The organism is Micropruina sonneratiae (assembly GCF_025972045.1).
GTDB lineage: Bacteria > Actinomycetota > Actinomycetes > Propionibacteriales > Propionibacteriaceae > Micropruina > Micropruina sonneratiae.
Genome location: NZ_JAPDHX010000004.1, coordinates 1 through 115343 on the forward strand (window position 1 = coordinate 1; position 115343 = coordinate 115343).

Below are 115343 nucleotides of genomic sequence, written 5' to 3' on the forward strand. Positions count from 1 at the left end.
CCACTTCCCAGCGAACGCCCTGCGAGCCGAGCTTGGCCAGCCTGACCACGCCTCATTTGGACGCCCCCAAGACCGCGTCCCGGCCGCGATTGCTAGGCTCCGGAAATGCTCGACGACCGCGTCCGCGAGTCCCTGCGTGCCTTTGTTGCTGAGCGTGACTGGGCTCAGTTCCACACGCCCAGCAATCTGGCCAAGAGCATCGCGATCGAGGCCGGAGAGTTGCTCGAGTGCTTCCAGTGGAACGACGATGCCGACCTGGAGCAGGTGCGCGGCGAACTGGCCGACGTCCTCACTTACTGTGCCCTGCTGGCCGATCGGCTCGGACTCGACCCGTCCGAGATCGTCCTCGACAAGCTGGCCGTGACCGGTGCGAAGTACCCCGCTGACCAGGCGCGCGGCAGGAGTGATCGCTATGACGTCCTTTAGGATCGAGCACCTCACGTTCGACAATCAGGCTGTCGCCGCCTGGCAGCCGATCGACATCGCGCATTCAAACTGGCCCGTGGTGTACGCACTCAACAGCGCCCGCGAAATCTACATCGGCGAGACCCTGGACGCCGCTGGGCGCTTCCGCCAACACTTGGGCAAGCCCACCATGGCCCCGCTTCGCACCATTCGCGTGGTGATCGACGATACGTTTAACAAGTCCGTCTGCCTCGATCTGGAGTCGTTCCTGATCAGGCTTCTGGCGGGCGAGGGCCACTTCCAGGTTCTGAACGCCAACGCGGGCATCACCGATCGCAACTACTACGACCGGAACCGCTACCAGCAACTCTTCGGCGACATCTTCGACGAACTGCGCAGGGAGGGGTTGTTCCAGCGCAGCATCAAGGACATCGAGAACAGCGACCTGTTCAAGTTGTCGCCGTTCAAGTCCCTCAGTGAGGACCAGGCGCTGGTCGTCCTGGACATCATGGAAGGCTTGTTCGACGATCTGGAAGCGGGTCGTAGGCACTCCATTGTCATTCAGGGGGATCCCGGCACAGGCAAGACGATCGTCGGCATCTTTCTCATCAAGCTGCTGCGGGACATCCAGACCGCCGATCTGCACGACGAGTTCTACACCGAGTCGGTGTTCTCAGACTTCTTCCTGCCCGATTACGCCAGCCTGCTGAAGGACTGCCGCATCGGTCTGGTCGTGCCCCAGCAGTCACTGCGCGACTCGATCAGGAAAGTGTTCCGACAGACACCCAAGCTGGCGCAGCCCATGGTGCTGACACCGTTCGACGTCGGCAAGAGCGACGAGGAGTGGGATCTGCTCATCGTCGACGAGACGCACCGGCTGAATCAGCGCGCCAACCAGTCTTCCGGCATGCGGAACCGCGACTTCGGGCTGATCAACCAGAAGCTGTTCGGCGCCGACGACTACAGCCGGACGCAGCTCGACTGGATCGAGGCCAAGAGCCGCTACCAGATCTACCTGTTGGACTCGGCTCAGAGCGTGCGCCCGGCCGACCTGCCGCCCGCCCTCGTCGCCTCCCTGATCGACATGGCTCAAGCCGACCAGCGGCTGTACCGTCTGCACTCCCAGATGAGAGTCCGGGCCGGCAGCGACTACGTGGGGTACGTACGCGGGGTTCTGGACGGCAGTGTCACCGTGCCCCAATCCTTCGGCGACTACGACCTGAGGCTGTACGACGACTTCGCGGCGATGCAGCACGCCATTCAACGTCAGGATCGACGCCACGGCCTCGCGAGGTTGGTGGCGGGGTTCGCCTGGCCGTGGGCGAGCAAGAGGAACAAGGCGGCTTACGACATCGAGCTGGACGGCGTTCGACTGCGGTGGAACAGCACAGACAAGGACTGGATCAACTCCAAGGGGTCGCTCAACGAGGTCGGTTCCATCCACACGGTGCAGGGTTACGACCTCAACTACGCCGGCGTGATCATCGGCCCTGACCTTCGCTTCGACCCCGTCACTGGCCGGACGACCTTTCACCGCGAGTCGTACTTCGACGCCAAGGGCAAGGAGAACAACCCGCGCTTGGGCAGGACGTACACGGACCAGGAGCTGCTCGGCTTCGTGCGGAACATCTACTCGGTTCTGCTGACGAGAGGGATGCGGGGAACCTACGTATACGCGGTGGATCCCGCACTGCGCGAGCACCTGCGCCGCTTCATCCCTGCTGCTGCGTGATGCCCGTCGCTCGGCGAATCAGCGACGCATCTCGAGCTCAAGCGGGCGATCGCGCTGGCCATTCGAAGTATCGGCTGCCGCGCCGTTCTCGAAGCAGTTCCAGCCGGAGAAGACATGGGAGGGTGGCGCGCGGATGTGCTCGGCATCTCGCCGACTGGCCGTCGAACTGGCGTTCGAAGCCCAGCTCGCCGAAATGACAGTCGAGGAAGGTCTCGGCGCACCGATCGCTACGCAGCCGATGGAGTCGGGTGCGTGGGGGTGTCGTCCAAGGAACGCGTCCTGGATGTCCGCGTTGCCGAGCTGTCATGTGCTTACCGCGGACGGCCCGCTCACTGCGGACCGGGGGCTGGCCCGACTGGTCACGAAGGGGCCGCTTGCACGGTGGGAGCAGGCGAGCCCGTCAAGTTTCACAAGGTCGCACGGTGGGAGCAGGCCGAACCCGTCAAGTTTCACAAGGTCGCACTAGGACTTCTCAACGGCCGGATTGAGGTGGTGAGCGACCACAGCTACGCCGAAACCTCGGGTGACCGCAGCCGTTTCATCCGCGACGCCGTGCTCGTGGTTGGGGCTGAAGACGTCCGGCGACTCGCGTCCCTCAGGGCGGCAGAGCGCGACGCCAAGGCCAGGTTCCGCGGGTCGCACGAGTCGCACGAGAGAACTCGCCTCGACCATGCTCGACACTCAGCCAACCTCACGGCGCCATACGAACGCCACACCGCGTGTTTCAACAGGCTCTTGCACTGGCGGCCTCCGATCTCGGGTGCAGAGAGATCTGCCTTGGGGTACCGCGAAGCCTTGGGATGGCGTCTTTCCCACACCATTGAGGTTGGCTCGCGGCTCAGATGCAACGGCTCGTGCCGCCGTCCTGTTGGCTCAACCAGCGGGAAGCGAGGCCCGTCTCTGGGCGGTTGTGTGCCCAGTGGCCGGCAAGGCGACTCCTGCGCTCGGCCGGGGTTGGCGGCGACGCGGCGTTCGCGTTCTCGTCGAGTCTGTGGGCGAGGCCCGTAGGGTCGCGGACAGCCTGGAGTGGTCAGCGTCGGCACTCACAGTCGTGTCCGGAACTGAATCAGGAGGGGACGACAACGCAAGCACCGATCGTCGGAGACGTCTGAGACTTCGCGAAAATGCCGATTGTTCCAGACCAGGGGCCGTGGCAGTCTGCCGACCATGACCGACTTCTCCGTCGAGTGCGCGGCCGGCAGCCTGCGCTCCTTGTCCGAGTCCGCGCCGGTGGCTCACTTCGCGCATCGATGGACGGACGGTGGCGTGGACGTGAGCGCCGATTTCACCGGCGCCCATTTGCTGCATCTGTCCGTCGCCGCCTGCGTCCTGAACGACCTGTATCGCGAGGCCGACAAGCGTGGTGTCATTCTGGACGGTGTCCGGGTAACAGCCTCCGGTGGCTTCAGCGACGACTGGGCGTCCACGGGCATCACTTACCGGGTTGACGTCGACTCCCCCGCAGAGGTCGCAGTTGTCGATGAACTCGTCGCGCTGGTGGACGAGATCGCCGAGATCCCGCGCGCGGTCCGTGCCGGTGCCGGCGTGCAGCGCACAGTCTGACTTGGCGCTCGGGTTCTCCGGTTCGGCGGGCCGCCCGGACGAGCCTGCCTGAGAGGGTTAGTCCCGCCTCAGCCCGGCGAGCAACAGTGCCACCGCGGCTCTCGACGACGACCGGATCGCAGACGACGCCGAATCGGGACACCCACTGGTCGGGGCTATCGTGGTCTGCATGAGTGCCCGTGTGGTCGCCTGCCCGTCGTGCGGCACCAAGAATCGCGTTCCCGTGGCCGGCAAGGGGCGTGCGCAATGCGCCTCGTGTCACACCTCCCTGCCCTGGCTGGTGGACGCCGGCGATGACGACTTCACCGCCGCCACCGAGACCGGCCAACTGGTGCTCGTCGATCTGTGGGCGCCCTGGTGCGGCCCGTGCCGTCAGGTCGCCCCCGTACTGGAACGCCTCGCCACGCACTACGCCGGACGGGTGAAGGTGGTCAAGGTCAACGTCGACGACAACCGCCGTATCGCCCAGCGCTTCGACGCCAGCAGCATTCCCACCCTCGTGATGCTGCGTGACGGCAGGCCCGTGGCGCGCCTGGTCGGCGCCCAACCCGAGCCTGTGCTCAAGGCCCGCATCGACGCGCTGCTCGCGCCCTGACTCCTCGCCCCTGACTTCGCTGACCAATCGCGCCTGACTCGTCGCGCCCTGCTTCAACGCGTCTTGATTCAACGCCACGCCAGTACCCTGACCCATGACCCAGCCCGACAACGTCGAATACGGTGACCGCGAGGTCGCGCTACCCAATGAGATTCTTCGTAGCGTGGTGGGCAGCGGCGTGCACGGCATCGCCATCGAGGGCACCGACGACCACGACGAGATGGGCGTCTACATCGAACCTCCCGAGTACCTGCTGGGCGTCGAGCGACACCGCGACGACTACATCTGGCGCACCCAGCCCGAGAGCGTCCGCAGTGGGCCGGGCGACACCGATCTGGTCATGTACAGCCTGCAGAAGTACCTGCGGCTGGCGATCAAGGGCAATCCGACGGTGATGCTGCCCCTGTTCGCACCCGAGCAGTCACTGGTGGTGCTGACGCCACTCGGTGAAGAACTGCGAGCTCTGCGGACGTCGTTCCTGTCGCGCCTGGCCGTCGAACGCTTTCTCGGCTACATGCGCAGCCAGCACGAGCGCATGCTCGGACAGTCGAAACGCAACGTTCCCAACCGTCCCGAACTGATCGTCAAGTACGGCTGGGACGTCAAGTACGGCAGCCACGCCCTACGACTGGCCCATCAGGGCTACGAGATCGCCGGCACCGGCACCCTCACGTTGCCGATGCCGACCCGCGAACGTGAGCAGGTGCTAGCCGTGAAGCGCGGCGAGGTGCCCCGCGACGAGGTGTCGCGCGAGATCGGACGGCTCGAAGCCGCCGTCCGCGACCTGCTCGACACCGGCCGGACGCCCGTGCCCGCGACAGCCGACTACACCCTGATCTCTGCCTGGGCGGTCAACGCGCAGCGCCGGCACTGGCGTTGGGTGTAGGTCGGCGATCAGCGGCGAAGGAGTAGCCGTGCGATGGTCGCCTTCTCTTCAGGGGTGCCCCATCGGCCGGTCGCCTGTTCCAGCACGTTGAGGGTTGGGCGTGACCCGTGCCACAGGGCCAGGTCGAGGCGTCCACCTGGGTCGTGCCAACCCAGGTCGCGGTAGATGGGCGTCGCGGCGTCGTGATGCTGCCGCCAACTCTGCCCCGCCGCGGTGACGAGCAGAGCCAGCAGACCTGCATCGCGCTCGAACTCGCGGCCCAAAGGGAGCCGAGATCGAATGTGGCTCAGCAGGCCCACCGGATCGTCGACCACCTTCTGCCCGGCCTTGGTAACGCTGAGCACACCCTTCGACTTGCGCACCAGGCCCAGTGCCGTGGCCGACTCGCGCAGGTGGTACACGGGCATCGTGTAGTCCTCGCGATTGCCTTTGCCGACGAACTCGATTTCCAGGTCGAGGTCGGCGACCAACCTCTCAACCACGGCGGGTGGCAGATAGCCGGCAGCCGTCAGCCTGAGCCGACCGCCGACCAGCCGCATGAAGTGCTGATACCTCGACACGGCACCCGCGATCAGCTCGGGCTCGGGCTCGACCCACCCTGCCAGCGCCCGATTGAGCAGACTCTGCAACCCTCTGGGCGACGAGATCGTGCGCACCACAACGATGGCTGGCCTTGCTGCAAGTTCGTCGCCGTGTGTGCCTCCTCACCCACGGGTCGACACATCGCTTTGGTTGCCCTGAAGGTCAGGCAGGTTCGACCGTCCGGCCCTGGTTCAGGTGATGGACGCCTCGTAGATCGACCCGATCGATGCGGCCAGCGTGGCGTCGAACTGGGCGTCGCTCTGATCGACCCGCAACCCCTCGGTGAGCGCCCGGCTGAAGCTGGCGATCACCCCGTGGTTCTGGGCCAGCAACCGGTTCGCCTCGTCGCGGCTGTACCCGCCCGACAACGCCACCACGCGTAGCACGCTCGGGTGGGCCACCAGGTCGGCGTACAGGTCGGGCTCGCTCGGAATGGTCAGCTTCAGCATTACCCGCTGCCCCTGCGGCAACGACCCCAGCCGGCTCAGAATGCCCTCGGTGACCAGTGCCTCGGCCTCGGCCTTGTCGGAGGCCTTGATGTCGACCTCGGGTTCGAGAATCGGCACCAGCCCGGCGTCGAGAATGCGCCGGCCCACCTCGAACTGCTGATCGAGCACCGCGTCGATGCCGGCTTCGTTGGCCGCCTGCACGAACGAGCGCATCTTGGTGCCGAACACGTGCTTGGAAAGGGCGTGTTCGAGCAGTGCGTCCAGTTCGGGCATGGGCTTCATCACCCGTGCGCCGTCGGCGGCCTCGGCCAGCCCTTTGTCGACCTTCAGAATCGGCACCACGCCCTTCACGTGCCACAGAAAGTCGGGCACGTCGATGCCGTCGATGTCGCGGTTCATGGTCTGCTCGAACAGAATCGCCGCCAGAATCTTGTCGCCGCTGAACGCCGAACTGGTGATGATGCGGGTGCGGTAGGCGTGAATCAGGTCGAACATCTCGTCGTCGCCCGAGTAACCGTCGGGTTCGATGCCGTACCGTTTCAGCGCACCCGGCGTGCTGCCACCCGATTGGTCGAGGGCGGCCACAAACCCCAGGCCCTGACCCATTCGCTCGTACTGTTCGGTGTTCATGGCTCCTCCTCTCACGTCGCCGCCGAGGGTCGCCACTGACCGTCGGTGGGGCCGTGAACACCTTCAACACTACGCCGAACGAACACACGGCAAGGCGCTTTCAGCCAGCCGTCACCCTCACCCCGCCGGTCGGTCTCGACAAGCACGACCAACAACCGGGTCGATCGGGCCCGTCCCACCACGTAACTGCCCTCGTGACACGTCGCTGCCTGCCTGCACGCGGGCGGTTACGTGCCACAAAGGCAGCTACGTGGCGAAACAGCACCAGATGGACGTCCACCGGCCCGGCAGCACACCACCCCCGACTCGGGTCACAAGATCCCGGCGTCCGCCGGGACGACGTGGTTCGTAGGCTGGCCTGGATCAGTCCGGCAAGGTAGGACAGGAGCAACCGTCGCTCAAGGCAACGGACGCGACCATGCGGGGGCCGACACGCTCGACCAAAGGAAGCTCCAAGCGGAGCGGGGCCGCCCCTGTCAGGGCGTGGTCGGGCGTTTGCGCACAGCGAGGCGCTAGCCGAGCAGTTCCGCAAGGGCGGGACAGGGGCGGCCCCGCTCCGCGGAACAGACGCAACCACGGGGGTCTCGACAAGCTCGACCAACGCCACGCTCGACCAACGACAAGCTCGACCAGCGATACGTCAGAAGTCCGCCGCTGGGCGGGTCAGCAGGTGATCAGCCGCGGCGGCGAGAAACGCCCGAAACTGCTCAGTCTGATCTGCCTGCTGGTGGCGCTGCTCACCGCCCTGATCAGCGGCAACGGGGCGGTCGCGGCCCTGATTCCGGTGGTGGTCGTGGTGGCTATCAGGGTGGGCATCGCTGCTGCAGATGCTCATGGCGCTGGCCTTCTCGGCGCACGCCGGCTCGCTGCTGGCGCTCACCGGCACAGCGGTCAACATCATCGTGAGCGAAGCCGCCGCCGACGCCGGGGCTCGTGCACCGCTACGACATCGGCCGCGCGACGGGGGTGGACGTACCCCGCGACCCCACCGATGCCGACGTCGTCGCCCAGGTGGTGCGAGACCTGGGGCTGGCTTGGACGGGCCCCGCGTTCGTTCTGCGGTTGAGCGGCACCGGCGTCGGCGAGTGGCAGGTGAGGGCAGGGACGCCTGATGACGCCGCCCTCGTGACCCTCGACTCGGTCGACTACCTTCGGCACCTCTCGGGCCGGGCCGTCAGCCCCGACCTGTTCGCCGGCACGCCCGAGTCGGTGCGCGGTCAGCTGCGAGACGCCCGGGTTCTGATCGCTGCTCACGCCAGCGCTGTTCACTCCCCCTCACTGGTCGAGCAGATGACGCGCGCCGGCCCTTTGCTCACATGAAAGCCGACGCCCTGGTCGGCGCCGGTGACCGGGCCGGACGGTTTCGACTCAGCTGGGCCTCCCCTCGGTTCATGGTGGGCGCGAACCTACTGCGGGGCGACGACGATTTCGAGATCATGGAGCGATGAGACCCCGTCGTGACGCATCCAAGCCGGGCCAGCGGTCGGTCTGGGACTTCCCTCGTCCACCGGCGTACGAGCAGTGGCACGAGCACGTCGAGGTGCGCTTCGCAGGCCGGACCATCGCAGCCACCGACGACGCGTGGTGCGTGCTCGAAACCTCGCACCCGCCCACCTACTACCTGCCGCTCTCGGCCTTCGAGCCGGGCGTTCTGCGCGAGGTGGACGGCGTCGGCACCGTCTGCGAATGGAAGGGTGCCGCCAGCTACTACGACGTGGTGGTCGGCGACCAGGTGGCCGCACGGGCCGCCTGGACCTACCGCAACCCCCGAGGCGACGCCGCCGTGCTGCGCGATCACGTGGCGCTCTACGCCCGTGAGATGGACGCCTGCCTGGTCGACGGCAGTCCGGTCACGCCCCAGCCGGGCGGGTTCTACGGGGGCTGGATCACCCCCACTGTGAGCGGGCCGTTCAAGGGGTCACCGGGCACGATGGGGTGGTGAGGGCTCTGGCCTCTCACCCGAGGCTCGCACCGTTGAAGCGCGAGTGGCGCGGGCGCTAGCCGTCGAACCTTCCCTTGGTGACACCCTCGGAATCGGACGGCCGGTCGTGCGAGGCGTACTTGCGCACCAGGCTCATGTGCCCGCCCAGCACTCCGCCGGCACTCAACGCCGCCGCAGCCACCCCGGTCAACGCCGCGGCCGCCGGCGACCAGCCCCGCCGCCGGGTCAGGTACGACAGCGCCGAGGCCACCGCCGCGGTGGCGTTGAGGCCCGCGTGGGCGATGCCGACCCGTTGGGTGCGTTCGTCGGCGTGCACCCACTCCGCCCAGCCGCTGAGGGCCGCCGGCGCCAACGTGACCCAGGCCAGCCCCATCAGCAGCCGCGACTGTGCCTGTGCCTTGCGGCCCTGCACCACGTCGAGCACCGCCGCCGACAGCACCGCACCGATCGGCACCTGCACCAGCACCGGGTGCAGTGCGTGACCCAGCGGACGTCCCCTCAGCGCATCGCTCACGGGGCCCTCGCCCAGCAGCGAACCCATCGGTTTCGCCATCTCTTCGGCCGCCCGGCCCAGGGATTCGCTCTGCTCGAGCCGCTCCATGAAGGCGGTGGTCGACGTTGTCGCTGCGTGCGCTGCGGGCATGGGTCCTCCTGAAGTCCGACTGGCCTCACGCTACGCCGCGCAGCACCGTTTGCAGCCATCCCTTGGGCTGTTCCGTCCGTTGGGGTGTTATCGCGCGTCGGCAGCGTTTTTCACCCCCTGGCAGGGGTTCATGCGGTGGCGATGGTGGCAGTATCAGGGTGAGCGTGCGAGGGGTGCGATGACGAACAGACTTGTCGCCGGTGCGGTTCTGCTGCTGTCGGCTGCGCGAGCAGGCCGGCGTCCGACGCTCCCGCGGTCGCCGTCGCCCATACCCGCGCGTCGGTGGCGAGTCGAACCCTCGCCGTTCGGCTCGAGCTCGACCTGCGCAGCACCGCCGCCTACACGCAGGTGATGCTGCAGACCAGCCGCGACGCGATCGCCGACGCCCAGCGTGAACTCGCCGTCGCCCCCGAAGCCGACCACGAGCGCTGGGCCGTGGCCACGCCGATCGTCAGCCGCGCGGCGTCCGAGGTCAGCGTTCTGGCGCGCACCGGAGCGAGCCGACTGACCGTAGACGATCTGACCCGGCTGAGCGACTGCGACGACGACGTGGTGATCTGCTGCGCCTCCGTGGACGCCAAACTGCTGACGTCCAGCTGCCCCAACCGGGACTTCACCAACGTGCGACGAAGGGTCTTTCCGTCGCACAGGGTGGACGTCGCCACCAGTTGAGGTAACGGGCTCACCTGAGTGAGGGACGACACCGTGGGTGCGGTGACCTACGCCGCAGGCGGCGCGGCCAAACCGGCGGTGCCCGCCGCAGCAGCGGCAGTCGCAAGCAATGTGGGCAGTGACATGGCAACTCCTTCATCAGACGTGGTCGGCGGCGCCACCTGCGGTGCACAGCGTCTGCGCCCGACTGTCAGAGAGCCGCCGTGGGTCTGTGATGCACCCCAAACAGGCTGCGACCCTCCTTCGCCGGCAGGTTCCACCGGCGTGCCGAGATTCGCCCCGCATCGAGCGGTCGGTGTGGACAAGCCCGGTGGTGGTTCGCCGCACCCCGGACGCCTTCCGTCAGGCGGCATCCTGCGAGTACACAAGTGCGCTGTAAGGGGCGATGGTGAAAGCGGCCGACGAGCTTTGCTGATCCCACGGTTCGTGCTCGGCGTGCAGGTCGCCGGCGTGAACGCAGCCGAAGTCGTGGCCGAACATCGGGGCGTCGGTGTTGCAGCGCAAGCGCCAGACACCCGGCCGCGGTAGGCCGACTCGGTAATCGCCGACCACGTGGGCGCTCAGGTTGACGGCCACGACCACGTCGTCGCCGGCACCGCCGCGCCACCAGCGGTGATACACCAGCAGCTTGCGCTCGCTGTCGACGCGCAGCAGCGCAGTGTGGGCTCCCCTGAGTCCGGCGGTGGTGCCGTTCAGGTTGCGTCGCAGCCCGATCAGCTGGCTGGCCAGGTGCAGGAACCCCGAATGCCGCTGGGCCTTGTCCCACCGCAGCGGCCTGCGGTCGTCGAACCACCCGTCCTCACAGAACTCCTGACCCTGAAACAGTAGGGGCATGCCCGCCGAGGTGAGCGTGAGGGCCAGGCCGAGGGCGGCTCGCTTGCGCGACGGCCACGAGTCGGCGGCGCCCGGGTTGATCGTCTCCGGTACCCGTGATCGTCCGTTGGCGACCTCGTCGTGCGACTCGGTGAAAACGACCCGTTCGTGGGCGGCGCGCAGGTAGTGCCCCGTGACCGCCCGGGCGACCGCAGCCACGTCGCGGTCGGCGTCCCACGGGGTTTCCAGCGCGCGCCGGACCGGATGGACGAAGTCGGCGTCCCACTGGGAGTGAAAACCCAGCCCGCCGTGCTCGACCGGCGCGGTGACCAGCGGGTCACGCTGCATGTCTTCGGCGATCAGCAGCTTCCACGGCTGCCGCGAGCGTAGGTCGGTGGTCACCCCGGCCAGGTAGCGGTGCCCGCCGGCGATGCGGTCCTGCGCACGGTGGGTACTGCCCCACCGCGACCGCACGTAGTTGGTGCCGTCGAAGCGCAGGCCGTCCACGCGGAAATCCTCCAGCCACATCCCCGCCGAGTCGCGCAGAAAGTTGCGCACCTCGCGACGGTCGTAGTTGGGCCGGGTGGCGCCCCAGGGCGTGAGGGCGCGGCGGTCGTTGTAGAAGTACTGGCCTCCGTAACCCCGGCGGTACGACCCGTCGAAGCGCCAGAGGTCAAGGTCGGTCGGGCCAAGGTGGTTGTGCACCACGTCCAGAATCACCGCGATGCCCCGCTCGTGTGCGGCGCGGACGAACCGGGCGAACGCGTGCGGGCCGCCGTAACTGGGTTCGATGGCGAACAGGTGGGACGGGTTGTAGCCCCAACTGCGCGGCCCGGCGAACCCGAAGGGCGGCATCACTTCGACCGCGTTGACGCCGAGCCGCCGCAGGTGATCGAGCCGGCCGATCGCCGAGTCGAAGGTGCCCGGACGGTCGTCCGCTGCGGCGAAGGTGCCCACATGCAGCTCGTAGAGCACCAGGTCGTCCCAGCCCGGCATCTCGAACGGCTGATCGCCCCAGTCGATCGCGCGCGGGTCGAACACCACCGCGTCGCCGCGGCTGTGGGTCACCTGCCGGGCGAACGGGTCGATGCGCCACCGGTACGGCCCACCCCGACGCAGCAGGAACTTGTAGTGCGAGCCGGCGTGGGCCTGCTCGACGAAGACCGACCAGGTGCCGGACCGTGCGTGGTCGGGGGCCATCGGCACCCGGCCCTTGGCGTGCCACCCGGAGAAGTCGCCGGTCACGTGCGCCGTGCGGGCGTTCGGCGCCCAGACCCGAAACGTCACCCCGCCGTGGTGGGGCACGGCGCCCATGCCGGCGTGCGGTGACGGGGCGATCGGCACGGTCACCACTGTACGCACGCATGCTGGGTTTGGTGTGAGCGACCTCATGGCGACGTGCCACCAGCGCGACGATGGTGATGGCAGGAAACTCACCACCCTGATCGTTGACTTCGGCCCCGGTCGATCACCGTGACCGGTTCTTACGCGGCGGCCGGCAGCACCGCGTGCACCCGCCAGAGGTTGCCTCGCCCTGCACCTGTCGGCCCGATCTCGGCATAGCCACCCAACTCTTCGGCACGCACCCCGATCGAGGTGCGTCCCATTCCTGCGGTGAGGTTCGTGTCGCCGGCCGGCAGCGGGTTGGTCACCGTCACGGCGACGGCCTGCCGGCCGACGTCGACCGCCACCCGGGCGGTTTCTCCCGGCGCATGGCGGTCGGCGTTGGTCAATGCCTCGCTGACGATCCGGTACAGCGCCAGCTCGACCGCCGGAGGCAGGTCCACGGTCGCGTCGGGGCACACCAGGTCCGCCCCGGAGCGTGCGGCCCTGGTGGCGATGGCCCCCCACAGGCCGCGCTGCTCCAGCTCCAGCGGCCACAGCCGATAGACGACCCGACGCAGCTCGGTCACCGCGACCCGCAGGTCGCTGCGGGCGGCGTCCAGCGAGTCCCTGGCGGCTTCAACGTCGGTGGCCAACAGGTTACGGGCCGCGTCCGCACGCATCACGGCGCCGGTGAGCAGCGGACCCAGACCGTCGTGCAGGTCACGGTGCAGGGTGAGCTGCTCCCGTTCCCGTACGTCTGCGAGCGCGGCCCGGGCGGTGCGAACCTCGGTGAGCAGTGCGCTCTCGCGCGCCAGCAGGCTGAGCGGCAATGCCACCAACTGCAGGGCGGTCCGATCGTCGCGGCGCAACTGTCGCTCACCGACCCGCAACGTGATCCGGAACGACAGGTCGTCGGGCGCAGCTGAGCCTTCGGCCGACGCGGGCTGGGTGCGCAGCGGAAGCGTCACGATGACGGAGCCGGAAGGCGCCGGCGAGACGCCCACCGCGAGGACCCGATCGCCGGCGACCAGCTCCATCCTCGGCAGTCGCAACTCGCGAGCAGCGTCGGTGAGGGCCGAGGCCACCACCTCGGTCTCGGCGCCGCGCCGATCGCCGACCAGCCAGGCCGTCGCGGCAGGGTCCAGGCGGCCCCCGTACAGAGCCCGGCCGACGGTGCGTCGCAGCAGCGTCAGCAGCGGTGCGTACAGCAGCACCACGGCCACCGCGGTCACGACGTGCACGAGCCGTTCGGCCTGCGGTGGCACGACCGTCAACAGCGCCGACACCACCGACGCGTAGAGGGCGATCACCACGATCACGGCCAGGGCGTGCAGCGCCAGCGAAGACGACGTCACCAGCACCATCGCGACGACCGCGATCGTGACCAACGTGCCGACGGCGGCCGCGATCACACCACCGGCCGGTACCACCTCCGGCGGGGCGAAGAAGACCGGAAAGGACGTGACGATGCCCGCCAGCAAGGCACCCCCGATCGCCAGACCGGCCCATTCCGACCCGCGCCACGCCGGCACGACGAGAACCACGACCACGACGGCGACCAGCACGGTCAGCACCGCCGCGGCCACCGCGGTCACCCCGAGCTGACCGGTTGCCGGGTCGGGGCCGATGTCGAGCGCGGGCACCAACGCCACCAGTGAGATCAGCACCGCCAGCACCAGGCCGATGCGCCGGATGATCATCGCCCGTACCCCGCCTCGCGAGCCCGCACGATCGCCTCGGCGCGGGTGGCGACGCCGAGCTTGAGAAAGATCGACGACACGTGGTTGCCCACCGTCTTCGCAGCGATCCCCAGGCCTTGCGCGATCGCAGGGTTGGACGCCCCCTGCGCAATCAGGGTCAGCACGTCGTGCTCTCGCACGGTCAACTCAGGCAATGACTCGCCGGCCGGACGGCGGGTGACCCGTCCCAGCACGTGTTCGGCGATCCGCGGGGCCAGCACCGCCGACCCGCCGGCCACCGTGCGCAGAGCACGCTCGATCTCTTCGGGCTCCGCGCCCTTGAGCAGGTAGCCGCGCGCGCCGGCGGCGAGGGCGTCGGCGACCAGTTCGTCCTCGTCGAACATCGTGAGAACCAGCACTGCGGTGCCGGGCAGGTCCCGCCCGATTCGCCGTGCGGCCTCCACGCCGTCCACGTTCGGCATCCGCAGGTCGAGCACCACCACGTCGGGACGCGACAGCAGTGCCTCGCGAACCGCCTCGGCGCCGTCCGACGCCTCGCCGACGACCTCGACGTCGGCGAGCGTGCTCAACAGCGCGACCAGACCGCCACGCACGATCGGGTGATCGTCGGCGACGAGCACGCGAATGGGAGTTGGCATGGCGGCATTCTCTCCCGCCGGACGGCCGTCGCTGTAGGGGCCGGCCCCCAGATGAGCCGGGAAGATGTCCGGGCGGTTCCTCTTCGTGCCCGTTGGTTGAGCATGTCGAAACCCGTTGCCACAGGCTCTCGACGGCCCGACACGGGTCTCGACAAGCTCGACCGACGGCGTGGGGTGGGCGTCCCGGTTCGGCCGGGCGATCAACCCGACAATCACCCGGCGGATCGCGGTTCAGCCCCCTGGGTGTGGGACGCCTGCCGCAGCAGGCTCGTTGTCGGGCCGAACCGCGGTCCGACCGAACCTGTGAAGGAGTCAACCATGGCCACCATCAATCCGGCGATGCCCGCCCTCGCCCCGGCTGTTCCACGCCGTCCCGTCTCGCTGCGGATCGGCCTCGCGCTCGCGGCCGCCTTCACCGTGCTCAACGCCATCCCGGCTGTCTCGGAGATCGGCCTGGACGGATCCGCGTGGGACATCCTGGTGATCTTCCTCGCCATCTACTGCCCGTTGACGGCGTTGGTGACCCTGGCGCTGGTGCCGCTGGCCTGGAACGGCCGGCGCCGACCCGCCCAATGGGTGGCGGGCATCCAGGTCGCTTCCATCCTGACCCTGTGGCCGCCGTTCGTCCTGGTGTTCGTCGACGGATTGCCGCTGATGGCACCGATCAGCGCGGGCGTCAGCTACCTGCTCGCCCTGGTGGCCGCCTGGCTGATCCTGCGCGGAATGCGCGCCTCCGACTCCTGAGGGAAGCCCTGATGGCTCCACAGCCCGGCCAAGTTGGGCTTCGATCACCACTTACGAGAGGTCGGTGATGGACGCGGCTCGCTATCATCGCCGTCGTCTGAAGGAGCCTGCCGTGTCATTGAAGAACCATGCCGCTGCGGCGTCCGCCGGCGCCGTGGCGGCCAATGCGGTGCCGCACCTGGCACACGCGGTCATGCGGCAGCCCTTCCCCACGCCGTTCGCCGATCCGCCGGGACGCGCGGATTCCTCCCCGAGGCTGAACGCGGTGTTGGCGGGCCTGAATCTCGCCACTGCTGCCTGGTTGGTGGCCACGCAACGGCGCCGGCTCGGTCGACCGTCGTTCTGGCTGGTCGCGGGCGCGTCAGGGGTTGCGGCCGCATTCGGTCTCGAGGTGTACTTCCGAAGCCTCGATCACCACGTGATCCCCCAGCGGTCGTCGCCCTGACCTGGTGGGCCCTCCTGGGATCGATCCCAAGACCCGCGGAGCTTGATCGCCGAAAGGTCGGGCACCACCCACCGGCTCATGGGCGCGCCGACGGACAGACCCGCGGCCGCTACTGCACCGCTGGCGCGCTCCTGCGCGAACGGATGCAGAGGCTCCGCGACCAGCGCGTGGCTTGAAAGGACCCCTACCCGGGGCTCACCTCCGAGATCCCCGCAGAGGCTGCGCAACACGGGATCTGGTAGACCGCCTCAAGCAGTGGCCAGGTATGCCTCTGCCCAGAGATTCCGGCGTTCGCTGGAGTGACGGAGCCCTCGGGGGCACCAGTCCGTTCTAACCCTGAGAAAGGTCTCGACAAGCTCGACCGACGACTGGTGGGCCCACTGGGAATCGAACCTAGAACCCGCGGATTAAAAGCACGCGGAGAACTGGGTTTTGGCTAGGTAACCTACGGTCGCGTAATCCCCTCGTGCAACAGTCGTGCGACAGAACAGCACCACCGAGGTTGTCGCTGACTGTCGACAGATGCGACTATCTGTCTACACTTGGTTACCATCGCTGAGGAGGTCGGGATGAACACTGTGACGACCAAGAACGCTGCCGCCCATGGCACATCGAAGGCACAACTGGCGCGCGGGGCAAGGGCGGGTCGCTACGAACGCATCGCACGCGGGATCTACCGCCCCACGGACGCCGAGGCCGCCGACCTGGACTGGATCGAGGCGGCCGCCCGGCGCCCCGATGCGATCATCTGTCTGGTGTCGGCGCTGGCCCATCACGGCCTGACCGACGAGATCCCCACCACCCTCGACGTCGCGCTCCCCCGCGGATCCCGCATCCCCGCGACCGCCGGCGCGATCACCTGGCACCTGTTCGACAAGTCGACCTTCGACGTCGGCCGCGAAGAGATCCCGATCCCCGGCACCGACGGCCTGACGATCGGCATGTACAACGCACAACGATGTATCGCTGACGCATATCGCCTTCGTGGCGAACTGGGGTATGAAACGCCGACCGCGGCCCTGCGCGTCTGGCTGGATCGCGGCGGCCAGCCGGCGGAGTTGATCTCGGTGGCCACCAAGCTTCCTCGAGCCAAATCGCCCCTCCTGCAAGCGCTCCAAGCACTGACCTGAACGATCGAGTCCCGTGATGCCCGAGACGCACGAAGGGAACCCCCGTGGCCGGCGCTAGCGATTCCGCAGACGTCCGCCGAACCGACGCCGCCGGCATCGATCGGTGCACAGCCGTTCGGCGGTCGAGCGAGCAGGTTTTCAACGAGTTGCAGCGCCTCGCCCGCGCCGACGGCAGAACCACTGGTAGGCCTGTCGCCACCCAGGCCTATCTCACCCGTCACATTCTCGAATCGTTCCTGGCGCGCCTGGCGATCACCGGGCATGCCAGGCAGTTCGTCCTCAAGGGCGGCCTTCTGATGGGCGCCTACGCAGTTCGAAGGCCCACCAAGGATGTGGACAGCAATGCGATTGGTGTTCGCGTCAGTGAGGAATCGCTCACCCGGATCGCACGAGAGGTGGCCGCGCTCGACGTAGCCGATGGCGTTGTGTTCGATGCCGGCCGGCTCACGCTGGGGACCATCCGTGAGCAGGTGGGCTATCGCGGTATCAGACTGCGGATGCCGGCCACGATCAGTAGCGCCCGGGGCGAGCTCGCCTGGGACGTATCCAGTGGCGACCCGATCGTGCCGCCTCCCAGGTTGATCGAGCTTCAACGGGTTCTCGGCGACCCATCCCGATCTGGTCCTATGCCCCAGAAACAGCCATCGCGGAGAAGGTCGTCACACTGCTCGAGCGTGGCATCACCTCCACCCGCTGGCGCGACTACGTCGACATCGTCCAACTCCATCGAGGGCAGCGAACCGATCCCGCGGCTCTCCGTGAGGCCCTGGAGGCGGTGGCTCACTATCGGAATGTGGAGCTGCGCGCGGTCGAGACCGTGGTCGACGGCTATGGCGCGGCGTCCCAGGCGAAGTGGGCAACCTGGCGCCGAAAGAACGGTGCGCAGGATCTGTGCGAAGGAGCTTCTGGATGACCAGATGAGGCTCATCGCGCACGCGTTGAACCCAATGCGGCTCATCACAAACGAGGGTGTGGCGGGGGTGTGATCGACAGCGGCGCGTCGGTGTGCGGGTAGGGGTCGAGGTCTCCCGATGATGGGAGTTCTCACACAACCCGTCTGGAAGACCTCGACGTGCCTCACGCTACCTTCGCTTGCCCTGACCTGACCACGTTCTGCCGCGTCGACGAACTCGGTTTGGTGGTGGTCGGGCAATGGCTCGAACCTGGCCGGGCGGTGCTGGCTTGCCGGGTCGTCGAGCCCGACCAGTGGTGCCACCGTTGCGGTTGCCAGGGCACGGCGTGCGGCACGGTGGTCCGCCGGCTCGCCCACGAACCGCTCGGGTGGCGACCCACGATCCTTCAGGTCACTATCCGCCGGTACCGATGCACTGGGTGCGGACACGTATGGCGGCAGGACACCACGAAGGCCGCCGAGCCGCGGGCGAAGCTGTCCCGGCGCGGGCTGCGGTGGGCGCTGGAGGGCATCGTGGTGCAGCACCTCACCGTGGCCCGGATCGCCGAAGGGCTGGACGTCAGTTGGAACACCGCCAACGACGCGGTGCTGGCCGAAGGGAAGCGGGTGCTGATCAACGATCTAGGCCGGTTCGAGGGTGTCACCACGATCGGGGTCGACGAGCACGTGTGGAGGCACACGCGTAAGGGCGACAAGTACGTCACCGTGATCATCGACCTGACCGGGCCACGCACCGGCAACGGTCCAGCCAGGCTGCTCGACATGGTCGAGGGCCGCTCCAAGAGCGTGTTCGCCACCTGGCTCGCTGAACGCGACCAAGCCTGGCGAGACGCCGTCGAGGTGGTCGCGATGGACGGCTTCACCGGCTTCAAGACCGCCACCAGCGAGGAGTTGCTGACGCGGTCGCGGTGATGGACCCCTTCCACGTCGTCCGCCTCGCCGGCGACGCACTCGACAAGTGCCGCCGCCGAATCCAGCAAGACCTCCACAGCCACCGCGGCCGGGCCGGCGACCCGCTCTACTCCGCCCGCCGCACCCTGCACACCGGGACCAGCCTGCTCACCGACAAACAGAAGACCCGGCTCGATGCCCTGTTCGCCAACGATGACCACGTCGCCGTCGAGGTCACCTGGGCCGCCTACCAGCGAATGATCACCGCCTACCGCAAACCCGACCCGACCCGCGGCCATGATCTGATGAAGCAACTCATCGGCAGCCTCAGCAGCGGCGTCCCGACCGCGCTCGTCGAACTCCGATCGCTTGGCCGGACCCTGAAACAGCGGGCTGCTGACGTGCTTGCCTACTTCGACCGGCCCGGCACCAGCAACGGCCCCACCGAAGCGATCAACGGCCGCCTCGAACACCTCCGCGGTTCCGCTCTCGGTTTCCGGAACCTCACCAACTACATCGCCAGATCGCTGCTCGAAACCGGAGGTTTCAGACCCCAACTACACCCTCGATTGTGAAGAGCCAGCAAACCCCGCCGAAGTAGTCGGTGAGGATCGCGTCTCCTCCGTCACCGCGTTCTAGCGTCGCTGTCAGACCCAACCGCCACGCATATTCCGGACCAAGAGCCCGTGCGAAAGACTCCGCTCCGTACCGGTGGCACTCGTCGGCCACCAGCAGCCCGGGCTGCGAGCGTGACAGCACTGCTCGGTGGATGGCTGACTGCACCGTGGTCACCATCACCTGCCACGAGCTCTCGTCACCGATCCGGGTCGACACATGGGCAACCGGCAAGAGCTCACGAAGGCTGTTCACCCACTGCTGCTGCAGCACGAGAGTTGGCACCATCACAACCGCGCGGACGCCCGACTCCAGTGCCTCGGCAATCGCCGCAATGCCAACCCGCGTCTTGCCGGCTCCGGTCACCGCCTGTACCACGCCGCACTGCCGCAGATCGGACCAGGCATCCAAGGCGTCACGCTGCCACGGAAACAAGCTCAGGCCGGGATCAGAGGTTGCAGCGGGCGGCGCTGCCATTGACTGCTTCAGCCGTTCCAACTCATTGAGACGTTCCTGGAGACGAACTATCTCGTCGTCGATGCTGAGGTCATCCAGCACGGCAGTGGGCTCGGTTGGGAATTGGTGTCTACGGCGACGCGGGGCCATGGAATGGTCTTTGACTTTCTCAAGATCGAACGGCTCATTCATGGTGCCATGTGCTTCCGACAGTCTCCGCCTGAACCGATGCATCAGTCGTTCAGCGACGCCGCGTTGCCGGTAAGTTGAGCAGAGCGTCCGAGGAAGGGAGTGAGCAGACTGTGGTCAACGACCGCTGGGTCGAAGTCACCCCCTCCCAGTTCGCACACGAAGCCGAAGGCCTCCGCATCGCCAAGAGGCTGATGCCAGACCGTGCCCCTTACCGTGCCTGGACCAACTTCGAGTTCCGTGACGACCGCGGCAACTGGGCCGAGGTCGACCTGCTCGTGCTTGCCCCGGACGGGCTGCACTTGATCGAGTTGAAGTACTACTCGGGGCGACTCCAGGGCACCGACCAGACCTGGCGGCGTGACGGCCGTGCCCCCGAGGACTCTCCCCTGCTCCTGGCCAATCGCAAGGCCAAGCGGCTGCGCTCCAAGCTAATGACGGCTTACGGCGAGTGGTTGCGCAACCACTCCTTCCGTGACGCCCCCAACCCGCGCGACGGCATCCCATTCATTCAGGAAGCGGTCTTTCTGCACCACCCCGACCTGGTCTGTGCACTGCCAGATTCGGCACGCATCGGCCTCTACGGCCTTCCGGATGACGACCGTCCGGGCGCACTCGACCCGATCACCGACGTGTTCGACGGCGATCCCCGGCCCAACACTCGCATTTATGAGAACGCCGTGGTCGGCGCAATGCAGCTCATCGGTGTGCGTGCCCACCCCCGCGAAGCGGGCTCCTTCGTCCTCGACCCGCAGCCCTTGGACGACGGTCCCGGTTGGCAGGACTGGCTCGCCACCCACAAGCACCTGCGCAACCAGCGCCGCCGGATCAGGTTCCGCACCGTCCCCGAAGGATCGTCCGAGCAGGCCCGCAGCCAGGCCCGGTTGCTCGCCGCCCACGAGCTGCAGGTCATGCAGCGGCTCAGCCACGACGCGATCCTGCGGCCCGAGGACTATGTCGATTCCGAACTCGGCCCCGGGCTGGTCTACCCCTATGACTCGTCGTGGCAGCGGCTCGACCTGTGGCTGGCCGGCCGGCCCGACGGGCTCGACTTCGACACCCAGCTCGACCTGGTCCGGCAGATCGCCGAGGCTCTTCAGTACGCACACGGCAAGAACGTGGTCCACCGCCGGCTGAGCCCGCACGCCGTGCTGATCAGCACCACGCACGACGGACGCCCGCTGGTCCGGCTCACCGACTGGCAGGGCGTCGGACGCACCGACGCGGCCACCTCCACCCAGGCCACCCGCGGAGTCACCGCACTGGCCAGCCTGGACGCCGACCAGCTACCGGTCGCCGAGCGATGGATTCACGACGGCTTCACCGCCCCCGAAGGTGTCCTGGCCGCCACCCGCAACCGGCTGCGGCTGGACGTGTTCGGACTGGGCGCGCTTGCGTTCTACCTGTTCACCGGCGGCCAGCCGCCGGCCCGCACGGCGGCCGACCTGAAGTCCCGCCTTCATGACCAGGACGGCCTGGACCTGTCGGTCGAGTTGCCCGCCGCGCACAGTGAACTGCGCCGGGCCGTGCTGGCGGCAACCGCGCCGTCGGTCTCGGAGCGGCTGCCGGACGTCGCCGCCTTCCTGTCCATCCTCGACGCGGCCGTCCAACCGGCGGTCGCCGAAGTCACCGACCCGCTCGACGCGGGACCGGGTGCGATCCTCGGTGACCGCTTCGAACTCACCCACCGTCTCGGTGCCGGCTCCACCGCCGTTGGCCTGCTGGTCCGCGACCACCAGCATCCGGACGAGGCCGAGCGGGTGCTGAAAGTGGCCGTCGACGACGCCGCCGTCCGCCGCCTGGAGGAGGAGGCGGACACTCTCGGCCGGCTGAACAGTCCACGCATCGCCAAGCTGATCGAGGGTCCGCTCGACGTCGGGGGCCGCTGGGCGCTGCTGCTGGCCAGCGCCGGGCAGGAAACGCTGGCCACCCACCTGGGCAACCGCGACCGGCTCTCGCTCGACCTCCTGGAGCGCTGGGGCACCGATCTGCTCGAGACGGTGATCGCCCTGGATTCGGCCGGCGTCATGCACCGCGACATCAAGCCCGCCAACCTAGGCGTGCGGGAGGCCCGAGCGGGCAACAGCAACCGGGCCAAGCACCTGATGTTGTTCGACTTCTCACTGTCGAAGGCGCCGGCGTCCGACACCCAGGCCGGCACCCGGCCTTACCTGGACCCGTTCCTCGGCGGACGACGCCTGTACGACTCAGCGGCGGAACGGTACGCCGCCGCTGTCGTGCTGTTCGAAATGGCCACCGGCCACACCCCGGTCTATGGCGACGGGCTCAGCGAACCGGCCGCCATCCGTGACGAGGCGACCATCGATCCCGACGACTTCGACGCCTCCGCCCGGGCGCGCCTGGCCGCCTTCTTCACCCGGGCCTTGGCCCGGGACGCAACCGCCCGGCACCACACCGCCGACGAGATGCTGCTGGAATGGCGGGCCTGCTTCCCGGAAAGCTCCGTGGTGCCCGCCAACGCCGACGAACTGGCCGCGAACGCCACCGCGGACACTCCCCTGGCCCAGTCCGGGCTCACCCCCCGGGCCATCTCCGCGTTGGAGCCGCTCGCGGTCAGCACGGTCGGCGAACTGGCCGCCGTGGACGCCGTCCGGCTCAACCGGCTGCCCGGCTCGGCAGTCGCCACCCGCGACGAGATCAAGCGTTTCGCCAAGCTGTGGCGGTCGAAGTTCGCCCGGTCGGCCCGCGGCTGGCGTCCGGTCGAGCAGCAGGCCACACTGCCCGGACCGCACGAGTGCGCCGACCTGCTGCTGGACGCCGCCCGCACCGGCCGCAACGACAAGGCGGTGGTGCTCGCCTCGCATCTGCTCGGGGTCACCGGCAGCCTGGACGCCAACGCCACCCAGGCCGAACTGGCCGCCTCGTTCGCCCCGCCGGTCACCCGGGGCCGGGTCAGTCAACTGTTCGGCGTGCTGCAGGACCGGTGGGCCACCGTCGAGTCGGCCCGGGAGTTGCTGGACGGCCTGGCCGACGCCGTCGACGTCCGTCTGGGTGAGTTGGGCGGCGTCGCCACCTTCGACGAACTGGCGAAGCACCTGCTGGGGCTGATGGTGCCCGCCGCCGACAACGCTGACGCCCAACAGGTCCGGCTGGCCGAGGGCATGCTGCGCTGCACGATCGAGCGGCGCGCCGCGCTGGACCGCGCCGAGGCACCGGACGAGCAGGACGACGGCGGCTGGTTCCAGCGTCGCCGCGAGCATCAGCCGGTGCTGGTCGCCACCCGCCACGACCTGCTCGACGTGGCCGAGGCACTCGGCCGGCGCGCCGATCAACTGGTCGCCGAGGTGAACCTCACCGGCACCGACGCGCTGGTGCCGGCGGCCCGGGTAACCGCCGCTCTCGCCGCCGTCATGGACGACGCGACCACTGCCCGGACCGCCTCGCCCTTCGACGGCGCTCCCGACGGCCCCCGGTTGGCCCGGCTGGCTGCCCGGCTGTCGACCTGCGCCGGGGCATCCGCCACCGGTGAACTGCACCACCGCGACCTCGGCGCCGCCGAGGCGCTGCGGCAGGTGCTGCCGGCGGTGGTTCCCGGCCAACCGCACACCGCACGAAACCTGCAGCAGCGGGTCCGCTCCCGGTTCCCCGACCTGCCGCCACTGCCGCGCCGCACCGACCTCGACCGCATCGTCATTGAGGCGGGTCTCGGCCTGCAGTGGGATCCGGCCCGCGACGCCTACCTGGTGCCGGACGCCACCATTCGCGACACCACCGGCCTCGATTCGCGCCCGGCCACGATGGTGACCGGGCCGGTCTCGACGGTCGGCCCGGGAGCGGTCGGCCAGCGCCTGCGGGACAGCCGGGAGCGCCGTTCGTTCCTCGCCCTCGGCGTGGGCGCGCTGCGGCTGGAGAAGTTCCTGAATGTGCTGCGCGACCGCTTCGACGCCGTGGAACTCGACCTGTCCGGCGCCCTGATGGACGCCCTGGCCGACACCGCCGCCGCGGCCGGCATCAGCTGGGCCGACGTGCTCAGCGCCGACACGCAAGCGGAATCCTCGAGACCCGGCCAGGGCCTGCGGGCGCTTGTCAAGCGGTCGCTGCCCGCGGTCGGTGCCGCCGTACGGCAGGCCCTCGACGACGCCGCCGGACGTCCGGTGGCGCTGGTGGACGGCTCGCTGCTGGCCCGCTACGACGCGCTCGACCTGCTCGCCGGCTGGATGGATCTGGCCACCGCACGTCCCGCCGCGGTCTGGCTGGTGGTGCCCCAACTGCCCGGCAACACCGGCGCGATGGTGGACGGCCGTTCGCTACCGCTCACCGCCCCCAGCCAGTACGTGCCGGTGCCGCCGGACTGGATCGATGCGCAACAGCAGGAAGGACGCGTGTGACCACCCACGACACCCTGGTCGCCGACCTGAAACGGCAGGTCCTGTCGCTGGAGAAGGACCTGCGGGAACGCATCACGCTGCCCGCCTTCGACGGGGACTGGAAGCGCGAGCACGCCGCCGCCGTAACAGGTGACCGCACCGCCGCCGGGTACACCGCCTGGGCCGACGACCGTGTCACCCAGGCCGCCGTCTCGTGGGTGCTGACCACGGTGTTCATCCGGTTCTGCGAAGACAACCGGCTGCTCGGCCCGGTCTGGATCTCCGGCCCGCCGGAGCGTCGCCAGGAGGCCCTGGACGCCCAGCTCGCCTACTTCCGCAGCCATCCGGAAGACACCGACCGGGAGTGGCTGGAGCAGGCGATCAACTACCTGGCCGCCACGCCCGCCACCGCGGGCCTGGTGGACGACCAGGCGATGCTGCACACCGTGTCGCCGTCCGGCCAGGCGGTCACCGCCCTGCTGGAGTTCTGGCGCCGCCGCGACGCCGACGGGGCCTTGGTGCACGACTTCACCGACCCCGACCTGGACACCCGCTTTCTCGGCGACCTCTACCAGGACCTCTCCGACCACGCCAAGAAGACCTACGCGCTGCTGCAGACCCCGGAGTTCGTGGAGGAGTTCATCCTCGACCGCACCCTCGACCCGGCCCTGGCGGACCGGCCTCTCGACGGCTTCAAACTGATCGACCCCGCCTGCGGCTCCGGCCACTTTCTGCTCGGCGCGTTCCGCCGCGTGCTGGCCCGCTGGGACGCGGAAGCCCCGGGGCTCGGCACCCGCGAGCGGGTGCAAGAGGCCTTGGACGCGGTGTGGGGTGTGGACCTCAACCCGTTCGCCGTCGCCATCGCCACCTTCCGGCTCACCGTCGCCGCACTCAAGGCCGTGGGCGAGAACTCCCTGGAACGCGCCCCCGGCTTCCGCTACCACGTGCTCGCCGGCGACTCGCTGTGGTTCAGCCACGACCAGGACACCCTGTTCACCCACAGCGACGACTTCGCCTACTCCACCGAAGACAAGGACGCCCTGGTCGCCGCCCTCACCCGCGGCCAGTACGACGCGGTGGTCGCCAACCCGCCCTACATCACGGTCAAGGACAAGAAGCTCAACGCCGGCTATCGGGAGCGCTACAACTACTGTAAGGGCACCTACGCGCTGACCGTGCCGTTCATGGAACTGCTGTTCAAGCTCGCCAGGCGCGGGGACGGCAGCCAGCCCGCCGGCTGGGTGGGCCAGATCACCTCCAACTCGTTCATGAAGCGCGAGTTCGGCGCCCCGATCATTGAGGACTTCCTCGCGCACCTCGATCTGGTCGAGGTGATCGACACCTCCGGCGCGTACATCCCCGGACACGGCACGCCAACACTGATTCTGGTGGGTCGCAATCGCTCGCCGCGCACTGTAACCGTTCGGGCGGTGCTTGGGATTCGGGGTGAGCCGGGACGTCCAGAGCAGGCGCGGAACGGAAGGGTCTGGGCTTCCATAGTCGCCCACGTGGATCGCTTTGACTACGAGGATGACTGGGTCACGGTCAGCGAGGCGTCGCGCAAGAATTTTGTGAAACACCCGTGGGCACTCGGTGGCGGTAGCACCAGTACTGTCGTCCGGGCGCTAGGAGTATGGACGCATCGCTTGAAGGATCTCCTGCTGGACATCGGCTACTCTGGTCAGACCAATTCCGACGGCGCCTTTCTTGCACCAGAGGAATCAATGAGGCGTCGGCACCTTGAACCCGAGCTCAATCGCCCCTTTGTGGTTGGCGAAGATATTCGTGACTACGGTCTTGCGGAGGGAGAATGGGCAGTCTTCCCGTACATTGCTGGAAAGCTAGCTAACCTCGCAGAGTGGCCTCAGACACTGCGCTGGATGTGGCCCCTCAGAACCCTGCTATGGAGCAGAGCCACCTTCTCGGGTGGCTCATACCTACAGGCTGGCCGCTCATGGTGGCAGTGGCACCAGATTGCGCTCGCAAGGGCTAACCGACCTCGCGCTCTGAGTTGGGCCTTTGTCTCGACTCACAACCATTTCGCGTTAGCCAGAGGAGAACTGGTATTCAACCGGTCAGCGCCGTTCTTCCAACTCCCTGACTCGGCGACCGAGGATGACCACCTGAAGCTGTTGGGGGTGTTGAACTCGTCCACGGCGTGCTTCTGGCTCAAGCAGAACAGCTACCCTAAGGGCGGTGATCCGGTCGGCCCCGACGGCGCGCGCGTGTCGCAGCAGCCGTGGTCTGACCGCTACGAGTTCACCGGCACCACCCTGCAGGACTTCCCGCTGCCAGAGTCCCTGCCCCTGGAGCGTGGCCGCACCCTCGACACGCTTGCCCAGGAACTCTCCGCCCAGCAGGTCTCCGCCCTGATCGCGTCCACGCCACCCACCGCCGACCTGCTGCGCGCCGCCGAAGCCGCCCAGCACTCGCTGCGCGGCCGGATGATCGCCGAACAGGAGGAACTGGACTGGGAGGTGTACCGGCCCTACGGCCTGCTCGACGACGACCTCAGCTACGACGGGGACCCGCCCGAAATCAAGCTGGGCGAGCGAGCCTTCGAGATCGTGCTGGCCCGCAGGATCGCCGCCGGCGAAGAGCAGACCACCTGGTTCGAACGGCACGGCTCCACCCCGATCATCGCTATCCCCTCACATTGGCCGGCCGACTACCGCGACCTGGTGCAGCGGCGGATCGACGCCATTGATTCCGTCGATGCGATCCGGTTGCTGGAGGCCCCGGAGTACAAGCGGCGCTGGTCGTCCGAGCCGTTCGCCAAGCAGGCCGACAAGGCGCTGCGCGGCTGGCTGCTCGACCGGCTGGAGAACCGGTCGCTGTGGCTCAACGCGCTCGGCCAGCCCACCCCGCACTCGGTCAGCCAACTGGCCGACCTGCTGGGCCGCGACGCCGATTTCCGCGGCGTGGTGGAACTGTGGAAGGGCGTCCGCGACGTCGACCTGGTCGCCGCACTCACCGAACTGCTGGAACCCGAAGCGGTGCCCCACCTGGCCGCGTACCGGTTGAAGGAGTCCGGGCTGCGCAAGTTCGGCCAATGGCAGCACACCTGGGCGCTGCAGCGCCAGGAGGACGCGCTGCGCCAGGTGCAGGTCGCCGGCGGTACCGAACCCACCGAGGCCGAGCAGAAGGCCGCCGACCAGCAGGCCGACGCGTTCGCCGCCACGATCCCGGTGCCGCCCAAGTACACAGGAGCCGACTTCCGCAAGCAGTCCTACTGGAGCCACCGCGGCAAGCTCGACGTGCCCAAGGAACGCTTCATCGCCTACCCGGGCGCGGGTCGGGAGACCGACCCCACTCCCCTGCTCGGCTGGGCCGGCTGGGACCACGCCCAGCAGTCCCTGGCACTGGCCACCATCATCCAGGCCCGGCAGGGCGAGGGCGCCGCCGACAGCGTGCTCGTGCCGCTGGTCGCCGGCATGGCCGAACTGCAGCCCTGGGTGGAGCAGTGGCACGCCGCGATCAGCCAGGACTACGGGGTCAGCCCGGCCGCGTTCTGCGCCGAACAACTGCGCGGCCACCTGCAGGACCTCGGCCTGACCGTGGACGACCTCGACGCCTGGCGGCCCGAACCCGCCACGCGCAGAAGGAGAGCACGCCGATGAGCGCCCTGCTGCGGGACATCTTCACCATTCCGGAGACCACCTCGACCGCCGACTACGTGCTGCGGCTCACCGAGAGCGTCGATGAGGCCCACCTGGCCCGCACCATCGACGAGTACGTAGTCACGTCCGAACTGTCCCGCGCCTTCGACACCGCCCTGGCGGTGGTGGCGGACGCGATCGGCTCCAACACCAGCAAGGGCGCCTTCCTGACCGGCTCGTTCGGCTCCGGCAAGAGCCACTTCATGGCCGTGCTGTATGCGCTGCTGGAGCAGTACCCGCCGGCCCGCGCCATTCCCGAACTGGCCGAGACCGTGGCCCGGCACGACCCGGAGTTGCAGGGCCGCCGCGTACTGCCGCTCACCTTCCACCTGCTCGGCGCCACCTCACTGGAGCAGGCCCTGTTCGACGGCTACCTGCGCCAGGTGCGGCAGCTGCACCCCGATGCGCCGCTGCCACTGCTGCACCAGACCGCCCGGCTGCTGGAGGACGCCGACGCGCTGCGCGCGCGGATGGGCGACGACGCCTTCTTCGCCGGACTCAACGAGGGCTCCGGCGAGGCTGACGTGTGGGGCGCGGTGCTGGGTGGCGGCGGCACCTGGACCGCGGACACCTATGCCAGCGCCCAGGCGGCCGCCCTGGACGACCCGCGCCGCGCCGAACTGGTCAACGCCCTGCAACAGCGCTACTTCACCGCCTACACTCGGCACGCCGCCTACGTCGGGCTCGACGAGGGGCTGACGGCGATCTCCACCCACGCCCAGTCCCTGGGCTACGACGCGGTGGTGCTGTTCCTGGACGAACTGGTGCTGTGGCTGGCGTTCCGGATCCGTGACCGCGCCTTCTTCGGGGCCGAAACCCAGAAGATCACCAAGCTGGTCGAGGGCGGCCAGGGCGGCCGGCCCGTCCCGCTGATCTCGTTCATCGCCCGGCAGATGGACCTGCGCCGCTGGCTGGCCGACTCCGGTGCCAGCGGCGCCGAGCAGCAGGCGCTCGACCAGGCGTTCCGGTACCAGGAGGGCCGCTTCCGCGAGATCCGGCTCGGCGACGACAACCTGCCCTACGTGGCCAACAAGCGCCTGCTCACCCCACGCAACGCGGAGGCGAAAGCCGAGATCGACCGCGCCTTCGAACGCCTCGACCGGCGGGCCGAGTCGTGGGACGTGCTGCTCGACGGCGTCAACACCGACGACCGGCACCGCGGCGCCGACGCCGCCCAGTTCCGGCTCACCTACCCGTTCAGCCCGGCGCTGGTGTCCACCCTGCGGTCGCTGGCCGGGGTGATGCAGCGGGAACGCACCGCGCTCAAGGTGATGCAGCAGATGCTGGTGGACCGCCGCGACACCCTGACCATCGACGACGTGATCCCCGTCGGCGACGCGTTCGACTACCTGGTCACCGGCGGGGCCGGCGACCAACCGCTGGACGAGGCGTCCGCGGCGCTGTTCCGGGCGGCGCACACGCTGTTCCGGGAGCGGCTACAGCCGATGATCCTCAAAGAGAGCGGCGTCAGCGCCGCAGACCTGGACGATGAGGCGTCCCTGCCGCCCACCCTGAGCAGCGAACTGCGGCTGGCCAAAACGCTGCTGCTCAGCGCGGTGGCGCCCAACGTGCCCGCGCTCAAGGCGCTCACCGCGGGCCGGCTGGCCGCGCTCAACCACGGCTCGATCCGCTCCCCCCTCCCGGGCGGTGAGGCGGCGGTGGTGATGTCGAAGCTACGGCTGTGGGCGGCGCAGGTGCCGGAGATCAGGGTGGAGGCGACCGGCCGCAACCCGCTGGTGTCCGTGCAGCTCTCCGACGTCGACTACGAGAGCGTGGTCGAGCGGGCCAGGGGCGAGGACAACGACGGCCGCCGCCGCGACCTGATCAAACGGCTGGTCGCCGACGCGTTCGGGGTGGAGCGCCTGGGCGACCAGGACATGCTCGGCGCCTACACCCACCGGCTGATCTGGCGCGGCTCATGGCGTGAGGTCGACCTGGTGTTCGGCAATGTCCGCGACGCCGGCTGGCTGACCGACGACCACTTCCGGGCCAGGCCCGGCACCTGGCGGTTCGTCATCGACCACCCGTTCGACGAACCCGGCCATTCCACCTCCGAGGACTTCAGCCGGATCGACGGCTTTCGGGCACACAACTGGAACGAGCGGACGATCGTCTGGCTGCCGCGGTTTTTCAGCGAGGCCCGGCTGCGCGATGTGAGCCGGCTGGTGATCCTCAACTACCTGTTCGACGGCACCGGGGAACGCTACGCCAACTACGCCGACCACCTGTCCGAGACCGGACGGGTGCAGGCCCGGGCGATCCTGCAGTCTCAGCGCGACGCGCTGCTGCACACCGTGCAGCGGGCCATCCAGGTCGCCTACGACGTCGAGTCGCCCACCGGCGGCGACGACGTGGTGATGGACGCCGCTCACCCCGAGGTGTACTCGTCGCTGACGCCGAGCTTCACCCCGCGACCGCCGGCCGGAGGCACCCTGAAGCAGGCGTTCGTCCGGCTGGTCGCCGACGCCTTCAGCGCCACCTTTCCCGGCCACCCCCGATTCGAACCGAGCGACGTCGAGGTGCGGGTCCGGGAGTTGCAGGCCACCTACACCGCGGTCGAGCAGGCCCTGGCCGACAAGGAGAACCGGGTACCGCTGGGCCCCGACGCCGCCACGGTCCGCCGGATCGCGAACCCGCTCGGGGTCGGCAAGGCCGCCGAAACCCACTTCTTGATGGGCGACGACTACTTCAGCGCGTGGGGCCCGGAGTTCGAACGCCGGCTCGGCGCTCGCGGCGGCGACGAGAACGACCCGGTCACCGTCAGCGAGGTGCGCGGCTGGATCAACGCCATGGAGCCCGCCAAGGGCCTCGCCGAGAGCGTCGGCGACCTGGTGATCCTGGCGTGGGCGGCCTTGCGCCGCCGGGCCTGGTTCGCCCACGGCGCCCCCATTCCCACCCCCAAGCCGGGCACGCTGCGCAACGAGATGGAGTTGCGGGTGCAGGCCATGCCCGATGGCGCCACCTGGACCGCGGCCACCCACCTGGCCGGGGTGGTGTTCGGACTGACCGCCTCGGTCTACGTGACCCCGGCCGAAGTGGCCAACCTGGCTGACAAGCTACGGGAGGAAGCGCTGAAACTCAGCGATCCGGCCCATCGGCTCGTCAGCGCTGTCGAGCTCGCCCGCACCAGACTGGCCCTGACCGCCTCCCCCGAGACGGGCCGGCTGCAGACCGCGCGGCAGGGGGCAGAGCTGTGCGAAGCGCTGCGCGGACTGAACGGGCTACGGCTGATCCAGCGGCTGGCGGCTGCCCACTTCGCTGAACCGTCGCGGGTGGGCCGCTCCCTAGCCTCAGCGGCCACCGTGGCTGGCCAGCTCACCGGCTTCTCGTGGAACCGTCTCGACCCACTGCTGACCGCGTCGCGGCAGCAGGGGCCGCGCGCCGACGAAGCGTCGCGGATTCTGGGCCGGTTGCGTGGTGCGGTGCTCGACGACGAGTTCGTCACCCCGGTGGCGCCCGCGTTGAAGCGGGCCGAGGACGACCTGTTCGCCTGGCTCGCCGAGCCGACGCCGCCGCCCGGACCCACCCCTCCCTCGCCGGACCCGGTGCCACCGCGCAGGCCCGGCGGGACGCGGCGCATCCGGCGCGGCCAGGGCGCCGAAGCGGTCGTCGCGGACCTGAATCGGTTCGTCGCCGAGCACCCGGATGACGACATCATCGTGGAATGGCGCACCGAGTGAGTGCCGACGTCGTTCCCAGCGCGCCAGTGACGCCGGCGATGGCCCGGGTGCTGATCGACCAGGCCCGGGCCGGCCGATACACCCACGGCGTGCTGGGTTTGCGCTCCCGGCCGGGCGCGACCCCGGAGGTGTCGTTCACGCACCGTGACCAGCCGGTGCGGATCGTGCCAGCCGGCTCCGCGCTGGCCGTCCGCGAAGCGGTGCGCGGCGCGATGCGGGACGGCTGGCTGGTGGTGGTCACCGACCGCAGCGAGGACGACCTCGGCCCTGGCCTGCTGGCCCGGTTCACCTGGCAGCGGCTGCGGCACGCCGACCCCTGGCAGGCGGTGCAGCAGCGGTTCAGCGCACAGACCATCGACGCCCGGCTGCTGCGGCTGGCGCATGCCCGCGAGGTGGCATCCGGCCTGCTGGAACTCGCCCCTGCCGACGGCTGGCCACCGGCGCCGGCCGGGGTGCTGACCCGCGATCACGCCTTGGGTTGCCTGGCCCGGGCCGAGCTTGGCGTCGGCACCGGGCCGCTGGACCTGATCGCGGTGTTGCAGTGGTCCACCAACCCCGGCTTGCCCGGCATGGTGGCGCGGCTGCGTGGCCGGGCCGGCGAGCAGACCGTCGACGCCACCCTGGCCTGGATCGCAGACGCCGCGGGTGAGGCCGGGCCGTTCGTCGCCGCCCTGCTGCGCACCGGCGCACCCACCGACCTGGTGCCGCTCGGGATCGTCCTGGACTGCCTGCTCGGCTCCCGGCGCACCCAGGAGGCCGAGGTCGCCCTGGCACGGCTGCAGCACCGCTGGGGCGACGTGCCCCGCACCGCCCTGGCTGCGACCGGCCGACTGGCCGTCGTCACCGTCTCGGGCCTGCTGGACGGCCGGGCGACCGTGGCGGACGCGCACCGGCTGCTGGCCCGCGCCGATGACCTCCTCGGTGAGGCCGGCGCTGACGCCCTGGCCGAGACATCCTCCGTGCTGCGGGCGGGCCTCACCCTGCGGCTGCGCGCGCTTGCCGAACAACTCCGTCGCGACGATCCGGGGGCGCTGGAGGCGGCCTGGCTCCGGGTCGACGACCATCGGCTGGCCGATGAGGATCCCCGGGTGGCGCCCGCGCTGGCCGGCGTCCGGCTGGCCCGGTGGCTGCGCACCCCCGACGAACCGCACGACCGTGGCCTGGCCGCGAGCGCGGCGGCGCACCTGGACACCGATGCCTGGGTGGACTCGGCCGTCAACGACGCCGAGGCGGGCGTGGACGACCCCGTACTGGCCGGCGCCCTGGAACAGGTGCTGCAGCGGGTGCAGGCGCGCCGCGACGCGCACGACCTGGCGTTCGCGGCGGCCCTTGCCCGCGAGGGCGGGGCGGAGGCACTGGCCGGGGTGTTGCCCATCGAGCAGGTGTTGCCCGATATCGTCCTGCCCCTCACCCGGAGCCACCCCACCCTGCTGCTGGTGCTGGACGGCATGAGCGCCGGGGTGGCCACCGAGATCATCGCCGACGCGGTCGAGAAGCTGGACTACGGCCTGGTCGAGTGCCTGGTGCCGGGAGCCACCCGTCGCACCCCCGTGATTTCCGTGCTGCCAAGCGTGACCGAGATGAGCCGCGCCTCGCTGCTCAGCGGGCGGCTGGCCCGCGGGCAGCAGGATGTGGAGCGCCGCAACTTCACCGAGTTCGCCCGCGCCCACGGCCTGGGCGATGCGCCGCTGTTCCACAAGCGGGGCCTGGACACCGGGCGGGGCGGCTTCGCCGTCGCCGACGAGGTGCGACTGGCGATCGGCGACACCGACCGGTACCGGCTGGTCGGCTGCGTGCTGAACACCATTGACGATGCCCTCGATCGCACCGACCCCGGCGGCACCGACTGGACCGCCGACACCGTCAAGCATCTGGCCCCGCTGCTGCGGGCCGCCCGGTCCGCCGGACGGCTGATCGTGCTCACCTCCGACCACGGCCACGTCGTCGAGCGGCGCCGCGGCACCCAGCGCGGCGCCGGACTCGGCGGCCGCTACCGGGCCGCCGCCGATGCGGTGGCCGACGACGAGGTGCTGGTCAGCGGGCCGCGGGTGCTGACCCCCGAACACCGCGCCGTGCTCGCCGTGAACGAGCGGCTGCGCTACGGCCCGTTGAAGGCCGGGTATCACGGTGGGGCGGCGCCCGCCGAGGTGGTGGTGCCGGTGGTGCTGCTCGCGCCGTCCACGCTCGACCACCGCCTGGTCGCCGCACCTGTTGCCCAGCCGGACTGGTGGGAGGCGACCGGGATCGTGGTTCCCGCGTCGGCGGTGCCAATCCCCGAACCCGTCCCGGCAACGCCGCAACCCGACCTCTTCAGCACCGAGCCCGAGCCGGCGCCGTCCGCGGTGGCGGGGCTGGGTGCCGCACTGATCGGCAGCCCCACCTACCAGGCGCAGAAAAGCCTCGCGGGCCGGGTCGCCGTGACCGACCGTGACGTGGCCGGTCTGGTCGACGCGCTGGCCGGCGCGCCGGATCGGCGGCTGTCCGCGGCCCGGGCTGCTGCGCAGCTCGGCGAACCGGTGGCCCGGCTGCGCTTCGCCATGAGCCAGGTGACCAAGTTGCTGAACGTCGAGGGCTACCCAGTGGTCTCCACCGATCCGGCGACCCAGGCGGTCAGCCTGGATGTCGGCCTGCTCGCCGAGCAGTACGGAGTGCGGGCGTGACCACGGTGTCGCCGCGACGGCGCCGGGAGGTGATCGACGCGCTGCGCCGCGGCACAGTCCCGGCCAACGGGTTGGACCTTCTGGCGGTCGGGCTGGAGCGGTTCCAGCCGGCCTTGGACGCGGAACTGTCCGCGGCATCGTCCGGGTCGGCGGTGTTCAAGGCGGTGCGCGGCGAGTACGGCTCGGGCAAGACCTTCTTCACCCGGCACCTCGCGGAGCGTGCGCTACGACAGGGCTGGGCCACGGCGGAGGTGCAGATCTCCGAGACCGAAACGCCGCTGCACCGGTTGGAGACGGTCTACCGGCGGATCACCGAGTCGCTGCGCACCGCGACCGTGCCGCCGAGCGCGTTCCGGGCGGTGCTGGACAGTTGGCTGTTCACCCTCGAGGCGGACGCACTGGCCGCCAAGCCGGCCTTGGGTGGCGGGTCTGACCATGACCTGACCGTGGCCGTCGAGCGGCTGCTGGAGGCGCGTCTGGCCGGGGTCACCAGCAAGACGCCTGCCTTCGCCCAGGCCCTGCGCGGCTACCGGGCCGCCACCCTGGCCGGCAACGCGCCCGTCGCGGACGGCCTGGCGGCCTGGATCGGCGGGCAACCGCACGTTGCCGCGTCCGTGAAGCGCGTTGCCGGGCTGCGCGGCGACCTCGACCACTTCGGCGCGATGGCGTTCCTGCAGGGCCTGCTGACGGTGCTGAAGGACGCCGGACACCCCGGGCTGCTGGTGGTGCTGGACGAGGTGGAGACGCTGCAGCGAGTCCGTGGCGACGTGCGCGACAAGGCCCTGAACGCGCTGCGGCAACTGATCGATGAGGTGGATTCGGGCCGCTACCCCGGCCTGTACCTGCTGATCACCGGCACGCCCGCGTTCTTCGAGGGGCCGTCCGGGCTGAAGCGGCTGCCGCCGTTGGCGCAGCGCGTGCATACCGACTTCACCACTGATGCCCGGTTCGATAACCCGCGCGCGGTGCAGGTGCGGCTGCCCGGCTTCGACCGCGACAGCCTGGTCGCGCTGGGGGTCAAGGTGCGCGACCTGTACGCCGACGGCAGCGCACAGGCCGACCGGGTGCGGTCGGTGGTCGACGATGCCTACCTCAGCGACCTCGCGTCGGCGGTGGCGGGCTCGCTGGGCGGACGGATCGGGGTGGCGCCCCGGGTGTATTTGAAGAAGCTGGTCGGGGACGTCCTCGACCGGGTCGACCAGTTCGCCGACTTCGACCCGCGGACCCACTACGCGCTGACCGTGGGCGATGCGGAACTGACCGATGTGGAGCGCAATGCCGCGCATGGTGGTGCCGACCTGGATGCGATCGACCTGGACCTGCCGGAGGGCTGATGGGCGGCTTCGACGCCCTGCATCCGGCGGTGCAGCATCACATCGTCAACGAACTCGGCTGGCGGGCGTTGCGTCCGCTGCAGGAGGCGGCCATCGATCCGCTGCTGAATGGGGAGGACGCTCTGCTGCTCGCCCCGACCGCGGGCGGCAAGACCGAGGCTGCGGTGTTTCCCGTGCTGTCGGCGATGGCTGCTGAGGACTGGCGGGGGACGTCCGTGCTGTACGTGTGCCCGCTGCGGGCGCTGCTGAACAACCTGGAGCCGCGGATCGACGGCTACGCCCGGTGGGTGGGGCGGCGGGCCAGCGTTCGGCACGGTGACACCGGTGCTGGTGACCGGCGCCGTCAGGTTCTTGATCGGCACGACATTCTGCTGACCACGCCCGAGTCGCTGGAGGCGATCCTGGTGTCGGCCACGGTCGACCCGCATGTGGTGCTGGCCGACGTCCGCACGGTCATCGTCGACGAGGTGCACGCCTTCGCCGGTGACGACCGTGGCTGGCACCTGCTGGCGGTTCTAGAGCGGGTGTCGCGGATCGCCGGCAGGCCGCTGCAGCGGATCGGGCTGTCGGCGACGGTGGGCAATCCCGAGGAGTTGCTGGGCTGGCTGCAGGGATCGAACCGGTACGTCCGGCCTGCGTCGGTGGTGTCGCCGGCGGCGTCGTCCGCGACCGCAACGGACATGCAGATCGACTATGTGGGCTCGGTCGCCAACGCCGGAACAGTCATCTCGCGGGTACACACCGGTGAGAAGCGGCTGGTGTTCGCCGACTCGCGGCGGGCGGTCGAACAGCTCGCCGTTCGACTGCGCGAACTGGACGTGAACACTTACGTGTCGCACTCCAGCTTGTCGGCTTCGCAGCGGAGGCGGTCGGAGGCTGCGTTCGCCGAGGCCCGTGACTGTGTGATCACCGCCACCTCCACCCTGGAACTCGGCATCGATGTGGGCGACCTGGACCGGGTGATCCAGATCGGCGCCCCGGGAACGGTGGCGTCGCTGCTGCAACGGCTGGGCCGGACCGGGCGTCGTCCGGGAACTGTACGCAACATGCTGCTTCTGGCCACCGACGCCGAGCAACTGCTGCAGGCGGCGGGGCTGGCCCTGTTGTGGTCGGAAGGCTATGTGGAGCCGATCAAGGCACCACCGACGCCGGCCCACATCGCCGCTCAACAGGTGTTGGCGCTGGCGCTGCAGGAGGGCCGGATTGGCCGAAACACCTGGCCGGAGTGGCTGACCGGGGTGGACCTGGCGGAGCCGTCGAGATTGGCGGAGATCGCGGACTGGTTGGTGACCTCCGGCCATCTGGACGCCGACAGCGGCATGTTGTTCATCGGCCCGGCGGCGGAGCGTCGTTACGGCCGCCGGCACTTCATGGAACTGATGAGCGTGTTCACCTCCAGCCCTGAGGTGACGATCCTGCACGGACGCGAGGAGGTCGGCACGGTCTCTCCGATGGTGCTGGCGACCCGGGTGCAGGGTCCGCGGGTGGTGCTGCTGGCAGGTCGGGCCTGGCAGGTGACGTCCATCGACTGGTCCCGGCACCGGGCCTGGGCCGAGCCGACCGACGCCTCCGGCAAAGCACGCTGGTCCGGGCAGCCGATTCCGCTGTCCTTCGAGTTGGCCGATGCCATGCGCAGAGTGCTGCTCGGCGATGCGCCAGCAGGGGTTGGTTTCACCCAGCGTGCGGAGCGCCAGTTGGGCGAGTTGCGCCAGGACTGGGCGGATCGGGTGGACCGTGACCGGACGGTGGTGCTGCGCACCGACAAGTACACCAACTGGTGGACGTGGGCCGGAAGCCGGGCGAACGCCACCCTGGCCGCGGTGCTGGCGGAGGCAGACCCGGCACTGCTCAGCGACAGCGATCAGTTCGACAACCTGCAGATTGCGCTGCGAGGCGAGGTAAGGGTGGATCAACTGAAAGCCGCCCTGAACGTGGCCGTGGCTAGGTACGGGCCAGAGCTGAGCGGCGCCGTTCCGGTCATCAGCCAACAAGCCGTCGACGGGCTGAAGTTCTCCGACCTGCTCCCACCGAAACTCGCGGTCGACACCCTGGCTTCGCGTTCTGCTGATCGGCAGGCCTCTGCGATAACATCTGCGCGGCAAGTCCTCTGGCGAGCCTGTGAACCTGACTAGGGGTGGAGGATTACGTTCTGGTGAGCAACGACCGCGGGTTTGGATAACGTCACCACTGCGCCTTTGCGCCGGATCCGGTCGCAAAGGTATCCCAGGCGTTCAACCGCTCGGCTCCACTGGAAGGGGTGGAATATTTGGCGAAGTATGACGCCTTGGTCGAGTTGCTCAATGCGCAGGGCTCGCCGTGGGTCAGCTTGAGCCTGGCGCAGATCTCGGAGGCGATTCCAGGTGGCCTTCCACCCTCGGCGTACACACTCGCAGGGTGGTGGGCAAATGACTCGGTCGGTCACGTCCAGTCGAGAGCGTGGCTCGCAGCAGGGTGGCGCATGATCTACGCAGACCTTGCCGCGGGCGAGGTTGACTTTGCGAGGGATCCGACGCCGTCACAAGCCACCTCAGACGCTCAACCGTCCGCCCAACAGATTGGCGGAGTGGCGTTGCCGGACCGCACTCACACCTTTGAACAAGCGCGCGATCGATTCCATAACATCCTTCCAAGCGTGATGGCGAACCCGTTGGACTATAGGATTTGGCGCCCCAGTTGGAACGACGCAGATCCCCTGGACGGAGACGTCATGCGGCTGCGCCGGCTCCTTGCGCAGGCTGCGTTGGGCAACCCGCTGGATGGTGAGGTGGCGAGTCTGCGCATGGCTCTTATCGACCAGCGGGTGGACGGGGAGTTCACGGCCTTCGCGTGGCTCGAGATACAGCTGGTGCGGGCATTGTTCAGTCAAGGTCGTGACGCTGAAGCGCACGAGATTCTGCGGACACTTTCGCTCGACCAGGGAACCGAATACTGGATCATGCAGCTTAGCTCCCTCGTCGGCGCCCACATGGCAGCGCACGCCGGTCGCTGGGAGGAGGCGCTGGATCGCCTGTGCCACGTCCTAGTCTGGGACTTCACGGGTGGTTGGAACCCTGACTATGTACTTCGTGCGCTGTACGAGATCGCGGTGCTTGAAGTCCTACCCGCGACAGGTTTCCCTTCAAGAGCAGACGTTGCGCAACTGGCTCTTTTTGTAGCCGACCAGGCAGAGCCCTGGCGTGGGACTTGGTACAACGAACACGTGCAGGCGCAACTCCGGGAGCTCGCAGCGAAGGACAATTAGGACTCGAGACGCGCCGCCTCGTCGGAAAGTCCCTGAGTCTCTTCCACCATCAAGCAACACTCGCTTTGGACCGGGTGGCCGCCAGACGGCCGGTGGATCTGCCACAGGCACTGCATCCCCGCACGTGCAATAGATCCCGGCCCACTCCGAGATGCATGAGGTCTGTGGCACTTGGAGGGTTCTGATTATTCCGTAGCCGTCGGGGCGAGGACGATCGTCCCTGTGACTCGTGCACGTGTCGCATTGACGGCGCTCGACGGTGCTCTCGAGCGTCCGCGATAGGGAGGGATTTTCAGATCGCGTCGGACGCAACGCAGGGTCCCGCCGATCGCCATTGGCTGGGGCGGCGCGCCGTGGCAGTCTGCCGCTCATGACTGACTTCTCCGTCGAGTGCGCGGCAGGCAGCCTGCGCCCCTCCGAGAACGCCACGGTGACGCACTTCGCGCACCGCTGGACTGATGGTGGCGTGGACGTCACCGCCGATTTCACCGGCGCCCACCTGCTGCATCTGTCCGTCGCGGCCTGCGTCCTGAACGATCTCTATCGGGAGGCAGACGCAGTCGGCGTCGTACTGGACGGCGCTCGGGTCACAGCCTCCGGTCATTTCAGCGACGCTTGGGCGTCCACCGGCATCGATTATCGAGTTGAGGTGGACTCCCCCGCCGCGGCCGCCGTGGTCGATCAGCTCATCGACCTGGTCGACCAGGCCGCCGAGATCCCGCGCGCGGTGCGAGCCGGTGCCAGCGTGCAACGCACGCCCTGACCTGGTGTTCCGCCGTCGAGCCTGCCTCGTCACCCCGATCGAACCTCGTCCACACCCGCACCCCGATCACGTGCCACGCTCCCGGATCCATCGGGCCAACGTGGTCGGCCCTGCGCTCGGGTCACTTGGAACAAGCCTTGACGGCTGGCCAGCCGCCCGACAAGCCCCGCTGTCGTAGCGAAGAACTTGTAAGCCAACGACGTCACCGTACGACTGTGCAGTGTGGCCCGTCGGCTCTCTGCTGTACTGGTCGATCCGGATCGTGTACTCGCGAACGTAGGCCGGGCCACCCAGGTTGGCGCCCAGCGCGACCGAGACCGAATACATGCCCGGCCGCACCCGCAGGCAGCGGGTCATGCTGATCGCAGCGGTGCCCCATGAGGATCTGTACACCACGTAGGAGTAGCCCTGCTCGGTCGGCCCACCGTCACCCCGTCAACCTTGATCGCCGCCCCCACCGAGTTCGCTCCCGACTTGATCACCGCGCCGGAGAAGGTCACGATCAGCAACTCGGTGGAACCCTGCGACGACGACGTGGTGATCTGTTGCGCCTCGGTGGACGCTGCTGATGTTCAGCGGACCGGCCACGGACCTCACCAACGTCCGGTGGGTGGTCTTGCCGTCACAGACGGACGATATCGACGCCACCTCCGGCAGCCGTCCAGGGACCCCGCAGCTGGACGAGGGACGACACCTCGGGTGCCGCTACCTCCCCCGCCGGCAGCGTAGCGAAAGCGACCGCTGCAACGGCGGCCACGGCGGGGATGTGCCGACTCACGACACGTTGATCGGGACTCGACCACGTCCACGAACCCCTGGATTTCCTAAGAAGTTGGCGTCAGCGTCCGAAACAGGTGGATTTCAGCGGCCTAAAGGGAGTGTGAGGACATTTCGCAACTCGCCCCTACACCGGCGCGCCAACGTGAAAGTGTGCCAGGTGGCCTTGGTGGGGCACGGACCGAGCGTCGCCCTGGACGTGCAACCCAATGCTGTGTTCCTCCGGCTCGCTGCCGTGCCATCGTCCACACAGTGCCTGGTACACATCCATGGCCGTCCATCTGTCCCGATCGACCCCGTTTTCGCAGGTACAAGGGGTGTGAGGATCCTTCTGCGGCGGTGCCGGCCATGATGAGCCTGCACAAGCTGACCGCCGGGTCGGGGTATGACTACCTGACCCGGCAGGTCGCCGCGCAGGACTCCACCACCAAGGGCCACACCAGCCTGGCCGACTACTACGAGCAGAAGGGCGAGTCGCCCGGACGCTGGCTGGGCTCGGGTCTGGTCGGCATCGAGGGCCTGGAGGCCGGTGATCAGGTCACCGCGGATCAGATGCTCTCCCTGTTCGGCATCGGCGATCATCCGCTGGCGCGAGGGCGACTCGACGCACTGGACAACCACGCCACGGCGAGAGACGTCAAGAACGCCATGCGGCTGGGCCAGCGCTGGGGCATCTACAGCGGCGGGGAGGCGTTCGCCGACGAGGTCTCCCGGCGGATAGCGGCGTGGAATCGGGCCAACGGACATCCGGACGGCGCTCCGGTCACGCAGGTCGTTCGTGCCTCTATCCGGACGGCGGTGGGCCTGGACCGCTTCCAGGAGAGGTTCGGACGGGCCCCGCTCAATCCGCGGGAGCTGACCGGGTTTATCGCGCGGGACTCGCGTCCGAGCCGCCAAGGCGTGGCCGGCTACGACGTGACGTTCTCGCCGGTGAAGTCGGTGTCTGCGCTGTGGGCACTGGTCGATCCGCAGACGGCCGCCCGCATTCAGCATTGCCACGACTTGGCTGTCGCGGACGCCTTGCGCTACATCGAGCAAGAGTCGCTGTACACCCGTCGGGGACGCAACGGCGTCCGGCAAGTGAAGACGCACGGGCTGGTCGCCGCCGCCTTCACGCACCGTGATTCGCGGGCCGGCGATCCCGACCTGCACACGCACGTGGCGGTGGCCAACAAGGTGCAGGCGGTCGACGACGGCGACTGGCTCGCCATCGACGGGCGGCTGCTCTACTTGGCCAACGTGGCCGCGTCGGAGCGCTACAACACTGCGCTCGAGCAGCACCTGACCCGGGACTTGGGGGTGCGGTTCGTCGACCGTCAGGACGGCAGGGACGTCCGACCGGTGCGCGAGATCGCCGGCGTCGACCCGGCTCTGCTGCGGCGCTGGTCGCAGCGCGATCTCGAGATCAGGACGGCTCAGGGCGAGCTGGTCGGCGACTTCCAGCGCGAACAGGGGCGCACCCCGACGCCCGGCGAGCAGCACGCGCTGGGTCAACGGGCCACCCTGGAGACGCGGGAGGCGAAACATGAGCCACGCTCGCTGGCCGAGCAGCGAAGGGCGTGGGCGGCGCAGGCCGAAGCCGTGCTCGGACGTGGTGGTGTGGCCCGGATGGTGGCTGCCGCATTGAATCCTGGCCGGGCGGAGCGGCGTCCGGTGGACGAGGCGTGGCTGGACGCGACGGCGGCTCGGGTGGTCCGCGTGGTGGAGCGCAACCGGGCGACGTGGCAGGTGTGGCATGTGCGTGCCGAGGTGGAGCGGCAGGTGCGGCGCTCTGGTCGGATTGTGTCCGAAGCAGCGGCGCAGTGCCTGGTCGACCTGGCGCTGACCAGGCATTCCATCCCCCTGGACACCGCCCGGGACATGCCCGGTGACGTGCCCGAACCGATGCCTCTGCGGCGTGCGGACGGCACGTCGATGTACGTCGTGGCGGGCTCGGCCAGGTACTCCTCGGCGCCGATCCTCGCCGCCGAGCGCCTGCTGCTCGCCACCGCCGGGCGTCGTGACGGCATGGTCGTGGGTCAGCGGTCCATCGACCTGGCGCTGCTGGAGGCACACGCGAACGGCGTGCGGCTGAACGACGGACAGGTCGAGCTGGTGCGGGCGATGGCGTCCTCAGGGTCGCGGTTACAGGTGGCGATCGCACCGGCGGGCGCGGGCAAGACCACCGCCATGAACGCGCTGGCGTCGGCCTGGCGGGAGGCCGGCGGCGACGTCATCGGGTTGGCACCGTCGGCGGCGGCCGCGGACGCGCTCGGCCAGCAGCTGGGCGGCCACGCCGACACCATGCACAAGCTCACTCGGGGTCTGGACGACGAGCGGCTGCCGGGCTGGGCGGCGGGCATCGGGCCGCGGACTCTCGTGGTGATCGACGAGGCGGGCATGGCCGACACCCTGACCCTGGAACAGGTGGTGTCATTCGTGGTGAGCCGTGGCGGCAGCGTCCGGCTGGTCGGTGACGATCACCAGCTCTCAGCGGTTGAGGCGGGCGGAGTTCTGTGTGAGATCGCCACCGAGCACGGCGCCGTCCGGCTGGACGAAGTGGTCCGGTTCTCCGATCCGGCGGAGGCGACGGCGTCGCTGGGGCTGCGGCAGGGACGTCCGACCGCGCTGGGTTTCTACCTCGACCGGCAGCGGGTCCACGTCGGAGACGCCACCACCACCCTGGACCAAGCGTTCGCCGGCTGGGTGGCGGACCGTGCCCGCGGCCTCGATTCGCTGATGCTGGCGCCGACCCACGACCTGGTCGCTCAGCTGAATGCTCGGGCTCGGGCGCAGCGGTTGGGTGGGCGCTTGCCGGGCCGCGAGGCATCGCTGGCCGACGGCAATCGGGTGTCAGCGGGCGACACGATCGTCACCCGACGCAACGAGCGGCGGCTGACGTATTCGCGGCACGGGTGGGTACGCAACGGGGACCGTTGGACAGTGCTGGCGGTCGGGCGTGACCAGAGTCTGACCGTGGCGAACGCGTCCGGGTGGCAGGTGCGACTGCCGGCAGGGTACGTCCGCGACGATGTGGTGCTCGGCTACGCCAGCACGATCCATGGTGCGCAGGGACTGACCGTCGATTCGATGCACGGCGTGCTCAGCGGGCAGGAGAGCCGCCAGCAGCTGTACACGATGATGACTCGTGGCCGGCACGCCAATCACGTGTACGTCACCGCGGTCGGGGACGGTGATCCGCATTCGCTGCTCCGGCCTGAGGTGGTCCGGCCGCCGACGCCGACCGAGCTTCTGGAGGCGGTCCTGAGCCGGGACGATGCGGCGCTGTCCGCAGTCGGGTCGCTGCGTGAGCAGTCCGATCCGGCGCTGTTGCTGAAGCCGGCGGTGGATCGCTACGTCGATGCCGTCGGCGTGGCCGCCGAGCAGGTCGTGGGCGCCGATCGAATGGCGGAGATCGAACGATCCGCCGACTCGATGGTGCTGTGGCTGACCGAGGCGGCCGCCTGGCCGGCGCTGCGCACGCACCTGTTGACGATCGAGGCGTCAGGAGGCGACTCGATCCAGGCGCTGCGACGGGGGATAGATTCGGGCGGTTTGGACGACGCTCAGGATCCCGCGGCGGTGTTGTCGTGGCGACTGCAGCCAATCGCTCGAGGTGGTCCGCTGCCGTGGCTTGACGGAGTTCCCGAAAGCCTGCGCGCCGACCCGGTCTGGGGTGTGTACGTGGAGGCAAGGCAGCAGCTCGTCCGGGAGTTAGCGGACGAGGTGCGCAATGGCTGCGCCGAGCGGCGGCCGGCCTGGCTGGCGGACATGCCCCTGCCACCCTCGCCCGCGCTGGCCGCCGAGATCACGGTGTGGAGATGCGCCATGGGTGTTTCGGATGGCGACCTTCGTCCGACCGGTGCCGCGCAGCCGGCCGCTGCCGCTGCACGTTGGCAGTACCGTCTCGACCAAGCGCTGGTGGACGAGCACCCGGAGGTTCGGCAGTGGACCAACTGGCTGCGCGACACCGTCCCCGACCTGCAGCGCGATCCTCACACTGCGGTGGTAGGACGCCAGGTGGCCGCCTGGGCTGCTGACGGCGATCCAGTCCGGCGTTGGGTGCGAGACGCCGTCGCGGACGGCCTGCTCCCCGACGACCACCCCGCCGCCGCCCTCGCGTCCCGCATCGAACGGCAGCGCACTGCACCGCCGATCTGGGAGACCGTCGAGCCGATCAATCTGCATCGTCGACCCGAGGACATCGCGCCTCCCATGTCCCGCCCGCCGTCGCACGGCCCACGCATCTGAACCCCAACAGAAGGAGCAAAGCCATGCCCACCCGCCGTGTACCCAACCCCCAGCCCGAGTACCTGTCGATCGCCAAGGCCGCCGCACTGTACGACGTGTCGGAGACCTTCCTACGGAGGAGAATCAACCAGGGGCAGCTCTCGGCCGTTCGCTGCGGCCGTCAGATCATCCGCATCGGTGCCGCCGATCTCGCGAAGCTGTTCCGCAAGATCCAGAGCGCGGACGACTTCTGAACCGGAATCTCTCAGCAATTGGTGTCGGTGCTGCTGAGTAGCGTCGGTCACAAGCTTCTTCGATCCCGGGAGAAACCCATGACTGATCCGGAACGCATCCTCCTCGCGGGCGACCTGCACATGAACACGCGCGCCGCCCACGAGGTGATCGACCACGCTCAAGCCGTCGACGCCGACCTGATCCTTCAAGTCGGCGACTTCGGCTACTGGCCACGCGCCGAGCACCGGGCCGGTGTCGAGTACCTCACCCTCGTCGATGACGCGTTAGCGTCAGCCGGCCTTGAACTCTGGTTCGTGCCCGGCAACCACGAGGACTGGCCAGAGCTCGCGAAGCTGCCGATCGGCCGCGATGGCCGGAGAGCCGTCGGAGCGCGCATCTTCGAACTTCCCGCCGGGTACCGCTGGACGTGGGGTTCAACTCGGTGGCTCGCCGTCGGCGGCGCTCCGTCGGTCGACAAGCACTTACGCACAGAGGGGGTCGAGTGGTTCCCAGAGGAGGAGTTGACCGAACCCCAAGCCGCCGCGATCATCGACGCCGGTCGCGCAGACGTGGTGGTAGCCCACGACGCACCGATGGCGACCCCGTTCCTTCGCGAGCGCCTGCAGCAACACGTTCCTCCCCCGCTCCGCCGCAACTGGTGGCCACTCGAGGCCGTCGTCCGTGCGGATGCCCACCAGGAACGCATGCGCCGCATCCTCGACGGCGTGCAGGCGTCCCGCTGGTTCCACGGGCACCACCACGTCCGGTACTCGTCGACCATCGAAGCCGCTCATGCAGCAGTGCGCGTCGCGGGGTTGGCTTTGGACGGCACACCACCGAACGAGCTCACCCTGCTCGTCGACGCACAGGGCGAGGAGCTCCCACTGCCATGACGCAGTCGTGGAGCAGAGTCAGGGACTGGGCAGACCTCTCGCCAGGGCAGCGCCCAGAAGAGCCACAGCCGTCTGGACGGCAAGGGTCGCCTCGGCTTCGCTCACTGGACGGGCGTCAGGCCGACCGAGGCGCTCAACGGACGGCTCGAACACCTGCGCGGCCGTCCATCGCGACCACCTCGACCGCGTCACGGAAGGCGTCGTCGCGGTCGGCGAGCCAGGTCTTGAACGCCGCCTTCGACCGGCCCTCGACCATGTCCAGCAGCCTTGCTGGGCCGGCGCCATCGCGGACCGGGGTGAGGTCGATGATCACGGTAACGTACTTGTCGCCACGCCTGGTGTGGCGCCAGACGTGCTCATCAGACGCCAACGACCTTCACGCCCTCAAACCGCGTGGGGTCGTTGATCAGCAGCCGCTTGCCTTCAGCCAGGACCGCGTTATTGGCGGTGTCCCACGCGACCCCGAGTCCCTCGGCGACACGGGCGACGGTGAGGTGTGCGACCACGATCCCTTCCAGCGCCCACCGCAGCCCGGTGCGCGAGAGCTTCGCACGTGGCTCCGCCGCGGCGCTGGTGTCTTGGCGCCACACGTGTCCGCAGTCGGCACAGCGGTAGCGGCGCACTACAACTTCCAGCACGGTCGGTCGCCAGCCCAGCGGCTCGTGGGCCAACCGCCGGATCACGGTGTCACGCGCAGCGCCTTCGCTGCCGCACCGTCGGCACCACTGATCTGGTTCCACCACGCGGCACGCGAGGACCGCACGATCCGGTTCAAGTCGTTGTCCGGTCACGCTCAGACCGAGGCCGTCGAGTCGAGCGAAGGCGGTCAGGTCAGGGCGGCCGAAGCCGGCCGGCGGGGTAGCGTCGGACACGTCGAGGTCTTTCGGATGGATGGCGTAGAAACCTCCATCGTCGGGAGACCTCGACGTCTATCTGCGGACCGACGCGCCCGGCCGACCTACACCGTCATCTGAGAAGACCCCTGAAACGTCTTCGACGACGACGGGGCCGGCGAAGAGGAGGGCGCGGTGAGCTAAAGGAATGGAGCATGCTCGGCTTCGACGCCGCCGCAAGCTCCGGTGAAACGGTCGGTACTGGTCGGTCGTCGTCGGTCACCACCGGATGGCGGCGTCCCCCACGCTCGGCGTTTGCGCAGGTCAGCGGCTCGTTCGCCAAGTGGGCGCATCAAGCGATAGACGCAAAGCCGACGTGATGAGGTCGTCGGTTCGATTCCGAAAGGCGGCTCCGGCGAACCGCCCCTGACCTGCGGAAACGCAGGGCAGGGGCGGTTCGGTTCTGGTGGTCGCGCGATGCGCTGGCCTCACGGCTCTGCCCGACACCGACGTCGCTCTCCTCTGCGACGGACCCCTCGCCGGCTGAGCGCTCGCGGCCGGCATCCTGTCCGTGTGCCGATAGGCCTCGCACCGCTCGGCAACGCAGCATGGCGTTGTGTCGCGACCTGGCGGCGGCTCGGCGGGGCGCGATCGTCTCGTGCGTTGGCGGACTACGGGAGCTTGGACGCGAGGACGTCGGCCGCCAGGATCTCGGGTGCTGCGCTGAGGAGGTGCTGGTTGGCCATCAGGGCTGCGACGATGGCGCCGTTGGCGTGGGCGTCGCGAGCGGCCTCGTCGGGGAATGCATCGAAGATCCAGAAGGTGTCGGCGTGGGTCCTGACCGCGAACCAGACAATCGTTCCTACTTCTTCGTTGGCGAGTGCGACAGCGCCGGCGAGCAGATCGGCGAGCGCGTCGTGCTGTCCATCGGCCGCGACGATCTTGGCGACGAAGGCATACGGAAGTGATGCGGGTGTGGACATGAGGGACTCTCCTTGAAATCGGGGTTCTTCGTGGGACGAGTTCAGCGTATGACGAGCGAGGGCCGGTGGGGAGTGGCGTATACGGCAGTATTGCTATTGTTTACGTCATGCGTATCGGACTGATCGCGATCGACGGCTGCTTCGGATCGGCTATCGCGTCGATCATCGACATCGTGCGGGTGGCCGACGGAGCCCGCGGCGATGTCGACCCGCGGATCGACCCGATCGAACTCGCCATCCTCGGACCGAAACGGCGAGTGACCACGACGTCATCGATGACCCTGTCGGTGGACCACCCGCTGTCGGAGTCCGGAGAGTTCGACGTGGTCGTCGTCCCTGCGCTTGGAACCCTTACGGCCGCCGCTACCAACGACGCCCTCCAGAGCCGAGATGCTCGTTCGGTCATCGCCTCGCTCGGGCGCCTCGACGAGGCGACCACCCGGATCGCCGCGGCGTGCACCGGCGTGTTCGCTGTCGCCGAGACCGGACGGATGCATCATCGGCGGGCGACGACCAGCTGGTTCCTGGGGCCGGAGTTCCTGAAGCGCTATCCGACCGTCGCCCTCGATCTCGACACCATGGTCGTGGCCGACGGGAACCTCGTCACCGCCGGCGCCGCGTTCGCCCACATCGACCTCGCGCTCTCACTCGTGCGATCGATCAGCCCCGACCTGGCCCAACATGTCGCCAAGCTCCTCATCATCGACGAGCGCCCGTCGCAGGCGGCCTTCGTCGCCTACGAACATCTCCGGCACGAGGACCCGATCGTCGTCGAGTTCGAACGCTTCGTGCGCGCCCGCCTGGACGAACCGTTCAACGTCGCCTTCGTCGCGCAGTCGCTCGGCACCAGCCGGCGCACCCTCGAACGACGAGTCCGTGCGGCGCTCAACCTCACTCCGCTCGGCTTCGTCCAACGGCTTCGCATCGAACGAGCTCGGCACCTCTCAGCAACCACGGACCTCACCTCCGCCGAGATCGCGCTACGGGTCGGCTACGCGAACGCCGAGACTCTGCGCTCCCTCCTGCGTAGGGAGCGACGCCGTTCCTGACCTATCGCCATGCCTGTAGCCGGTGTGCTAGTGCTCGACTGGAACCACCTCTCAGCACGTCGCGTCGACGCTCCTGCGTCGCCCCCTGGACGACCCACTCGACACGCCCGCAGCACAGGCCATGTGACGTGTCCCGGCTTCCCGGACGGTCGGGGTTGGGTGGCTGTGATGTCGCTGCGTTCTCGTCGAGGGGGTCAGCAGACTCGATCAGGGTCGATTGGGATGAGACGCGAAGGCGGTCAGGTCAGGGCGGCCGAAGCCGGCCGGCGCGGTAGCGTCGGTCACGTCGAGGTCTTTCGGATGGATGGCGTAGGAACCTCCATCGTCGGGAGATCTCGACGTCTATCTGCGGACCGACGCGCCTGGCCGACCTACACCCTCATCTGGGAAGAGCCCCTAACGCGTTGCTTGGATCAATCAAGCTGCAGTCCTGGGTCTTATGGTCAGTACATGGAGATCATCCCGCTAACCGCACTCCTTCCCGCAGACCTAGACCCGTCAGCGTTCAAGGTCCACTTCGCTGTGTGGAATGGCATCACTCAGCCCATGGATGCCCTCGCCAGCAGTCAGGAACAGTGGCAGGCCTGGCAAATGTGGCGCGGCGCAAAGGACGACTTCAACCGCGACTTCATTTTCTCGCTAGCCCAGGACAAGAACGACCTGACGCTGTGGCTGTTCGGCGGGATCTGGAAAGTCCTGGAACGCCGACCCGAACCTAGAGCCGACTCGTACACCGTCGAGCTCCGTGAGGACCTGATGGGGCCGTTCATCCGTCGGCTCATTATCCGCCACAAACTGGTGGGCAGGAACCGACGGCGATCGATGGAAACGGTCCTCCCCGCGATGAGCGTCTCCTCAATCCTCGAGGAACCCTTCGCCGGTGAACCCTTTCCGGGGCACGACCGAATCAACCACAGCCTCTCTGACCTGCAGGCAGTCGTTGCTCAGGCCCGCGCCGATTGGCGGATCGCACTCGAAAGCATGAAGGGCGTCTACGTCATCCACGACAAGGAGACCGGACAGCGCTACGTCGGTTCCGCCTACGGCGATACCGGCATCTGGCATCGCTGGGCGACGTACGCAACCACACTCCATGGCGGCAACGTCGGCCTGCGCGAACTCGTTGAGGCCAAGGGCGAGGAGTACTACCGCACCAACATGCGGTTCGCGCTCCTCGAGTACTGGTCTATGCGGACCGACGACGCCCACGTCCTCGAGCGAGAGAGCTATTGGAAGGAAGTGCTCCACGCACGATCGCTCGGCCACAACAAGAACTGAGCAGAAACGTCGCTGACGCCCACAATCAGTACCGACGCTGACCACATCCCCTGGAGTTCTTCGAGCCATCGCCCTCCAGGTCTGCTCGCTTCTGGTATGAGCCTGGGATTGAATACATCCCGCAGCCGAAGGTCGCGACCGGCTCGCGCGAAGAGCGGCAGATGCGGATGTCTCGGACCGAGGGCCCGCGCGGCGTGGGGGCTGCGGCCGTTGGTGTTCCCGGCGATGTCGGCTGTCCTAGGTCCTGGATCTCCCTCGGGCTTTTTTCCCGGCGTTGAGGAGGCGGGTCGCGGTGGGTTCGGGCAGGTTATTGGTGGTTGCTTCCAGTGCTCGGGCGACGGTGTCTGCCATGAGTTGGGCGAGGGTGTCGTCGTCGACGCTGTGGGCGGGCGGGATCAGCGATCGCGTCATGAGGAACCCGGCCAGGACTCCGGTGACGATGTGGATCTGTTCGCTGGTTGACTGGTCGGTGCGGATCTCTCCCCGCTCTCGAAGGTCGTAGAGGAAGTCGGCGAAGGAGGCGATCCGGTCCTGGTAGATGATCGATGGCGGCAGCCGCTTGAGTTGTTTACCCCAGATGGCGCTGTTCTCGACCAGGACCGCGACCAGCAAAGGGCGCTCCAGCAAAGCTCGTGCAGACTCCCTGATCAGGGCTTGCACTGTCCTCGGCGCAGCGTCGCTGACCTGAGTGGCGAGCGAGTCCTGTTCCCGGTGGACGAGGTCGAGGAAGAGCTCCTCGCGGGTGGACCAATGCTCGTACAGGGTCCCCTTGGAGAGATCCACCGCGCGCGCGATGTGGTCCATCGAGATCGCGTCATAGCCGTGCTCGAGGACCAGGTCGGCGGCGGCGTCGAGGATCCGCTGGCTACGCGACTGGAGCGCATCGACACTCAGCGGTGGGCGCCCCCGGCCCCGCACTGGTTTTTTGACAGCAGTTCCTTCCATTGTCAGAATAATAGCGGAGTGGGCCCGCCGGAACCGAGGAGGCACCGATGACAGGTCACGAAACATGTGTGGAGCGACACGGCTCGACGATCCACATGTGGTCCACGGGGTCGCGAACCGATCCGGCCGTCGTGCTCACCCACGGCGCGGCGATGGACCATCATTCGTTCGACCCACAGATCGACGCCCTGGTCGAGGCCGGCTTCCGTGTACTCACCTGGGACCTACGCGGACACGGCGCCTCCCAACCCATGGGTGACTCGTTCGACCTCGATATCGCCGTCGATGACCTGCTCGCCGTGATGGACACCGGCGAGGCCCCGACCGCGTTCCTGGTTGGGCACTCTTTCGGCGGCTACATCGTTCAGGGCGCCGCCGCGAAGGCCCCACAACGGGTCCGCGGCCTCGTCGTCGAGGGATGCACAGACCTCAGCGCCAAACCCTCCGCCCTGCTCGCCCTGCTCGCCAAGTTCGCACCAGGCCGGGTCGCGCGCATGCCCCTTGAAAGAATGCGAGCCGAGTCGGTCAAGGCGATCAGCAGCCGCCCCGACGTCACAGCCCAGGCCCTCGAGGCCACGGGCGCACTGACTCGAGACGCCTACACACAAGTGATCATGGCCGGGCTCGATTGCCTCACCCGCGATTCCGGACTCGGGGACAACTACCAGCTCCCCTGCCCAACTCTGATCACCTACGGACAACTCGACAAGGCCAACGGCGGCATCTTCCCCAAGTCAGCAAAGCCTTGGGCAGCCCGCCAACCCTACGCCGAGCAGACAGAGATTCCCAGGCCGGGCACACCGCCCACCAGGACAACCCCGAAGCATTCAACACGATCCTGACCGGGTTCCTCAGCCACGCCGCCACACCCGCCTGAGCGATCGAAGACAAGACCGGCGCACCGCGGCATGAGCGTATGGGCCCGGGGGCCCTCAACTGGCTTCGTCGCCGGTATGTGGCGGCATGGATCGGGGGTCCGGCGGCGGCACTCTCGAGTGGCAGGCACGTAGGACTGCTCCTGAAAGCTCCATCTCAAGTGGGAGGATCCGTCAGAGATGAAAAGCGAGGAGGGTGCTGGAATGATGCCACCGAAGTTCGCCTCCAGCGTCACTAGGGCTCTAGGAGTCGATAGGGTGCAGGATCTCGTCGACCTATCGCTGCGCGCCCAAGAACTGACAGCCACGGTGGGGGACGAGTGGTGCACAGAGTTCTGGGTTGCACCAATGACGCCCGCGCAGGCTGAGGGGTGGCGGCGATCGGCAATCGAGCTTCGCGAGACTTGGTCGTTTGTGAATCTCAAGAGCGGTGGGGTCCTTGCAGTGGATGAAGTCCCAGACCACGCCCTCTCCCAGCCAGTTGCCGCCGTGACCTATCCCGCTCTCCTCAGCCAGCTGTGTGCTTGGTGGCTATTCCATGCTTGGAGAGGTGCAGATCTCGTAACGGACGCAGTCTCCGGGATTGCCTCATGGCGCTTGACTACCGCACCCTTGGCGGCGAGGGCCCTGATCGAGCAAGTGGGTTGTCTATTGCATGAGTGCAGGTCTCTATTCAACGCATGGGCTGATGCCAAGGCTGGGCGTGCGGGGAGCGCAGCACGGGCTGAAATGGTGAGATCTAAGATGACGCCTGTTCTGGTGAAGACATCCATGGGGACCCGTATCAGCGGCTCTCCAGAAAGACTACAGGCGCCCAATGTTCTCACTTACGTGAAGAGGCTTGAAAAGATGACCGGGGAGAAGCGCTACAGCAAATGGTACGACTGGCTTTCCGATGCATCACATCCAGCATTCGCCGCAAGGATCGCGTCTAGTAGCGAAGCGATGGTCCACGAGACGGGGGCATTGGCCTTTCGGTTTGTCGCGAAGGGTCCATTGTCGAGTGCTCCGCTAGATAATACCGGAAAAGCGATCGCCGACCGGATCCGGCCGCAGTTCAACGAAGTGGCTGCGCACATAGCTGACTCAACAGCCGCGGCAGCTAAGACTTACTTCGAGGCTTTGATCCAAGCCCGGCAGCTGGTAGACGACTTTGCTATCACAACCCGCGCTGGCGCCCTGACGCAACGCCACCTGTGGCCTGCACCACTCCCAGCCAGAACCGGTCACCCATGCCCCTGTGGATGCAATAGACGTGACGGGGGCATTCACCGCTGGGGACAGCCCACTCCTGTCTTGAACCTCTTGGGGTCGTAAAGCAGTGCACGCTCACCTGTACCCGTTGATATCCGGTCATTGCCGCCCCCCGTAGTAGCCGTGACCTTCCCGCGCGGGCGGCGGACGCGGTCGTGCGCTCGGGAACCGAAACCAGAGGCTGGCCTTGCACACGCTGCGCGGCATGAGCGCGCGAGTGAGCGGCACCGCAATAGTCTGACTCTCGTGACAGACGGACTTCTCCGGGCGACGGCGCTGCGCTGGACGAGTGATGACTTCCCGGGCTGGGTCGAGGTCGTTGTTGAGGACGCGGGAGGTCGAGCGCACCACATCGTTGAGAAGCTCCCGGTCCTCACGGTGCATGAACTCAGCGCCGACTCGGTCTTCCCGGTTGAGATTTGGCTACGGGGAGAGATGGAGGGGCCCGACGCCGAGGAAGTCACCCTCACCTTGGACCATGGAGTGGAGACCGTCGCCGGCCTTCGGCGGCTTACTGTTTTGACCCAGAACGTGCGCTGGCTTTAGTTCGACGCGCAGCGTCATTGCGGTTGTGCGGTCGATTCCGTTGCTGACGAGGCTTCGTACCCAAATAGCGCGGTCAACCGCGCCATCTCGCTGCCATCGACGATGTGACCTTCAGGGACACCACCTCCGCGCACGAATCTGACCACGTCTCGGGGCAGCGGCCTGAGTCGCTGCAAAGCGCCACCGGCCGGCGGCGTGTGGAGGAGTTCCCAGGCGTGCCCCGAGGCCACAAGTGGGTGTTCGATCGTGACTCCGGGAGAAGAGACCGCGGTAACGGCCATCCCCGGGGTGGCAAGCGACAGTACGTGACAGTCGGCGATCGTGCCATCGTCCATGAATACGTGCGCAGGGACGACGAGTTCGTGTCGAGTCCCGGCCTTCTTGAAGTCGGCCCGGTGAATGAATACCGACACGTGGTCGGGAATGCCGTTGCCGTCGGTCAGCCACCGCACATCGGGCGCGGATTCGAAATGCCACCGGACGAGCTTCTGCAGGCGAGGGTTCTCCAATGTCGAGTCGGGATGGCCAACGAGGAGGAGAACCTTGGCCCACCACAGCCCGACCGCTCGCCAGTCCTCTCGGGTGCACTCCCCTCGCCACCCGTTGAGCGCGAGTGGCCCGACGACCGGCTTTGCGGGCTCTTCGATCGTCATGTTCATGCTTTGGTTGCAGGCGTAACAGATCCCGAGCATCACCCGCTGTCGCTGGCTCCCCTTGATCTGGGTGCGGTCGCGTGTCAGGAGCGGCACGCCGTTGAGTGACCATCCGAGTGGCGGGGCTCCATGCCGGTCCATCCGCTGCAGGAACCAATTCGACCACACGTGCTCGCGGGTGCGAGTGGCTGCGCTTCGGCAGATCGCGCATACGGCGGTCGACATGTCCCAGAGGCTACGCACCGACCCGTCCGATTGCAGGGGGATCGCTGGCTCTTGCCTTCTCTCGGATGTCAGGCGGAGGGTCCAAGCCATTGGACAGTCGGTTGGGTAGGTTGCCCGTGTGGGCGGCTACCCTGAACCAGCGCTACCCGCATCTCGGCTACTTGTCGACCGCGCGGACGGCATAATCGGATGGTCTTGGTGCCTTCAGCGAGAGGCGGTAGGTGCTCACGCACCACTTCTCGGGAAGTAGACCCGGGGGGGCATGCTGCGCGGCACCCGGGTGGCAGAGTGGCGGGCATAATGTGCGGTCATGCGATTCCAGCTCAACGGCGAGACCTTCGACGTAGACCCGGATGTCGCTCGCTCTCGAATCCTGATGTCGGTTCCGGACCCTGTTCGCACACATTGGGTCGAGATCGACGGACGCCGCTGGCCGGCCAAGCAGGCGTTCGAGGCGGCGACCGGGATCAGGCGGTCGGAGTACATCTCCCACACGGCCGTGCGGCTGTTGGCACGGCTGGGATTCCACACCAGCGAGATCCCCGGGCCAGATGCTGCATTCCCCACCCCAACCCCGCCGCGGCCGCAACTACGACCGGCCATCACACCGTCCGAGGCCGCCGAGGCGTTCGCAACCCTCGACACCTTCCTCCAGCGTCAGCCCTGACCCGAGCGGTCAGCAACCTCGAGGCCGCCTTGGCCGGCGCGGACCAGGTAATGGCCACTCATGTCGCGCACAACACTGACTTCGATTACACGGTCATTGACTCCGCTCTGATCGTCCGCGAACGCGTCGGTGTCCTCGACTCTTTGATCCATGCCGCGGTAATCACCCAGACCCTCCCGCTGCTGCTGGAGGAGGGCGAGCAGCTCCTCAAGCGACCCTCTCTCGCGGCAGGCAACGATCCGCAACGGATCTTCGATCTCGAAACGAACCTGCGAGTCGCCGAGTTCAAAGTCGCCCAGTGGAAGGGCGCCGACAGTCTCCGCCAACGCGGCCTCGTCGCCGACCTCGTCGGCCTCGCGATGGACTCGACAGGTCGTCGGCGGCAACTCTTCGTCGTGGGCGACCTTCCCAAACACTTCCTTCAGACAAGCAAACGCCCGGTGGTCAACCTCCTTTCGAAGTCCGCATTGAGGCTGCGAACCTCGGAGATCATTAGTCCCGAGACCACGGTGGCCAAGTTCACGCATGACTCCGACGTGGAGATCATCGACTAGCGCGGTGGTTTCCCCGCCTGAATCGCTAGAACCATGCGGAGCGCGCAGACGGCGGCATGAGCGGATGCCCGCCGAGCCTGAGCCAAGCGGTTCAGCCCAGGAGTTCGGGATGCAACCGCAACCATACAAACGTGGCCAGTGGGATGATGGCCAGTGTAATAGCCAGAACTCGAAGCAACCAGTGGGACTTGGTCCTTCGGAATGCTAACCACCAACACATCTGCATCACCGCGCACAAGAGGATCAACAGCACTCCGGGCCACGGCTCGCCCGCTTGGTAGTCGTAGCAGCAGTCCGGCGCGTTTTCAGGCCCTCGTTGGTTGATCCAGGTGACCCATATCCAGAAGGACGCGTTGGCCAGTGGGAACCAACCGGCCGCGGCGAGTATCGACCACCATTCACGACCTCTCGCGCCCAGGACATCCAGGGATGCCGCCGTCACTAGGCAGCCGAAAAGGAAGCTGGCGGGAACCGACATCACGAGGATGAAGTAATGCGGCGGCTCGCTGGCGCGCCAAATCGGCGCCACCGTGGTCAGGTAGAAAGCTGCGCCAATGATCGTTCCCGCCAACAAAACTATGACCACGTCGTGGCGTCGCGCGCGAATCGGCGAGACAGACGACGTTTGTGGCACCTGTCCATTGTGCGTGGACCAGGCAAGCACCTTGGGTCGAGAGGTCGCCCTCGACGACTCCACGGCACTTCGAAGAGCGGATCCAGGTGCGGCAAATGAGGGCGGTTGTGCTCGGGTGACCGGCAGCCGGAAGGCTACCCTCACACACCGCGGCAGATGAGGTCGCGGCCGGGCAGCCGTGAGGCTACCGTCCGCGGCGCGGCAGAAGCGTGCGTTGGGCGAGGCTCAGCCTGTGGGTGCGGTGATGTTGTTGCGAGGCGGCATCATGCCGTGCGGTTGACAGTGGGTGTATTGAGGGATGCCCTCCTTAGAAGCCCACTCGCACCGCCATGGCTGCCAATTTGGCGAGCTCACCAGCCCTGATGTTTCCAATCGCTTCATTGTTGATGTTCGAAGCTGCCATACCTGGCTCCTCGACTGGAGCGCCGATTCCGGTCACGGGAATCTGACCGGTTGGGCTTTCCGAGTTCAGCGAAAGTCGGGCCCGCCCGCGTCTGCGAGCTCCTCGAGGACGCTGAACGGTTGGTCGGCGTCGTCTGGGGCATCTGGTCTGATATCGGAGAACCGATCCGACGACTCCCGAGTAGCAAGTTGGGGGTACTTCTCAAGGAGGAAGCGTCGCCTGTACGCAATGTCGGCGGCATCGACGATGGATTCCAAAGTGGTCCAGTTCAGGGTGCCGCCAACCACTATCCCGAACGCCGGAATTGCCTTGCCCAGGCCTTTCTGCGTGAGGCGGAACCCGAACGCCTTTGCGGCCTGATGCGATACCTTAGCGACTACTGACTCGTTTAGGACAGCCCAGGTCTTGCCACGGACGAGGGCTTGAGTGAGCCGCGAAATGTCGGCCATTGCAGCGGTTTTCGCGGCGGAGGACATCGCCGAGCCTGCGTTAACGATGGACATCACAAACAGCTTCTCTGCTGGCTGCTCGGGCTCGTAGCCGTAGTCCAGGGCCACTTGGCCGACGACGCGGGACGACAGTCCAAGAACGATCGCGGCGTCGCCGGCGAAAGCACCGACGATTGCGCCTCCAGAAGGCGCAACTCCCACGCCGGCGGAGGCGGTGACGACGAACTCGCCTCCAGAGATCACCAATCCTGCGCCCGCGCCCGAAAGTGCCGCGAGGGCGGGGTAGTACCAACTCGCTCCGTGCCCGCGCACCTCGTCGATTTGCTCAAGATCGAGGCGGCGAAGGTCTGCCAACGATGCAACCGGGTGGTCGTGTTTCTTGTGACGGGCGACGATCCGATTGGGAGAGAGACCCGCACGCGAGACCCGTCCCACTGTCTTTCGGACAGACGTGAAAGCGGCGCCGCTCCAGTCAGGGAGGGCGTCAGCCGCCCTGTGAAACCCGGACTCGACAACCCGGACGCCCTTGCCGACAAGCTCCTTACCACGCGAAACGACCAACTCGGCCTTAGGGTGCTTCTCCAGGAAATCCGCGGTTCCCACGCCGAATGCGGCCGCTCCATCGGCTGCCTTTTCGCCAACCCACCTCATCCCCTGAGACAGTGGCCGGCCCTGAAATCGCTGGATGGCGTCCCATGCCGCTAGCTCGTACTCCGAGGGGTCTCCCATAGTCGCAGCGTATTGGCCAAGCCCCGCATCATGCACCAGCTCGTGGGAACTCGGGCTCGTCTTGAGCCATCCCGACTAGAAGAAGACACCGCCACGTACAGCGGTCCCGCTCGGAAACAGGCTGAATTGGTCAGGCGCGCAGATCTCCCGCCTGCAACGCCCAACAGCCTGATGGAGAACCAATGGCGGCTGCACAGCGCACCGATCACAGCATGTCAGTGTTGACTGCGAGGGCATTGCCGGTTCGTAGTCGGCCCCCCTTTGTCAGGCTGACGCGCGGCGCCATGCGTCGGCCAGGGCCGCCACCGATGGCCAGCGCCGATTCCGATCGGCTTCGAGCGCGCGTCCCGCGATCGCGAACAGCTCCTCGTCACCGACCCAGGCATCCCGGTCCTTGGTGGCGTCGTCGCCGAGAAAGGTGTGTGCCAAAGCGCCCAAGGCGACCTGGTTGGTGATCTGGTCGATGGTGGCCCCCAACTCGAACTCCTCGGGGGCCATGAACCGGGTGGAGCCCCACATTCGGCCCATCCGGTTGATGATCGGCGCAGGCTCGTAGGAGTCAAGGTCACACAGAGTAACTGCGCCGGTGACCAGATCCACAAGCACCGATCCGTCGTAAAGGTCGACTGCCACCCAGCCGAGCGCGGCGGCGTGGCCGGCAAAGTCATAAATCTGAGCCACGGCGTCGATGCGCTGCTGCAGCGACAGTTCCCGCACTCGGTGCGACTGACCGTACTGGCGGCCCAGTGGCACCGAATCCGTCCAGTCGAAGATCATGGCGAATCCATGATCGAGCTCAACGGCTTCGCGAATGCGTACGAGCGTGGGGTGATCCAGCGTCTGGTACACCCGGACCGCTTCGCGCGCTCGACTGATCGCGTCCGCGGGTACTCCTTCGTAACGCACAGGCTCCGCACCCGCGTACTTAACGAAGAGCCGGCCCTGAGCACCGGTCACACCGAAGCACAGGTTGCCCGAGTCTTGATCGTCAAGCACCCAGAACGCCGTGCCCCAGCGGGCCAAGAACGACAGATCATGTGGTGCCTTGAGCCGAACGGTCACATCGTCCACCGTGCAGCTAATCATGACCTGCACGATAACCCCACAGAAACGAACCGGGCTCGGCGCGGTTGCGGCTCCGATCAGTCAGCCACGTCCAGACAACAAAGCCCGCCCACATCGATCGCGATATGATCGTGCGATATCAGACTGGTATCATCCAGCCATGGCGATGACTCTGCGGCTGACTCCCGAAGATGAGCAGGCGCTCACCCAGTTGGCTGAGGCCGAGGGTGTGAGCAAGCAGGAGGCGACCGTGCGGGCAATCCACGAGGCGGCATCCCGCCGGCTGCGCCGCGACAAGCTCACCGAGTTGTCGACCGCGGCTAGGGATCGCTACGCCAACCTGCTCGACCGACTCGGCCAGTGATTGAGTACCTCTCCCTGGAAGACGTCCTGAGTCTCATCGAGGACCTGCGAGTGGGGCCGATCCGGGACATCGGCCTGCTCGACTCGGCAGTGCACCGGCCCCAGGTCAGCGTGTTCGGTGAGGATGCCTACCCCGGGATGGACGACAAGGCGGCAGTCCTGTTGGAATCGCTGGTCCGTAACCAGGCCCTGGTCGACGGAAACAAGCGGATCGGCTGGTTGGCCACTGTCGTGTTCTACGGCCTCAACGGCATCACCCTCGAAGCCCCCGACGACGACGCCTACGACCTAGTCATCGCGCTTGCGAGCGGCACCACGACCTACCAGCGAGCGGCCGAGCTCCTCGCGAAATGGCACTAGCTGACAGCGGCAGATGCGCGCCTTTGTTCTGCGGCCGAAGCGCAGCTCGGCCGCCCGAGACGTCCCCGTTGGATCGCATTGTCCGACCCGCCTGAGACGCTTGTGCCATGGATCCGACTCTGTTGGCTTCGATCGTTGCAGCCGTGAGCGCGGTGGCTGCCGCCGCGGGCGCCCTGATTGCCGTGCCTTTCACGGCTCGCGCGGCCAATGCCGCATGAGCTCAGACTCAGCTACAGCGCGAACTCGCGCAAGCGCAAGCCCAACCGTATGTATGGGCTGACATCCAGCCAGACATGAAACAGGGCACGCTTCTGCAGATCGTGGTCGCCAACTCCGGCCCAACGATGGCGCAGAACGTGCAGGTCATCATCGATCCGCCGCTTCAACCTGAGGCGCAGTTCCCGGGCGCCGTCGAGGCTGCACAGCGGAGGCTGGCTGAAGGGATCCGGTCGCTCGCGCCAGGCAGGCGGATTGAGTGGTCGGCGGGCAGGGGCTTCGACGTTCTCGGTGATGACTCTCCCCATGTGCACAAGATCACTGTTACCGCCGACGGCCCCCACGGGCCAATCACCCCACTCGTATTCGAGGTGAACCTCTCGGATTGGCGGGAGGGTCGGGATGCGCCGGATGGGTCACTGCACCTTGTCCGGACATCAATCACGGATCTGACTAAGGAGCTGAAGAGGGCCGGCGAACGAGCGGCAAGAGCCAGCCAGCCGCCAATGGTGCTCGAACCTCGAACCGTGGACGGTACGACACATAGTGACGGGATCGTGATTCTTCAGCCCGCGAACGAACGATCAGACTCCTAAGCGATGATCTAGAGCTCCAGAGTGTCGACCCGGTCAAGACAGACCCGAACAGCGGCCTTACGAGACGCGGCCGGGGGCATGTGCGGACGTATCTCCGACGCCGGGTGGGGCGACCCTTAGGGGAGTGTTGCAGCGCAGACGATCTTGCCCGGGTCGAGTCGCCGGCTCGGGCAAGAGATCGCTGAGCTTGCCGATCGAGCACGGCCGTTGTGCTGCCGGTTGAGCCATCCCCGAGCGCCCGAACCGGCCTAGAGTGCGCGCAGCTTGTCCAATACCGCAACCAGCGGGTCCGGGCGAGTGCTGAAGCTGAGAAGCGCCAGCCCGCGCGAGCGCTTTTCCTCAAGTGAGGTGACCACGTTGCCGAGGCGCAGCGGGTAGTAGGCGACGGGGATGGAATCGCCAAGGGGCTGGGGCTCGTCGTCGAAGTGCGACTCCACGGCTGTGGCAGCGCACTCGTCCAGTGAGTACTCGGGCTGCAGGATGTCGGCCATCACGCTCAGCCAATAGCCGTTCGCACGCATAATTCGCTTACTGGGCATGTCATCCCAGTCTTCCCAGTCATAGCCGTCGACAACCGACTTGGTGAACTCCGGAGGGAACGGCTCTTCCTCGATGAACCACCCGTCGGAAGCGAGCACCTCGCCGGTCTGGACAACCAGGACCGCGAGGGCCCAACTCTTCTGCTCGGCTCGGGCTAGGACGGCGAGACCGAGCTTGTGGTCGTAGTCGGAATCGCTCAAGCGCTGAGCTATGCCGGCGACCGGGGGCAGAGCCTGTGAAGTCATGCACAAGAACGTACCGACCCTGACCGCGCCACGTCTGCCCGACTCGCCCTCGGTGTGCAGCTGGGGTCCTCGGTTCCGCCCGTCCGGCTCGCCCTTGCCTGACCTGTGGCCGTAACGCCTCAGCCTGCATTCAACTCGCTGGCATCGCCCTTACCAAAGGGCCTGCGCCAAGGCAAAAGCTGATTGACCACCACGGGCCGTTTTCGTGACATACATCTCCGGCACGATTCAGGTTGCGCGAAGGCATCTTTCTCCGAGGTCGCAGGCGTCTGCTGAGCACTCCTGAGGTTAGTGCTAGTCAAGGGCCCTCCAGTTGGACATGGCAGATCATGTGCGGCCAAGCGGTTGATTCGTCATGGGTTCGGTTTCGCCAGAGCTTCAGCGCGCCAGAGCGCCCCTCGCTAGAAGTCCTGCCCGTTCTCCACAGCCCCTGTGGATAGAGCTGTTGGACATGTAGGAGCCCGGATGGAGCATCTAGGTACCTGATCGACGCGACCTGTCTGGAGGAAGCCATGTCACTCCCGCAAGCGATACCCCCGTGAATGCGAGCGCCCCGAGCACCGGGCGCTCTGCCCGGTTTGCTCGCGCCTGGCCGCGAGCGTGGCCCCTGTGCGTCGTGGCGGGGTGCAGGAATCCCACTACGTCTGCGCTAGAGGCCACGGCTGGCAGACAAAGTGGACGCCCACGAGGTAGCTGGGAGTAGACGACGAGGTGCTCGTGGCTGCAGGCAGCGTTACTACGGCAGGCATCGCGGCGCGCCGTCAGAAGAGATGACATGACTTGGCTCGCAACCAGATCGACGGAATGGGGATTGTGTGCTCGAGGTCGAGCATCAGTAGCGGGCCGACGAGAGCGCGAGTTCACTCGCGCGGTTCCGCCATCCAATAACCATGAAGCGTCCGCCACTCACCGCGCCAGAGGCGTGGCACTCTAGCAGCGGGCACGCCGATCCAACCTGGCGAGGTGGCTGCTAGAACCCCAGGCGGAAGTCTTCGATCTTCTGACGGATTACGTCGCCAGGGTCGGATCCGCCCGCGTGAGCTACGAGCATCTGGATTAGGTCATCGTCATTAAGCACAACGATCATCTTCCGGTGGAAGGCCCAGAGCTCGCGTCGGGTGATCTCAGCGCCGGCGTCGAGCGCGGTACGGCACGCGATCATACCGAAGAGCCCGGCGCCGTGTTGGCTCAGGTAGTTGCCGAGCTGAAGCACCTCCCGCTTCTTTACGGCGCCCACGTAGTTCTTCGCGTCGACCACGATGTAGTGAGCTGAGTAGAAGAGAAGCATATGGGCCCAGAAGCCGTCGGAAGCGTAGTTAGGAATGATGATGTCGCGCCGGTTCACCCCGTCACGGGTGGGCGACTCGGTGTAGGGCAACGCGAGAGGAGGACAAAGAGTTGCCTGCAATGCGTCCGACACAAGGATTTGCCACTCGTGCCAAGTTGACCAGCCGGGAGGTACCCTGCGCAGCCGCGCGGCCAGCGACTCGAGAGGCGGCCGAGCCCTCCTCTTCTCGGCGCTACCTGCGACGATCTCCGGCCAAGGTATGTAGGGTGCGGCTGCACGCAATGCTTGCCCGTCGATGAGACGTATGCCACTGTCCTCGACTAGCCGACTGTTCTTGTCCGCCAGAACGCCCGGGATCACCAAGACGAGCAGGGGAGCCGTGGGCTCCTTCGAGCTTCCTCGTGACGCGTGCCGACCGTCTTCAGCTGCTCCACCGCACGGACGAGACGCGGCATTGTGGAGGGCGTCACAGCCTTGACCTCAACGAGGGCCGAGCGGCCATCTTCTAGGGTGAGGACGTAATCCACCTCAAGTCGCTCAGATGTGGCGCGAGAGGAGATTCCACTGATTGGCAGCAGCGACGGGAGCGCTTCTCCAACTTGCCGCTCGAACTCCAGCGCGCGCTCGCCACGAGCGTCAGTCTGGTATTCCTCCCGGGCCATGCATGATTGCTACCAGACCGGTGCCGACAGCGCGAGGGCGAACTTGGCGAGTTGCCTTCAGCCTCGTGGACGGTGCACGGCATGAGCGCAGCCAACTGATGTCGACGCGCCACGCCTGGGGGATCCGCTGAAATGCACGGCACTCACCGAAGATGAGTTGCGGCAGCAAGCGCGCCAGTCTGGCCCGTCCATCTTCTGCTTGGAGCCACTTATCGCCGACCGCCGTGACGACCCCTAAGCCGCTTGGTTCCACGTCTCGCACTCGGAGGAACAGGACGGACCATGTCCTCCAGACTCATCAGCGGTGCAGCCGCAACGGCGGCGTCCATCGCGTCGCTCTGTTCCCAGAGGCGATCGTCGTATCGCATGCCTTGAAGGTTCGCCGCCTTGTCGTACAGCAGCAGCATGCTTCGGCTCGCCTTCGTCTGGTACTTCTTCAGGTCGGTATAGGCAGCTGCGTGCTCAGCGTTGGCGCATTCGGCCCACGCGACAAGCGCCCACGAACCAGCTTCGCTGACGCCATGCACGAACATGCTGTGCTCAGACTTACTTCGCCCCGCCTCGCGACAGCGGTCAAGCAAGCTAGCGCCCATCCTCAGTTGAGCCTCTTCACTCAATGTCACCAGGTCCGCGCCGAACCTCAGCCAACCGGGAGCCTTCCTTGACTCGCTCGCTGCTAGGTACTGATTGATCCAAGGCGCTTCTTCCCGTGACGGCTTCGGTGCAACGGTATCCGACCTGCCCTCGTTCCAGTCGAACCACGCGTCTAGCGGGTCCGTCATGGTCCCGAGGATGACCCTCGGCTGTTCGTTGTATCGCTGCCGCGACGCTCGGGTCGCCGACTTGGCGACTGGTTGTTGCTCTGCGACGTCGTCCGGGTCGGGTTCGAAGTACATCCCGCCGTCTAGGAACCACATGATCATGTCGAGCTCGTCGACACCCGTCACCATGGTGGCCAGCTTCCGCCCGCACCTTCGTCTCACGAAGGTGAGGAACTGCGCGGCGTGGTCGAACACCTGCGACGCCACGATGAGGTCATGCAGCGACACAACCCAGGGCACTGCTTCGGAGTTGATCACGCCATGCACGACCAGTTCATCCAATGAGAGCGACAGCAAGCCGAGGTCGTCCAAGGTCACGACAATCGAATGGACCTCACGCACCTCCGACAAGTCGATCCATCGTCCGTCACCGCCCCACACACCATGGTTGGAGCGGATCAAAGCTGCCAGGCGATCCGCCTGTTCATTCGCCTCCTGCAAAGTCTTGGCTAGGTCACGGTCGAGACGCTGCATGCTCCCCGCGCGGGCCCTATCTGTGATGCTGCCAGCCTTCACCTCGATGCAGAATGCGGCGCCGTCCACGACGAACAGCGCATCGGACTCGACGATCTTCCCGACCGCGCCAGCTGGATCGAAGGACCCCGCCAGTGAATCGATGTCCTTCGGGTCGATTGGCGCCCAGTATTTCTGCTGCTCCCAGCGTGGCTTCTCTCCGTGCAGCAGCTTGGTTATCGCTCTGATTGTGCGGGTCTCGGCGAACGTCGCACGCTGGCGGTCATATGTTGTCCACTTCGGGGATCCGGTGAGAGACCGCTCAAGATCGCGGCGCAGTTCCGGCTCATCCAAGAAACCCTGGAGAAGCAGGTACTCGTCGTCGTCGGAGATGCACCCCCATGGCCGGATTCGATCACCGCGCAGGTACCGGTCGATCATCTCCTTCACATTTGATTCGGGTCTGGTCGTGGCGAAGTAGTCCAGTACGTTGCGGGTGGTGTCCACCGGGAGGCCCGCGTTGGTCGCGAGGTCATTCACCGTTACGCACCCGAAGCGCCTGCACTCGGAGAGCATCGTGACGATCCCCTGCCTGAACTCGTCATTCTCCGACGGGGTGAGCGGCGCCCCTTGCGCGTAGCGTTGAGCGAGATCCCCCACACGGTCACGGGTTCCGAAGAGGCGTGTGTTGAGCAGGTCGACGGCGGCCGTCCGGATGGATCGAATCTCACCGAGAGTGAAGCCCAGTACTTCGCGCAGGATCGCGGCGGTCGCCCCGCGCAGGAGCAAACCGTCGTTCATGTCTGCGGCGATCGACTCGTACTGGCGCCCCCGAACCCGGGCCTCATACCCGGCCAACTTGCCGGCCAGCCTGTCAAGAGCGCGGGCCGACAGCGCGCGTTCAAAGGCTGCGAGATTGCTGGCGTCTTCGGCGATCTGCCCGCCCAACCGAAGAAGTGCGCCGACGTCTGGTTGCGCGAATGGCTCGCCGGTCAGCGGACGACGCGGAAGCCCCATCCCTAGGAGGACGTAGGCGACGACTTCCTGTGCGACAACGTCTGATTCGGGCGGGGCGCCAGTGTCAGCGATCCCGAACTGGTTGTTCAGCTCGGAAGCGAATCGGAGGAAGGCCAGAGTGTCGAAGGCGTCAAAACCCTTCAGGATCTTCTCAAGCTGACGCGATCGTTGTTCAATGCGATCGAGCAGCATCGGAACCACGCTGGAGGGCCCCCCTGCCTCTGCTACTGCGCGACCCAGGTAGTTGTTCGCCCTCGCGATGCTGCGGGCGACACGGCTACCGACCACCTGCAATGTCGGGTCAGGCGGCCGTCTCTTCATCTGCGAGCTCCTCATCTACGGATCACGGTAATGGGAGGCTCCGACAAGACTCGCCCATTTGGCCGGCAGTCAGTGTCGTGTGAGTGCCGCGGACCTCCGCCGCATGGGACGAGCCCACCAAGCAAAGCGACTCCGTCGTGGCCGAGACTGCTGAACAACCCGAAGAGTAAGCCGGGAAGAGCGCAGCCGGGAGATGGGGGGCGGCCCCTCGCCGCACGGCCGGAAGCGGGGTAGCCGACTGACTAGACGCGCTCAACTCGGCAGATCCGGTCGTTGACTCCCCGGCAGCGCAACGTCCCTACCGAACATGTCGTAGCCGTCAGGTGCCGTCGACGAGGCGAGACAGTCGCTCGGCGATTTGTCGGTCTCGATCCTTGGCGGCGTGCTGGTAGAGCTGCGCAGCAACCGACGTCGAGTGCCCCAGCCTCGCTTGCAGCTCCGCTGTGGTCGCTCCCACTTGGGCAGCCAGGGTGGCTCCTGTGTGGCGAAGGTCGTGCCATTTGAGGTCTTCGCGTCCGGCGGCGGCGCGGGCTTTGCTGAAGTAGTTGTTCATCCCGGAGTGCCAGATGTGGCCGCGTCCCTCGCTGGGGAACAGCAGCGCGTCCGGGGCTGGACGGACGTACTCCTTCAGGTGCTCCTCCACAACCGGCCAGATGTGCGGAGGGATGGACACGTCCCGGACGCCGGCGTCCGACTTGGGTGGGCCTACCACCGGGCCGCCCGGCGGAAAGGTCACTGCCCGTCGAACACGGATCAGCTTGCGCTTGACGTCGATGTCCTTGCGGCGCAGCTCGGCCAGCTCGCCGTAGCGAAGCGCGCACCAGGCCGAGATGATCACCGACGCGCGCAACCTCGGCGGCATCGCGTCGGCCATCATCTCGATCTCGGCCGGCGTCGCGGGCTCGACCTTTCGCTTCGTGGCTTGCGCGCCGGCACCCCGGATGTGAACCGGCGAAGCGGCTATCAGCTCATCGTCCACGGCGGTGTTCATGATGGCTCGCAGCAGTCCGTACGCCTTCGCTCTGGTGCGCGGCGCCGTAGATCCGAGCTTGGTGTGCCAGGTCCGGACGTCCGCGCGCGTGATCTGGTCGATCGGACGATCACCGAACGTCGGCGCCAGGTACTTGGCGAGCACCAACTCATAGTCCTTGCGGGTCAGCGCCCGGAGCGGCTCACCCTTGGAGTTGCGACGCTCGGCGATCCACTTCTCGCCGTACTCCCCGAACCTAACCTTGGGTTTGGCCTTTCGACGGGATGCGGCGAGCCGCTCCTCCGGCGAGACCCAGCGCACCTCGTCGGCGATCGCGTCCTCGATCATGCGCTGCTCGTTGCGCAGCCAGACCACGGCCAGGTCCCGCTTCTCGAACGTCGACGGGGCCTTGTGCCTGCCCAGGTCCGGACCGATGTAGCTAGCCTGGTACCTGCCCGAAGGCAGCCTGCGGATGTGCCCGAAGTCGCGCCGTTCAGCCATCAGGGACCCTCATTTCCTGTCGCACGCGTGCGATCCACGTGCGATAAGACAGTGTATCTCTGCCTATTTATGCCCACCAGTGCGTCAGAACGATTATGGTGTTTGGCCTAGTCACTAGCCTGAAACTGCTGGTGGGCCCACTGGGAATCGAACCCAGAACCCGCGGATTAAAAGTCCGCTGCTCTGCCAATTGAGCTATAGGCCCCCGACGCCCGCCAACTGTACCGTGCGGCGGGCGACCCGCTCGCGACTTGGCCCCAGGACCGATCACCGAGCAAGGTCCACGATGACACTGAGGGCATGTAAACCTCAGCGGCGGGTCCCGCCCAGCCCGGCGTCCCTCGCTTGGGCGACCGCCTCGGCGCGGCTCGCCACCTGCAGCTTGGTGAAACATTGCTGACATGGTTCCGGACGGTCTTCGGTGAGAGCAGCAGCCGTCCGGCTATTTAGGTGTTGGTCAGCCCTCGGGCGACCAGGTCGAGAATCTCGCGTTCCCGCTCGACTAGGTCGGGGAACGGGGTCACGGACGCCTGGCCGCCGCCGGCGAAGAAGCCCAGCACCCTGGTGGCGATGCCCGGACTGAACACCACTCCCCCGCGAGATCGTGTCCAGCGCCTGCCGGATCTCGTTGCGATCGGCTCCCTTGAGCAGATATACGCGTGCCCCGGCTCGCATGGCGGCGAACACCGAGTCGCCGCCGTCCAGCATGGTGAGTACGAGCACGCCGGTCTGGGGCTGTTCGGCGACGATCCGCCGGGTGGCCTCGATGCCGTTCATGCCCGGCATGTGCAGGTCCATCACCACCACGTCGGGGACCAGCCTGGACGCCTCGCACCGCCTCGCTGCCCTCGCCGGCCGTGCCGACCACCTCGACATCGGCCATGGTGGCGATGGCGGCCACCAGCCCCTCGCGGTACAGCGGGTGGTCGTCGACGACCAGCACCCTGAGACTCATGGCTCATCCTCCCCCATCGCCAGCGGCAGCGTCGCGGTCACAACCGTGCCGCCGCCGGGAATGGACGACACCTCCAGCCGTCCACCCAGCTCTTCGGCCCGGCCGCGCATCGAGGTGAGCCCCGCCACCCTCGGGCAACAGGTCTGGCAGCCCGTTCCCGTCGTCCGAGACCCGCACCACCAACTGAGCCTGGCGGCGCGAACCGTTCCCGGCCACCGCCGAACCGCTGGCGGCCAGGTTCGCCGAGATCGACGCCGTGCTGACCGTGCACCTCGAGGCCGAGGAGGCCACGATCATGCCCGTCATCCAGCAGGTCATCACCGCGGGCGAGTGGGAGCAGATCGGCCAGGCCGCCAAGACCGGCGCCGCCTCGCGGCAGAAGCTGAGGATGATCGGCCTCATCCTCGACCTGATGCCGGCCGACGAGCGCGCCGCGTTCGAGGACGAGTTACCCGGCCCGGCCACGTTCGTCTGGGATCTGGTCGGACGCAGTATCTACCACCGGATCATGCGTGAACTGACCCAGTGACAAGGGGTTATGCCAGCGTGGGCGCCTGCTCGTCGATCGCCCTGCCGGTCACTCGACCGGCATGGCGATTGCTCGCGGCGTCCGGTGCGAGACCGGGCTCGCAGCGCGGGCGCCCGCCGATGCCGGTGCCGATGGCGCGACCAGCAGGTGGCCGGCGTACACGCCGCGCACCGTCCTGACCAGCACGGTCGCCCAGGCGACGACCAGCAGCACGAACAGCAGTCCGGCGATGACCTTCAACGCCGCCAGTCCCGTCACCTCCGCCAGCCCGGACGCCCCGGTCACCATGGTGCCGACCGGGAACGTGAACGACCACCAGGTCAGGCTGAACGGCAGACCGCGTTCCGCCCGCGCGGTCCGCACCGTCACCATCGTGGCGATCGCCAACCACAGCAGGGCGAACCCGAACACCCCGACGCCGTACAGCAGCGCGAGCGCGTGGAAGGCCTCACCGAACGGGGCGGGCATCACCCCGGGCGCGAGCACGCCGAGGTGGTGTGCCGCGGTGACCGACTGGCCGAGCGGACCGAGCACGATCCACAGCGTCGGCACCGCTGCCGCGGCTCCGATGCCGTGCCGGCTCAGCCGACCCCAGATCAGGGTGATCATCACGAAGCTGGCCATCAGGGCCAGCCCCGCCATCGCATAGCACGCCAGCAGCATCGTCTGCCGCGCCTCGGTGGTTGGCAGGTACGGCACCAGCAGCGCCCCCGTGGCTGCGCTGACCATCGGCGGCACGACCGGCATCAGCCAGCCCCCGAAGGCGGCGTCGTCGACAGGTTCATGGCTGGTGAAGGTCCGGTACGGCACCAGCACGGACGTGACCAGACCCAGCGCCGTGCCCGCGCTCCACAGCACCGCGTCGAGCGCCAGGGCCGGCGCCGTCCCGATCAGCCGCTGCCCGACGAGCAGCGCACCGGCACCGACGGTCAGCAGCGCCATCGCCGGCGCGCCGTAGAAGTGCGCCAGCATCGGATTGTCCAGGTGCCCGCGCGCCACCTGCGGATGACGCCAGTGATGACCCAGCGTGGCCGCACTGACCATCACCAACAACGCGACCGCCAGCAACCAGGCCAGCCCGGCCAGCTCATCGCGGAACGGCAGCGGAAACGGCAACGTCTCGAGCGCGACGGCGACGATGCCGGTGCCCATCACGGAGGCGAACCAGTTCGGCCCGATGAACCCAAGAGCCGGCGCCCCCTCCAGAGCGGCGAGAAAGCCGCCGGCAGGCGTGGCGCATGACGTGGATGGGGCGGTGGTCGTGGGCATGACTCCAGCCTGGGTGAGCAGCAGAGAACGCGGTAGCCGACGAGTGACTGTCAGCCCACAGGCATAGCCTGTGTCGGACCCCTATGCTGAGCCGATGGACCTGCTGCCCGATCTCGGCTCCCTGCGGCTGCTCACCAACGTTGCCCGGCTGGGCAGCATCGGCGCGGCAGGCAGAGAGGCGGGCATCTCGCAGCAGTCGGCGTCCGAACGGTTGCGGGCCATCGAGCACCAGGTCGGGTTGGTGCTGGTGCAACGGTCCAGCACCGGCTCCACGCTGACGTCGGCCGGTCGGTTGCTGGTGGAGTGGAGCAGGCTGCTGCTGCAGCAGGCGGACGAGGTCGAGACGGCGCTGCACACCCTGCGCGAAGAACGCTCGCGTGAGTTGCACGTCTACGCGTCCATGACCACCGCGGAGTACCTGCTGCCGCGCTGGCTGGTCCGGCTGCGGCGTGGCCGCGACACCGTGGCCAGCCTGCACGCCACCAACACCGCCACCGTGGTGGACGCCGTGCGCCGCGGCGAGGCCGACGTCGGCTTCATCGAGGGACCGGCCGATCTGGCCGGGCTGTCCGCGCGCGTCGTGGGACACGACACCCTGGTGCTGGTGGCCGAACCGGACGACCCGTGGGCCCGGCGGAGGCGTCCGCTCACCCCGCAGCAGTTGACCGGACGCCGACTGACCAGCCGCGAGAAGGGCTCCGGAACGCGCCAGGTCGTCGAGGACGCCTTCCGCGCCGCCGGCGTGGGCGCCCCCGCCTCGGAGGTGGAGCTCACCGCCACCGCCGCGGTGCTGGCCGCCGTCCGGGCGGGCGGCCCGCCCGCCTTCGTCAGCGACCGCGCGGCCCGGGTCGAAGTCGAGTCCGGACGCCTGGCGCAGGTCGCCACCACCGGACTCGAGCTGCGGCGCGACTTCACCGCGGTGTGGGTGGGGGGCGCACATCCGCCGGCCGGACCGGTGCGCGACCTGCTCGCGATCGCACGCAGCCTCAACTGACTGCCCCGTCCATCTGAAAGTGGGAGCCCACCAGGGAGTGGCGCCACCCACGGCCGGGCCGCGGTCGAGCTGCGCCGGGGCGACGGCCCGACTGTTCCGGCCGCACCGGCTAGCGCAGATGGGTGACCCCGACCCCGGCGGTCACCGTGGGGTCGCCGAGCACGACCGGTGCACCGTCCACATGGTCCAAGAGCCGGACGCCGGAGCCCAGCAGCACCGCTGCGACGTCGATCGCGAGCTCGTCCAGCAGGCCGGCGTTGAGCAGTGCTGAATGGTGTCGGCACCGTGCACGGCGACCGCCTTGCCGGCGGCCGCGGCCTTGGCCTGCTCGACGGCGCTGTGCAGGCCGTCAGTAACGAAGTGTGGCCGTCATCCTGAGCCGAGACCTGCCCTGGTGGGCCGGCGCGCTGATCCTGGGCTGGCCGGTCGGGCACGTGGTCGACCTGGTGGTCGGCAACGAGTGGTTCGCGGTGGCCGGTGGCGCGCTGCAGGTGGCCGGGCTGTGCCTGCTGGCCGCCAGGGCGCTGCGGACGCCGGACGCACGGTGGGCCAGCCTGGGCTGACCTCACACACGGCGTCGCGGTGCTGGCAGGTGTTGCCGCAACCGCAATACCTCGCCCAACGGGTGCGCGTCATGGCGTCACCGCACGAGCACGGGCCCGTCTCGTGAGCGGCCGCCTACTGCGCAATCTGCAGCTCGATCCGATCGAGCAGCGTCTCCAGCGAGATCTCGAACTCCTCCTCGCCGTGGTTCTCGCTCAGCTTGTCGCGCAGCCGAAGCACGTGGCTGTCTGGCGACAGTTCCACTTCGGCGTCGGCGTTGCCGACCTCGGCGTCACCCTCGTCCAGCGGTTCCTCGGCCGGTGACGTTTCTGCACCGAGCAGCGCCGCCTCGAGCAACAGGTTACCGAGCAGAAAGCTGCTGAACGACCGGTAGACGGCGACCACATGGTCGTCGCTCAGGCCGAATCCGCTCAGCGCGCTCAGGAAGTGTTCGACCACTTCGATGCTACGCAGCGGCGGACGCAGCCACGGTGCCGCGGGATGCCTCGTCGCGACAAGCGGAAATGCTCGCGGATGCGCCAGCGCGAGAGCTCGGACGGTGTGCGCCAGGCTCTGCAGATAGCCCTGCCAGGTATTGATCAGGTGATCGTCGAGTGCCGCCGTGACGCCGCCGAGCAGCCGCGCCACCACCGCCTCCAGAATGTCTTCGCGACCGGTGACGTAGCGGTACAGCGACATCGCCTCGACGCCGAGGTCCTGCGCCAGCCGGCGCATGCTCAACCCCTGGGTCCCGTGCAGGTCGATGGATCGCAGTGCGGCGTCAACCACGAGCTCGCGGCTCAGCCCCCGTCCTGAGCCAGAGCCACGACGCGGTCGTGCAGCGCCTTGGGAAGGATTCATGCCCTACAGCCTTGCACGCTGAAAGATGGGACGCCGCCACTGCGGGCCAACGCGTCATCTCTTGCTGGCGGCCTCATCGTCGGCAGTGCCTGCCGACTCGAACGGCGAACGCCCCTCAGGCGCTTCGCGCTCGCCGGGTCCGGAATCGGCCTTCACGGCGTCCCGCTCGCCCATCGGCATCGAAGGTCCCTTCGTGGTGTCCTGCGCGGTCTGCTGCTCGGCCTCGGAGTTGATCTCGGCGCCCAGCAGCACCGCGTAGGAGGTGATCCACAGCCACATCAACAGCACCACGATGCCGGCGAACACTCCGTAGGTCTTGGCGTAGTTGCCGAACAGCGATACGTACAAAGAAAACCCGACCGAGGCGAGCAGCCAGAGCAGCGTCGCCACCGCGGCACCCACCGACACCCAGCGCATCTTCGGTGCGTCCCGGTCGGGCGCGACGCGGTACAGCACCGCCAGCGCTGCCGACACCAACACCACCAGCAACACCCAGCGGGCAACCTCGAGCAGCGCCCGCACCACCGGACTGTCGCCGAACGCAGCGGTGATCAGCGGCGGCACCACCCCGACCAGACCGAGCATCAGCACGATGAAGACGATCGCGCCCAGGGTCAGCCCCAGGGCGATCAGCCGCTTGACGACGGCATTGCGCCGGTCCTGCTCGTCGTAGGCGATGTTGACCGCCGTCATCAGATTGTTGACGCCGCCGGACGCGCTGAACAGGGCGATTGCGATGGACAGCACGGCACTCCAGCCCAGCGCGGTCCGGTTCATCGTGTTGATCTGGTCGACGATCAGTTGGCGCACCTCGGCGGGCATGGCCGTCAACGCATTGACCTGCTGGGTGATCACCGCCGGGTCGGCGAACAGGCCATACAGGGTGACCAGGGCGATGATGCCGGGGAACAGTGCAAGGAAGGCGAAGAACGCCACCCCTGCGCCCATCAGCGGCACCTGGTCGACCTTCGACTCGGCCCAGCCGCGCTTGACGATCTCCAACCAGCCCTTGGCCGGGATCTCCGTGGGCTTCTCGGCGTCGCCGCCCGGCACTGCGGCAGCGTCCGGTCCGGACTCATCGATCCGCCCTGCGTCGTCCGCCCGCTCGGCTGAGTCCTGCGGGGCTGACTGCTCCGAGTGCCGCTCGGGGTGGGCGGTCGCTGGGGACTTCGCCGTGCGTTCGGCCATAGATGCACCGTGCTTTCAGGAAGGCTCTGGGTGTTGGGGAGGGGCGGGTGGGGTCGGACGCCGGCGCGGCCGACCCCCTCCGGCGCGGTTCAGCTGGACTGGGCGTCCTGGACCGCATCCTTGGACTGCTGCGCCTGCTGCGAGACCTCGTCGGTCGCCGACTTGGCCTGCGCCTGAACGTTCTCGGCACCGTCGGCGGCGACCGTCTTGATCGACTCGGCCGCCTGCTGCGCCGGCTCGCGGAGGTTGTCCGCGACCTCGTGCGCGATGTCGGTGACCTGCTGCTTCAGTGGTTCCAGGTTGTCCTGCAGGGTGCTGACGGCGCGCTGCTCGTGTCTGCTCGCCGGAATCAGTGACGACACCAGCAGGCCGGCGCCGAAGGCGATCAGTCCGGCCGCCAAGGGGTTGCCCCGGGTCTTCTGCTTCGCGAGTGACGGCGCACTCGACACCGCGTCGCCGACCGCCCTGGCGCCGTCCTGCAGGTCGCCGGCCCGTCCGTGGTCGTACGGATCGTCGGGTGACCCCATGATCGCGTCGCGGACCGTGCGAGCCTTGTCCTTGACCTTGTCGACCTGGCGGCTCGCGATGTTCCTCGGGTTGACGGTGTCGCCGAGCGTGTCGACGTTGTGGCTCAACTCGGCGCGAGTGCGCTCGATGTCGGCGCGAATCTGATCCGGATCGTTGCTTTCGGTCATCGGTTTTCCTCCTCGTGACCTCGTACTGCGTTGGGAATCTTGCTCAGGGTTTCGGTGGTCTGCTGCAGGCCGCGAATGCGTTCGAACTCCTTCTTGCCGGCCATCGCGAGCGCAGCGGCGACGACCGCCCAGACCCCGGCGACGATCAGGCCCGACCACTCGTTTCCGATGAAGCGGCCGAGCCCCCACCAGGCGCTGACGGACAGGAACACCAGGAACAACAGCCCGCCGACGGCGGCGCCGACGAACATGCCCACGCCCTTGCCGGCACGGGTTCCGCTCTGCCGCGCCTCGGCCTTGGCCAACGCGATCTCCTGCCGCATCAGCGTGGAGAGGTTGCCGCTGACGTCCGACAACAGGTCGCCGATGCTGCGACCGTCCTCGGCCTCGAGTGCGGATGCACGACGCGGCGTGTCACGCTCGAGCCCGGTGGTCGTCGGCGACGGATTGACCGGGTGGCTCATCGCGGCTCTCCGAGACGGTTCGACGCGCCGTCGTAGTCGAGGTCGAAGGGGGCGGTGGACGGGGCGCCGGCGCTGCCGGCCTCGAAGCTGTCGGCGTCGGAGCTGCCGGTGACGGTCCCGCTGCCGGCGACGGTTCCGCCGCCGACGAGGGCATTGCCGCTGCCGGTAGCTGCACTGCCGCCGGTGGTGGGGCCGCCGGCACCACTGTTGGCGGCGGTCGCGCCGCGGGCGACCCGTCCGGCGACCACGCCGGCGAGTCCGCACAGGGCCAGGAAGGCGACCGGACGCCGGCGGGCGTACGCCTGCACCTCGCGGAGCAGATCGGCCGGCTCGTGCGTCTCCAACCAGTGGGCGAGTTCGCCACCCTTGGCTGCCGCCTGCTTGGCGAGATCGGTCAGCGGACCGGACTGCTCCGACGACGACGCCATGCCGCCCAGCTCCTTGGACAGCGAGTGCAGGCCGGCGGCGAGGCGCTGCTGCTGGGCGCCGCCCTGCGAACTGAGTTCGTCACGAGCCGTGGCGAAAAGGCTCTTGGCCTGCTGGGTCGCCTCGGCGACGACGTTGGACGCCTCGTCCTTGACGGTGCCGGCAACGTCCTTCGCGGCCTGGACGCCGGTGTCGGCGACCTTGCCGGCCTCCTGTTTCGCGGTGTCCGTCGTGGAGGTTGCCGCACCAGAGCGGTCTGCATCCAGGTAGTCGCTCGAGGTGTCGCCGGTCGGCGATTGGGTAGAAGACCACTGGCGGGCGCCTTGGCCCAGCCGGGTCGGGTCACTCGCATCGCTCGGATCGAAGGTGAGTTCGGCGTCCGACGCCGGCCGGCCGTCGTACTGCGAGGGAGTCTGGTTCATGACGAAGCTCCTAGTGGGTTTGCGATAGGCACCCCGTGCGGTTCACGGAACAAGCGTGATCGACGTTAACTTACGGGGTAAGTCTCGGCTACACCCTTTGCGGCTGATCGCGCTGAGTGCACCTGGATCCGCCCGGGTGGCCCGGTGCGGGCGAGGATGAGGTGGCGGCTCCACCACGATGCAGGTGCGGGAACCCAAGCAAGGGTCCAGTTCGACGCCATCATCGAGCATTGACATGCAACCATATGGCTGCCCAATTTCGTTGGGGCGGGTGGCGGCCGGAGTGGAACAGCCGGCCCCAAGCACCACCATCAGCAGCGCGGCGATCAACGGGGCGGGCGTGTGCTTCGAAGGCACAACAGCCTGACTCAGAGAGGAGCACAGCGTTGGTAACCAGTGTTCCCGGCCCCAGCGCGCTAGATCAGGTACTCGTACCGCACGGTGAGCTCGGGATCGACGCTTGAGATGATGCCGGTGTAGAAGGCCCGCGCCTGCTCGTCGAGCTGTTCTCGATTGGCTTCGATGTACTGCGCCTTGGTCTCGTCGGTGAGGACGCTGTTGATCATCTCGACCGGATCATTCTCGGGAGTGACCCAGCTCAGGGCACCGTTGTTCTCGGCCACCAGGCGGAACTTGTAGTTGTCGTATCCGATGAAGATGAACCTCGGCAGCGATACGACGATCTCGTCGGCGTCCCCGGGGCGGATCTGCACGCTCTTGCCGTCGAGCCCGAGTTTGGCGTGGAACTCGTACATCAGGAACGACGCCCGGTCGGTGCCGGGGATGTCGAGTCCGAAGAACTTACTGTTCGCGGACTTCTCGGAGATGCCCTGAATGCCGAGTGCCATCAGCACGACCTGTTCCTCGCGCGTGATGGCCTTGACGACCGCCTGGTTGCGTTGTTCGGTGGTCACGCTGAACGGCGATTTGGCGAAGAAGTAGGTGGCGATGCCGCCGAGGAACAGCCCCAGCGCCAGGACCAGGAAGCCGATCAGCACCGTCAGCCAGGCGGCCGGCCGCTTCTTCTCGGTCACCGCTTCGTGCGGCTCAGCCTGTTGTTCAGCCATGGCGGCACCACCCTCTCCTCCGGCTCGTCGCACAGCGACTGTGCGAACACTTCGGATTATGAGTCGCCACGGTAGCCGCACAAACGCTCGGCGCGAGGGACGCCGGTGCCAGGCCGTGGGTCGGCTGCCGGCCGGGGACCCGGGGGAGGCCCGGAATGACGAGACGGTGTTCCGTCCCGTCATGCCGGCGAGCGCCGGCATCCCCGCCACCACCGTCGCGTCAGCGCACCCCGGCGACCACGAAGTCGTCCAGGTACTGCCACACCGTCCCGGTCTCGGCGAACCCGGCGCTGCGCAGGGTTTCCAGGTGGTAACCGAGGGTCACCTTGGCGGTGGGTCCGCCTTTGCCGGCCCAACAGCGTTCCCGCTCGGCGGCCGCTTCGGCGTACTCGTGACGTCCGGTCGCCAGCGCCCACCAGTCGTCCCACGAATCGGCGCCGGCACCGAAGGTGTCGGCCTGGTTCGCCTCGTCGTCCTCGGCCGCCAACCGGCGCAGCGTCGGCTGGGCCGTGGCGTCGTAGGACAGGTGATCGCCGTTGAGGAACACTCCCCCGGGCCTGATCAGGCCGGCCAGCTCGAAGTACACCCTGGCCAGCACCTCCGGCGCGAGCCAGTGCAGCGCGGTGCTCGAGACCACCGCGTCGAAGGTGCCGAGCCCCTCGACCCAGGCCGGTTCGTCCAGGTCGCCGGCAACCACCCGCACGGCCGCGTCGGCGGCGAACACGTCGGCGGCGATCGCGACCAGCACCGGATCCTTGTCGAGGGCGACGACGCTGCTGCCGGGCAGCCGCGAGCGGGTCAGCGCGGTCAGCGAGCCCGGCCCGCAGGCGAGGTCGAGCACACGCGGGCGGGGCCCGGTCAGCCGCTCGACCACCCGCAGCATGGTGTCGAAGCGCTGTTCGCGGTGCCTGATGTAGGCGGACTGTTGCCGATCCCAGCGGTGCAACAGTTCGTCGGGGGCGATGGTGACGGTCATGCGGTCTTCCTTTCGGTGGTGAGTTGCAGGGGGCGCTCCCCCATGACAAGGTGCGGGCGGCCGCTGGCCAGGGTGAACACGTCGACGGACACCTGATAGACGCCTTCGAGGTTGGCGGCGGTGAGAACCTCGCCGGGCGGCCCGGACGCCACCGCCCGGCCGCGGTCGAGCAGCAGCACCCGATCGCAGTAGGCGGCGGCGAGGTTGAGGTCGTGCAGCACCAGCACCACGGTGGAGCCGAGTTCGCGCACCGTACGCAGCACCTCGTGCTGGTGACGCACGTCGAGATGGTTGGTGGGTTCGTCGAGGATGATGTGCGGGGTGTGCTGGGCGACGGCGCGGGCGATCAGTGCGCGTTGCGCCTCACCCCCCGAGACCTGGCCTGCGCGCCGGGTGGCGAGGTCGGCGATGCGCACCCGGTTGAGTGCCTCGGCGCACGCCCGGTAGTCCTCGGCTGTCGCGGCTGCCAGCATGGGCCGGTGCGGTAGGCGTCCGAGCATGACGCTGTCGGTGATGGTCAGCGCCGATTCGGCGTGCTCGGTCTGCGACACCACCGCGATCTGCTGGGCGATGTGGCGCCGGCTGAGGGTGTCGAGGGGCCGGCCGTCCACGCTGATCCGGCCGGCGTCCGGCCGCAGCGAGCCGTACAGCAGCCGCACCAGGGTGGTCTTGCCGCTGCCGTTGGGCCCCACGACACCACACACGGTGCCGTCGGGCACCTGGAACGACACGGCGTCCACCACCAACCGGCCCTGCCGGGTGAAGACCAGCCCCTCGACGTCGATCACGACAGGGTTGCCAACTGTTCGGTAAGCGCTCCTACGCCCTTGATCGACAGCGGGGTGGGCGGGTCGGTGAACGGGAACTGCAGCGCGATCACGCGCTTGTTCTTCACCGCGCTGAGTTCGCTGACGCCGTTGACCCCCGTGAAGTTCTTCACCGCGTTCTCGGGGGTGCCGTCGGAGTACAGCAGCACGACGGTGTCGGGGTCCTTCTTCAGCAGGTCCTCCAGGTTGACCTCGAACACGCGCTCGTCGGCCGACGCGTACACGTTCTCCAGCCCGGCGGCGGCGAAGATCGGGGTCACCATGCTGGGCCCGCCGTAGGGGTAGAGGGTGCCGCCACCGGTGGGCACGTACAGCGCGACCGCGGTGCCCTGCGCGGCGGCGGGCGCGGCGAGCTGTGCCTTGAGTTCGGCGACCTTGATGGCGGCCAGGTCGGGCTTGCCGAGCAGCGTGCCGAACGCGGTCAGCTGGTCTTCGACCCAGTCGAAGCTGGCCTGGCCCTGCGGTGAGTCGGACGCGTCGTCGCAGTAGGCCGGCGGCGAGTAGGTGGCGATGCCGGCCGCCTTGAGCGCATCGGCGTCCACGGCGCTCTCCGGCGCGAGCACCAGCTCGGGTTCAGCGGCGATGATCGCCTCGGTGGAGATCACCGAGCCACCGGTGGCGCCCTTGCTGGTCTCGCTCAACGGCACCTTCGCCAGCGCCGCCTCGACCTCGCTGGAGTAGACCCCCGTCGACAGTTCGGCGGTCCGGCCGATCACCAGGTCGAGGGCGTCCAGGGCGTCCAGCAGGGCGACGTCGTCGTTGTTGACGATGAAGATGCGCTCGGGGGCGGCGTCCAGCACGACCTGGCGACCGCAGTTGGTCAGCGTGGCCGGGAAGCCCGCAGCCGCGGACTGTTCCGCCGGCTGGGTCGACGGGGACGCCGCCGGCTGGGTGCAGCCGGTCAGCAGCAGGCCGAGGGCGGCGAGCCCGCCGAGCATGCGCAGGATGGGAGGTCTGGTCACTGCTGTACTCCTTGTTCTGACGGTGTGGAGGTCGTGGTTCGCGCAGGGCGGCCGAGCCGGGCGCGGGGGTGGTCGGCGTGGCGTTGCCGCACCAGCAGCAGCAGGAAGGGGGCGCCGATCACGCCGGTCACGACGCCGATCGGCAGCTCCTGCGGGGCGAACAGCATGCGGGCCAGGACATCGGCGGCCACCAGGAACGCCCCGCCCAGCAGCCCGCTGGCCGGCACCAGCAGCCGATGCCGTGCCCCGACCAGGAAGCGGGCGAAATGCGGCACGACCAGGCCGACGAAACCGATGCTGCCGACGTTGGCGACCACCGTGCCGACGGCCAGCGACACCGCCAGCATGATCGCCAGCCGCGCCCGGTCGGGCCGGACGCCGACCGCGAGCGCGATCTCGTCACCGGCGCCCAGGGCGTCCAGACGGGAGCCCAGGGCGGTCAGCACCAGGCCGCAGGCGACGGCGGTGCCTAGGCCGACCAGCGCGACCGGCCAACTGATGGTGGCCAGGGAGCCCAGCATCCAGAACATGATCGACCGGCTCGCCTCGGCCGAGTCGGCGGCGAAGGTCAGGAAGCTGGTGACAGCCGAGAACGCGTAGCCGACCGCCATTCCGGCCATCACCAGTCGCAATGGTCCGCCTCCCCCGGAGCCGCCGCCGATGACCAGCACCAGCACGGTGGCGACCGCGGCCCCGACGAACGCCGAGCCCGACAGCAGCGCAACGCCCGCCCCCGAACCGGCGAACAGCACGATCGAGACGGCGGCACCGGTGGAGGCGCCCGAGTTGATGCCGAGGATGTAGGGATCTGCCAGCGGGTTGCGGACCAGCGCCTGCAACGCGGCCCCGGCCATGGCGAGCACCGCCCCGGCGCCAAACCCCATCGCCACCCTCGGCAGTCGGGTGACCCACACGATCGTGTCGTCGGTGTGGCTCCAGGTGACGTCGGCGGGCAGGCCGGTCAGGTGATGCAGCAGCACCTGCGCGACCGTGCCGAAGTCGATCATCGCGGGCCCGATTCCGGCGCTGACCATCCCGACGGCAAGGGCCAGGACGGCCATGCCGATCAGCGGCAGCATGGCCCGGCGGTCGCGGCGGCGAAGCGCTTCGCCAGAGACGGTGGGTGTGGCGGGACTCGCGGTGGCGATCTTCTCGGCGACCACGGCCGGCTCCTCCCCGCTGTGGGCAGGGAGGCGTGGCTCCACCCTGCTCTCGCGACAGCGTGACGTGACGTAGGGACCCCGGGAGGTTCGGTCCGGCTCATCGATGTTGATCGATCTACGGTTGCGCGACAGCGCCGGGTTCTGACCGGCTTCTCGCCTGCGGGGCGGTTCTGCGAACACCTCGACCCTAGGGGAGATGGCGGTAGTCGGGGGCGGACTCCGACGAACTTGTACGGGGTCGTTCGAGGCGGTCTCCGACGACTCCTGACTGGGCATACGAAGCAGGCTATACGAGAATGATTGTCGTTACTGCACGGTCCACGCGAGACCTCACCGCCGGTCGAGCTTGTCGAGACCTGGAACTCGACTCGGGACTTTCGGCCCGCCTATCGGCGGACCTCCGAGGGGCGGGCGAGTGAGCGTGGCGTTCGCTCAGCCGCCAAGACGTTCGAGTTCGGCGACCAGGCCGTGGACGTCGGGCCGCGAACCGGTGTTGTCGATGTACGCATGCTCGGCACCGATCCAGTCGCAACGCACGTCGCCGGCCTTGCCCCAGAACTGGTCCCAGTGGGCGAGCTTCCAGGCGTCGCGCGCCAACCCCCGCGACTTAACCCGCCGACGGATCTCCTCGCCCTCGACCTTCACGTGCACCACCACGGGGGTGACGTCGCTCCCCCAGCCCATTCGCTGGCGTGTCTCGACGACGAAGCGGTCGTGCGGCAGGTAGCGGCCGAAGGGGGCGTCCAACACCACGGAAAGGCCGAGCGAAAGGTTGTCGCCGGCGACCTTGAGGATGGTGTCGTACTCCAGGTTCATCACGTGTTCCTGGTAGTAGGTGTTGTTGTCCCGCTCCTGCGGGTCGGTGCCGGCCAGGCGGAGCAGCGCCTCGGTGAAGCCGGTGCAGGTGGTGTCCTTGTCGATGTAGGCGGCACCCAGCCGCTGCGCCAGCAGTTTGCTGGTGGTCGACTTGCCGCTTCCGGCTGGGCCGACGACGAAGAGCAACAGGGGCATGGCGACGATCTCCTTCGATCGGGGGCGGCTCTTGGCCCGGGGGTCCGACCTGATCGGACAGTAGTTCGAGGCCGGCCTGTGGGCCGCAACGGCGACCCACAGGCCTCGGGGGTGGGAAGGCTCTCAGGCCTGGCTGGAACGGTCCTTGACGAAGACGCCGTACGCGACGGCGCCGACGAGCAGCAGGATGCCGCCGACCACGAACACCATCGTGTAGGAGTTGGTCGCCGCCAGGATGGCGCCGGTGACGATCGGTGCCACTGCCGCGCCGATGAAACCACCGAAGTTCTGGATCGCACCGAGCGAGGCCACCTGGTTCGCGGGGGCGACGTCGGCGGCCAGGGTCCACAGGCAGCCGATCGGCACCTGCGCGGCGAAGTAGCCGATGCAGAGCAGGGCGATCACCGTCGGCACGTTGGTGACGAAGGCCGCCGGCAGCACCGACGCCGCCGCCAACACTGCACCACCGACGATCGGGATCTTGCGCGCCATCACGGTCTGGACGCCGCGCTGCACGAGGCGGTTCGACAGCCAGCCGCCGAACAGGACCCCGGCGATGCCGCAGGCGTAGGGCAGCATGGCGATCCAGCCCATCTGGCTCAGGGTGAAGCCGAGCGCAGTCTGCAGGTAGCTGGGCAACCAGGTCAGGTAGACCCACACCGTGTAGAAGATGCCGAACGCGCCGATGATCATGAACCAGGTGTTGGAGCGCTTGAACAGCTCGCCCCATCCGACCTGCTCACCCTTGTCGGCCTTGGCGTCGAGGTCGGCGGTGCCGTGGATGGCGACGAGTTCCTGCACGTTGGGGTCGCGGTAGAACCGGAGCCAGAGCAGAACGACTACGATGCCCAGAGCACCGATGATCACGAACATCAGGCGCCAGCCGGTGGCCAGCAGGAGCGCCACCAGCAGCGGCGGGGCGATCGCGTTGGCGATCTGCGAGCCGGTGTTCACCACCGCCACCGGGACGGCGCGCTCCTTGTCGTTGAACCACCGCTGGTTGACCTTGAGACCGGCGGTGAAGAACGGCGACTCGGCGATGCCGAGCAGCACCCGCAGGGCGTACATGACGCCGAAGCTGTTGGCGGTGGCCATCAGGGCGCCGACCACCGACCAGCTGGCGGCCGCCCAGGCGAACATCCTCTTGGGGCCGAACTTGTCCACCAGGTAGCCGGCGGGCAGGTTGGCGATGGCGTAGGGCCACGAGAAGGCCGACAGCAGCATGCCCATCGCCACGGCGTCCAGGCCGAACTCCTTGGCGATGGTGGTGTTGGCGATGCTCAGCGTCGAGCGGTCGAGGTAGTTGACCACACCGCCGATCACCAGCAGGGCGACGGCGCTCCATCGTAGGACGTTGATCGACTTGGCGATCGTGGGATTCGCCGTGACGGCGGTTTCGGGTTGGGTCATTGTCCACTCCTTTGTGACATCAAGTGCCCGGTCTTCGACGGGGCGGTTCGTTGGGTTAGGCGGAGTCGCGCGCGGTGGCGATGGCCGCCAGGAAGTCCTTGGCTGCCGCGGTGACGCGGGCGTAGTCACCATCGGGGCGGGCCGCCTTGGTGATGGCACTGCCGACGCCGACCGCGACGACACCGGCGTCGAACCAATCCCCCACGTTGTCGGTGTTCGCGCCGCCGGCGGGCAGGATCGGCGTCTGCGGCAGCGGCTCGAGCACGGTCCGGACGTAGTTCGGGCCGACGATGCCGGTCGGGAAGAGCTTCACGATGTCGGCTCCGGCGGCCATCGTGTCCACCATCTCGGTCGGGGTGAAGGCGCCGCTGATCGACAGCGCCTGATACCGGTTCGCGACCGTGATCATCTCCGGGTTCAGGTTGGGGCTGACCAGCACCCGCGCGCCGGCCTGGATGCAGGCGAAGGCGGACTGGGCATCCAGCACGGTGCCGGCGCCGACCGTGACGGTGTCGCCGAACTCGGTGGTCAACTGGCGGATCACGCCGAGGGCGTTGGGGACCGACAAGGTGATCTCGAGGGCTCGGACGCCCCCCTCGACCGCGGCCCGTGCCACGGCGAGCGCTTCGTCGGCGCTGGGCAGACGCACGATCAGGAGGGCGCCGGTCTGCTCGATCGCGCTCCAGGAACTCCATGTGGTTAACATTGTTTAACACTCTAGAACATGGATTCACAGTTTGTCACGCCGTTCGTGCACTTCGATGGCTGCAAACTTCACAGGACTTCACATGGGTCGGGTACTGTGGCGCAGAGACGAGGAGTTGCCCGATGACGACGCCGATGATCCCCGAACAGCGCCAGCAGGAGATCCTCCGGATGCTGCAGGGCGCGGGGGTGCTGAGCACCCGTGAGCTCACCGACGCCATGCAGGTGTCGCACATGACCGTGCGCCGCGACATCGCGGCACTCGAATCCTCCGGCCTCGTCACTCCCGTGCAGGGTGGCGTCCGGCTCGTCGACCGCCCGCTCAAGGAGCCGCCCCGCGACCGCCAGCTGCGCAGCACGCTCGAACTGCCCAGCAAACGCGCCATCGCGGCTCGCGCGGCGTCGATGGTCACCGACGACAGCGTCGTGTTCCTCGACGCCGGCACCACCTGCGAGGCTGTGGTGCCGCATCTGCTGACCCGCTCGAACCTGACCGTGGTGACGAACGACTTCACCACGGTGGCGGCACTGAGCCCGCACGCGCACATCGACGTGATCCATACCGGCGGCCTGGTGGACCATCACCGCCTCTCGGCGCACGGGCCGCTCGGCGTGGCCGTTGTGCAGCAACTGGCGATCGACCTGTACCTGATGAGCGCAGGAGCCTGGGCCATCGCGGAGGGAGTCACCGTCCCCGAGGCGGACACTGCCCTGTTGAAGAGGGCCGTGCTCGAGGTCAGCCATCGCAGCCTGCTGCTTGCCGACAGCACCAAGCTCGGCGCCTACGAGCGTTATCGGGTCGCACCGTTGAACAGACTGGACGTCGTGGTCACCGACGACCGGATCTCCGCCGAGGCCGTGGCCGGCATTCGCAACCTCGGTCCCGAGGTGGAACTGGTCAGCGCATAGCGACACTGCGTCCGCCGCCGTGGGGTGAGGGCAACGGTGATGCAGTTATGCACAGGCCGCACAAGAACTTTGCGGAACCGTCCTTGGCCGGCTCTAGCGTCTTCGCATGACTCACCCCCGACGCCTGCTCGTGGCCCTGGTCGCCACCCTCGCCACCCTTGCCGGGTGCACCGGTGAGGCGCCCCCAGCAACCTCGCCGCCGGTCAACGCCCCCGCGCTTCCGGGCGTCACCTTCACCGGATTGCCCGACCGCGGCGTCGGCGTCCGAGCCTCCATCGACGCGCTGGTCAGCGACGGCTCGACGATCCTGTCGGTGCAAACCGTCGACGGTCTCCAAGCGGTCCCGTTGCTGCGCTCCTCCACCGACGCCGGCGCGACCTGGACCGACGGCGCGCTCAGCCCCGCCGCGGCAGAGGCGACCCAGGTCGGCGAGGCGACCCTCGATGTGGCCGCCGTGACTCCTCGTGGAGAGGGACGCCTGTGGCTGGCGATGGGCCAGAAGCGTGATTCGCTGTTCGCCTGGACGAGCAGTGAGGCACGCAACTGGGAGCGGACGCCGATCACCGGCATCCACCCGGCGAAGGGTGAGCGGGTGTCCTCGGTGGCCGGCCTGGACGACGGCAGCTTCATCGCGGTCGGCGGGCGCATTCTCGACGAGAAGAATCTGCCCCGGGTGTGGACGTCGCCCGACGGCATCGCCTGGACGGCCCAGAAGGTTCCCGGTGAGGGCTGGCTCAACGAGGTGACGGCGTCCGGCACGCGCGTGGTGGCCGTCGGCAGCCGCGGCCTGCCCGCGTTGAAGAACGGTCGCTCGCAGTACTCCCTCCTGTTCACCTCCACCGACCGCGGGGTGAGGTGGAAGCGGGTGTCGGTCCAGGAGCCGCCCTCGTCGAGCAGGTTCGTCAGCTACCTCACCGACGCCGTCGCGACCGCGTCCGGTTTCGTCGTCGGCGGCAGCTTCTTCGACGGTGTCAACGACACCTACCGGCCGTTCCTGCTGTCGACGACCGACCTCATCTCGTGGAAGGCCGTGCTGTCCCTGCCACGCGTGGGCCAGGCGTCGCACCTGTCCGAGTTGCTGCGGGTCGGGTCGGCCACCGTCGCGCTGCAGTCGGTCTCCTCATCCGGCGAGAAGGACCGCCTGCGGGTGTCCTACCTGTTCGACGACGACCGCAGCTGGACGACTGCGTCCAGTCCGGGCAGCGCGCAGAACCTGTCCACCTCAGGCGGGGTCGCGGCCGGCGACACGGCCGTGCTGAGCGTCACCATCGATGGCAACCCCACCCACGACCGGCTCTGGCGCTTCGACAGCCCCGGCCGGGTGAACCAGGTCGACATCGAGCCGCCGGCCGACAGCCGGACCAACGTGCAGCCCCACTCACTGTTGGTCGCTGACGGACGGCTGACAGCCTTCGGCCTGGCGCAGGGGACGCCGGCCCTGTGGCCCGCAGACGGGGGCTCGTTCGGCGCTCCGGTGGCCGTGCCGGTGGAGTCGAACGAGTCACTGGACCGCATCCTGTGGAGCGCCGACGGTGGCTACCTGGCCACCGGCGACGTCGACGGCGGCAACGCGTTCGTTCGCCGGTCGAAGGACGGCACCACCTGGCGAACCGTCAAGCCGACCACGTTCAACAAGGTTTCGCAGTACCACTGGTCGACGATCAACGATGCCGTTTGGGCACACGGCCGGTGGGTGGTGGTCGGCGCGAAGAGCAGCAACGGTTCGGTGCGCGAATCCGGGCTGGTCTACACCTCCGCCGACGGCGGCTCGTGGCAGCAGGGCGGGCCGGCCCGGGTCACCGCGCGCGGCGACTGGTACGACAAGAAGTCACCTCTGGACGACCTGCACGGACTGGACAACCGGGGCCGGCAGCTGGCCTCGGTGATCGGCGTCGACCGGGGACTGATCGCGACGGGTTGGACGATGAAGGAGAGCGACACGCGGCCCGCCGCCTGGGTCAGCACCGACACCCGCACCTGGCGGCTGGTCGGGCTCGACTCCGGCGGCTACCCGGACGCCGTCCCCCGGATCGGTGCAGCGAGTCGGCACGGTGCTGGTCGCCCAGGGCTGGGCGCGGGCCGCGGGCGCGAGCCGTGTGGTGCGTGCACGGTGGCGTTCGACGGACGGTGGCCGGCACTGGCGCTTCACCGCCGTCAAGGGCGAGCGTGCGGGCTGGGTGTCCACCAGCAGCGACACCGAGTTCCTACAGGTGGTGACCGCCGACGACGAACGATCGGTGACGCTGTCCCGCTCCGCCGACGGCGTCACCTGGCACGAGACGCCGATCGCGATCGCGGGGCTGACCGAGGGCATGGAGGTGTCGGTCGGCGACGCCGTCGTCCACGACGGCGCGCTTCACCTGCTGGTCACCCTCGCCAACAGGCTGGACGCCGTGACCGTCGTCCAACGGGTCGAGCTGTGAGCGTCGGGGGCTCAGGCGTCCACGAGCGGCTCGTCCACCCGCGATATCCGCACCACCTCATGGACGAACTCGAGCTTGTCGGCCACGGGTTCGGCGATCCGGAACGGGTACAGGTCACCCTTGCCCATCGCATGGTTGGCCCGGTTCAGCAGGTGCGACACCCACTGCCAGTCGTCGAGCGCCTCCCGGAAGGGCAGGTCGGCGTACGACGTCCGCGGCTGCACCTCACGTGGCAACACCGGCAGCCTGCTCGGACTGAGCTCCAGGCCGCCCGTCGCCAAGATCGCGAGCGTGGCCAGGATGTGTTGATAGTGGCGAACGTCTCGGCGAAGTCCTCCCACGGATGCATGGTGGCGTAGGCGGAGATGTGCCGCTGCGCCCAGTCCTCCGGCGCCCCCTGCTTGTGGTGCCGGTCGATGGCGTCACGGTACGACGCCCGCTCGTCACCGAACAGGTCGCGGCACCGATCGAGCAGGGCGCCGCCCGGCGTCTCGACCAACTGCCACTGGTAGTAGTGCCCGACCTCGTGGCGGAAGTGCCCGAGCATCGTCCGGTAGGGCTCGTCGAGCCGCACACGCATGGTCTCGCGGTAGTCGTCCAGCGATTCGGCGAGGTTGATCGTGATCAATCCGTTGGCATGCCCGATCCCGACCAGCCCCTGACCGGACTTCGACGACAACAGGTCGAACGCCAGGCCACCCTCACGCACCCGGTACGGCACGACCGGCAGCCCGAGGGCGGCGAGGTCCACCAGCAGCCTGCGCTGGGACTGCTGGGTGTCGGCGAGCGTGGCCAGCGCAACAAAATCGTCGGGGTCCGGACGCCGGCGGATCAGCCGGCACGCGTAGCAGGACGCCGCCTGCGCCTTGTGCGGGACGGCCCAGTTGCACGCCCAATCCCGTCGCGCGCAGGGGTGATGGGTGCTGTCGTCGGTCAGCCTCAGCGGCCGAGCCGCCACCGGATCGATCATCACCGCGGTGTCGCAGCGCCAACACGACAGGCTCTCCAGCCACAGTGGGGCTGAGCACTCGGGGCACGGCAGCAGGCGCATGGCCTCAGCTAGTGCGATGGGCGCGGTACAGAGCGCGTCACCCACACTGCACAGCGGGCACACTGGAGCCATGGACTGGTGGGGCATCGCGGTGATCCTGGTGGTCGGAATTGCCGTGGTGGTCTACGGCTACGTCGACGACCGGCGCCGCACCCGCGAACGGGACGCCGCCATGGCCGCCCCACCCAAGCGCGACATCCCGCAGTTCGAACCGGACGCCGAACCGCCCCAGTACCTGAGCGAACTCGAGGCGCGCACCCGGCCGGCCGGCCTGCCCAGCACGGAGTTGTCGGACGCCGAGCGCGCAGAACTGAAGAGCGCACTCGGCTCCGCCCCCCGCATCGACGCCGGCCTGGCCGGGGACCGCTTCGTCACCGACCCGGCGTCCGGCTGGGCGGTCGCCGCGCAGCCGCTGGTGGCCAGCTTGGCCGACCCGGTCGACACGGTCCGGGAGCTACTGCCCCTGCTCGAGAATGCGCAGCGCAACGGACGCAGCCTGGTGCTGACCGCCCCGTCCTTCGGTTCCGCGGTGCTGGACACGCTGGCCGCGAACACCGTGCGTGGCAAGGCCCAATGCCTGCCCGTGGCGGTGTCGGCCGACCAGTCGTCGCAGGTCACCGAACACACCCTGGCGCAGCCGCTCAGCCACGCCGACTTGCAATCCGGTTGGGTGCCGGACGACCATCTCGGCACGGTCGACAGCTGGGTGGCCGACCGGCACCACAGCTGGCTGCTGTCGTCCTGAGCCGTCCCGCCGCCGGGCACAACCAGCGCACAGGTCTCAACCAAACCTCAAGATTTACTCAGCCTCGCTTCAGCCCTTGCGGGGAAGCGGCCCCGTGCGATCAGGCGTACCCCAGCTCGTCGAGCTGATCGTCGTCGATGCCGAAGTAGTGGGCGACCTCGTGCCAGACGGTGATCCGCACCTCGTCGACCACCTCGTCCTCACTCGCGCACAGGTCGAGGATGGCCTCGCGATAGATGACGATCCGGTCCGGCAGCACGCCCGAATACAGAGAATCGCGCTCTGACAAGGGTATTCCGTCATAGAAGCCGAGCAGGTCCGAATCGGGTTCGGGGGCCCGGCCCTCCACCACGACCACACAGTTCTGCACGAGTTCGGCCAGGTCGTCCGGGATCAGATCGAGTGCGGCGTCGACGAGTTCGTCGAACCGCTGCACACTCATCGTCACGGGCACGGCACCACTGTACGAGCGCGCGCCGCACAGGAATCACAAATCTGTAGTTTTTCCTGAGAATCCGGCGTGTCGACTTGCATGTCAGAGTGCATCCCCTTGCGAGCCCTGTCGTTACGGATGGGACGCCATTACTCTCCTGCGCAACATGAGACGGAACGAGACGTTCGCGGCGCGATCGCCGCCGGCGTCCGACCGTCACGACCGCAGGGCAGCGAGAGGACCACCATGGGCACACGCACCGGCGCCACCACGCGCGCCCTGGTGGCCACGGCCACCAGCATCGCGATCAGCTTCGGCCTGGGTGGCGTCGCCCTGTCCACCCCCGCGGACGCCGCGACGGCCTACGTCGCCGTCAGCGCCGTGTACGTGCGTTCGGGCCCCTCGACCTCGTACAAGATCCTCGGCACCCTTGCCACCGGACAGAAGGTGACCGGCACCAGCACCAGCAGTGGTTGGGTGAAGGTGAGCTTCTCCGGCGGCACCGGCTACGTGTACGGCAGCTACCTGAAGAAGTCGTCGAGCACGAGCACAAGCACGGCCGCCACCCGGATGACCACCGCAGACGTGAACCTACGCACCAAACCCGACCTGAGCAGCACGGTGGTGAAGGTGCTGGCCAAGGGCACCACGGTCTCCACCACCGGCACGACTTCGGGTCGGTTCAGCCAGGTCACGGTCGACGGTGCACTGCGGTGGGTCTCCACCGCCTACCTGGGCGATGCGACGAACGAGTCGCTGCCCGCGGTGAAGTTCCAAGCCACCACCACCGCACTGCTCGCTATGCGGACGAGCCCGGCGATCAGCGCCACCTCGGCCGGTGACCTCAAGGCCGGAACGACGGTCGGCCTGACCGGCACGCACTCGGGCAGCTACTCGCAGATCGTCTACAAGAGCACGGTCGCGTGGGTGCTGAGCGGCTACCTGACCACGACCGGTTCGACGCCGAGCCTGCCGAAGGCGTCCGGCAAGCGCTACGTGTCGGTCGACGAACTCAACATCAGGGCGACATCGGCCACCGACGGCACGGTCATCGACACCGTCACCAAGGGCACCGTGCTGCTGATCACGGGCCTGACGAAGAACAAGCGCAGCCAGGTGATCTACAACGGCGCGTTGCGCTGGGCCTACAGCGCCTACCTGTCCAAGACCAAGCCCAGCTCGTCCTCGGGGTCGGGCTCGAGTAGCGGCGGCAGCCTGGGCAGCGAGAGCCTGGACCGCACCAACGCCTACGCCAAGGCGATCGTGCGACTCATCCGGGACGAGTTCCCGCAGATCACCACCATCTACGGTTGGCGGATGTCGAGCTCGTACTCCTCCGATCACCCCAGCGGACGGGCGATCGACCTGATGATTCCGAAGTACACGAAATCGTCGGGCAAGAAGCTCGGCGACGCCATCGCGCTGTTCCTGCAGCAACGGCACAAGAAGCTGCACATCCACTACCTGATCTGGCGGCAGCGCAACTGGAACGTCGAGCGCAGCACCAGCCTGACCGCCTGGCGGACGATGGAGAACCGCGGCAGCGACACCGCCAACCACCTCGACCACGTCCACGTCAGCGTCTACGACGTGGACTGATCAGGACGCCTCCGCTCAGGCGGGACGGGCCTTCGCCGCCCGCGACCGATCCGCGATGTAGTCGCGCAGGTCGATCGGCTTGACCCGGTAGGTGTGAATGTTCGCGATCGCCACCCACGGCCTCTTGCTGGGCTTCCCGGCCAGTTCGATGCCGCCGTCGGCGTCCACGATGAGCGACCGGCCGGCGGGACCGAACCGCAGAGCCGTGATCGAGCGCAGCTGAATGGTGCCCTTGCCGAACGCGGCGTGGGTGTGCACGGCGTCGTTGTCGATGGTCAGGATCGGCCTGTTCATCGAACTCGCCAGCCATCCCATCGCGCCTGCGACGATCAGGAACACCACCGCCGTCACCGCCCCGCCGACACTGGCGCGCGGACCGAACAAGGTGCTGCCCAGCAGCAGCGCGATACCGATCAACACCACGACCGACACCCAGACCAGGATCACCCACACCTGCCGCGGCCTGGTGCCGACCACGTCCTCACCCAGATCGGGGAACGGCTCCAGACCGGCCGGCAACGCCACGCCCCCGGGTTGCTGCTGCTGCGTCATCTGACCTCCATCGTCTGCGCCTACCGCCCAGCCTGCCGCATTCCGCGGGGCCCGGCGCGCTTCGGGCCCAGTGCGGATGCCGTGCGCACGATCGCCGGATGCCCCGCCGCCTGTTTGGGGACGCCCCGTGCGACCGGTATGGTTCTGCCGTCAGGTCCCCATCGTCTAGCGGCCTAGGACACCGCCCTTTCAAGGCGGCAGCGCGGGTTCGAATCCCGTTGGGGATGCCAAGGTGAAAGGCCTAGTCAGAGCACGATTTGACCAGGCCGACCCACCGAACCTAACTGGCCCATCCCGCACTGAATCCCGCACCAGCCGTTGTCCAGGTGCAGGAGTGGGCCTGTAAGCCGGATTGTGTTCAAGGCTGCGTTGGTGCCCGGCGGGCCACGTTGGGGTCGTTGGGAAGTGATGCGTGACTAGGCATTTCGCCGTTGGCGAGGTTGGGGCCCGTTGGTAGGGGTTGAGAATTTCGCGGACTCCCTGCGGACTCCCACCGCGGCTGCTGCCGGCGCGGAGCCGGCAAAGCAGGTGTGGACCCCTCTGCGATCGCAGCGCTGCAGCAAGCACTCGGCACCCCCCAACCAGGGAAGATGGCTAAAGGGGCTTGGGGGCAGCTGGGTCCACGATCCGGCACCTGAAAGCCCCTTCTCCCCTTGCCTGCACCCGCATCGGCTGACGACCCCGACAGAACTGTCACCAAGCCACCGCCACTCTCCCTCACCTACGCCAGCACACCTTGACGCGGCCGCCCGCCACCGGGGGCTCGACGGACGTCCGCAAATGTCGATGATCGAGCTTGTCGAGATCTCCCGCCCACAAGTGCGACTCACATGGGACTAATAGGGACGCTTGGTCGGATCACTCGACCAAAGCCGAGATCCGTCGAACTCGCGATCATTCGTTGAACCGATGGTCCAGTCGTCCGAGTGCCTCACGAACGCCTGCCTCGTGGGCCGCTTGCTCTGCCGCTCGGAGCTCATCTTCGCGCCGACGCTGGGCTATCGACTCGCCATACTGGCGGTTGGTTTCGTCGAGGGCAAGTTTCAGGGTTTCAAGATGGTATTTTTCCACTTCCTCGATCGTCGTGCCGGATAGAACGAAGCGGTCGCCCGCCACGTGACCATTGCCGGGCCGGTGCATAGTCGTGAAGCTCGGTGGTCGATTCCAGTTCTTGACCAACAGTTCGCTCCATGCCAGGTTCGGGCGACGAGAGAGAATGAATGGAACCGTGTACAGAGCCGATCCACGGGTGCCGTCGTTGCGTGGCATCGTGATACCCGCTTCGTCGATCCCGATGAGGCGGATCGGTGTGTAGGGCGATTCTGAACGTGTTGGTGCCTGCCGCTGACGTCGCGGTGGCAGTGGGGCCTGCGGCGCTAGGTGCTTTTGTATGGCCCGATTCAGCTCGCTCGCAATGTCGTCGGGGCTCTTACCGACGGCGTCCAGATAGAACTTGTCAGCGAGGCTTGCGGGCATCGTCACGCGCTCCAGGCGTACAGGGATGACGGTGATCCCCTCGCGACCGATCTCTCCCGTCATGGCCAGGGAGATCTCCTTCTGGCACCAGCTGCTTGCCACACTCGCCGGGGAAACGAACGCAACGAGGAAGTCTACCTGGGCGATAGCGCCCGAAATGGCTTCCACCAGGGAGTCGCCGAGCCGCAACTCACCCTCGTCGATCCACAAGCGATGACCAAGCTCAGTTAGGCGAGCGGCAACCTCACGCGCGATATTGGCGTCACGATGGTTATAGCTGACGAAGACGCTGGCTGCCAGCTCCACGTTCCTTGGGGGAGTGGACACGCTAATCCGAATCTCATAGTTGGTACTCACCAAACATAGCGAGAGAGTCCGGACAACGCCGGCAGACTCAGAGAACGCCGGTCCACGACGACCTGTGCGCCGTCACTGATGAGAAGGGCCGGACCCGGCACGAGTTCACCGCACAGAACCCGAACGAGTTGTGGATCGGTGACATCACCGAGCACTGGACTGGTGAGGGCAAGCTGTACCGGTGCGCGTTCAAGGACGTGTACTCCAACCGGATCGTGGGCTACTCCATCGACAGTCGGATGAAGTCCCGCCTCGCCGTCACCGCCCTCAACAACGCCGTCGCCCGCCGCGGTGACGTTGCCGGTTGTGTGGTTCACACCGACAGAGGATCGCAATTTCGAAGCCGGAAATTCGTCGGTGCGCTCAACCGGCACCACATGCTCGGATCCATGGGCCGGGTCGGTGCCTGCGGCGACAACGCCGCCATGGAGTCGTTCTTCTCCCTGCTTCAGAAGAATGTCCTGAACCGGCGCACCTGGGCCACCCGTGACGAGCTCCGGATCGCGATCGTGACCTGGATCGAACGCACCTACCACCGCCGCCGGCGCCAGGACGGGTTGGGCCGGTTGACCCCCATTGAGTACGAGACCATCATGACCACGACAGCCACTCAGGCTGCGTGACTAACCACTGTCACCTGATCGTGCAGCAGACCCCCGCTGGCCGCGACGACCTGCGCTGGCACGACCTTCGCCACACGGGCGCGACCCTTGCTGCGCAGGTCGGCGCAACCACGGCGGAACTGCAAGCCCGGCTTGGGCACTCCACCACGGTCGCGGCTCAGCTCTACCAGCACGCAGCGAAGGACCGCGACCGCCTCATCTCCGAGCGGCTCTCGCGCCTAGTTGAGAGAAGCGAGTGAGTGGCCAAGCGCAACACTGCGCGCTCGGTGTGCCGATCGCCCTGTCCACCCGTTCCGGCACGCAATTAGTGGCAGCGTCAAACGCATTGTGGGGTTTGTCAGACGGGGCCGGCCCGTCTTGAGGCATGCCCAGCTCGTGAACTGTCGATCACCAGGGCCATTACCCTTCAACGGGACCTTACTGAACGCGTGACTGGCCTTCGCGGTCGGGTGGTTTCCGTCCGGGGCGGCTCTACCTGCTTCCTCCGATGGGTTCCCTCTGCCTGGAGCTTTCTGGCACCTTGGACCAATGCGACCAATAGGTTCGGCGGGATGCCGCGGGCCTTTCCGCGCCGCTTGATCTTTCGCGCGAGACCCGCCGGTTCCTGTTTGGCCAACTTCTGTATGGAGTCGACCCCCAGATCGTGAAGAATCGCCGCATACCGTGGCGTGAGTCCTTCGACTAGAAGCAGTTCGCTCGGGGCTTTGGGCGACGGCTTAGGGGGACGGCTGCGAGTGGTGGATGATGCGGAGCTGTCCTTCTGCACCACTCTCGCGGGCCGCAATGACCTTGGGCCAATGGCGAGCTGATACCACTTCGATGCCTCATCCGTGAGGCCCTCCTGGCGCGTGAGGTCACCAAGACGCCACATCAGTCCTGGATCGCTGGACGCGGCGAGTGCCTCGACGTATACGGTCCTGGCTCCGACGGGGTCCGTCCCGATAAGTTGATCTGCTTTCCGGTGCGCGACGGAGACGAAGTAAGGACCATCGATGGGAACACCGGGGACCGGCATCTGCTGCTGAGTCGTCGGCTCGTCCGAGCCGAGAAGAAACCTGGCTGCGGTCGCCTCGACAATCGAACCCCGGTTCCGCCAACTCTGGAGACTTATGTCGATCTGGTCCTCGGTGACAGTTATCGGGCTGTCAGGCACGCCCGCCCCCTCAGTTCGGCTGCCCCCGGCAACAGAATCCAGCTGCTTGCGGTGAGCGACGATGTCCTCAATCGCAGCGTTCGGGTTGCGGGTGAGGAACTCAGTCATCGCCTCCGACCGAGCCTCCAACGCCTCGACGTCAGGACTGGACGCCGCGTGCACTGGCAGTTTGGCCGCCACGAGCATGCCGTAGACCTTGTGATCACGCGTGACAAGCGAAGGCAGCCCGCCAACGGCCTCGTTCACCGCTCGTGTGGGGGAGGCTTGGTGCATCGCCCGAGAACTCAGCTCAGCGGTGTCCACGTGTGGCAACGCGTATGCGGCCGCGATCTCGGTGGGTACATCGGGCTGGAAGGCGGCAACCACATCGCCGAACCTAGAGACGAAGACCGTGCGGCCTGCGGCCAGCGCGTCGAACACACGGTTCACTTCGCTCTTCAGCGCCGAGACGGGCAGGATGATGTGGTCGCTGGTGTTCGCCATGGCGTCCTCACCTCCAACTCACTTTGACCAGCACTATCTACGACGCTACCACGGTACCGTCATGTGACGGTATCCTACCAGCCATGGAGCTGTACAAGGACCTGGCGAAGTTCTGGATGGCGTTTCTACCCGTCACGTCCGTCGTAGCGCTTGGCGTGCCACTCGTGCCGACAGTCGAGCAAATCACTCAAGTCGGCTGGATCCCCTGGGTGGGCGTGCGGTGGCCAGTCCTGGTGGCGTTCCTCGTTGCGTTGGCGGCAGTCGTGGCTATGTCGGTGCTTTGCGCTAGGGTGCTCGCTTCTGAGCCGACGCTCGTTGACACGCTACTGAGCGACACGAACTGGCTGTCAGAAGCATTCAGCAAGTACGGGGTTGGACGGCCCTACTTCCTTGACTCCTCAAAGTTCCTAGCAGCAGAGCTAGATTCGCGAAAAAGGGACGTGAACGGAGAGTATGATAAGCGTGCCTCCGCGGTGAACGAGGTCACGGCAAGAATTTCGGCGTTGTCCGCCGACCTCAACGCAAAGGCGAAGTTCAAGGCTTTTTGGTGGGTGTTTTGTGTCGGCATCGCGGTGATGCTGGCGGCGATCCTCTTCATTCTCGGCGCCTCGGGACCCAATGTCGTCGTTGTAGTCATCGAGCCGACGCCGGTTCAACTGCACATTCCTGCCGATCAAGTCGCGGCCGTTGGGGCCGAAACAGGTTGCACGACTCCACAGGCCGTCTCCGCGGTCGCCGTGGGCGGAACGTGGGCCAAGCCGCAGTTGCGCCTGTTTGGCTCCGGATGCTCCGATGCTGAGTGGTCGCCGCGACCTGATCTGAAGATCATCATCACGAAGGTCTAGCTTCACCCTTCGGTGGGATGGGTTCCCGCTAGAGCGCGGGCCAATAGAGGCTCTTGCGGCCTCAAGCCGCCGGCCAGTCGTTATCGTAATAGATACTTTGCTTTCGCCAGACCTGGAAGTCGGCTATTCGGCAGTTGTAGATGTCCCACGCTGGACCGTTATGCAGGTCCTTGATCAGTACAGGTGTTCCTCGCAGATCGCCTTTGATTGGCGACGCCCCGAGTTCGGCCGTTGTTCTGGCAACTAGAGTAACTATCAAGACACGGTCGGCGTCACTAGACGTGTCCACGATTGCGAACTGAGCCAAGTTCGTGTTGATTGGTCCCGGGATCACGTCGAGCGGAGGCGCAAGCGTGACTGGTATGCCATCAATGAGTTTTGCCGCGAAGTCTCTGAGCTTGGGCGTGGTCCCCGCGAAGTGCGCGCCGAAGTGTTCGGACAGGCGCCGAGTTCCAGCCGCCGCTGGACCCACAATTCCCCTTCCCACGGGTCGAACTGTAGCCTGAGTCTGGGGGACCGAGCTCGGGTATTTACGGAGACATGCGACCGTTGCCGTCCGCAGAAAGGTTGAACCGCCCCGGCATGTCCGGAGGCTCCGAACCTTGGGAAGGTTGGAGTCATGTCAGGGAACACACACAAGAGGTATCCGGCTGAGCTGAAGCAGCGGGCGGTCCGGATGTATGCCGAAATCAGACCGGACCAGGTCACCGATTGGGCGGCGATGGCCCGAGTGGCGGAACTACTGGGCATCTCGACCGCGGAGACGGTGCGGAGTGGGTGCGGCAGGCTGAGATCGATCAGGGTGACCGGCCCGGCATGTCCAGCGAGGAGTCGGCCGAGATCAAGCGGTTGAAGCGGGAGAATGCCGAGCTGAAACGGGCCAACGCGATCCTGAAGGCCGCCTCGGTTTTCTTCGCGGCCGAGCTCGACCGGCCCGGGCAGTGATCGTGGACTTCATCCGCGAGCACGCCAACCACACACCCGCCGAGGGCGGGCTGCGATGGGGAGTGGAGCCGATCTGTACCGTGCTGTCCGAGCATGGTGTGACGATTGCCCCGTCGACCTACTACGAGTGGCGCGACAAGCTGCCCACCAAACGGCAGCGACGCGACACCGTGCTGCTGCAGCACATCCGCCGGGTCCACGCCGACAACTTCGGGGTGTATGGCCCGCGGAAAGTATGGCTGTCGTTGAACCGGGAAGGGATCCCGGTCGCCCGCTGCACCATCGAGCGACTGATGAAAGCCGCTGGGCTGGCCGGAGTGGTGCGTGGCAAGGTCAAACGCACCACCATCGCCGGCGTCGGTCCCAGGCCCGATGACCTGGTCAAACGCAAGTTCGAGCCGTTGGCTCCCAATCGCTTGTGGGTCGCGGACTTCACCTACGTGTCCACCTGGGCCGGCTGGGTGTTTGTTGCGTTCGTGATCGACGCCTACGCCCGCCGCATCCTCGGCTGGCGCACCGCGACCAGCATGACCACCGAGTTGGTCCTCGATGCCATCGAGCAGGCCATCTGGACCAGGCAACAAGACAATCGTGACCAGTTCGACGATCTCGTGGCCCACAACGATCGCGGCGTCCAATACCTGTCGGTGGCCTACGGCCAGCGGCTCGCCGACGCGGGCATCACACCGTCGGTCGGCGCCGTCGGCTCCTCCTATGACAACGCCCTGGCCGAGAGCATCAACGGCCTGTACAAAACCGAAGTGATCCGCCGCCAGGGACCCTGGCGCAACCTCGACACCGTCGAGATCGCCACCGCGACATGGGTCGATTGGTACAACCACCGCCGCATCAACCAGTACTGCGGCGACATGCCCCCAGCCGTACTGGAACAAGTCCACTACGCTCAACAACAACCCTCAGCAGCAAGCTGAGGAAGCCAAACCAGCAAGTCTCCGGACACGCCGGGGCGGTTCACGTGATCTTGTCCCGCGACTGAACCCGGTTCTCCTTCGTCGACGCATCGAAGTCGACCAACGGTGACACCGCACCGACTACACCCACCCCATGCGGAAACACATCCTCAAACCTCACCGCGAACGGCCCCTGAACAGACATCTCGACTCCCTCTTCCCTCAGGTTGCCTATGCACCCTGGTCTTATTTAACACTGTACCAACTTGCCTAGCCATGTCAAGCGTTGACTAAGTGCACTAGTTGGCTAGCGTGGCTCTACCCTGTTCACATGACCGATGAACCGGACGCCGCCTTGGACCCCGATGACCCAAGGCCGCCATACGTCCAAGTGGCGACCAGGCTGCGAGCCGCGATACTCACAGGGCGTGTAGCACCAGGGGAGCGCCTCCCCAGCCAAACCGAGCTCGCCAAGCGCTACGGCGTGGCTCGAATGACGGTCCAACAGGCGCTCCGACTGCTCAAGGACGAGTACCTCGTCGTGTCACGGCAAGGAAGCGGGGTTTTCGCTCGTCAACGTATGGAGCGGCCAGTGGGCATTCGTCCACATATCGAGGCGGCCTTCACCGAAGACGCCGTCACTATCGATTTCGCCGGCTACACCGGGGAGACGCTTGCCGGTTCCCTGCTAGAGCCAATCGACAAGATCCGCGACGGGCGCCTTCACCCCAGCACGATCACGCTGAGGATGATGTTGGCAGACATGAGCCGGCCAATCGCCATCCCCTCCAGGGCAGGCGAAACACCGGGTGACGATCCACGGATTCGCCAACGCATGGCGAAGACCACCGATCGCTATGCAGGAGGCCTCGCCGAGAGCCTGAACGAACTTCAGCAGCTTGGCCTAGTCGCGGAGGTCCAAGTAGCCATTCGCGTCCACAGTGCTGCGCCGCTCTTCAAGCTGTACCTAATCAATCACCACGAGGCATTCATTGGCTTCTACCCCGTCCACACGCGCACCCTTACCATCAGCGGCGAGGCAGTTCCTGCCTTCGATGTTTTGGGCAAGGACGCTCACTTGTTCCACCACTCAGCCGATACGGACCCAGAATCCCTGGGCAGCCTGTACGTGACCGAAATGGAGAACTGGTTCGAGTCCGTCTGGCATACGATCGCTCGGCCATGGCAGCCGTGAGGTTCCAAGATGGCACCAAGCGCGACGACAGCGCGGTCGTTGCCGTCCTTGGCGCAACCTGGCCACTACTGTTGGACTTTGACGGCCCGGTCACACCCATGTTCGTCGGCGGGCGGAACCTGATGGTGTCGGACTTGATGCGAGCCCAAATTCCCAAAGGAATTGCCGTCCCGGTCGAGATCAACGCGACGGTAGACCCGCTGGCGGTCCTCCGCTGGTGCACTCGCTACGCGCCAGCCGACGTCGCAGCCGCAGTTGAGGCGGCCGGCGCTCGCGGGGAGTTGCGGGCGGTCGCAGAGTCTGCGCTCACGCCTGGGGCCGGCGAACTCCTGGCCGCCTGCCGGGTCGTTGGTAGACCAGTCGCCATCGTGAGCAACAACGCCATCGAAGCGATCGAAGCCTTCCTGGATCGACACGGCCTGAGAACGTCGGTAGACCACATCGCGGCCCGAATCCCAGGTCACGCCGAGTTGATGAAGCCTCACCCAGACTCCCTAATCCGCGCCATCACTGCACTCGACGCCGAGCCCGAGCGCTGCGCTCTGGTTGGCGACGCTGTGACCGACGTTCAAGCGAGCAAGTCCATCGGTGTTCGCGCCATCGGATTTGCAAAGACACAGCGGCGCGGCCTGGAGCTCGCCCAGGCGGGCGCCGAGGCAATCGTGGATTCCATCGGCGCACTGGCGGCCACTATTCGAAGGATTCCCTAACGAACAGCAATCAGGGCGGGGACGCATCTCTGTTCAATCATGAGCACGGTCAACCTAGAGCGCCGCTGAGTGAGTCAGCTACGATCGACCGATTCAACCCAGCCGCGCAGCCCCTGGGCATGCACCCAGGACGAAGCAATCGCCACACTCGAGGAGGGAGTGATGTCGTGAGTGCCGAGCAACGCGTGTGCGAACTGGTCATGCTTACGCCGACTGGATCATCGCCACGACCATGAGCCTATCGTAGTGGCTCCCCTGGGAGAGCGGACTCCAGCGCGTCGGACTCCGGGCCACATTGCTCCCACAATGGGGCGCCTGAGGGCCGGAAGATGGACCAGGCGGTAGTATGCGGCTCCGAAGCCGTCGCGACCTGGTTGATCCATGTCTCCTCGGACATGTGCCCACTCGGCCGCATCGGCGGAGCAAAAACTCAAGGGGGAAACCAAATGCATCGTGATAGCGGCGTTGCCGCAGTGGCGACGTTGCTAGGGGGTTTCGGACTTATGAATGCGCTCTACGTATTCTCGGAGCCCGACGACACGAGAGGCCTGTACTCATACTGGTCAGCAACACTGGGAGATGCAATCGCGCTGCCCGTCCTGGTAGCCGCCCTGGTGGAAGCCCAGCATCATTTGTTGCGCGAAAGGATGACCCCGTGGGCCATTGGCGTTGTGGGTGCAGTTCTGGGCGCTGCGGGTGGTCTGACCACCCAGATCGCATGGCTGGCGGATCCGAATCCCGAGACGAACTGGACCCTTCCGCGGCCGCACACCTTCACGACCGCGGGCTATTACCATGCCGCGTTTACGATTGCGATTTCTGCCGTGCTGGGAGCGCTGATTGCACGAGTTGCATGGCTCAGCGGATACACCTTCAAAGCCGGTAAGCAACTTCCGCCGTCTGCCAAACACGCCTTAATGATTGCGACGGGCGCGATCACTCTATTCGCCCTACTCGCGACAGCTGACAACCTACGCAATCTTGATCGCGCAGCGAGCACAGCAAGTCTGAAGGTCATAGCGACAGCAGCCGGCGTTGTCGCCGCCGCTGGCTCCGCAGTCCTGTGGCTACGAAGGAAGAAGTGACTGTACCTCTCGCATCGGCCCTCATGGCCATCGGAACCATTTGCCCAGCAATATGGTTGGGCACCTGGAAGCGAAACGGGACCACGTGGGCCGAGCGTTTAGTGTGGATCGCTAGTGGAATTCTCATTCCCTTACCTCTCCTGATCGCAACAACACAAGGCGCTGGCGCGCTCCTGGAACTACGACGGGCGGCATTCATCTGTACCGCACTCTTAGGAATCTGGTGGTTCCTTTTCGCCCGCGCAGTCACAAGGATACTGTCACCAGGATTCGCCTTCGGCGACCTCGAAACACTCCCCCGCGAGGATCCCTGGGGTGACATGGTTGATATGCGCCGAACAGAAGCTCAGCTCGGCCGCACGGGCACGCGCGTGGCGGGTTGGATAAATGGCCTATTCTTTAGCTTACTCTTTCCGGTCACCATCGTGACACTCGTGGAACGCGTCACCAACTGGCCCACCCTTGCAAATGGTGTTATCTGGGCGCTGTATTTTGCTCTTATCGGGAACTGGATGTTTCCCACATACCACGCTGTTGTGGCTCGATTGAGCATACTCCCCGATCACAGGAGCAAGGATCGAGCAATCGGCGCGCTGTATATGGTATATGTCGGGCAGGCAGGCTCCATCACGATCCTTTCGGCTGCGCTCTTCTTCGATCAGGTAGCAACTACCTGGATTACAATGCTGAGCCGTGAAGCGTTCCTGGTTGGAGCCTATCTGGCGGGACTAGTACTCCTTGTGATTGCCCTCAGCTCACCCCGTCATCGAACAATGTTGGCGGCATACGCTTCAGCCCTCGCTCTCATCGCAACTGTTTGGGAGTTCGTGCACCACCTTCCCGGGTTCGAGTGGTATCCATTAATGATAGCAACGGCGGCACCCATCGCACTTGCAGATTCCATCAATTGGAATGGATTTAAACACCATGGCCGCACAATCACTAAGCCAGCAATATTCGCGGTCGCTGCAATCAGCTTGTCTTGCGGACTTTCCTTGTACCTCGTCGCCGAATGGGTGGTTACATCCTTGCCCTATGCCAGTCGCGACCACGTGACCATCTGTTTCGCATTCGTGGTCCTTGGCTGGATGTACTACTGCCTAGCCGCATTGGCTATAGCGACACCGGACCAATCTACGATTGTGCGAAGCGACAACGGCCCGGTTTTCAATGTGTGCCATGATTCACTAATCTATGCCGGATCGTTACTGATGGGGTTCGCGCCGGTCGCCGTGTTTTCTCGAATCGGCGTCGACTCGTCCGCGGAATCGCGCGTCAGCCTCATAGCTCTAGTTGTCTATATTCTGACAGCGATAATCTTGGCTGCTGAGTTCATAGGTGAAGGGAATCGACACCGCAAGACTCAGAGCGTGGGCGGTCCGAAAGACCTGGACCGCCGTATGGTGTATCAGTGGACTGCTGTCGGAGTCATGATCGCCAGCGGTTGGTTGTATCTCGTCCTCCTTATCTGGCACTAGTTTCACGCGTCCCCGAGCCAATAGTCATGATCCAGTCGGCCCACACCAGCCAACGATCGTCGAAGGTGATGAACCCCGCGCAGCGCGCGACCAAGGCGAACGGTTGCACCCTGCTCTGCTGATTCTGGCTCTTGTAGGTCAAGGCGCGGCTCACGCCGCGCAAGGCTGCGGTCCGTGTCCTCGCTCCGCTTCGCTGCGCTGCGGGCCGGTCCTCGCCAGCCTGAAGTTGGCCGGGCGGAAGTCAGCTCTCACCGTCCTCGACGTACCCAATCCCGCGGTAGACGGCCAACGGGATCAGAGAGAATCCCGGTGCTGACGGCAGATCTACCATCCCTCGCGATGTCGCTAGAAAGTTCCCGACCAGGTCCACGAACTTACCGCGGTTAACACTCCCATCAGGATCCGTCACGTCCACCACGGCGGCTGGCGCAATCCGACTCCCAAACTGCCCAATTATTCCGACGACTGTCCACTCTTGTTCAGCAAGACCGTAGCGCGAAAACAAGATCTCTGGCGATGAGTCCATGAAACGACGCCCCGCCTCCAACCTCGTACTTATGATTGGCCCTTCTGCTCCAAGGGGTCGGAGCATGAGGTGTGCTCCATCTTGAAAGACTCCGCGAGTGATTCGAATAAGACCGGCCAGCTGAGTCCGCTCCGTACCCATTACCGGAATGATTTCCTCAGCGGGCAGATAGTCCTCAGGATAGATCGGTTGTGCAGGTGCGCGAGGGCTGCGTGCATCTCGTTCTGCCTTCTTCTGAGCCGGAGTTTTCGCTTTTGGTGGAACGATCGGCTTGACAGGCTTAACCTCGCCATTGCCCGTAATTCCCATGCCGTGCAACCCGACCGCTGCAGTGGCGATTCCCACAATCGCATCTGATATTTGTTTGGGATGAAAGAGCGTACCCGGAGACGTGATGCGAACTATTTGGCCTGCACGCGCGATATCCTCAATGCTATTCCACGTCTCGGACTCAGCGAGTTCCGTGGAAAGATCGCTGAGCATGCCAAGTGTCTCTAAGTCAGCCTCAAGATCCTTGAACAATCCGTCTGCGAGATTGCGTTCAGTTTGCTCCTCGGCTCCAACCTCGGCGCTGCCACTCAAGACCTTGAGGTCGAAGCCGGCCCGCTTTCGTCGCCCGGCTACGTTGATCGCCTTCTCGGGGATACCATCGTAGAGCTGTCCAGCTAGGCCAGAAACTCGGTCGACATCGACATATATGTATTCACGTAGGAACACAACCATCTCCCCTATTAAACCCCGAGCAACACATGCATTAAGCGAACGCGTTGACATTCAGCGTAAGCATAGACGAGTCCACCCCCAAACGGGGCAGCTCCACATGAGACTAGGCACCCTGCTCCACAAGGCGACCCGAGCACAGTGGAACCAACGCAAGCGACCCACGCCCACAGCATCCTACGGATCGTTGATCGCAGACAACACTGGGGGGAGGTCGGCGCTTAGCCGCGCCCGTCGTTCAGCACCGCCCCACCAACGAACGTCCTCTCACGCTGACGACACATCAAGGCCCACCCCCCATCGCGACGCCCACCCTGGGACACATTTCGGACACAAGCGGGCCAATCGAGTTCCCCGTGGTGCAAGCCTGTGAAGCCTTGCAAGGCTCAGACCCACCAATCGTAAGTCTCTTCGAGCAAGTCGGTTTGCCCTTTCAAGGCGGCAGCCCGGGTTCGAATCCCGTTGGGGATGCCAGTTCTCCCTCGGCTCAGGTCCACAGACCGCCGGGCTGAAACACCTCGTCGACGAGTTGGTCAAACCAACCCAGTTCACGGGCCAGATCGAGCACGCTGTACCGCGACCGGTAGTAGACGGCGCCGAAGAACGTCTCCCTGACCCTGTCGGCGGTGAGCCCGATGTCCTCCGGCGCGCTGGGCGCGCCCGCCTGCCTCAGCATCGCCTGCAGCTGGTGTGCCGGGACGAGTTGTCGCACCAGTCGTTGGTGCAGGGCGTCCCACTGCTCGAGGACGCCGCCGAGCCGGACGGCCAGGGCGTACCGGTCGAGGTACTTGGCCCGGGTCTCCTTCAGGCAATGTTCGGCCAGGGTTCCGCTGGTCCGTGAACGGATGTCGGCTTCGACGCTCGCCCAGTCCGGCCAGCCGACGAGCGCGCGTTCGACGTCGTCGGCTGTCAGGGTGCGGGCGAGGAAGCGTTCGTAGAACGCGCACATCGCCAGTGTCCCGATGGCCACTTTGAACCCGTGCGACAGCGGCGGCTCGCGGTCCTGGCCGAGGTGCTCGAGTTCCCACAGGTGACTGAAGTAGTGCTCCGCACCGGAGGCCGGCCGGGTGCCGCCGTACACCTGCATGGCCAGGCCGGACAGGATCAGCCCGTTCACCAGGCCCGAGTACGCATCGGGGTCGCCGGCTGCGAGCGCCTTCGGCTGGGCCAGGACATCCGCGACCCCGCCCTGCACGAGTTCCCAGGCGAGCGGATGCAGCGGTTCCCAGCCGACGGCGTCCGACAACAGCCAGTCGGCGCCACCCGGGATCTTGGCGGAGAGATCGCCGTAGCCGGCGGCGACCATGCTTCCCGGTGCGGCGGCGGCCACGTCCAGATCGAAGAGGACGACCCTGGGTGCCGGACACGGCATGGTGACCTTCACCCCGGCACGGGTCATCGGCGCGCCGAAGCCGGTGTAGCCGTCCATGGACGCCGCAGTGCCCACCACCGCATACGGCTGCTCGAGTTCACCGGAGGCCAGCTTGACCAGGTCGTTCAGGGTGCCCGAGCCGACCGCGACACCCACCGCCCCGGCACTGCGCAGTCGCTCGCGGATCGTCTCGCAGTGCTCATAGGCGGCGTACAGGGCCGGGCTGCCGGGAAAGATCAATGGCGCCGCGACCTCGACCCCGGCGCCGCGCAGGGAGGCGTCCACCGCCTCACCGGCGGCTGCCCAGGTCCGCTCGTCGGCCACCACCAGCATCGGTTGATCCGCAGTGGCCATGGCATCACGGATCAGCGCACCGCTGCGCGGCAGCAAGCCCCGGCCCACCTCGACCACCCTGGTCTGGTCGGCCTGCGCCAGGCCCTTCTCGATCATCTCCGTGTTCACCGGTGCGGACTCCTTCGTGAGCGCGGACACGTGCCTCGACTACCCAATCATGAGTCGTTCGGCGACCGAGCCCGGACGCCCGCGGCGTGGCCTCGGGGCATCCTTCTCTGAGTCGACGACCAGGTTCGGGCGCCTGTTCGCGGGACCGCCCGCCGATTTCACCGCCACCGTGACCGACTGTTATAGTTTCGAAGCCGGTCGGAAACGACCGGTGAGGCCTGTCAAGGCCCCGTGGCGCAGTTGGTTAGCGCGCCGCCCTGTCACGGCGGAGGTCGCGGGTTCGAGTCCCGTCGGGGTCGCTGAGCGAGAGATCGCTCTACTGGCCAGGTAGCTCAGCTGGTAGCAGCGTTCGCCTGAAAAGTGAAAGGTCACCGGTTCGATCCCGGTCCTGGCCACCAAAACCCCTAGTCAGAGGCATATTTTGAGCCTTTGGCTAGGGGTTTCAAGGTGTCGCCCAAGAGTGAAAGGCGTTGCCGCCGGGCTGGCGTACCGCCAGCATCCGATACTGGATCCTTCCTTGTGGCTGGCCTGATCGCCGGCGCTCTTGAAACCCTGCCGTTAGAACGTGTCGTATTGACGTTGGGCCGTTCGTTGACCTGGTGAGGGACGGCCACCGGGGCCGTCCGACACGTGAGGAGCTGAGCATGACCGAGTACGTCATCCTCTTTAACGGCGAGTGGGTGCCCCCGCACACACTCGAGCAACTGCAGGAGAAGTCGCGCCGCAGTCGCGAGGTGATCGACGACATGGCCGCAGCAGGGGTGCTGGTCTACGCCAACGGCGGCATCGACACCTCCACGGCGGCGTTCAGCGTGGTGGCCGCCGACGGCGACCTGGTCTTCACCGACGGGCCGTACGTCGAGACCAAGGAGCATGTGGGCGGGTTCACCGTCGTCGAGGTGCCGGACGACGCGGCCGCCCGCTACTGGGCCGGGCGTCTGGCCACGGCGTTGGAGTGGCCGCAGGAGGTGCACCCGTTCGGGGCCCGCTTCGAGGTCCCCGAGCGGTTCCGGGTCGCGGCTGGAGAGGGTGAGTGAGATGCCCCGCTACCTGATGAGCGTCTTCGGCTCACCCGAGCCCGGTCCGGACTCCCCCACAATGACCCGGGAGGAGAAACTGCAGTCCTTCGCCGACACCGGCGCGTTCAACGACAAGCTCGAGCGTGAGGGCCACTTCGTCTTCGCTGACGGGCTCGCGTCCGCCCTCACCGCGACCACGGTGGACGGCCGGGGCGACCAGCCAGTGATCACCGACGGGCCCTACCTGGAGACGAAGGAGTACATCGGCGGCTTCTGGGTGATTGATGTGCCCGACCTCGATGTCGCCCTCACGCTGGCTGCGGAGGCCTCCCACGCCTGCCGCGAGATCGTCGAGGTGCGTCCCTTCCAAACTGAGGCGGACATCGAGGCGATGCTGGCGTGACCGACGCCAGCGAGGCGCTGGCCCGCGCCCACCGTGACGAGTGGGCCCGGGTGGTAGCCGGGCTGGCACGCCGCTTCGGTCTCGATGTCGCCGAGGATGCGGCGGCCGAGGCCTTTGCGACCGCAGTGGAACGATGGCCGTCCGACGGCGTCCCTGCAAACCCTGGCGGCTGGCTGGTCACCACCGCGACGCGCAAGGCCATCGACCGGCTGCGGCGCGACGCCCAGCGGTCGGCCAAGTATGAGGCAGCCCTGATGATCACCGATGACTCCCCTCCCCCCGAGACCGGGCCGATCGAGGACGACCGGCTCCGGCTGGTTTTCACCTGCTGCCACCCGGCGCTGGCCATGCAGGCCAGGGTGGCACTCACGCTGCGGATGTTGGGCGGGCTCACTGTGGCCGAGATCGCCCGCGCCTTCCTCGTTGCCGAGACCACGATGGGCCAGCGGATCACCCGCGCGAAGGCCAAGATCCAAGCCGCCCACATTCCCTACCGGGTGCCCGACGAGAACGATCTGCGACTGAGGCTGGCCGGGGTGTTGGCGGTGGTCTACCTGATATTCAACGAGGGATACCTGACCAGCTCCGGTTCGGACCCCTTACGTGTCGACCTCAGCGATGAGGCGATCCGGCTCGGACGGCTGCTGCATACGTTGCTGCCCTTGGACGGCGAGGTGACGGGTCTGCTCTCCCTGATGCTGCTGACCGACGCTCGCCGGGCCGCCCGGGTGTCGGCCACCGGCGAACTGGTCACGCTGCAGGACCAGGACCGTGGCGCCTGGGACCGGGCGATGATCGAGGAAGGCCAGACCCTGGTGCGCGAGCGGCTGGCCTCGGGCGCTCCGCTCGGTCGCCTCCAGGTGCTCGCCGCGATGAATGTCGTCCACACCTCAGCACCCACCGCCCGGGACACGGACTGGTCTCAGATTGTCGCGCTCTACGACCGGCTGGCCGCGATCGACCCGTCCCCGATCGTACGGCTCAACCGGGCGGTCGCCCTCGCCGAGGTGGACGGCCCCGGCGTCGCCCTGGCCGAGGTCGGCCGGCTCGCGTCCACCTTGGACAGCTACCACCTGCTGCACGCAACCCGCGCCGAACTGCTGCGCCGGTTGGGACGCAGCACCGAGGCCAGGGCCGCCTACGACCGTGCGCTCGCCCTCACCGCCAACCCTGCCGAGCAACTCCACCTCGCCCGCCGCCGCGCCCAACTGCCCTCCAGAACATCCTGATCGAGCATGAGCATGAGGTTGAGGGTGAAGACCCGGCTCAGCACTCGGACCGCCCGGCTCGGTGTTGATCGAGATGGGCATGTGGTTCCGCTCGTGAGTAAGTGGGCGCGATGAGAGCACTCTCACCGGCGGCCCACCTCCCTGCCAGAGCCCGTTTGACACAATGTGCGCATGCCCGACGCCCCGCCGACCCAGCCGGCGACTCGGCCGGTCACGGGACGCCGGACCTGGCTGCCCGCACTGCGCACCGTGCGGGCTCGGGTGATCGCGGCCGTCCTGGCGCTGACGGCCCTGGCGCTGGCCATCGCCGGGCTGACGGCCTTCACCCTCGAACAGGCCCTCGCCGAGCGCCGGGTTCAGGGCTATCTGAACCGCGGGGTCGACGAGTTCCGCGTTCTGGCCGACCAGGGCGTCGACCCCACCACCGGATTGGAGTTCACCAACCCCGGGGACCTGATCCGTACCGCCATGCAGCGGCACGTGCTGGCCTCCAACGAGGGCGAACTCGGCATCGTCGAGGGCAACATCGTGTGGACGGCGCCCGAGGGCGTCACGTTCCGTCCCGAGGTCGACGTCGACTTCGTCACCACCGTGATGCCGCTCGCGACCCTCGACCACGTCACCCTCGGCCGACTTTCCACCCCCTACGCCGACAACTTCTACGCCGTCGTCCCGGTCCACTTCCCCACCCAGAGCGGCGCGCTGGTGCAGGTGTTCGACATGCGCGCCGAGCAGGACGCCCTCAACGAGACCTATGCGACGTACGCACTGGTGGCGCTCGGGTCGCTGGCCGTGGTCGGCTTCCTGATCTGGCTGTTGGTCGGACGCCTGTTGCAGCCGATCAGGCTCCTGCGCACCACCGCCGAGGACATCACCGAACATGACCTGACCCGGCGCATCCCCGTCCACGGCAACGACGACCTGTCGGCCCTGACCCGCACCGTGAACGCCATGCTCGACCGGCTCGACGGCGCCATGAACAGCCAACGCCAACTGCTGGACGACGTGGGCCACGAACTGCGGACGCCCGTCACCATCGTCCGCGGCCATCTGGAACTGATGGACGCCGAAGACTCCGAGGACGTCCGCGCCACCCGCACCCTGGCCCTGGACGAACTGGACCGGATGGGCCGGCTGGTCGACGACCTGGTCACCCTCGCCAATGCCGAGCGCGCCGACTTCATCCAGCCCCGACCCACCGACATCGGACGCCTCACCGACGAGACCCTCGAGAAGGCCCGGGGGTTGGCCGCCCGACGCTGGCTGCTCGACGACCTGGCCGACGTCGAGGCGGTGCTCGATCCCCAACGGGTGGCGCAGGCGTGGCTGCAGCTGGCGTCCAACGCCGTGAAGTACTCCCCCGACGACACCCCGATCGCGCTCGGCAGCGCGGTCCGCGGCAGTGAGTTGTGGCTGTGGGTGCGCGACCGCGGCATGGGCATCTCCGCCGAGGAACGAGAAGTGGTGCTGGCCCGGTTCGGACGCGGTTCGCAGGCCGCGCTGCGGGTCGACGGCGCCGGCCTGGGGCTGGCCATCGTCGACAAGATCGTCACCGGCCACGCCGGCCGGGTCGACATCGATTCCGCCCCCGGCGCGGGCAGCACGATTTCCCTGGTGTTGCCGCTGCAGCCGGCCGGCCAGGCCCTGGAGACCATCGCGTGAGGAAGGCAGGCCCGTGAGCCAGATCCTGATCATCGAGGACGAACCCCGCATCGCCGCCTTCGTGGCCAAGGGCCTCAAGTCCGCGGGGCACACCGCCCACGTCGAGGCGAGCGGGGTGACCGGCGGGCAACTCGCCGTCTCCGGAGACTTCGATCTGGTCATCCTCGATGTCGGGCTGCCCGACATCGACGGCTTCGAGGTGCTCAACCGGCTGCGCGGGCAGGGCGTGACGATCCCGGTGATCATGCTGACCGCGCGCTCGTCGGTGACCGACACCGTCGCCGGGCTCGAGGGCGGCGCCGACGACTACATGGCCAAGCCGTTCAGCTTCGAGGAGCTGCTGGCCCGGGTGCGGCTGCGGCTGCGCGGTGCGGACGCCGGGGCGGCGTCCTCGTCCACGACGCTCAGCCACCGCGACCTGAGCCTCGACCTGCGCACCCGCCGTGCCACGGTGGACGGCCGCGAGGTCGACCTGTCGGCGCGCGAGTTCACGCTGGCTGAGGCGTTCCTGACCAACCCCGGCCAGGTGCTCAGCCGTGAGCAACTGCTCTCCAGTGTGTGGGGCTACGACTTCGACCCGGGCTCGAACGTGGTCGACGTGTATGTGCGGTACCTGCGGCGCAAGCTCGGCGCGGACCGGTTCGAGACGGTCCGCGGCATGGGGTACCGGCTGGTCTGACCTACGGGGTGTCGGCCGACTCCGGCGAGTCGGGACTGGCGACCGACTTGGGGCTGGCGATGGAGACCTTCTTCGGCCTGTCCGGCGTGCCGGCGCTGTCGCTCGCGGCCGGGGCGGCCGTGACATCGGCCTTCTTGCCGGAGCTGCCCGTGCTGGTCAGGTCTGCGCCCGCGCCGGAGGGCGGAGCACTCACCTGCGTGCTGGGCCGGGCAGCGTCGATCACCACCGCGGGACCACCGGCCTGGACCTGCGGATCGCCGCCGGCGCACCCGCTGCCGAGCAAGGCGAACCCGAGCGCTCCGGTGACCAGCCAGCGCCGGTTCGTCGACCTCTCCATGGGTTGAGTCCACCCGATGGTGATGAGGTTCACAAGAAGGGCGGATGAGAGTTCTCTCATCGACCGGCTGCCCCGCTCAGCCCAACGCCTGCCGGGCGCGCACCAGCCAGGCCCGGGCCAGGTCGAGCCGGGCCAGGGCCGTGGGCGTCTCGGCGCCGGATACCAGGCTGAGGATCACCGCGGCCGTGCGGGCACGCAGGGACGCAGGGTGCACCGTGGCCTCGAACTCGGTGCGCCAGGCCTCGACCACCTCGCCGACCCGCGCGTAGTGGTCGGGCGACAGGTTGGGCAGCACCGCGACGTGGCCGAGCAGGCAGGCCAGGTCGTCGTCGCGGCGTCCCGGTCCGACCGAGTCGACGTCGATCACCGACGTCGCCCGCGCCGCGACGGTGAAGATGTTGGCCTCGTAGTAGTCGCCGTGGGTGGGCACGGTCGGCCCGACCGGCGCATGCCTCAGCACCTGGGCGATCTCGGCCGCCAGCGCCTGGATCTCGTCGCGCTGATCGGGCAGGACGGCGACCGCCCCGGCGGCATGGAAGTCGATCCGGTCGCTCCACGAGTCCCGCCGGGGAAACCGCACAGCCTCGTGCGGCAGGGCGTCCAGCAGGTCGATCAGGGACTTCGGCGTGGGCAGGTGGCTGGGGTCGTCCGGCCAGGCCACCAGGGCGTGCGCAAGGGACTGGCCCTCGGCGACGGCGCTGATCACCACACCCGGCTCGGGCTGCCCGATCACCGCGGGGGCGATGCCGGCCGCGTGCAGCAACCGCTGGCGTTGCGCGAGCGGCTCGGCCTTCTCGGGCCGCAGCACCTTGACGAACGCCGGACGCCGCCCGCGCGCGGCCAGCACGGCGCGGCGCAACGGTCGATAGGCCAGCATCTCCAACTCGACCGGCGCACCGAGCCACCCGCCGACCACGCTCGCATCGCACGCCGACGGCAGGCCGGCCAGCTTCGGGTCCGCCGGATGCCGCCAGGCCCGCACCACCAGGTCGTTGTGAACCAGGGTGGCGACGCCCTCGGTGACCGCGACGGTGGTCAGGCCGAGCCATTCCTCGGTGGGCGACTCCGCCGAGGGCAGGTCGTACCAAATCTGGTAGATCGCGCTGACGTCGGCGCCCGGACGGTGATGGACGCGGTCGAGGGAGAACCTGAACCCCGGCAACCGGACGCCGGGGTCACCGGTCAGCGCCAGCTGCAGCACCTCTCCAGCTTCGGCCGAGGTCATCAGGGCCAACGCGCGGTCGATTGTCACCAGGTCCTCCTCGAACTTTCCCCAAGCATGCCGGATGCCCGCGCTGGGCGGGCATCCGAAGCTTTGCGGCCCCAGCGCTTCGGCCGGTCAGTTGCCGCTGTCGGCCGAGGGGGCCGAGGCGGGGCTGTTCGGCGTGTTGGGCGAGGCCGGGGTGTTGGGCGAGACCGGCGAGTTCGGGGTGTTGGCCGAGGCCGGCGAAACGGGCGAGTTGGGAGTGTTGGGGGTGTTCGCCGAGACCGGAGAGGCCGGCGTGTTGGCGGTGGCCGCCGACGCAGTGGTCGGGGCGGTGATGGCCGTGTTCGCGGTGGCCGTCGAGGGCGCCGTGACGGCGTTCGGGGCGGCCTGCGCGGTCACCTGCTCGCCGACGACCGCGGTCGCCGCGAGTCCGGTGCTGCTGAGGCTCGTCTGGCTCTCGGCGAACGCGGCTGCGGCGCCGGAGAAGGTGGTGATGCCGAGCGCGCCGGTGACGATCCAGGCGGCGGTGGTCTTCTGGAGCTTCATGATGGGTCCCTTTCGTGGACTGGGTTGCTCTGTGCCCACTACTGAACCAACCCGCGGTGAAGAGAAGCGGAGAGGGGCATGAGAGAGCTCTCACCCGCCACGAAAGTAGCGTTGACAAGCTGTTCCAGCAGGGTGCGGGGGCTGACATAGGCTCGGCGCTATGGCAGTGGGGACCTTCACCAAGACCCGTCGCGGCGCTCCCGAGGGCTTCTTCGCGGCCGAGGCGGCCGGGCTGCGCTGGTTGGCGGACGCCCACGGCGTCCGGATCGCGCGGGTGCACGAGGTGTCCCGCGACCAGCTGGTGATCGACCGGGTCGAGCCCGCTTCGGCGTCCCCCGCCGCCGCCGAGGAGTTCGGACGCCTGCTCGCCCGCACCCACGACGCCGGCGCGGCCCACTTCGGCGTAGGTCCGGACGACGGCCCCGGCGTCGGCTGGATCGGCGACGCGCCGCTGCTGCTTCGCAGCCAGGCGCCCGCCTCGTGGGGCGGCTGGTACGCGCAGGATCGTTGCGCCTTCCACGCCGAGCGGGCCGGGCTGGCCGATCCCGCACTCGAGCGGGTGTTCACCCGACTGGCCGCGGGTGAGTTCGACGACATGGCGCCCCCGGCGCGCCTGCACGGCGACCTGTGGAGCGGCAACGTCCTGTGGTCGCCGGACGGAGTGGTGCTGATCGACCCGGCGGCCCATGGCGGTCACCGGCTCACCGACCTGGCGATGCTCGCCCTGTTCGGGACGCCCCAGCTGTCACGCATCCACGCCGCGTACGCCGAGGCGTCCGAGTGGTTACCCGACGGGTGGTCCGACCTGATCGGCCTGCACCAGTTGCACCCACTGCTGGTGCACGCGGACCTGTTCGGTGGATCGTACGCTCGGCAGGCCGTCGAGGTCGCCCGTCGCTACGCCTGACGAGTGCCCCCTACGCCTTCGGGCAGCCAGGACGGCGGGCACCCAGGCCCGTGGTGGAGAGAGTGCGTGCCGTCAGCCGAAACGGCGGGCGTCGCCCTCGCCGTCTTCGGCGTAGCGGCTCGCCAGTTCGGCGTAGGGGTCGTCCTCTTCGTCCTCGGCCTCGTCGACGCTCGTCTCGGCCTCGGAATAGCTGTCGCCCCGGAGTTCACGCTCGAGCGAACTGAAGTCGGTATCGAAGGAACGGTACTTGAGATCGCGAGCAACTCGTGTTTGCTTCGCCTTGGCACGGCCGCGCCCCATATGGGTCAGCCCCCTCGCAGGTCACAGCGGCTAGGCCGCTTCATTCGTCAGAAATGTGTCGTGAGCACAGGGTACCCAATGACCCCCAGCCAGCAAAGCACGCCTCACGCAACGGGATGTGTGCCCTCGAGCACCACCGAAGCGGGCCTGCCTGGCGCCTCGGACGCCTCGCCGAGCACCCAGGAATCGATCCCACGGGCGGTCAGCAGGGCCTGCCCCGCGTCCACCTCGGAGGCGGGCAGCAGCACCGCCATCCCGACGCCCATGTTGAGCGTCGCCTCGATGTCGGGCTGCGACACCGCGCCCACCCGCTGCACGGTGGTGAACACCGGCGGCGGCGTCCAGCTGGCCCGGTCGAGCCGGACCGAGACCCCCTCGGGCAGCACCCGGACCAGGTTGTTCGCCAGGCCACCGCCGGTGATGTGGCTGATCGCGTGCACCTCGACGGCCTCAATCAGTGCCAGGACGTCCTTGGCGTACACCCGGGTGGGGGTGAGCAGCTCCTCGCCCAGCGTCCGCCCGAAGTCGGCCACCTGGCGCTCCAGCGACCAGCCGGCGTCGGTGAGCAGCACCTTGCGCACCAGCGAGTAGCCGTTGGAGTGCAGCCCCGAGGACGCCAGGGCGAGCACCACGTCGTCGCCGCGGACCCGTTCGGGCCCGAGGATCTTCGCCTTCTCGACCACACCGGTGGTGGCCCCGGCGATGTCGTACTCGTCGGGGCCCAGCAGGCCCGGATGCTCGGCGGTCTCGCCGCCCAGCAGGGACGCCCCGGCGGCCGCGCACGCCTGCGCGATGCCCTTGACGATGGCGGCGATGCGTTCGGGCACCACCCGGCCGCAGGCGATGTAGTCGGTGACGAACAGTGGCTCGGCGCCGGTGACGACCAGATCGTCGACCAGCATGCCGATCAGGTCCCAGCCGATGGTGTCGTGCACGTCCAGGGCCTGCGCGATGGCGACCTTGGTGCCCACACCGTCGGTCGAGGTGGCCAGCACCGGGTGGTCGTAACGGGCCAGCGCCGAGGCGTCGAAGAAGCCGGCGAAGCCGCCGAGTCCCCCCAGCACCTCGGGCCGCCGGGTCGCCGCGACGTGCGACTTCATCAACTCGACGGCCCGGTCGCCCGCCTCGATGTCAACGCCGGCGGCGGCGTAGGCGGACGGGACGGCGGTTGTGTCGGTCACGCGGTGGTCCCCTGCTCGAGTCGCATCTTCTCGGCCCGTCCGGCCGGCACCTCGACCGGGTACACCCCGTCGAAGCAGGCCCGGCACAGGCTCTTCTTGGCCAGCCCGGTCGAGGCGATCA

General features: G+C 67.4%; 101 protein-coding genes, 4 tRNA genes and 7 pseudogenes (1 of these 112 running past the window's edge). 61 read left to right on the top strand and 51 right to left on the bottom strand.

Annotated elements, in window-relative coordinates; translation table 11 throughout:
• Positions 1-105: 105 nt before the first annotated feature.
• The 5 genes from OIE40_RS11120 to OIE40_RS11140 all read left to right on the top strand — a co-directional run bounded on the left by OIE40_RS11120 (position 106) and on the right by OIE40_RS11140 (position 5181).
• Positions 106-426 carry a nucleotide pyrophosphohydrolase gene (locus OIE40_RS11120; protein WP_264701759.1) on the top strand — a complete coding sequence of 107 codons (321 nt, stop codon included), beginning with the start codon at positions 106-108 and terminating at the stop codon, positions 424-426.
• Positions 413-2137 carry a DNA/RNA helicase domain-containing protein gene (locus tag OIE40_RS11125; RefSeq protein ID WP_264701758.1) on the top strand — a complete coding sequence of 575 codons (1725 nt, stop codon included), beginning with the start codon at positions 413-415 and terminating at the stop codon, positions 2135-2137. The genes OIE40_RS11120 and OIE40_RS11125 overlap by 14 nt, the downstream gene beginning before the upstream one ends.
• Positions 2138-3304: 1167 nt before the next feature.
• A complete protein-coding gene (locus tag OIE40_RS11130; protein ID WP_264701757.1) occupies positions 3305-3700 on the top strand; it encodes an OsmC family protein in 396 nt (131 codons plus the stop codon).
• Positions 3701-3869: 169 nt separating this feature from the next.
• A complete protein-coding gene (gene trxA / locus OIE40_RS11135) occupies positions 3870-4295 on the top strand; it encodes a thioredoxin (protein ID WP_105187390.1) in 426 nt (141 codons plus the stop codon).
• A gap of 94 nt (positions 4296-4389) precedes the next feature.
• On the top strand, positions 4390-5181 hold the full coding sequence (locus OIE40_RS11140; RefSeq protein WP_264701756.1) for a nucleotidyltransferase domain-containing protein: 792 nt from the start codon (positions 4390-4392) through the stop codon (positions 5179-5181).
• Positions 5182-5189: 8 nt separating this feature from the next.
• On the opposite strand, the gene OIE40_RS11145 is transcribed toward OIE40_RS11140, so the two are convergent.
• The 3 genes from OIE40_RS11145 to OIE40_RS11155 form a co-directional block, all read right to left on the bottom strand.
• Positions 5190-5837: a hypothetical protein gene (locus OIE40_RS11145; protein WP_264701755.1), complete on the bottom strand. Its 648-nt coding sequence runs from the start codon at positions 5835-5837 to the stop codon at positions 5190-5192.
• 117 nt (positions 5838-5954) lie between these two features.
• Positions 5955-6842 carry a fructose bisphosphate aldolase gene (locus OIE40_RS11150; RefSeq protein ID WP_264701754.1) on the bottom strand — a complete coding sequence of 296 codons (888 nt, stop codon included), beginning with the start codon at positions 6840-6842 and terminating at the stop codon, positions 5955-5957.
• 640 nt (positions 6843-7482) lie between these two features.
• Positions 7483-7722: a hypothetical protein gene (locus OIE40_RS11155; protein WP_264701753.1), complete on the bottom strand. Its 240-nt coding sequence runs from the start codon at positions 7720-7722 to the stop codon at positions 7483-7485.
• A gap of 53 nt (positions 7723-7775) precedes the next feature.
• On the opposite strand from OIE40_RS11155, the gene OIE40_RS11160 reads away from it, so the two are divergent.
• Positions 7776-8162, top strand: coding sequence for a hypothetical protein (locus tag OIE40_RS11160; protein WP_264701752.1), 387 nt, complete (start codon positions 7776-7778; stop codon positions 8160-8162).
• A gap of 124 nt (positions 8163-8286) precedes the next feature.
• On the top strand, positions 8287-8784 hold the full coding sequence (locus OIE40_RS11165; RefSeq protein WP_264701751.1) for a DUF427 domain-containing protein: 498 nt from the start codon (positions 8287-8289) through the stop codon (positions 8782-8784).
• 55 nt (positions 8785-8839) lie between these two features.
• Here the strand turns inward: OIE40_RS11165 and OIE40_RS11170 are convergent, their stop codons facing one another.
• Positions 8840-9427, bottom strand: a complete 588-nt coding sequence (locus OIE40_RS11170; RefSeq protein WP_264701750.1) for a DUF2231 domain-containing protein — start codon at positions 9425-9427, stop codon at positions 8840-8842.
• A gap of 282 nt (positions 9428-9709) precedes the next feature.
• Between OIE40_RS11170 and OIE40_RS11175 the strand changes: the two genes are divergently transcribed.
• Positions 9710-10099, top strand: a complete 390-nt coding sequence (locus OIE40_RS11175) for a hypothetical protein (RefSeq protein WP_264701749.1) — start codon at positions 9710-9712, stop codon at positions 10097-10099.
• Between the two features lie 342 nt (positions 10100-10441).
• Here OIE40_RS11175 and OIE40_RS11180 read toward each other — a convergent pair whose 3' ends face one another.
• From OIE40_RS11180 to OIE40_RS11190, 3 genes are all read right to left on the bottom strand, one after another.
• A complete protein-coding gene (locus OIE40_RS11180) occupies positions 10442-12256 on the bottom strand; it encodes an alpha-amylase family glycosyl hydrolase (protein ID WP_264701748.1) in 1815 nt (604 codons plus the stop codon).
• Between the two features lie 140 nt (positions 12257-12396).
• The gene (locus tag OIE40_RS11185; protein WP_264701747.1) at positions 12397-13938 is read right to left on the bottom strand and encodes a sensor histidine kinase; all 1542 of its coding nucleotides are present in this window, start codon (positions 13936-13938) and stop codon (positions 12397-12399) included.
• The gene (locus tag OIE40_RS11190) at positions 13935-14576 is read right to left on the bottom strand and encodes a response regulator (protein ID WP_264701746.1); all 642 of its coding nucleotides are present in this window, start codon (positions 14574-14576) and stop codon (positions 13935-13937) included. Before OIE40_RS11190 ends, OIE40_RS11185 begins: the two co-directional genes overlap by 4 nt.
• 318 nt (positions 14577-14894) lie before the next feature.
• On the opposite strand from OIE40_RS11190, the gene OIE40_RS11195 reads away from it, so the two are divergent.
• From OIE40_RS11195 to OIE40_RS11210, 5 genes and pseudogenes are all read left to right on the top strand, one after another.
• Entirely contained in the window at positions 14895-15320 is a 426-nt protein-coding gene (locus tag OIE40_RS11195) for a hypothetical protein (RefSeq protein ID WP_105184565.1), read from the top strand.
• Positions 15321-15432: 112 nt separating this feature from the next.
• The gene (locus OIE40_RS11200) at positions 15433-15765 is read left to right on the top strand and encodes a hypothetical protein (RefSeq protein WP_264701745.1); all 333 of its coding nucleotides are present in this window, start codon (positions 15433-15435) and stop codon (positions 15763-15765) included.
• Positions 15766-16334: 569 nt separating this feature from the next.
• Positions 16335-16895, top strand: coding sequence for a type IV toxin-antitoxin system AbiEi family antitoxin domain-containing protein (locus OIE40_RS11205; RefSeq protein WP_413774483.1), 561 nt, complete (start codon positions 16335-16337; stop codon positions 16893-16895).
• 44 nt (positions 16896-16939) lie between these two features.
• A pseudogene (locus OIE40_RS17040) lies at positions 16940-17808 on the top strand (nucleotidyl transferase AbiEii/AbiGii toxin family protein).
• 159 nt (positions 17809-17967) lie between these two features.
• Positions 17968-19274: pseudogene (locus OIE40_RS11210) on the top strand (ISL3 family transposase).
• On the opposite strand, the gene OIE40_RS11215 reads toward OIE40_RS11210, so the two are convergent.
• Positions 19246-19962: a DEAD/DEAH box helicase gene (locus tag OIE40_RS11215; RefSeq protein ID WP_264701743.1), complete on the bottom strand. Its 717-nt coding sequence runs from the start codon at positions 19960-19962 to the stop codon at positions 19246-19248. The pseudogene OIE40_RS11210 and the gene OIE40_RS11215 overlap by 29 nt on opposite strands.
• Before the next feature lie 110 nt (positions 19963-20072).
• On the opposite strand from OIE40_RS11215, the gene pglW reads away from it, so the two are divergent.
• From pglW to OIE40_RS11270, 11 genes are all read left to right on the top strand, one after another.
• Positions 20073-24308: a BREX system serine/threonine kinase PglW gene (gene pglW / locus OIE40_RS11220; RefSeq protein ID WP_264701742.1), complete on the top strand. Its 4236-nt coding sequence runs from the start codon at positions 20073-20075 to the stop codon at positions 24306-24308.
• Positions 24305-27907 carry a BREX-2 system adenine-specific DNA-methyltransferase PglX gene (gene pglX / locus OIE40_RS11225; protein WP_264701741.1) on the top strand — a complete coding sequence of 1201 codons (3603 nt, stop codon included), beginning with the start codon at positions 24305-24307 and terminating at the stop codon, positions 27905-27907. Before pglW ends, pglX begins: the two co-directional genes overlap by 4 nt.
• Positions 27904-31626 carry a BREX-2 system ATPase PglY family protein gene (locus OIE40_RS11230; protein ID WP_264701740.1) on the top strand — a complete coding sequence of 1241 codons (3723 nt, stop codon included), beginning with the start codon at positions 27904-27906 and terminating at the stop codon, positions 31624-31626. The genes pglX and OIE40_RS11230 overlap by 4 nt, the downstream gene beginning before the upstream one ends.
• A complete protein-coding gene (gene pglZ / locus OIE40_RS11235) occupies positions 31611-34286 on the top strand; it encodes a BREX-2 system phosphatase PglZ (RefSeq protein WP_264701739.1) in 2676 nt (891 codons plus the stop codon). Before OIE40_RS11230 ends, pglZ begins: the two co-directional genes overlap by 16 nt.
• Positions 34283-35620 carry a BREX system ATP-binding protein BrxD gene (gene brxD, locus OIE40_RS11240; RefSeq protein WP_264701738.1) on the top strand — a complete coding sequence of 446 codons (1338 nt, stop codon included), beginning with the start codon at positions 34283-34285 and terminating at the stop codon, positions 35618-35620. Before pglZ ends, brxD begins: the two co-directional genes overlap by 4 nt.
• On the top strand, positions 35620-37752 hold the full coding sequence (locus tag OIE40_RS11245) for a DEAD/DEAH box helicase (RefSeq protein ID WP_264701737.1): 2133 nt from the start codon (positions 35620-35622) through the stop codon (positions 37750-37752). The genes brxD and OIE40_RS11245 overlap by 1 nt, the downstream gene beginning before the upstream one ends.
• Positions 37753-37877: 125 nt before the next feature.
• Positions 37878-38861, top strand: coding sequence for a DUF7662 domain-containing protein (locus tag OIE40_RS11250; protein WP_425326173.1), 984 nt, complete (start codon positions 37878-37880; stop codon positions 38859-38861).
• A gap of 370 nt (positions 38862-39231) precedes the next feature.
• On the top strand, positions 39232-39624 hold the full coding sequence (locus OIE40_RS11255) for an OsmC family protein (protein ID WP_264701735.1): 393 nt from the start codon (positions 39232-39234) through the stop codon (positions 39622-39624).
• A 1125-nt stretch (positions 39625-40749) separates the two neighbouring features.
• Positions 40750-44631, top strand: a complete 3882-nt coding sequence (gene mobF / locus OIE40_RS11260) for a MobF family relaxase (RefSeq protein WP_264702320.1) — start codon at positions 40750-40752, stop codon at positions 44629-44631.
• A 23-nt stretch (positions 44632-44654) separates the two neighbouring features.
• Positions 44655-44864, top strand: coding sequence for a helix-turn-helix domain-containing protein (locus OIE40_RS11265; RefSeq protein ID WP_105184541.1), 210 nt, complete (start codon positions 44655-44657; stop codon positions 44862-44864).
• 21 nt (positions 44865-44885) lie between these two features.
• Complete coding sequence (locus OIE40_RS11270; RefSeq protein WP_264701734.1) at positions 44886-45737, top strand: metallophosphoesterase family protein; 852 nt, start codon at positions 44886-44888, stop codon at positions 45735-45737.
• Between the two features lie 145 nt (positions 45738-45882).
• Here the strand turns inward: OIE40_RS11270 and OIE40_RS11275 are convergent.
• Positions 45883-46609, bottom strand: a pseudogene (locus OIE40_RS11275) (transposase); the annotation flags it as partial.
• 176 nt (positions 46610-46785) lie between these two features.
• On the opposite strand from OIE40_RS11275, the gene OIE40_RS11280 reads away from it, so the two are divergent.
• Positions 46786-46950, top strand: coding sequence for a hypothetical protein (locus tag OIE40_RS11280; RefSeq protein WP_264701733.1), 165 nt, complete (start codon positions 46786-46788; stop codon positions 46948-46950).
• Positions 46951-47241: 291 nt separating this feature from the next.
• On the opposite strand, the gene OIE40_RS11285 is transcribed toward OIE40_RS11280, so the two are convergent.
• Entirely contained in the window at positions 47242-47553 is a 312-nt protein-coding gene (locus OIE40_RS11285) for a putative quinol monooxygenase (protein WP_027020518.1), read from the bottom strand.
• Between the two features lie 107 nt (positions 47554-47660).
• Here OIE40_RS11285 and OIE40_RS11290 point away from each other — a divergent pair, with 107 nt between their 5' ends.
• Both OIE40_RS11290 and OIE40_RS11295 read left to right on the top strand, forming a co-directional pair.
• Entirely contained in the window at positions 47661-48602 is a 942-nt protein-coding gene (locus OIE40_RS11290) for a GlxA family transcriptional regulator (RefSeq protein ID WP_264701732.1), read from the top strand.
• A gap of 450 nt (positions 48603-49052) precedes the next feature.
• A complete protein-coding gene (locus tag OIE40_RS11295) occupies positions 49053-49880 on the top strand; it encodes a GIY-YIG nuclease family protein (RefSeq protein ID WP_264701731.1) in 828 nt (275 codons plus the stop codon).
• 237 nt (positions 49881-50117) lie between these two features.
• On the opposite strand, the gene OIE40_RS11300 is transcribed toward OIE40_RS11295, so the two are convergent.
• A complete protein-coding gene (locus OIE40_RS11300) occupies positions 50118-50825 on the bottom strand; it encodes a TetR/AcrR family transcriptional regulator (RefSeq protein ID WP_264701730.1) in 708 nt (235 codons plus the stop codon).
• Between the two features lie 47 nt (positions 50826-50872).
• Between OIE40_RS11300 and OIE40_RS11305 the strand changes: the two genes are divergently transcribed.
• From OIE40_RS11305 to OIE40_RS11315, 3 genes are all read left to right on the top strand, one after another.
• Positions 50873-51667 carry an alpha/beta fold hydrolase gene (locus OIE40_RS11305; RefSeq protein ID WP_264701729.1) on the top strand — a complete coding sequence of 265 codons (795 nt, stop codon included), beginning with the start codon at positions 50873-50875 and terminating at the stop codon, positions 51665-51667.
• Positions 51668-51880: 213 nt separating this feature from the next.
• Positions 51881-53017, top strand: coding sequence for a hypothetical protein (locus OIE40_RS11310; protein ID WP_264701728.1), 1137 nt, complete (start codon positions 51881-51883; stop codon positions 53015-53017).
• A gap of 183 nt (positions 53018-53200) precedes the next feature.
• Positions 53201-53500, top strand: a complete 300-nt coding sequence (locus tag OIE40_RS11315; RefSeq protein WP_264701727.1) for a hypothetical protein — start codon at positions 53201-53203, stop codon at positions 53498-53500.
• A gap of 14 nt (positions 53501-53514) precedes the next feature.
• Here the strand turns inward: OIE40_RS11315 and OIE40_RS11320 are convergent, their stop codons facing one another.
• Complete coding sequence (locus OIE40_RS11320; RefSeq protein ID WP_264701726.1) at positions 53515-54378, bottom strand: hypothetical protein; 864 nt, start codon at positions 54376-54378, stop codon at positions 53515-53517.
• 310 nt (positions 54379-54688) lie between these two features.
• Here OIE40_RS11320 and OIE40_RS11325 point away from each other — a divergent pair, with 310 nt between their 5' ends.
• Positions 54689-55045, top strand: coding sequence for a hypothetical protein (locus tag OIE40_RS11325; RefSeq protein ID WP_264701725.1), 357 nt, complete (start codon positions 54689-54691; stop codon positions 55043-55045).
• Positions 55046-55095: 50 nt separating this feature from the next.
• Positions 55096-55599 carry a hypothetical protein gene (locus OIE40_RS11330; RefSeq protein WP_264701724.1) on the top strand — a complete coding sequence of 168 codons (504 nt, stop codon included), beginning with the start codon at positions 55096-55098 and terminating at the stop codon, positions 55597-55599.
• A gap of 91 nt (positions 55600-55690) precedes the next feature.
• On the opposite strand, the gene OIE40_RS11335 is transcribed toward OIE40_RS11330, so the two are convergent.
• The 3 genes from OIE40_RS11335 to OIE40_RS11345 all read right to left on the bottom strand — a co-directional run bounded on the left by OIE40_RS11335 (position 55691) and on the right by OIE40_RS11345 (position 58885).
• Positions 55691-56233 carry a hypothetical protein gene (locus OIE40_RS11335; protein WP_264702360.1) on the bottom strand — a complete coding sequence of 181 codons (543 nt, stop codon included), beginning with the start codon at positions 56231-56233 and terminating at the stop codon, positions 55691-55693.
• A gap of 468 nt (positions 56234-56701) precedes the next feature.
• Positions 56702-57814, bottom strand: a complete 1113-nt coding sequence (locus OIE40_RS11340; RefSeq protein WP_264702361.1) for an EcsC family protein — start codon at positions 57812-57814, stop codon at positions 56702-56704.
• Positions 57815-58078: 264 nt separating this feature from the next.
• Positions 58079-58885: a serine/threonine-protein kinase gene (locus tag OIE40_RS11345; protein WP_264702362.1), complete on the bottom strand. Its 807-nt coding sequence runs from the start codon at positions 58883-58885 to the stop codon at positions 58079-58081.
• Positions 58886-59039: 154 nt separating this feature from the next.
• Between OIE40_RS11345 and OIE40_RS11350 the strand changes: the two genes are divergently transcribed.
• From OIE40_RS11350 to OIE40_RS11360, 3 genes are all read left to right on the top strand, one after another.
• A complete protein-coding gene (locus OIE40_RS11350; RefSeq protein ID WP_264702363.1) occupies positions 59040-59243 on the top strand; it encodes a type II toxin -antitoxin system TacA 1-like antitoxin in 204 nt (67 codons plus the stop codon).
• Complete coding sequence (locus OIE40_RS11355; RefSeq protein WP_264702364.1) at positions 59240-59602, top strand: type II toxin-antitoxin system death-on-curing family toxin; 363 nt, start codon at positions 59240-59242, stop codon at positions 59600-59602. The genes OIE40_RS11350 and OIE40_RS11355 overlap by 4 nt, the downstream gene beginning before the upstream one ends.
• Positions 59603-59895: 293 nt before the next feature.
• Positions 59896-60414 carry a hypothetical protein gene (locus OIE40_RS11360; protein WP_264702365.1) on the top strand — a complete coding sequence of 173 codons (519 nt, stop codon included), beginning with the start codon at positions 59896-59898 and terminating at the stop codon, positions 60412-60414.
• A 248-nt stretch (positions 60415-60662) separates the two neighbouring features.
• Here the strand turns inward: OIE40_RS11360 and OIE40_RS11365 are convergent, their stop codons facing one another.
• From OIE40_RS11365 to OIE40_RS11395, 8 genes and pseudogenes are all read right to left on the bottom strand, one after another.
• Positions 60663-61199 carry a hypothetical protein gene (locus OIE40_RS11365; RefSeq protein WP_264702367.1) on the bottom strand — a complete coding sequence of 179 codons (537 nt, stop codon included), beginning with the start codon at positions 61197-61199 and terminating at the stop codon, positions 60663-60665.
• Between the two features lie 970 nt (positions 61200-62169).
• Positions 62170-62577 (bottom strand): hypothetical protein, encoded by a 408-nt coding sequence (locus OIE40_RS11370; protein ID WP_264702368.1) that lies wholly within the window; start codon positions 62575-62577, stop codon positions 62170-62172.
• A 781-nt stretch (positions 62578-63358) separates the two neighbouring features.
• Positions 63359-65632, bottom strand: coding sequence for a hypothetical protein (locus tag OIE40_RS11375; protein ID WP_264702369.1), 2274 nt, complete (start codon positions 65630-65632; stop codon positions 63359-63361).
• A gap of 448 nt (positions 65633-66080) precedes the next feature.
• Positions 66081-67232 carry a tyrosine-type recombinase/integrase gene (locus OIE40_RS11380; protein WP_483403793.1) on the bottom strand — a complete coding sequence of 384 codons (1152 nt, stop codon included), beginning with the start codon at positions 67230-67232 and terminating at the stop codon, positions 66081-66083.
• A gap of 129 nt (positions 67233-67361) precedes the next feature.
• Positions 67362-67437, bottom strand: a tRNA-Lys gene (locus tag OIE40_RS11385).
• Positions 67438-67678: 241 nt separating this feature from the next.
• A complete protein-coding gene (locus tag OIE40_RS16940; protein WP_319805233.1) occupies positions 67679-67822 on the bottom strand; it encodes a hypothetical protein in 144 nt (47 codons plus the stop codon).
• Positions 67823-67901: 79 nt separating this feature from the next.
• Positions 67902-68108: pseudogene (locus OIE40_RS16945) on the bottom strand (response regulator); the annotation flags it as partial.
• A 75-nt stretch (positions 68109-68183) separates the two neighbouring features.
• Entirely contained in the window at positions 68184-68315 is a 132-nt protein-coding gene (locus OIE40_RS11395) for a hypothetical protein (protein ID WP_264702372.1), read from the bottom strand.
• 128 nt (positions 68316-68443) lie between these two features.
• On the opposite strand from OIE40_RS11395, the gene OIE40_RS11400 reads away from it, so the two are divergent.
• Positions 68444-68716: a hypothetical protein gene (locus OIE40_RS11400; protein ID WP_264702374.1), complete on the top strand. Its 273-nt coding sequence runs from the start codon at positions 68444-68446 to the stop codon at positions 68714-68716.
• A gap of 48 nt (positions 68717-68764) precedes the next feature.
• Here the strand turns inward: OIE40_RS11400 and OIE40_RS11405 are convergent, their stop codons facing one another.
• Positions 68765-69985, bottom strand: a complete 1221-nt coding sequence (locus OIE40_RS11405) for a TDT family transporter (RefSeq protein WP_264702375.1) — start codon at positions 69983-69985, stop codon at positions 68765-68767.
• 94 nt (positions 69986-70079) lie between these two features.
• On the opposite strand from OIE40_RS11405, the gene OIE40_RS11410 reads away from it, so the two are divergent.
• From OIE40_RS11410 to OIE40_RS11420, 3 genes are all read left to right on the top strand, one after another.
• Complete coding sequence (locus OIE40_RS11410) at positions 70080-70979, top strand: LysR substrate-binding domain-containing protein (protein WP_264702377.1); 900 nt, start codon at positions 70080-70082, stop codon at positions 70977-70979.
• A 118-nt stretch (positions 70980-71097) separates the two neighbouring features.
• Positions 71098-71250: a hypothetical protein gene (locus OIE40_RS11415; RefSeq protein WP_264702378.1), complete on the top strand. Its 153-nt coding sequence runs from the start codon at positions 71098-71100 to the stop codon at positions 71248-71250.
• A 91-nt stretch (positions 71251-71341) separates the two neighbouring features.
• Complete coding sequence (locus OIE40_RS11420; protein WP_264702380.1) at positions 71342-71542, top strand: hypothetical protein; 201 nt, start codon at positions 71342-71344, stop codon at positions 71540-71542.
• A gap of 115 nt (positions 71543-71657) precedes the next feature.
• Here OIE40_RS11420 and OIE40_RS11425 read toward each other — a convergent pair whose 3' ends face one another.
• From OIE40_RS11425 to OIE40_RS11485, 13 genes are all read right to left on the bottom strand, one after another.
• Positions 71658-72311, bottom strand: a complete 654-nt coding sequence (locus OIE40_RS11425; protein WP_264702382.1) for a TetR/AcrR family transcriptional regulator — start codon at positions 72309-72311, stop codon at positions 71658-71660.
• 126 nt (positions 72312-72437) lie between these two features.
• Positions 72438-73571, bottom strand: coding sequence for a YihY/virulence factor BrkB family protein (locus tag OIE40_RS11430; protein ID WP_264702384.1), 1134 nt, complete (start codon positions 73569-73571; stop codon positions 72438-72440).
• An 89-nt stretch (positions 73572-73660) separates the two neighbouring features.
• Positions 73661-74266: a DUF3618 domain-containing protein gene (locus tag OIE40_RS11435; protein ID WP_264702386.1), complete on the bottom strand. Its 606-nt coding sequence runs from the start codon at positions 74264-74266 to the stop codon at positions 73661-73663.
• Positions 74263-74730 carry a phage holin family protein gene (locus OIE40_RS11440; RefSeq protein ID WP_264702389.1) on the bottom strand — a complete coding sequence of 156 codons (468 nt, stop codon included), beginning with the start codon at positions 74728-74730 and terminating at the stop codon, positions 74263-74265. The genes OIE40_RS11435 and OIE40_RS11440 overlap by 4 nt, the downstream gene beginning before the upstream one ends.
• Entirely contained in the window at positions 74727-75578 is an 852-nt protein-coding gene (locus tag OIE40_RS11445) for a hypothetical protein (RefSeq protein WP_264702390.1), read from the bottom strand. The genes OIE40_RS11440 and OIE40_RS11445 overlap by 4 nt, the downstream gene beginning before the upstream one ends.
• A 416-nt stretch (positions 75579-75994) precedes the next feature.
• The gene (locus OIE40_RS11450; protein WP_264702392.1) at positions 75995-76645 is read right to left on the bottom strand and encodes a hypothetical protein; all 651 of its coding nucleotides are present in this window, start codon (positions 76643-76645) and stop codon (positions 75995-75997) included.
• Between the two features lie 220 nt (positions 76646-76865).
• Complete coding sequence (locus OIE40_RS11455) at positions 76866-77621, bottom strand: class I SAM-dependent methyltransferase (protein ID WP_264702393.1); 756 nt, start codon at positions 77619-77621, stop codon at positions 76866-76868.
• Complete coding sequence (locus OIE40_RS11460; protein ID WP_264702394.1) at positions 77618-78409, bottom strand: ABC transporter ATP-binding protein; 792 nt, start codon at positions 78407-78409, stop codon at positions 77618-77620. Before OIE40_RS11460 ends, OIE40_RS11455 begins: the two co-directional genes overlap by 4 nt.
• Positions 78406-79410, bottom strand: coding sequence for an ABC transporter substrate-binding protein (locus OIE40_RS11465; protein WP_264702395.1), 1005 nt, complete (start codon positions 79408-79410; stop codon positions 78406-78408). The genes OIE40_RS11460 and OIE40_RS11465 overlap by 4 nt, the downstream gene beginning before the upstream one ends.
• Positions 79407-80573 carry a FecCD family ABC transporter permease gene (locus OIE40_RS11470; protein ID WP_264702398.1) on the bottom strand — a complete coding sequence of 389 codons (1167 nt, stop codon included), beginning with the start codon at positions 80571-80573 and terminating at the stop codon, positions 79407-79409. The genes OIE40_RS11465 and OIE40_RS11470 overlap by 4 nt, the downstream gene beginning before the upstream one ends.
• Before the next feature lie 432 nt (positions 80574-81005).
• Positions 81006-81584 carry a P-loop nucleotide/nucleoside kinase family protein gene (locus OIE40_RS11475; RefSeq protein WP_264702400.1) on the bottom strand — a complete coding sequence of 193 codons (579 nt, stop codon included), beginning with the start codon at positions 81582-81584 and terminating at the stop codon, positions 81006-81008.
• 123 nt (positions 81585-81707) lie between these two features.
• Positions 81708-82994, bottom strand: coding sequence for an MFS transporter (locus OIE40_RS11480; protein WP_264702402.1), 1287 nt, complete (start codon positions 82992-82994; stop codon positions 81708-81710).
• Between the two features lie 55 nt (positions 82995-83049).
• The gene (locus OIE40_RS11485; protein WP_264702404.1) at positions 83050-83700 is read right to left on the bottom strand and encodes a bifunctional 4-hydroxy-2-oxoglutarate aldolase/2-dehydro-3-deoxy-phosphogluconate aldolase; all 651 of its coding nucleotides are present in this window, start codon (positions 83698-83700) and stop codon (positions 83050-83052) included.
• Positions 83701-83822: 122 nt separating this feature from the next.
• Between OIE40_RS11485 and OIE40_RS11490 the strand changes: the two genes are divergently transcribed.
• On the top strand, positions 83823-84608 hold the full coding sequence (locus OIE40_RS11490; protein ID WP_264702407.1) for a DeoR/GlpR family DNA-binding transcription regulator: 786 nt from the start codon (positions 83823-83825) through the stop codon (positions 84606-84608).
• A gap of 111 nt (positions 84609-84719) precedes the next feature.
• Here the strand turns inward: OIE40_RS11490 and OIE40_RS11495 are convergent, their stop codons facing one another.
• Complete coding sequence (locus tag OIE40_RS11495) at positions 84720-85448, bottom strand: hypothetical protein (RefSeq protein WP_264702409.1); 729 nt, start codon at positions 85446-85448, stop codon at positions 84720-84722.
• Positions 85449-86641: 1193 nt separating this feature from the next.
• On the opposite strand from OIE40_RS11495, the gene OIE40_RS11500 reads away from it, so the two are divergent.
• Entirely contained in the window at positions 86642-87031 is a 390-nt protein-coding gene (locus tag OIE40_RS11500; RefSeq protein WP_264702411.1) for a hypothetical protein, read from the top strand.
• Positions 87032-87042: 11 nt separating this feature from the next.
• Here the strand turns inward: OIE40_RS11500 and OIE40_RS11510 are convergent.
• Positions 87043-88169: pseudogene (locus OIE40_RS11510) on the bottom strand (zinc-binding metallopeptidase family protein).
• Here OIE40_RS11510 and OIE40_RS11515 point away from each other — a divergent pair.
• Positions 88153-88827, top strand: a complete 675-nt coding sequence (locus OIE40_RS11515; RefSeq protein ID WP_264702414.1) for a hypothetical protein — start codon at positions 88153-88155, stop codon at positions 88825-88827. The pseudogene OIE40_RS11510 and the gene OIE40_RS11515 sit on opposite strands and share 17 nt — an antisense overlap.
• 100 nt (positions 88828-88927) lie before the next feature.
• On the opposite strand, the gene OIE40_RS11520 is transcribed toward OIE40_RS11515, so the two are convergent.
• Positions 88928-89281, bottom strand: a complete 354-nt coding sequence (locus OIE40_RS11520; protein WP_264702416.1) for a metallopeptidase family protein — start codon at positions 89279-89281, stop codon at positions 88928-88930.
• A 225-nt stretch (positions 89282-89506) separates the two neighbouring features.
• Between OIE40_RS11520 and OIE40_RS11525 the strand changes: the two genes are divergently transcribed.
• Positions 89507-90859 carry an SH3 domain-containing protein gene (locus OIE40_RS11525; RefSeq protein WP_264702417.1) on the top strand — a complete coding sequence of 451 codons (1353 nt, stop codon included), beginning with the start codon at positions 89507-89509 and terminating at the stop codon, positions 90857-90859.
• A 15-nt stretch (positions 90860-90874) separates the two neighbouring features.
• On the opposite strand, the gene OIE40_RS11530 is transcribed toward OIE40_RS11525, so the two are convergent.
• Positions 90875-91411, bottom strand: a complete 537-nt coding sequence (locus OIE40_RS11530; protein ID WP_264702419.1) for a hypothetical protein — start codon at positions 91409-91411, stop codon at positions 90875-90877.
• A 154-nt stretch (positions 91412-91565) separates the two neighbouring features.
• Between OIE40_RS11530 and OIE40_RS11535 the strand changes: the two genes are divergently transcribed.
• Positions 91566-91641 (top strand) — tRNA-Glu (locus OIE40_RS11535).
• Between the two features lie 664 nt (positions 91642-92305).
• On the opposite strand, the gene OIE40_RS11540 is transcribed toward OIE40_RS11535, so the two are convergent.
• Complete coding sequence (locus OIE40_RS11540; protein ID WP_264702420.1) at positions 92306-93193, bottom strand: toll/interleukin-1 receptor domain-containing protein; 888 nt, start codon at positions 93191-93193, stop codon at positions 92306-92308.
• Between the two features lie 59 nt (positions 93194-93252).
• Between OIE40_RS11540 and OIE40_RS11545 the strand changes: the two are divergent.
• Positions 93253-93867, top strand: a pseudogene (locus OIE40_RS11545) (IS3 family transposase); the annotation flags it as partial.
• 20 nt (positions 93868-93887) lie between these two features.
• Positions 93888-94106, top strand: coding sequence for a tyrosine-type recombinase/integrase (locus OIE40_RS11550; protein WP_264702422.1), 219 nt, complete (start codon positions 93888-93890; stop codon positions 94104-94106).
• Positions 94107-94273: 167 nt separating this feature from the next.
• Here OIE40_RS11550 and OIE40_RS11555 read toward each other — a convergent pair whose 3' ends face one another.
• Positions 94274-95503, bottom strand: a complete 1230-nt coding sequence (locus tag OIE40_RS11555; RefSeq protein ID WP_264702424.1) for a DUF4332 domain-containing protein — start codon at positions 95501-95503, stop codon at positions 94274-94276.
• A gap of 83 nt (positions 95504-95586) precedes the next feature.
• On the opposite strand from OIE40_RS11555, the gene OIE40_RS11560 reads away from it, so the two are divergent.
• Positions 95587-96348, top strand: a complete 762-nt coding sequence (locus tag OIE40_RS11560; RefSeq protein ID WP_264702426.1) for a hypothetical protein — start codon at positions 95587-95589, stop codon at positions 96346-96348.
• 61 nt (positions 96349-96409) lie between these two features.
• On the opposite strand, the gene OIE40_RS11565 is transcribed toward OIE40_RS11560, so the two are convergent.
• Positions 96410-96835, bottom strand: a complete 426-nt coding sequence (locus OIE40_RS11565) for a hypothetical protein (protein ID WP_264702428.1) — start codon at positions 96833-96835, stop codon at positions 96410-96412.
• Positions 96836-96967: 132 nt separating this feature from the next.
• Between OIE40_RS11565 and OIE40_RS11570 the strand changes: the two are divergent.
• The 5 genes and pseudogenes from OIE40_RS11570 to OIE40_RS11590 all read left to right on the top strand — a co-directional run bounded on the left by OIE40_RS11570 (position 96968) and on the right by OIE40_RS11590 (position 102672).
• Positions 96968-98225, top strand: a pseudogene (locus tag OIE40_RS11570) (IS3 family transposase).
• Between the two features lie 310 nt (positions 98226-98535).
• Complete coding sequence (locus OIE40_RS11575) at positions 98536-99399, top strand: GntR family transcriptional regulator (RefSeq protein ID WP_264702430.1); 864 nt, start codon at positions 98536-98538, stop codon at positions 99397-99399.
• Complete coding sequence (locus tag OIE40_RS11580; protein WP_264702432.1) at positions 99387-100109, top strand: HAD family hydrolase; 723 nt, start codon at positions 99387-99389, stop codon at positions 100107-100109. The genes OIE40_RS11575 and OIE40_RS11580 overlap by 13 nt, the downstream gene beginning before the upstream one ends.
• 329 nt (positions 100110-100438) lie before the next feature.
• Positions 100439-101194, top strand: coding sequence for a hypothetical protein (locus tag OIE40_RS11585; protein WP_264702434.1), 756 nt, complete (start codon positions 100439-100441; stop codon positions 101192-101194).
• A 320-nt stretch (positions 101195-101514) separates the two neighbouring features.
• Complete coding sequence (locus OIE40_RS11590; RefSeq protein WP_264702436.1) at positions 101515-102672, top strand: hypothetical protein; 1158 nt, start codon at positions 101515-101517, stop codon at positions 102670-102672.
• Between the two features lie 241 nt (positions 102673-102913).
• Here the strand turns inward: OIE40_RS11590 and OIE40_RS11595 are convergent, their stop codons facing one another.
• On the bottom strand, positions 102914-103921 hold the full coding sequence (locus OIE40_RS11595) for a DUF6414 family protein (protein WP_264702438.1): 1008 nt from the start codon (positions 103919-103921) through the stop codon (positions 102914-102916).
• A 484-nt stretch (positions 103922-104405) separates the two neighbouring features.
• Entirely contained in the window at positions 104406-105752 is a 1347-nt protein-coding gene (locus tag OIE40_RS11600) for a sn-glycerol-1-phosphate dehydrogenase (protein ID WP_264702882.1), read from the bottom strand.
• 225 nt (positions 105753-105977) lie between these two features.
• Between OIE40_RS11600 and OIE40_RS11605 the strand changes: the two genes are divergently transcribed.
• From OIE40_RS11605 to OIE40_RS11635, 7 genes are all read left to right on the top strand, one after another.
• A tRNA-Asp gene (locus tag OIE40_RS11605) sits at positions 105978-106051 on the top strand.
• 22 nt (positions 106052-106073) lie between these two features.
• Positions 106074-106150: transfer RNA gene (locus OIE40_RS11610), tRNA-Phe, on the top strand.
• A gap of 246 nt (positions 106151-106396) precedes the next feature.
• Positions 106397-106789, top strand: a complete 393-nt coding sequence (locus tag OIE40_RS11615) for a YciI family protein (RefSeq protein WP_264702440.1) — start codon at positions 106397-106399, stop codon at positions 106787-106789.
• A gap of 1 nt (position 106790) precedes the next feature.
• Positions 106791-107174, top strand: coding sequence for a YciI family protein (locus OIE40_RS11620; protein WP_264702441.1), 384 nt, complete (start codon positions 106791-106793; stop codon positions 107172-107174).
• Positions 107171-108403, top strand: coding sequence for an RNA polymerase sigma factor (locus OIE40_RS11625; RefSeq protein ID WP_264702442.1), 1233 nt, complete (start codon positions 107171-107173; stop codon positions 108401-108403). The genes OIE40_RS11620 and OIE40_RS11625 overlap by 4 nt, the downstream gene beginning before the upstream one ends.
• A gap of 171 nt (positions 108404-108574) precedes the next feature.
• The gene (locus OIE40_RS11630; protein ID WP_264702445.1) at positions 108575-110065 is read left to right on the top strand and encodes a sensor histidine kinase; all 1491 of its coding nucleotides are present in this window, start codon (positions 108575-108577) and stop codon (positions 110063-110065) included.
• Positions 110066-110078: 13 nt separating this feature from the next.
• A complete protein-coding gene (locus tag OIE40_RS11635) occupies positions 110079-110744 on the top strand; it encodes a response regulator transcription factor (protein WP_264702447.1) in 666 nt (221 codons plus the stop codon).
• Position 110745: 1 nt separating this feature from the next.
• On the opposite strand, the gene OIE40_RS11640 is transcribed toward OIE40_RS11635, so the two are convergent.
• Both OIE40_RS11640 and OIE40_RS11645 read right to left on the bottom strand, forming a co-directional pair.
• Entirely contained in the window at positions 110746-111081 is a 336-nt protein-coding gene (locus OIE40_RS11640; RefSeq protein ID WP_264702449.1) for a hypothetical protein, read from the bottom strand.
• A 76-nt stretch (positions 111082-111157) separates the two neighbouring features.
• Positions 111158-112333 carry an aminoglycoside phosphotransferase family protein gene (locus OIE40_RS11645; protein ID WP_264702451.1) on the bottom strand — a complete coding sequence of 392 codons (1176 nt, stop codon included), beginning with the start codon at positions 112331-112333 and terminating at the stop codon, positions 111158-111160.
• Positions 112334-112367: 34 nt separating this feature from the next.
• Here OIE40_RS11645 and OIE40_RS11650 point away from each other — a divergent pair, with 34 nt between their 5' ends.
• A complete protein-coding gene (locus OIE40_RS11650; protein ID WP_264702452.1) occupies positions 112368-112916 on the top strand; it encodes a hypothetical protein in 549 nt (182 codons plus the stop codon).
• Between the two features lie 78 nt (positions 112917-112994).
• Positions 112995-113741: a fructosamine kinase family protein gene (locus OIE40_RS11655; protein WP_264702453.1), complete on the top strand. Its 747-nt coding sequence runs from the start codon at positions 112995-112997 to the stop codon at positions 113739-113741.
• A gap of 72 nt (positions 113742-113813) precedes the next feature.
• Here OIE40_RS11655 and OIE40_RS11660 read toward each other — a convergent pair whose 3' ends face one another.
• The 3 genes from OIE40_RS11660 to purF all read right to left on the bottom strand — a co-directional run.
• On the bottom strand, positions 113814-114041 hold the full coding sequence (locus OIE40_RS11660) for a DUF3073 domain-containing protein (protein WP_264702455.1): 228 nt from the start codon (positions 114039-114041) through the stop codon (positions 113814-113816).
• A 104-nt stretch (positions 114042-114145) separates the two neighbouring features.
• A complete protein-coding gene (gene purM / locus OIE40_RS11665) occupies positions 114146-115222 on the bottom strand; it encodes a phosphoribosylformylglycinamidine cyclo-ligase (protein WP_264702456.1) in 1077 nt (358 codons plus the stop codon).
• Positions 115219-115343, bottom strand: the 3' end of a protein-coding gene (gene purF / locus OIE40_RS11670) for an amidophosphoribosyltransferase (RefSeq protein ID WP_264702458.1). It continues 1348 nt past the right edge of the window; the window shows 125 of its 1473 coding nt (coding positions 1349-1473); its start codon lies beyond the right edge, outside the window; its stop codon occupies positions 115219-115221. Before purF ends, purM begins: the two co-directional genes overlap by 4 nt.

Excerpts from the sequence above, each read along its gene's own strand:
- OIE40_RS11655 (WP_264702453.1), top strand. The coding sequence starts at position 112,995 with ATGGCAGTGGGGACCTTCACCAAGACCCGTCGCGGCGCTCCCGAGGGC.
- OIE40_RS11295 (WP_264701731.1), top strand. The coding sequence starts at position 49,053 with ATGGAGATCATCCCGCTAACCGCACTCCTTCCCGCAGACCTAGACCCG.
- OIE40_RS11350 (WP_264702363.1), top strand. The coding sequence starts at position 59,040 with ATGGCGATGACTCTGCGGCTGACTCCCGAAGATGAGCAGGCGCTCACC.
- OIE40_RS11330 (WP_264701724.1), top strand. The coding sequence starts at position 55,096 with ATGGCCACTCATGTCGCGCACAACACTGACTTCGATTACACGGTCATT.
- OIE40_RS11310 (WP_264701728.1), top strand. The coding sequence starts at position 51,881 with ATGAAAAGCGAGGAGGGTGCTGGAATGATGCCACCGAAGTTCGCCTCC.
- OIE40_RS11640 (WP_264702449.1), bottom strand. The coding sequence starts at position 111,081 with ATGGAGAGGTCGACGAACCGGCGCTGGCTGGTCACCGGAGCGCTCGGG.
- OIE40_RS11455 (WP_264702393.1), bottom strand. The coding sequence starts at position 77,621 with ATGACCGTCACCATCGCCCCCGACGAACTGTTGCACCGCTGGGATCGG.
- OIE40_RS11530 (WP_264702419.1), bottom strand. The coding sequence starts at position 91,411 with ATGACGCAGCAGCAGCAACCCGGGGGCGTGGCGTTGCCGGCCGGTCTG.
- OIE40_RS11485 (WP_264702404.1), bottom strand. The coding sequence starts at position 83,700 with ATGTTAACCACATGGAGTTCCTGGAGCGCGATCGAGCAGACCGGCGCC.
- OIE40_RS11650 (WP_264702452.1), top strand. The coding sequence starts at position 112,368 with ATGCCCGCGCTGGGCGGGCATCCGAAGCTTTGCGGCCCCAGCGCTTCG.
- OIE40_RS11320 (WP_264701726.1), bottom strand. The coding sequence starts at position 54,378 with ATGTCGACCGCCGTATGCGCGATCTGCCGAAGCGCAGCCACTCGCACC.
- OIE40_RS11290 (WP_264701732.1), top strand. The coding sequence starts at position 47,661 with ATGCGTATCGGACTGATCGCGATCGACGGCTGCTTCGGATCGGCTATC.
- OIE40_RS11620 (WP_264702441.1), top strand. The coding sequence starts at position 106,791 with ATGCCCCGCTACCTGATGAGCGTCTTCGGCTCACCCGAGCCCGGTCCG.
- OIE40_RS11300 (WP_264701730.1), bottom strand. The coding sequence starts at position 50,825 with ATGGAAGGAACTGCTGTCAAAAAACCAGTGCGGGGCCGGGGGCGCCCA.
- OIE40_RS11140 (WP_264701756.1), top strand. The coding sequence starts at position 4,390 with ATGACCCAGCCCGACAACGTCGAATACGGTGACCGCGAGGTCGCGCTA.
- OIE40_RS11405 (WP_264702375.1), bottom strand. The coding sequence starts at position 69,985 with ATGCCCACGACCACCGCCCCATCCACGTCATGCGCCACGCCTGCCGGC.
- OIE40_RS11360 (WP_264702365.1), top strand. The coding sequence starts at position 59,896 with ATGAAACAGGGCACGCTTCTGCAGATCGTGGTCGCCAACTCCGGCCCA.
- OIE40_RS11555 (WP_264702424.1), bottom strand. The coding sequence starts at position 95,503 with ATGGCGAACACCAGCGACCACATCATCCTGCCCGTCTCGGCGCTGAAG.
- OIE40_RS11150 (WP_264701754.1), bottom strand. The coding sequence starts at position 6,842 with ATGAACACCGAACAGTACGAGCGAATGGGTCAGGGCCTGGGGTTTGTG.
- OIE40_RS11255 (WP_264701735.1), top strand. The coding sequence starts at position 39,232 with ATGACTGACTTCTCCGTCGAGTGCGCGGCAGGCAGCCTGCGCCCCTCC.
- OIE40_RS11445 (WP_264702390.1), bottom strand. The coding sequence starts at position 75,578 with ATGAACCAGACTCCCTCGCAGTACGACGGCCGGCCGGCGTCGGACGCC.
- OIE40_RS11285 (WP_027020518.1), bottom strand. The coding sequence starts at position 47,553 with ATGTCCACACCCGCATCACTTCCGTATGCCTTCGTCGCCAAGATCGTC.
- OIE40_RS11265 (WP_105184541.1), top strand. The coding sequence starts at position 44,655 with ATGCCCACCCGCCGTGTACCCAACCCCCAGCCCGAGTACCTGTCGATC.
- OIE40_RS11380 (WP_483403793.1), bottom strand. The coding sequence starts at position 67,232 with ATGGCTGAACGGCGCGACTTCGGGCACATCCGCAGGCTGCCTTCGGGC.
- OIE40_RS11490 (WP_264702407.1), top strand. The coding sequence starts at position 83,823 with ATGACGACGCCGATGATCCCCGAACAGCGCCAGCAGGAGATCCTCCGG.
- trxA (WP_105187390.1), top strand. The coding sequence starts at position 3,870 with ATGAGTGCCCGTGTGGTCGCCTGCCCGTCGTGCGGCACCAAGAATCGC.
- OIE40_RS11475 (WP_264702400.1), bottom strand. The coding sequence starts at position 81,584 with ATGCCCCTGTTGCTCTTCGTCGTCGGCCCAGCCGGAAGCGGCAAGTCG.
- OIE40_RS11215 (WP_264701743.1), bottom strand. The coding sequence starts at position 19,962 with ATGAATGAGCCGTTCGATCTTGAGAAAGTCAAAGACCATTCCATGGCC.
- OIE40_RS11340 (WP_264702361.1), bottom strand. The coding sequence starts at position 57,814 with ATGGGAGACCCCTCGGAGTACGAGCTAGCGGCATGGGACGCCATCCAG.
- OIE40_RS11165 (WP_264701751.1), top strand. The coding sequence starts at position 8,287 with ATGAGACCCCGTCGTGACGCATCCAAGCCGGGCCAGCGGTCGGTCTGG.
- OIE40_RS11195 (WP_105184565.1), top strand. The coding sequence starts at position 14,895 with ATGGCCACCATCAATCCGGCGATGCCCGCCCTCGCCCCGGCTGTTCCA.
- OIE40_RS11595 (WP_264702438.1), bottom strand. The coding sequence starts at position 103,921 with ATGGTTGTGTTCCTACGTGAATACATATATGTCGATGTCGACCGAGTT.
- OIE40_RS11515 (WP_264702414.1), top strand. The coding sequence starts at position 88,153 with ATGGACTGGTGGGGCATCGCGGTGATCCTGGTGGTCGGAATTGCCGTG.
- OIE40_RS11480 (WP_264702402.1), bottom strand. The coding sequence starts at position 82,994 with ATGACCCAACCCGAAACCGCCGTCACGGCGAATCCCACGATCGCCAAG.
- OIE40_RS11185 (WP_264701747.1), bottom strand. The coding sequence starts at position 13,938 with ATGATCATCCGGCGCATCGGCCTGGTGCTGGCGGTGCTGATCTCACTG.
- OIE40_RS11125 (WP_264701758.1), top strand. The coding sequence starts at position 413 with ATGACGTCCTTTAGGATCGAGCACCTCACGTTCGACAATCAGGCTGTC.
- OIE40_RS11375 (WP_264702369.1), bottom strand. The coding sequence starts at position 65,632 with ATGCTGCTCGATCGCATTGAACAACGATCGCGTCAGCTTGAGAAGATC.
- OIE40_RS11525 (WP_264702417.1), top strand. The coding sequence starts at position 89,507 with ATGGGCACACGCACCGGCGCCACCACGCGCGCCCTGGTGGCCACGGCC.
- OIE40_RS11430 (WP_264702384.1), bottom strand. The coding sequence starts at position 73,571 with ATGGCCGAACGCACGGCGAAGTCCCCAGCGACCGCCCACCCCGAGCGG.
- OIE40_RS11305 (WP_264701729.1), top strand. The coding sequence starts at position 50,873 with ATGACAGGTCACGAAACATGTGTGGAGCGACACGGCTCGACGATCCAC.
- OIE40_RS11410 (WP_264702377.1), top strand. The coding sequence starts at position 70,080 with ATGGACCTGCTGCCCGATCTCGGCTCCCTGCGGCTGCTCACCAACGTT.
- pglZ (WP_264701739.1), top strand. The coding sequence starts at position 31,611 with ATGGCGCACCGAGTGAGTGCCGACGTCGTTCCCAGCGCGCCAGTGACG.
- OIE40_RS11245 (WP_264701737.1), top strand. The coding sequence starts at position 35,620 with ATGGGCGGCTTCGACGCCCTGCATCCGGCGGTGCAGCATCACATCGTC.
- OIE40_RS11130 (WP_264701757.1), top strand. The coding sequence starts at position 3,305 with ATGACCGACTTCTCCGTCGAGTGCGCGGCCGGCAGCCTGCGCTCCTTG.
- OIE40_RS11170 (WP_264701750.1), bottom strand. The coding sequence starts at position 9,427 with ATGCCCGCAGCGCACGCAGCGACAACGTCGACCACCGCCTTCATGGAG.
- OIE40_RS11365 (WP_264702367.1), bottom strand. The coding sequence starts at position 61,199 with ATGACTTCACAGGCTCTGCCCCCGGTCGCCGGCATAGCTCAGCGCTTG.
- OIE40_RS11560 (WP_264702426.1), top strand. The coding sequence starts at position 95,587 with ATGGAGCTGTACAAGGACCTGGCGAAGTTCTGGATGGCGTTTCTACCC.
- OIE40_RS11205 (WP_413774483.1), top strand. The coding sequence starts at position 16,335 with ATGAACACTGTGACGACCAAGAACGCTGCCGCCCATGGCACATCGAAG.
- OIE40_RS11120 (WP_264701759.1), top strand. The coding sequence starts at position 106 with ATGCTCGACGACCGCGTCCGCGAGTCCCTGCGTGCCTTTGTTGCTGAG.
- OIE40_RS11325 (WP_264701725.1), top strand. The coding sequence starts at position 54,689 with ATGCGATTCCAGCTCAACGGCGAGACCTTCGACGTAGACCCGGATGTC.
- OIE40_RS11280 (WP_264701733.1), top strand. The coding sequence starts at position 46,786 with ATGCTCGGCTTCGACGCCGCCGCAAGCTCCGGTGAAACGGTCGGTACT.
- OIE40_RS11230 (WP_264701740.1), top strand. The coding sequence starts at position 27,904 with ATGAGCGCCCTGCTGCGGGACATCTTCACCATTCCGGAGACCACCTCG.
- OIE40_RS11415 (WP_264702378.1), top strand. The coding sequence starts at position 71,098 with ATGGGTGACCCCGACCCCGGCGGTCACCGTGGGGTCGCCGAGCACGAC.
- OIE40_RS11660 (WP_264702455.1), bottom strand. The coding sequence starts at position 114,041 with ATGGGGCGCGGCCGTGCCAAGGCGAAGCAAACACGAGTTGCTCGCGAT.
- OIE40_RS11585 (WP_264702434.1), top strand. The coding sequence starts at position 100,439 with ATGGACCAGGCGGTAGTATGCGGCTCCGAAGCCGTCGCGACCTGGTTG.
- OIE40_RS11590 (WP_264702436.1), top strand. The coding sequence starts at position 101,515 with ATGGTTGATATGCGCCGAACAGAAGCTCAGCTCGGCCGCACGGGCACG.
- OIE40_RS11450 (WP_264702392.1), bottom strand. The coding sequence starts at position 76,645 with ATGGCTGAACAACAGGCTGAGCCGCACGAAGCGGTGACCGAGAAGAAG.
- OIE40_RS11575 (WP_264702430.1), top strand. The coding sequence starts at position 98,536 with ATGACCGATGAACCGGACGCCGCCTTGGACCCCGATGACCCAAGGCCG.
- OIE40_RS11190 (WP_264701746.1), bottom strand. The coding sequence starts at position 14,576 with ATGCCAACTCCCATTCGCGTGCTCGTCGCCGACGATCACCCGATCGTG.
- OIE40_RS11435 (WP_264702386.1), bottom strand. The coding sequence starts at position 74,266 with ATGACCGAAAGCAACGATCCGGATCAGATTCGCGCCGACATCGAGCGC.
- OIE40_RS11630 (WP_264702445.1), top strand. The coding sequence starts at position 108,575 with ATGCCCGACGCCCCGCCGACCCAGCCGGCGACTCGGCCGGTCACGGGA.
- OIE40_RS11440 (WP_264702389.1), bottom strand. The coding sequence starts at position 74,730 with ATGAGCCACCCGGTCAATCCGTCGCCGACGACCACCGGGCTCGAGCGT.
- mobF (WP_264702320.1), top strand. The coding sequence starts at position 40,750 with ATGATGAGCCTGCACAAGCTGACCGCCGGGTCGGGGTATGACTACCTG.
- OIE40_RS11580 (WP_264702432.1), top strand. The coding sequence starts at position 99,387 with ATGGCAGCCGTGAGGTTCCAAGATGGCACCAAGCGCGACGACAGCGCG.
- OIE40_RS11615 (WP_264702440.1), top strand. The coding sequence starts at position 106,397 with ATGACCGAGTACGTCATCCTCTTTAACGGCGAGTGGGTGCCCCCGCAC.